The 115,343-nt window shown below is 62.5% G+C and carries 101 protein-coding genes and 5 pseudogenes (1 of these 106 running past the window's edge); 53 read left to right on the top strand and 53 right to left on the bottom strand.

Annotation, left to right across the window (positions count from 1 at the left end; translation table 11 throughout):
• The 4 genes from NCT32_RS28005 to NCT32_RS27990 form a co-directional block, all read right to left on the bottom strand.
• Positions 1-954 carry the 5' portion of an aspartate aminotransferase family protein gene (locus tag NCT32_RS28005; protein WP_250490723.1) on the bottom strand. It extends 456 nt beyond the left edge of the window, so the window shows 954 of its 1,410 coding nt (coding positions 1-954); its start codon is at positions 952-954; the stop codon falls past the left edge of the window.
• Positions 955-1,117: 163 nt separating this feature from the next.
• Positions 1,118-2,044, bottom strand: coding sequence for a glyoxylate/hydroxypyruvate reductase A (locus tag NCT32_RS28000; RefSeq protein ID WP_250490722.1), 927 nt, complete (start codon positions 2,042-2,044; stop codon positions 1,118-1,120).
• Between the two features lie 5 nt (positions 2,045-2,049).
• Positions 2,050-2,922, bottom strand: a complete 873-nt coding sequence (locus NCT32_RS27995) for a GNAT family N-acetyltransferase (protein WP_250490721.1) — start codon at positions 2,920-2,922, stop codon at positions 2,050-2,052.
• A gap of 75 nt (positions 2,923-2,997) precedes the next feature.
• The gene (locus tag NCT32_RS27990; protein WP_250490720.1) at positions 2,998-4,197 is read right to left on the bottom strand and encodes a YbfB/YjiJ family MFS transporter; all 1,200 of its coding nucleotides are present in this window, start codon (positions 4,195-4,197) and stop codon (positions 2,998-3,000) included.
• Positions 4,198-4,292: 95 nt separating this feature from the next.
• On the opposite strand from NCT32_RS27990, the gene NCT32_RS27985 reads away from it, so the two are divergent.
• A complete protein-coding gene (locus tag NCT32_RS27985) occupies positions 4,293-5,171 on the top strand; it encodes a LysR substrate-binding domain-containing protein (RefSeq protein WP_250490719.1) in 879 nt (292 codons plus the stop codon).
• Between the two features lie 78 nt (positions 5,172-5,249).
• A complete protein-coding gene (locus NCT32_RS27980; RefSeq protein ID WP_061120871.1) occupies positions 5,250-5,582 on the top strand; it encodes a cupin domain-containing protein in 333 nt (110 codons plus the stop codon).
• Positions 5,583-5,611: 29 nt separating this feature from the next.
• Here the strand turns inward: NCT32_RS27980 and NCT32_RS27975 are convergent, their stop codons facing one another.
• Positions 5,612-5,854, bottom strand: a complete 243-nt coding sequence (locus tag NCT32_RS27975) for a hypothetical protein (protein WP_250490718.1) — start codon at positions 5,852-5,854, stop codon at positions 5,612-5,614.
• Between the two features lie 273 nt (positions 5,855-6,127).
• Between NCT32_RS27975 and NCT32_RS27970 the strand changes: the two genes are divergently transcribed.
• A complete protein-coding gene (locus tag NCT32_RS27970; RefSeq protein WP_250490717.1) occupies positions 6,128-6,892 on the top strand; it encodes an NAD(P)-binding domain-containing protein in 765 nt (254 codons plus the stop codon).
• Positions 6,893-6,909: 17 nt separating this feature from the next.
• Here the strand turns inward: NCT32_RS27970 and NCT32_RS27965 are convergent, their stop codons facing one another.
• The gene (locus NCT32_RS27965; RefSeq protein WP_061120928.1) at positions 6,910-7,533 is read right to left on the bottom strand and encodes a TetR/AcrR family transcriptional regulator; all 624 of its coding nucleotides are present in this window, start codon (positions 7,531-7,533) and stop codon (positions 6,910-6,912) included.
• Between the two features lie 133 nt (positions 7,534-7,666).
• Here NCT32_RS27965 and NCT32_RS27960 point away from each other — a divergent pair, with 133 nt between their 5' ends.
• The gene (locus NCT32_RS27960; protein ID WP_061120873.1) at positions 7,667-9,703 is read left to right on the top strand and encodes an NADH:flavin oxidoreductase; all 2,037 of its coding nucleotides are present in this window, start codon (positions 7,667-7,669) and stop codon (positions 9,701-9,703) included.
• 3 nt (positions 9,704-9,706) lie between these two features.
• Here the strand turns inward: NCT32_RS27960 and NCT32_RS27955 are convergent, their stop codons facing one another.
• Genes NCT32_RS27955 through NCT32_RS27925 form a run of 7 tightly spaced genes read right to left on the bottom strand, consistent with a single transcriptional unit; the run spans position 9,707 to position 16,468 of the window.
• Positions 9,707-10,753 carry an ABC transporter substrate-binding protein gene (locus tag NCT32_RS27955; protein WP_061120874.1) on the bottom strand — a complete coding sequence of 349 codons (1,047 nt, stop codon included), beginning with the start codon at positions 10,751-10,753 and terminating at the stop codon, positions 9,707-9,709.
• A 33-nt stretch (positions 10,754-10,786) separates the two neighbouring features.
• On the bottom strand, positions 10,787-11,926 hold the full coding sequence (locus NCT32_RS27950) for an FAD-binding oxidoreductase (protein ID WP_061120875.1): 1,140 nt from the start codon (positions 11,924-11,926) through the stop codon (positions 10,787-10,789).
• The gene (locus NCT32_RS27945; protein ID WP_250490716.1) at positions 11,919-13,343 is read right to left on the bottom strand and encodes an NAD(P)/FAD-dependent oxidoreductase; all 1,425 of its coding nucleotides are present in this window, start codon (positions 13,341-13,343) and stop codon (positions 11,919-11,921) included. The genes NCT32_RS27950 and NCT32_RS27945 overlap by 8 nt, the downstream gene beginning before the upstream one ends.
• The gene (locus NCT32_RS27940; RefSeq protein WP_061120877.1) at positions 13,340-13,648 is read right to left on the bottom strand and encodes a (2Fe-2S)-binding protein; all 309 of its coding nucleotides are present in this window, start codon (positions 13,646-13,648) and stop codon (positions 13,340-13,342) included. Before NCT32_RS27940 ends, NCT32_RS27945 begins: the two co-directional genes overlap by 4 nt.
• A gap of 8 nt (positions 13,649-13,656) precedes the next feature.
• The gene (locus tag NCT32_RS27935; RefSeq protein ID WP_061120878.1) at positions 13,657-14,451 is read right to left on the bottom strand and encodes an ABC transporter permease; all 795 of its coding nucleotides are present in this window, start codon (positions 14,449-14,451) and stop codon (positions 13,657-13,659) included.
• 15 nt (positions 14,452-14,466) lie between these two features.
• Positions 14,467-15,384, bottom strand: a complete 918-nt coding sequence (locus NCT32_RS27930) for an ABC transporter permease (RefSeq protein ID WP_061120879.1) — start codon at positions 15,382-15,384, stop codon at positions 14,467-14,469.
• Positions 15,377-16,468, bottom strand: a complete 1,092-nt coding sequence (locus NCT32_RS27925) for an ABC transporter ATP-binding protein (protein ID WP_061120880.1) — start codon at positions 16,466-16,468, stop codon at positions 15,377-15,379. Before NCT32_RS27925 ends, NCT32_RS27930 begins: the two co-directional genes overlap by 8 nt.
• 287 nt (positions 16,469-16,755) lie before the next feature.
• Between NCT32_RS27925 and NCT32_RS27920 the strand changes: the two genes are divergently transcribed.
• The 3 genes and pseudogenes from NCT32_RS27920 to NCT32_RS27910 form a co-directional block, all read left to right on the top strand.
• A complete protein-coding gene (locus NCT32_RS27920; RefSeq protein ID WP_250490715.1) occupies positions 16,756-17,631 on the top strand; it encodes an IclR family transcriptional regulator in 876 nt (291 codons plus the stop codon).
• 115 nt (positions 17,632-17,746) lie between these two features.
• A complete protein-coding gene (locus tag NCT32_RS27915; protein ID WP_250490714.1) occupies positions 17,747-18,223 on the top strand; it encodes a septal ring lytic transglycosylase RlpA family protein in 477 nt (158 codons plus the stop codon).
• A 183-nt stretch (positions 18,224-18,406) separates the two neighbouring features.
• Positions 18,407-19,105: pseudogene (locus NCT32_RS27910) on the top strand (GNAT family N-acetyltransferase); the annotation flags it as partial.
• Between the two features lie 45 nt (positions 19,106-19,150).
• Here NCT32_RS27910 and NCT32_RS27905 read toward each other — a convergent pair.
• A complete protein-coding gene (locus NCT32_RS27905) occupies positions 19,151-19,549 on the bottom strand; it encodes an FKBP-type peptidyl-prolyl cis-trans isomerase (protein ID WP_061120884.1) in 399 nt (132 codons plus the stop codon).
• A 50-nt stretch (positions 19,550-19,599) separates the two neighbouring features.
• Positions 19,600-19,908, bottom strand: coding sequence for a DUF4148 domain-containing protein (locus tag NCT32_RS27900; RefSeq protein WP_250490713.1), 309 nt, complete (start codon positions 19,906-19,908; stop codon positions 19,600-19,602).
• A 249-nt stretch (positions 19,909-20,157) separates the two neighbouring features.
• On the opposite strand from NCT32_RS27900, the gene NCT32_RS27895 reads away from it, so the two are divergent.
• The gene (locus NCT32_RS27895) at positions 20,158-21,420 is read left to right on the top strand and encodes an MFS transporter (RefSeq protein WP_250490712.1); all 1,263 of its coding nucleotides are present in this window, start codon (positions 20,158-20,160) and stop codon (positions 21,418-21,420) included.
• A gap of 69 nt (positions 21,421-21,489) precedes the next feature.
• Positions 21,490-22,419, top strand: coding sequence for a LysR family transcriptional regulator (locus tag NCT32_RS27890; RefSeq protein WP_061120887.1), 930 nt, complete (start codon positions 21,490-21,492; stop codon positions 22,417-22,419).
• Between the two features lie 49 nt (positions 22,420-22,468).
• Here NCT32_RS27890 and NCT32_RS27885 read toward each other — a convergent pair whose 3' ends face one another.
• From NCT32_RS27885 to NCT32_RS27835, 11 genes are all read right to left on the bottom strand, one after another.
• The gene (locus NCT32_RS27885) at positions 22,469-23,350 is read right to left on the bottom strand and encodes a LysR family transcriptional regulator (RefSeq protein WP_250490711.1); all 882 of its coding nucleotides are present in this window, start codon (positions 23,348-23,350) and stop codon (positions 22,469-22,471) included.
• Positions 23,351-23,475: 125 nt separating this feature from the next.
• A complete protein-coding gene (locus NCT32_RS27880; RefSeq protein WP_061120889.1) occupies positions 23,476-24,312 on the bottom strand; it encodes a bifunctional allantoicase/(S)-ureidoglycine aminohydrolase in 837 nt (278 codons plus the stop codon).
• A 162-nt stretch (positions 24,313-24,474) separates the two neighbouring features.
• Positions 24,475-25,476 carry a D-2-hydroxyacid dehydrogenase gene (locus NCT32_RS27875; protein ID WP_250490710.1) on the bottom strand — a complete coding sequence of 334 codons (1,002 nt, stop codon included), beginning with the start codon at positions 25,474-25,476 and terminating at the stop codon, positions 24,475-24,477.
• A 77-nt stretch (positions 25,477-25,553) separates the two neighbouring features.
• Complete coding sequence (locus NCT32_RS27870) at positions 25,554-26,867, bottom strand: dicarboxylate/amino acid:cation symporter (RefSeq protein WP_250490709.1); 1,314 nt, start codon at positions 26,865-26,867, stop codon at positions 25,554-25,556.
• Between the two features lie 70 nt (positions 26,868-26,937).
• A complete protein-coding gene (locus NCT32_RS27865) occupies positions 26,938-27,324 on the bottom strand; it encodes a VOC family protein (protein ID WP_250490708.1) in 387 nt (128 codons plus the stop codon).
• 1 nt (position 27,325) lies between these two features.
• Complete coding sequence (locus NCT32_RS27860; RefSeq protein ID WP_250490707.1) at positions 27,326-28,297, bottom strand: hydroxymethylglutaryl-CoA lyase; 972 nt, start codon at positions 28,295-28,297, stop codon at positions 27,326-27,328.
• Between the two features lie 10 nt (positions 28,298-28,307).
• Positions 28,308-29,498 carry a CoA transferase gene (locus NCT32_RS27855; protein WP_250490706.1) on the bottom strand — a complete coding sequence of 397 codons (1,191 nt, stop codon included), beginning with the start codon at positions 29,496-29,498 and terminating at the stop codon, positions 28,308-28,310.
• Between the two features lie 118 nt (positions 29,499-29,616).
• Positions 29,617-30,522, bottom strand: a complete 906-nt coding sequence (locus tag NCT32_RS27850) for a LysR family transcriptional regulator (RefSeq protein WP_250490705.1) — start codon at positions 30,520-30,522, stop codon at positions 29,617-29,619.
• Positions 30,523-30,623: 101 nt separating this feature from the next.
• Positions 30,624-31,859 (bottom strand): chromate efflux transporter, encoded by a 1,236-nt coding sequence (gene chrA, locus NCT32_RS27845; protein ID WP_250490704.1) that lies wholly within the window; start codon positions 31,857-31,859, stop codon positions 30,624-30,626.
• Positions 31,860-32,193: 334 nt separating this feature from the next.
• Entirely contained in the window at positions 32,194-33,021 is an 828-nt protein-coding gene (locus NCT32_RS27840; protein ID WP_250490703.1) for a universal stress protein, read from the bottom strand.
• A gap of 90 nt (positions 33,022-33,111) precedes the next feature.
• On the bottom strand, positions 33,112-33,951 hold the full coding sequence (locus NCT32_RS27835) for a universal stress protein (protein ID WP_250490702.1): 840 nt from the start codon (positions 33,949-33,951) through the stop codon (positions 33,112-33,114).
• A gap of 142 nt (positions 33,952-34,093) precedes the next feature.
• Here NCT32_RS27835 and NCT32_RS27830 point away from each other — a divergent pair, with 142 nt between their 5' ends.
• Genes NCT32_RS27830 through NCT32_RS27815 form a run of 4 tightly spaced genes read left to right on the top strand, consistent with a single transcriptional unit; the run spans position 34,094 to position 36,186 of the window.
• The gene (locus tag NCT32_RS27830) at positions 34,094-34,696 is read left to right on the top strand and encodes an NAD(P)H-dependent oxidoreductase (RefSeq protein ID WP_250490701.1); all 603 of its coding nucleotides are present in this window, start codon (positions 34,094-34,096) and stop codon (positions 34,694-34,696) included.
• A 27-nt stretch (positions 34,697-34,723) separates the two neighbouring features.
• A complete protein-coding gene (locus tag NCT32_RS27825) occupies positions 34,724-35,164 on the top strand; it encodes a universal stress protein (RefSeq protein WP_250490700.1) in 441 nt (146 codons plus the stop codon).
• 34 nt (positions 35,165-35,198) lie between these two features.
• Positions 35,199-35,744, top strand: coding sequence for a hypothetical protein (locus NCT32_RS27820; protein WP_250490699.1), 546 nt, complete (start codon positions 35,199-35,201; stop codon positions 35,742-35,744).
• A 16-nt stretch (positions 35,745-35,760) separates the two neighbouring features.
• Positions 35,761-36,186, top strand: a complete 426-nt coding sequence (locus NCT32_RS27815; RefSeq protein WP_250490698.1) for a hypothetical protein — start codon at positions 35,761-35,763, stop codon at positions 36,184-36,186.
• Positions 36,187-36,196: 10 nt separating this feature from the next.
• Here the strand turns inward: NCT32_RS27815 and NCT32_RS27810 are convergent, their stop codons facing one another.
• Together NCT32_RS27810 and NCT32_RS27805 are read right to left on the bottom strand one after the other, a co-directional pair.
• Positions 36,197-36,649 carry a DUF3564 family protein gene (locus NCT32_RS27810; protein ID WP_250490697.1) on the bottom strand — a complete coding sequence of 151 codons (453 nt, stop codon included), beginning with the start codon at positions 36,647-36,649 and terminating at the stop codon, positions 36,197-36,199.
• A gap of 20 nt (positions 36,650-36,669) precedes the next feature.
• A complete protein-coding gene (locus NCT32_RS27805; protein WP_311768198.1) occupies positions 36,670-37,056 on the bottom strand; it encodes a c-type cytochrome in 387 nt (128 codons plus the stop codon).
• A gap of 136 nt (positions 37,057-37,192) precedes the next feature.
• Here NCT32_RS27805 and NCT32_RS27800 point away from each other — a divergent pair, with 136 nt between their 5' ends.
• Positions 37,193-37,510 carry a DUF1488 domain-containing protein gene (locus tag NCT32_RS27800; RefSeq protein ID WP_061120898.1) on the top strand — a complete coding sequence of 106 codons (318 nt, stop codon included), beginning with the start codon at positions 37,193-37,195 and terminating at the stop codon, positions 37,508-37,510.
• A gap of 54 nt (positions 37,511-37,564) precedes the next feature.
• Here the strand turns inward: NCT32_RS27800 and fnr are convergent, their stop codons facing one another.
• From fnr to NCT32_RS27780, 4 genes are all read right to left on the bottom strand, one after another.
• On the bottom strand, positions 37,565-38,344 hold the full coding sequence (gene fnr / locus NCT32_RS27795; protein ID WP_250490696.1) for a fumarate/nitrate reduction transcriptional regulator Fnr: 780 nt from the start codon (positions 38,342-38,344) through the stop codon (positions 37,565-37,567).
• Positions 38,345-38,533: 189 nt separating this feature from the next.
• Positions 38,534-39,187 carry a response regulator transcription factor gene (locus NCT32_RS27790; RefSeq protein ID WP_250490695.1) on the bottom strand — a complete coding sequence of 218 codons (654 nt, stop codon included), beginning with the start codon at positions 39,185-39,187 and terminating at the stop codon, positions 38,534-38,536.
• Positions 39,184-40,542: a PAS domain-containing sensor histidine kinase gene (locus NCT32_RS27785; RefSeq protein ID WP_250490694.1), complete on the bottom strand. Its 1,359-nt coding sequence runs from the start codon at positions 40,540-40,542 to the stop codon at positions 39,184-39,186. Before NCT32_RS27785 ends, NCT32_RS27790 begins: the two co-directional genes overlap by 4 nt.
• Before the next feature lie 90 nt (positions 40,543-40,632).
• The gene (locus tag NCT32_RS27780) at positions 40,633-41,130 is read right to left on the bottom strand and encodes a universal stress protein (RefSeq protein WP_250490693.1); all 498 of its coding nucleotides are present in this window, start codon (positions 41,128-41,130) and stop codon (positions 40,633-40,635) included.
• A gap of 36 nt (positions 41,131-41,166) precedes the next feature.
• Here NCT32_RS27780 and NCT32_RS27775 point away from each other — a divergent pair, with 36 nt between their 5' ends.
• The 5 genes from NCT32_RS27775 (at position 41,167) to NCT32_RS27755 (ending at position 44,163) form a co-directional block, all read left to right on the top strand.
• A complete protein-coding gene (locus tag NCT32_RS27775) occupies positions 41,167-41,442 on the top strand; it encodes a hypothetical protein (RefSeq protein ID WP_250490692.1) in 276 nt (91 codons plus the stop codon).
• 47 nt (positions 41,443-41,489) lie between these two features.
• Positions 41,490-41,768, top strand: a complete 279-nt coding sequence (locus NCT32_RS27770) for a UDP-glucose 4-epimerase (protein ID WP_250490691.1) — start codon at positions 41,490-41,492, stop codon at positions 41,766-41,768.
• 264 nt (positions 41,769-42,032) lie between these two features.
• Positions 42,033-43,010 (top strand): universal stress protein, encoded by a 978-nt coding sequence (locus tag NCT32_RS27765; RefSeq protein ID WP_250490690.1) that lies wholly within the window; start codon positions 42,033-42,035, stop codon positions 43,008-43,010.
• A 125-nt stretch (positions 43,011-43,135) separates the two neighbouring features.
• Entirely contained in the window at positions 43,136-43,828 is a 693-nt protein-coding gene (locus tag NCT32_RS27760) for a CBS domain-containing protein (RefSeq protein ID WP_250490689.1), read from the top strand.
• Positions 43,829-43,890: 62 nt separating this feature from the next.
• Complete coding sequence (locus NCT32_RS27755) at positions 43,891-44,163, top strand: hypothetical protein (RefSeq protein ID WP_250490688.1); 273 nt, start codon at positions 43,891-43,893, stop codon at positions 44,161-44,163.
• Between the two features lie 19 nt (positions 44,164-44,182).
• On the opposite strand, the gene NCT32_RS27750 is transcribed toward NCT32_RS27755, so the two are convergent.
• The 4 genes from NCT32_RS27750 to NCT32_RS27735 all read right to left on the bottom strand — a co-directional run bounded on the left by NCT32_RS27750 (position 44,183) and on the right by NCT32_RS27735 (position 46,761).
• Complete coding sequence (locus NCT32_RS27750; protein WP_250490687.1) at positions 44,183-45,022, bottom strand: universal stress protein; 840 nt, start codon at positions 45,020-45,022, stop codon at positions 44,183-44,185.
• 43 nt (positions 45,023-45,065) lie between these two features.
• Positions 45,066-45,365, bottom strand: coding sequence for a c-type cytochrome (locus NCT32_RS27745; RefSeq protein WP_409241546.1), 300 nt, complete (start codon positions 45,363-45,365; stop codon positions 45,066-45,068).
• 113 nt (positions 45,366-45,478) lie between these two features.
• Entirely contained in the window at positions 45,479-46,078 is a 600-nt protein-coding gene (locus NCT32_RS27740) for a hemerythrin domain-containing protein (RefSeq protein WP_250490686.1), read from the bottom strand.
• 20 nt (positions 46,079-46,098) lie between these two features.
• Complete coding sequence (locus NCT32_RS27735; RefSeq protein WP_250490733.1) at positions 46,099-46,761, bottom strand: nitroreductase family protein; 663 nt, start codon at positions 46,759-46,761, stop codon at positions 46,099-46,101.
• 350 nt (positions 46,762-47,111) lie between these two features.
• On the opposite strand from NCT32_RS27735, the gene NCT32_RS27730 reads away from it, so the two are divergent.
• Positions 47,112-49,403, top strand: coding sequence for a heavy metal translocating P-type ATPase (locus tag NCT32_RS27730; RefSeq protein ID WP_250490685.1), 2,292 nt, complete (start codon positions 47,112-47,114; stop codon positions 49,401-49,403).
• 14 nt (positions 49,404-49,417) lie between these two features.
• Here the strand turns inward: NCT32_RS27730 and NCT32_RS27725 are convergent, their stop codons facing one another.
• Positions 49,418-50,365, bottom strand: a complete 948-nt coding sequence (locus tag NCT32_RS27725) for a universal stress protein (RefSeq protein ID WP_250490684.1) — start codon at positions 50,363-50,365, stop codon at positions 49,418-49,420.
• A 263-nt stretch (positions 50,366-50,628) separates the two neighbouring features.
• Here NCT32_RS27725 and NCT32_RS27720 point away from each other — a divergent pair, with 263 nt between their 5' ends.
• The 7 genes from NCT32_RS27720 (at position 50,629) to NCT32_RS27690 (ending at position 61,252) form a co-directional block, all read left to right on the top strand.
• Positions 50,629-51,837, top strand: coding sequence for an AI-2E family transporter (locus NCT32_RS27720; RefSeq protein ID WP_284508560.1), 1,209 nt, complete (start codon positions 50,629-50,631; stop codon positions 51,835-51,837).
• 119 nt (positions 51,838-51,956) lie between these two features.
• Entirely contained in the window at positions 51,957-52,697 is a 741-nt protein-coding gene (locus tag NCT32_RS27715; RefSeq protein WP_250490682.1) for a BON domain-containing protein, read from the top strand.
• Positions 52,698-53,290: 593 nt separating this feature from the next.
• Entirely contained in the window at positions 53,291-53,923 is a 633-nt protein-coding gene (locus tag NCT32_RS27710) for a TetR/AcrR family transcriptional regulator (RefSeq protein WP_250490681.1), read from the top strand.
• 207 nt (positions 53,924-54,130) lie between these two features.
• Positions 54,131-55,222, top strand: coding sequence for an AI-2E family transporter (locus NCT32_RS27705; RefSeq protein WP_250490732.1), 1,092 nt, complete (start codon positions 54,131-54,133; stop codon positions 55,220-55,222).
• 203 nt (positions 55,223-55,425) lie between these two features.
• Positions 55,426-56,604, top strand: coding sequence for an efflux RND transporter periplasmic adaptor subunit (locus NCT32_RS27700; RefSeq protein WP_409241545.1), 1,179 nt, complete (start codon positions 55,426-55,428; stop codon positions 56,602-56,604).
• Positions 56,601-59,774 carry an efflux RND transporter permease subunit gene (locus NCT32_RS27695; RefSeq protein ID WP_250490680.1) on the top strand — a complete coding sequence of 1,058 codons (3,174 nt, stop codon included), beginning with the start codon at positions 56,601-56,603 and terminating at the stop codon, positions 59,772-59,774. Before NCT32_RS27700 ends, NCT32_RS27695 begins: the two co-directional genes overlap by 4 nt.
• A gap of 2 nt (positions 59,775-59,776) precedes the next feature.
• Entirely contained in the window at positions 59,777-61,252 is a 1,476-nt protein-coding gene (locus NCT32_RS27690; protein ID WP_250490679.1) for an efflux transporter outer membrane subunit, read from the top strand.
• Between the two features lie 240 nt (positions 61,253-61,492).
• On the opposite strand, the gene NCT32_RS27685 is transcribed toward NCT32_RS27690, so the two are convergent.
• Complete coding sequence (locus NCT32_RS27685; protein WP_250490730.1) at positions 61,493-62,248, bottom strand: TetR/AcrR family transcriptional regulator; 756 nt, start codon at positions 62,246-62,248, stop codon at positions 61,493-61,495.
• A 353-nt stretch (positions 62,249-62,601) separates the two neighbouring features.
• Between NCT32_RS27685 and NCT32_RS27680 the strand changes: the two genes are divergently transcribed.
• From NCT32_RS27680 to NCT32_RS27630, 11 genes are all read left to right on the top strand, one after another.
• The gene (locus NCT32_RS27680) at positions 62,602-63,672 is read left to right on the top strand and encodes a VOC family protein (protein ID WP_250490729.1); all 1,071 of its coding nucleotides are present in this window, start codon (positions 62,602-62,604) and stop codon (positions 63,670-63,672) included.
• Between the two features lie 34 nt (positions 63,673-63,706).
• On the top strand, positions 63,707-64,663 hold the full coding sequence (locus NCT32_RS27675; RefSeq protein WP_250490678.1) for a fumarylacetoacetate hydrolase family protein: 957 nt from the start codon (positions 63,707-63,709) through the stop codon (positions 64,661-64,663).
• A complete protein-coding gene (locus tag NCT32_RS27670; RefSeq protein ID WP_250490677.1) occupies positions 64,660-66,636 on the top strand; it encodes an acyl-CoA synthetase in 1,977 nt (658 codons plus the stop codon). The genes NCT32_RS27675 and NCT32_RS27670 overlap by 4 nt, the downstream gene beginning before the upstream one ends.
• Before the next feature lie 735 nt (positions 66,637-67,371).
• Complete coding sequence (locus NCT32_RS27665) at positions 67,372-68,112, top strand: OmpW family protein (RefSeq protein ID WP_250490676.1); 741 nt, start codon at positions 67,372-67,374, stop codon at positions 68,110-68,112.
• 264 nt (positions 68,113-68,376) lie between these two features.
• Positions 68,377-71,355, top strand: a complete 2,979-nt coding sequence (locus NCT32_RS27660) for a molybdopterin-dependent oxidoreductase (RefSeq protein WP_250490675.1) — start codon at positions 68,377-68,379, stop codon at positions 71,353-71,355.
• Positions 71,356-71,365: 10 nt separating this feature from the next.
• Entirely contained in the window at positions 71,366-72,229 is an 864-nt protein-coding gene (locus NCT32_RS27655) for a 4Fe-4S dicluster domain-containing protein (protein ID WP_250490674.1), read from the top strand.
• 168 nt (positions 72,230-72,397) lie between these two features.
• A complete protein-coding gene (locus tag NCT32_RS27650) occupies positions 72,398-73,282 on the top strand; it encodes a LysR substrate-binding domain-containing protein (RefSeq protein WP_250490673.1) in 885 nt (294 codons plus the stop codon).
• A gap of 138 nt (positions 73,283-73,420) precedes the next feature.
• Positions 73,421-74,662 (top strand): CaiB/BaiF CoA-transferase family protein, encoded by a 1,242-nt coding sequence (locus tag NCT32_RS27645; protein ID WP_250490672.1) that lies wholly within the window; start codon positions 73,421-73,423, stop codon positions 74,660-74,662.
• A complete protein-coding gene (locus NCT32_RS27640; protein ID WP_250490671.1) occupies positions 74,659-75,435 on the top strand; it encodes an enoyl-CoA hydratase-related protein in 777 nt (258 codons plus the stop codon). The genes NCT32_RS27645 and NCT32_RS27640 overlap by 4 nt, the downstream gene beginning before the upstream one ends.
• Before the next feature lie 27 nt (positions 75,436-75,462).
• Entirely contained in the window at positions 75,463-76,287 is an 825-nt protein-coding gene (locus NCT32_RS27635; RefSeq protein WP_250490670.1) for an enoyl-CoA hydratase-related protein, read from the top strand.
• A 65-nt stretch (positions 76,288-76,352) separates the two neighbouring features.
• Entirely contained in the window at positions 76,353-77,726 is a 1,374-nt protein-coding gene (locus NCT32_RS27630; RefSeq protein WP_250490669.1) for an MFS transporter, read from the top strand.
• A 49-nt stretch (positions 77,727-77,775) separates the two neighbouring features.
• On the opposite strand, the gene NCT32_RS27625 is transcribed toward NCT32_RS27630, so the two are convergent.
• Entirely contained in the window at positions 77,776-79,152 is a 1,377-nt protein-coding gene (locus NCT32_RS27625; RefSeq protein ID WP_250490668.1) for an NAD-dependent succinate-semialdehyde dehydrogenase, read from the bottom strand.
• A gap of 165 nt (positions 79,153-79,317) precedes the next feature.
• Between NCT32_RS27625 and NCT32_RS27620 the strand changes: the two genes are divergently transcribed.
• Positions 79,318-80,304: an AraC family transcriptional regulator N-terminal domain-containing protein gene (locus NCT32_RS27620; protein ID WP_409241544.1), complete on the top strand. Its 987-nt coding sequence runs from the start codon at positions 79,318-79,320 to the stop codon at positions 80,302-80,304.
• A 676-nt stretch (positions 80,305-80,980) separates the two neighbouring features.
• Here the strand turns inward: NCT32_RS27620 and NCT32_RS27615 are convergent.
• From NCT32_RS27615 to NCT32_RS27575, 9 genes are all read right to left on the bottom strand, one after another.
• On the bottom strand, positions 80,981-81,160 hold the full coding sequence (locus tag NCT32_RS27615) for a hypothetical protein (protein WP_061121609.1): 180 nt from the start codon (positions 81,158-81,160) through the stop codon (positions 80,981-80,983).
• A gap of 2 nt (positions 81,161-81,162) precedes the next feature.
• Positions 81,163-82,317 carry a low temperature requirement protein A gene (locus NCT32_RS27610; protein WP_250490667.1) on the bottom strand — a complete coding sequence of 385 codons (1,155 nt, stop codon included), beginning with the start codon at positions 82,315-82,317 and terminating at the stop codon, positions 81,163-81,165.
• A 746-nt stretch (positions 82,318-83,063) separates the two neighbouring features.
• Complete coding sequence (locus NCT32_RS27605) at positions 83,064-84,020, bottom strand: hypothetical protein (protein ID WP_061121611.1); 957 nt, start codon at positions 84,018-84,020, stop codon at positions 83,064-83,066.
• Positions 84,014-84,766 (bottom strand): MetQ/NlpA family ABC transporter substrate-binding protein, encoded by a 753-nt coding sequence (locus tag NCT32_RS27600; RefSeq protein ID WP_250478034.1) that lies wholly within the window; start codon positions 84,764-84,766, stop codon positions 84,014-84,016. The genes NCT32_RS27605 and NCT32_RS27600 overlap by 7 nt, the downstream gene beginning before the upstream one ends.
• Before the next feature lie 32 nt (positions 84,767-84,798).
• Positions 84,799-85,842: a formylglycine-generating enzyme family protein gene (locus NCT32_RS27595; protein WP_061121612.1), complete on the bottom strand. Its 1,044-nt coding sequence runs from the start codon at positions 85,840-85,842 to the stop codon at positions 84,799-84,801.
• A 7-nt stretch (positions 85,843-85,849) separates the two neighbouring features.
• On the bottom strand, positions 85,850-87,793 hold the full coding sequence (locus tag NCT32_RS27590; RefSeq protein WP_250490666.1) for an arylsulfatase: 1,944 nt from the start codon (positions 87,791-87,793) through the stop codon (positions 85,850-85,852).
• A gap of 829 nt (positions 87,794-88,622) precedes the next feature.
• Positions 88,623-89,639, bottom strand: a complete 1,017-nt coding sequence (locus NCT32_RS27585; RefSeq protein WP_250490665.1) for a Gfo/Idh/MocA family protein — start codon at positions 89,637-89,639, stop codon at positions 88,623-88,625.
• A gap of 105 nt (positions 89,640-89,744) precedes the next feature.
• Positions 89,745-90,581: a shikimate dehydrogenase gene (locus NCT32_RS27580; protein ID WP_250490664.1), complete on the bottom strand. Its 837-nt coding sequence runs from the start codon at positions 90,579-90,581 to the stop codon at positions 89,745-89,747.
• A 143-nt stretch (positions 90,582-90,724) separates the two neighbouring features.
• Complete coding sequence (locus NCT32_RS27575; protein ID WP_250490663.1) at positions 90,725-92,158, bottom strand: MFS transporter; 1,434 nt, start codon at positions 92,156-92,158, stop codon at positions 90,725-90,727.
• Positions 92,159-92,243: 85 nt separating this feature from the next.
• On the opposite strand from NCT32_RS27575, the gene NCT32_RS27570 reads away from it, so the two are divergent.
• The 6 genes and pseudogenes from NCT32_RS27570 to NCT32_RS27545 form a co-directional block, all read left to right on the top strand.
• The gene (locus NCT32_RS27570; RefSeq protein ID WP_250490662.1) at positions 92,244-93,053 is read left to right on the top strand and encodes an IclR family transcriptional regulator; all 810 of its coding nucleotides are present in this window, start codon (positions 92,244-92,246) and stop codon (positions 93,051-93,053) included.
• A 2-nt stretch (positions 93,054-93,055) separates the two neighbouring features.
• On the top strand, positions 93,056-93,859 hold the full coding sequence (locus NCT32_RS27565) for a 2-keto-4-pentenoate hydratase (protein WP_250490727.1): 804 nt from the start codon (positions 93,056-93,058) through the stop codon (positions 93,857-93,859).
• Between the two features lie 12 nt (positions 93,860-93,871).
• Positions 93,872-94,765 carry a fumarylacetoacetate hydrolase family protein gene (locus NCT32_RS27560; protein ID WP_061121619.1) on the top strand — a complete coding sequence of 298 codons (894 nt, stop codon included), beginning with the start codon at positions 93,872-93,874 and terminating at the stop codon, positions 94,763-94,765.
• Positions 94,766-94,795: 30 nt separating this feature from the next.
• A complete protein-coding gene (locus NCT32_RS27555; protein WP_061121620.1) occupies positions 94,796-95,491 on the top strand; it encodes a hypothetical protein in 696 nt (231 codons plus the stop codon).
• 101 nt (positions 95,492-95,592) lie between these two features.
• A complete protein-coding gene (locus NCT32_RS27550) occupies positions 95,593-97,164 on the top strand; it encodes a UxaA family hydrolase (RefSeq protein WP_061121637.1) in 1,572 nt (523 codons plus the stop codon).
• Positions 97,165-97,395: 231 nt separating this feature from the next.
• Positions 97,396-97,930: pseudogene (locus NCT32_RS27545) on the top strand (transposase); the annotation flags it as partial.
• Between the two features lie 317 nt (positions 97,931-98,247).
• On the opposite strand, the gene NCT32_RS27540 reads toward NCT32_RS27545, so the two are convergent.
• The 3 genes from NCT32_RS27540 to NCT32_RS27530 are packed head-to-tail and all read right to left on the bottom strand — an operon-like array spanning position 98,248 to position 104,077.
• Positions 98,248-99,708 (bottom strand): efflux transporter outer membrane subunit, encoded by a 1,461-nt coding sequence (locus tag NCT32_RS27540; RefSeq protein ID WP_061121623.1) that lies wholly within the window; start codon positions 99,706-99,708, stop codon positions 98,248-98,250.
• 13 nt (positions 99,709-99,721) lie between these two features.
• Positions 99,722-100,873 (bottom strand): efflux RND transporter periplasmic adaptor subunit, encoded by a 1,152-nt coding sequence (locus tag NCT32_RS27535; RefSeq protein ID WP_061121624.1) that lies wholly within the window; start codon positions 100,871-100,873, stop codon positions 99,722-99,724.
• 9 nt (positions 100,874-100,882) lie between these two features.
• A complete protein-coding gene (locus NCT32_RS27530) occupies positions 100,883-104,077 on the bottom strand; it encodes an efflux RND transporter permease subunit (RefSeq protein WP_250490661.1) in 3,195 nt (1,064 codons plus the stop codon).
• Positions 104,078-104,833: 756 nt separating this feature from the next.
• Here NCT32_RS27530 and NCT32_RS27525 point away from each other — a divergent pair.
• Both NCT32_RS27525 and NCT32_RS27520 read left to right on the top strand, forming a co-directional pair.
• Positions 104,834-105,184, top strand: a complete 351-nt coding sequence (locus NCT32_RS27525) for a response regulator transcription factor (protein WP_250490660.1) — start codon at positions 104,834-104,836, stop codon at positions 105,182-105,184.
• A gap of 313 nt (positions 105,185-105,497) precedes the next feature.
• A pseudogene (locus NCT32_RS27520) lies at positions 105,498-106,031 on the top strand (hypothetical protein); the annotation flags it as partial.
• Positions 106,032-106,165: 134 nt separating this feature from the next.
• On the opposite strand, the gene NCT32_RS27515 reads toward NCT32_RS27520, so the two are convergent.
• Positions 106,166-107,461 carry a chloride channel protein gene (locus tag NCT32_RS27515; RefSeq protein ID WP_250490659.1) on the bottom strand — a complete coding sequence of 432 codons (1,296 nt, stop codon included), beginning with the start codon at positions 107,459-107,461 and terminating at the stop codon, positions 106,166-106,168.
• Positions 107,462-107,639: 178 nt separating this feature from the next.
• Here NCT32_RS27515 and NCT32_RS27510 point away from each other — a divergent pair, with 178 nt between their 5' ends.
• The 3 genes and pseudogenes from NCT32_RS27510 to NCT32_RS27500 all read left to right on the top strand — a co-directional run.
• The gene (locus tag NCT32_RS27510) at positions 107,640-109,172 is read left to right on the top strand and encodes a hypothetical protein (protein ID WP_250490658.1); all 1,533 of its coding nucleotides are present in this window, start codon (positions 107,640-107,642) and stop codon (positions 109,170-109,172) included.
• Between the two features lie 15 nt (positions 109,173-109,187).
• Complete coding sequence (locus tag NCT32_RS27505; protein WP_250490657.1) at positions 109,188-111,080, top strand: S41 family peptidase; 1,893 nt, start codon at positions 109,188-109,190, stop codon at positions 111,078-111,080.
• A gap of 125 nt (positions 111,081-111,205) precedes the next feature.
• Positions 111,206-111,436, top strand: a pseudogene (locus NCT32_RS27500) (D-amino-acid oxidase); the annotation flags it as partial.
• Positions 111,437-111,606: 170 nt separating this feature from the next.
• On the opposite strand, the gene NCT32_RS27495 reads toward NCT32_RS27500, so the two are convergent.
• Positions 111,607-112,425 (bottom strand): class II aldolase/adducin family protein, encoded by an 819-nt coding sequence (locus NCT32_RS27495; RefSeq protein ID WP_250490656.1) that lies wholly within the window; start codon positions 112,423-112,425, stop codon positions 111,607-111,609.
• A 260-nt stretch (positions 112,426-112,685) separates the two neighbouring features.
• On the opposite strand from NCT32_RS27495, the gene NCT32_RS27490 reads away from it, so the two are divergent.
• From NCT32_RS27490 to NCT32_RS27480, 3 genes and pseudogenes are all read left to right on the top strand, one after another.
• A complete protein-coding gene (locus NCT32_RS27490) occupies positions 112,686-114,014 on the top strand; it encodes an MFS transporter (RefSeq protein WP_250490655.1) in 1,329 nt (442 codons plus the stop codon).
• 25 nt (positions 114,015-114,039) lie between these two features.
• Positions 114,040-114,990, top strand: coding sequence for a LysR substrate-binding domain-containing protein (locus NCT32_RS27485; RefSeq protein ID WP_250490654.1), 951 nt, complete (start codon positions 114,040-114,042; stop codon positions 114,988-114,990).
• Between the two features lie 153 nt (positions 114,991-115,143).
• A pseudogene (locus tag NCT32_RS27480) lies at positions 115,144-115,343 on the top strand (IS5/IS1182 family transposase); the annotation flags it as partial.

The raw sequence follows: 115,343 nt of genomic DNA, 5'->3' as shown, positions 1-115,343 counted from the left end.
GCCATGTCCGATGACCGCGGACGCATCGGCGCCATCGGCGATGCCGCGATAGACCGCATCGGACATGAGGACCGCGCCCATCGGCGCATAGCCCGCGGTCAAGCCCTTCGCGACCGTCATCAGGTCCGGCTCGACGCCTTCTCCCTGGCACGCGAAGAGCGGACCGGTGCGGCCGAAGCCGGTGATCACTTCATCGGCGACGAAGAGGATACCGAGCTTGCGGCACGCATCGCGCATCGCTTTCAGCCAGCCCGCCGGCGGCACGATCACGCCCCCCGAGCCTTGAATCGGCTCGCAGAAAAATGCAGCCACGTTGTCCGCGCCCAGCTCCGCGACCTTCGCTTCGAGCGCCTGCACGGATGCCGCGATGAGCGCGGCGTCATCGGCGTAATCATTGCGATACGCATACGGCGAAGGAATGTGATGCTGATTGGGCAGCGGCAGATCGAAGTTGCGATGAAACGCGGGCAACGCGGTCAGTCCGGCGCCGATCGACGACGAACCGTGATAACCGCGTTGCAGCGCGATGCAATGCTTCTTCGACGGACGGCCCGTTGCGTTGTAGTAGTGCGTGATGAAGCGCAGCGCGGAATCGACGGCATCCGAGCCGCCGAGCGTGAAGTACACATGTTGCAGCGACGCGGGCGCGAGTTCGACGAGCTTTGCGGCCAGTTCGATCGCGGGTTCGGAGCCGAAGTGGAAATAGCCCGTGGCGTAGGGCAGTTTCGCCATCTGCTTCGCAGCGGCCTCGACGATGCTCGCGTGCCCGTAACCCGTATTCACGCACCACAGGCCGGAGAAGGCGTCGAGCAGCTGTTTGCCTTCGATATCGCGCAGGAATACGCCATCGGCGGAATCGAGCACGGTCACGCCGCGCGCCTCATGCGCGCGATAGCTGACGACGGGATGAATCAGATGCTGGCGGTCGGACTCGACAAGCGACTTGATCGACATGATGCGGCTCTCTTTTCGCGAAGGGGGCGGAATGGCTCTTGACCGCTTCATACTATCGGCAGAGCCGTATCGCGCGCATCGCCAAAAAAATCGCAAAAAAGCAAATTCGCGGCGTTTTTCAGGGGCGCGCAGCATTTTGTGCTGCGCGCCCCCGGCGACGGACTCAGTAGCCGCGCGTGCGGTCGATTTCGCCGATCATGCGCTCGCCCGCGCGATGGCGTCGCAGGTTCTCCAGCACCACGTCGACGGCGCTTTCGGGCCGCGTCGCGCTTGCGATATGCGGCGTCAGGCGCACGCGCGGATGCGTCCAGAACGGATGCGTCGGCGGCAAGGGCTCGGGATCGGTGACATCGAGAATCGCGGCATGGAGATGGCCGCTGTCGAGCGCATCGAGCAAATCCTGCTGAATCACGTGCGGGCCGCGCCCGACGTTGATGAACGACGCGCCTTTCGGCAGCGTCTCGAACACGTGTTTGCCGATGAGGCCGCGCGTCGCCTCCGTGAGCGGCAGCAGGCACACGAGGATATCGGTGCGGGCGAGGAACGCATCGAGCGATTCGATGCCCGCATGACATTCGACGCCTTCTATCTCATGCGGCGAACGGCTCCAGCCCGCGCAGTCGAAGCCGAAAAGACGCAGCGTTTTCAGCACCGCGGTGCCGAGCATGCCGAGGCCGAGCACGCCGACGCGCCGCGTCGACGCCGCGCGCACGGGCATCTCGCGCCATACGTGCTCGCGTTGCTGCGCGGCGTAATCGAAGAGATCGCGATGAATGGTCAGCACCGCCTGCGTCACATATTCGACCATGCCTTCGACGATGCCCGGCTCGGTCATCCGCACGACCGCGACATGCGGCGGCACGCCCGACAGATCGAATTGATCGATGCCCGCGCCGACCGAGAAAATCACGTCGAGATTGGGGAACGTCTGCATGACATCGGCGGGCGGCTGCCATGCAGCGAGATAGCGCACGGCGGCGGGATCGCCGATATCGGGCCACACGCGGAAGGCTACGTCCGGCGCTTGTTGCGCGAAATGCTGCGCCCATTGCCGGCCGCGTTCGGGATCGGCTTTATAGAGGATCGTCATCGCTGTCAGCACAACGCCTGATTGATGATCGCGAATTGCGCGACGGATGCATCGTGCGGCGGCGTGCCGTTGCGCGCCATCTTGATGACCGTATCCACGCGCTCGAGCCCGATGCCTTCGAGCCAGTCCGACAGACCGCTTTCATCCGGCGTGTCGATGCGCGTGAACGTGCCTTCGCGGGAAGCGAGCGCATGGGCGATGAGCGCCCGCGCGCGTCGCGCGTGCTGCTGATCGGCGGTGACTGCAACCACCGGGCCGATCGCATGACCGCGCCCGAACTCGCGGATGAGCGAGAAGCCGAGCATTTCGCCGTCGCGTTCGAGCACGACGCCTCGTGCGACGTTCAGCAACGCAGGCAAAAGCGCGCTTCGGTCGAGTCCGCTCGCGCGCGATGCGAGATCGGCAATGGCGCGCGTATCGCCCGGCTCGATCGCGCGCATCCGCTCGCCCGGCGGCAAGTCGATTTCAGGCACGTCGAAATCGGCGGATTGATGCTGATGAATCGCGCCGATGCGCCTGAACCCGAGCTTGGCGTAAAGCGGCTCGCCCGCGGGCGTGGCATGCAGCACGGTGATGCGCTTGCCGAGCGCTTCGAGCAGCAGTTCCATCAACTTGCGGCCGATGCCCTTGCCCTGGCAATCCGGCGCGACGATCACCATGCCGAGCGATCCGCCGTCGTCGCCATACTTCCAGCACAGCGCGGTGCCGACCACGCGCTCGCCGTCCTGCGCGATGAAACCCGCGCCGGCGTCGAGCACGAAGCGCCAGTCATCGGCGCGATGCGGCCATTTGACTTCCACCGAGAGCGCATGCGCCGCGGCGATGTCATCGGCGGTGAAGGGGCGATAGAGAAGAGCGGATGTTTCAGCGGCGGACACGGCATGCTCCACGTATGAGGATGCCTGTCACTTTGACATGCGGCGCCGGCACACTGATAGGACGATCCTGCTGCGTCAGGTGGTCGTCGTGCGCCCTCGCATCCCGAGCCATGCGAGTCCGGCCGCGCCGAGTCCAAGCGCCGCCGCCGCAATCCATAACGCGATGGAGAAGGAGCCCGTGTGCGCCGCGATCGGCGCCGCGACGAGCGGTCCGGCGATTTGTCCGAGCCCGTATGCGGCGGTCGCGTATCCCATCAGGCCCGCCGCGGCTTCACCGCGCAGCCGGCGCGCCTCGCGCATCGCGAACAAGGTGATCGCGGTGAAGGGCAAGCCGAGCAGCGCACTGCCGATACCGAAGCCGAGCGCGCTCGGAAACACGATGCCCAGCAAGATGCCGAGCGCCTGAATGAGATAGCACGCCGCCGACAGCAGCCGGTTATCCCACGACAGCGGCAGCCGCGCGGCGATCAGCGCGCCGGCGATCAGCGCGAAGCCGAACGCGGGCCAGAACAGGTCGGGCCACGGCGAGCCCGGCAACGCCTGTCGCGCGATGACAGGAAGAAAGGTCGCGGTGATGATGTAGCCGAAACCCGCGAGGCTGTAGAGCCCGACGAGCCCGATCGAATCGGCGCGCGACGATGCGAGCGCCACGCGATCGGCGGCATGCGCGCGCTCGCGCGACGCCGGTGCCCGATGCGCGAGCGTCCTCCATACGAGCGCGCCCGCCACGCACGAACAGACCGCGAAGCCGATCCATACCCACGGCGCCGGCACGCCGAACGCCGCGGCCGCCGCACCGAGCAAACCGGTCGCCACGATGCCGACGCCGGGGCCCGCATAGATCACGCCGCCGAGGCCGTGCGCGTCGAGCTCGGCGAGCCGCCGCAAGCCCCATTGCGACGCGAACACGAATGCCCACGCGCTGACGACGCCCGCCGCGAACCGTATCGCGGCCCACAGCCAGAAGAGATGGACGAGGCCCATCGCGAGCGTCAGCACGATGGTCCACGCGAGCGCGAGGCGCACCATGCGCGCGTGATCGATGCGGATCGCCGCGCACGACAACGCGCCGATCAGATAGCCGGCGTAGTTGGCCGATGCGAGCCAGCCGCCGTGACGGATATCGAGCGCGCCGCTTTTGAGCATCAGCGGAAGCAGCGGCGTGAAGGCGAATCGCCCGACGCCGAGCGCCACCGCGAGCACGACGGCGCACGCGAGCGCGGCATATCGCGCGTGATGAGCGGGCAACGACGATGCTTGAGCGGGCGATGCCATAGTCGATAGGCGAAGCGGTAATGCACCCATCCTAGCTTGATCGTAGTATCTTGAAAAATGAATAATCGAGATACAACCAATCTTCTGGAAAGATCATGGATCTGTCGGCATTGACGATTTTCCGGGCGGTCGTGCGCGAGAACGGCGTGACGCGGGCAGCGGCGAAGCTCAATCGTGTGCAGTCGAATGTCACGACGCGCATCCGTCAGTTGGAAGAGACGCTCGGCACGGATCTTTTCATCCGCGATGGCCGGCGTCTCGTGCTGACGCCGGCCGGCGAGACCTTGCTGCCTTACGCGGAACGTCTGCTCGCGCTCGCCGAGGAAGCGCGGCACGCGGTCAGCGAGAATCGTCCGCAAGGCCGTCTGCGGCTCGGGACGATGGAAAGCACGGCCGCGAGCCGCCTGCCGCGCGTGCTGGCCGCCTACCACCAGCGCTGGCCGCAGGTCACGCTCGAACTGGCGACGGGCGTGACCCGCGCGCTCATCGAGAGCGTGCGCACCTTCGAAGTGGACGCGGCTGTGATGGCGCGTCCCATCGAGCCCGACGCGCTTGCCGCCGAGCAGTTCGAGTCCGTGCCGGTGTTCGAGGAAGAGCTGGCGCTGATCACGCCGCGCGGACAGCATCCGGTGACGATGGCGCGCGAGGCGGCGGGCCTGACGCTCGTGGCGTTCGAGCGCGGTTGCGCTTACCGCTCATACGCGATGCGCTGGTACGAGCAGCAGGGTATCAGGCCCGCGCGGGTGCTGGAGCTGGGTTCGTATCACGCGATCGTCGCGTGCGTGGCGGCAGGGGCGGGCGTCGCGGTGGCGCCGCGCTCGGTGCTCGAGCTCGCGCGGCTGGATGGCGAAGTGGACCTGCATCCGATGGGCGAACTCGGTCGTGTGGATACGCTGCTCGTGTGGCGCAAGGGGCATTTCTCGGCGGCGCTCGACGCGATGCGCGAACTGCTGGTGGGCGGAGTGGCCGCGTGACTGCTTGAGATGTTGCATGGAAGTCGAGTTCGGACATAATCGATATCAGCGAACTGAACGTTGACGTGAGGTCGATCCATGCAACTGCAAACGGGTAACCTGTTCGGCTTCGAGGCAAAGCACGGCAGCGAAGAGCGGATCGACATGCTCGTCACGGGACAGCGCCTGAACGTGGAGCGCATCGTGTCGATGGGACACGCGAGTCCCGAAGGCTTCTGGTACGACGACTCGCGCGCCGAATGGGTCGTGTTGCTGACGGGCGCGGCCGTGCTCGAGTTCGAGGAGGACTCGACGCGGCACGACATGCATCCGGGTGACTACGTGCTGATCGAGCCGCATTGCCGGCATCGCGTCGCGTGGACGCATGCCGACGAGCAAACCGTATGGCTTGCGATCTATTACGAACGATGAAGGCGCGTCGAGCGTGATGCGACCCGCGCTCACAGCAGACGAGGATCTTGCGTCGCGGGTTGCGGCGAAATCTGCAATGGCACCGGAATGTGCAGTTCCTTCAAGAGCGCGGCGGCGCTGGGCCACGACGCCGGCAGCGACGGCGGCAACTCGGGAATCGTGTTGCCGCCGCCCGGCAGGGTCACATGCGCGATCCCGCCGCGCACGGCGGACATCGCTTGGCGGTCGATCGTGTCGACGCGAGGCAGATCGGTGATGGTCAGAGTGGTCATGGCGGGTCTCCTGGCAAAAGTGAAGTGAATGGCGACATGCAATTCGCCACTCATTCATTTGCACGCGGCGTGCCAATGGGTGCGAAAGTCTCTGTTCATAGGCGTCGAGCGGGTTCAGGTTAAGCGCGCAAGCGTGTCACGCGACGGCTGGCGAGCAACAGGTCGATCGCTTGCTGTCGGCGAGAGACAGACTTTCTCCCGTCAAGTCGCATCGCACAGCCTGAACGATTGTCCAGTTCGGCAAATCAGGTCCAGCGAGGAGTGGCGAAACTCATGATGAAGCTCGGGGTGCTCGGCGTCGGCGATCTGACCGAGAAGATGATTCGAGGATTGCATCGTAGCGGCACCGATACGGCGTTTATCCTTTCGCCCAGAAGCCGCACGAGGGCGGAAAGTCTCGCGAAGGATGTCGGCTGTGCGTTGATGCGCGATAACCAGGAAGTCGCGGATGCCGCTGATGTCATTCTGATCGGCGTTCGTCCGGGGCAACTCGACGAGCTCGCGCAGGAGATCACGCTGAAGCCGAGCATCCCGCTCGTTTCCGTCGTCAGCGGCGTGCCCGTCGGCGATTTGCAGCGTATGTTCGGCGCCCGGGAATGCACCCGCGCCATGTTGTCTCTTGCTGCCGAGATCAATCGCTCGACGGTCGCGGTCTATCCCGCAAGCTCAGCGATGGCGCCATTGCTCGCTGCGCTGGGAAATCCGGTGCTTCTCTCGACTGAACGCGAATTCGAGCTTGCCACGGTGGGCGCATGCATGAACGGATGGTTCTATTTTCTGCTTCACGATCTGCAGCAATGGTTCGTTCAGAAGGGCTTCACACCCGACGATGCAAGACAGCTCGTGCTCAGTGGCGTTGAAGACTGCGTTGCTTACTCGCGATACAAAGCATCGTCGGGAATCGGCGAAATCGGTTCATCCATCGCGACGGCGGGCACCTATACGGCGCAAGGACTGGAGGTGCTGGAAAAGCTCGGCGGCAACGCGGCGTGGAAAGCCGCATGCGAGCATGTGTTCGATCAGTTGACCGCGAAGTAACCCGCGGGCGCGATCGCTCACTCGAACTCGAAGTTGCGCCGCGCGTAGAAGCGCTGAAGCTCGTGCTTTTTCGGCCGTACGCCCGTGAAGACTTCGACGTACTCCGGAATGCGCATCATGCGGACCGACATGTCTTCGTCGGGTTTCGTCGAGACATAGCCGGCCTGCGTGAAATAAGCCACGCGCGCGCGGACATCGGCTGAGCGCGGCGCATAGTCGAATCGCTCGAACAGGGCAGTGAGCGCCGCAATGCGTTGCGCATCGTCCTGCGCCATCTGCGCCGCAATTTCCGGCGATTGCTGCGCCCAGTTGCGTATAGCGGCCTCGAATCGCGAGTCGAAAATAGTGTCGTCGAACCAGCAGTCGAATACGTTCAGCATCGCTTCGCACACACTGTCCGCATACGCTTCCGTTCGTTCGATCCAGTTGCCTGTGTTCTTCTGTTTCCATCGGTCGAGCAGTGCGGCGAGCAGTTCCTCGCGATCCTTGAAGAACCAGTAGAAGCTGGTTCGCGAAAGATTCAGCTTTTTTGCAAGCGGCAGGATGCGCACCGCATCCACGCCTCCTTCGAGGAGGCCTTCATACGCCGCATCCAGCCACATTTCGGCGGAGCCGCGCACCACGTCGAGCGTCTCGTCCATTTCGTTTTTTCCCTGGTCGATCATGCGTCACAGTCAATGTACACCATTGTCTCCCTACTTGACACATGTGTACAGTGGTTCTACTCTTCACCACGACAGGCGTTTCGTTCCCACTCGCTTCGATGAGGCATCCATGTCCACGGACCCGCTGCTGCAGCCTTACACGCTGAAACACCTCACTTTTCGAAACCGGATCATGACGACGTCGCATGAACCGGCCTACGCCGAGGATGGGATGCCGAAGGAGCGCTATCGCGCCTACCACGTCGAGCGCGCGAAGGCCGGCATTGCATTGACGATGACGGCGGGCTCCGCGGCGGTATCGAAGGACAGCCCGCCGGTCTTCAACAACATCCTCGCGTACAAGGACGAAGTCGTGCCGTGGATGAAGGACCTCGTCGACGAGTGCCACGAGCACGGCGCGAAGGTGATGATCCAGTTGACCCATCTCGGCCGCCGCACGCGCTGGGACAAGGGCGACTGGTTGCCTGCCGTCTCGCCGTCGCACAGTCGCGAGCCCGCGCACCGGGCTTTCCCGAAGAAGCTGGAGGACTGGGATATCGAGCGCATCGTCCGGGACTTCGCGGATGCGGCGGAGCGCATGAAGGCCGCCGGCCTCGACGGGCTGGAAATCGAATCCTATGGTCACTTGATGGACCAGTTCTGGTCGCCTCTGACGAATACGCTCGAAGGTCCGTATGGCGGTTCGCTTGAGAACCGCATGCGCTTCACGTTCGACGTGCTGCGCGCGATGCGTGAGCGCGTCGGCGAGCGCTTTCTCGTCGGCATCCGTTATACGGCCGATGAGATGCTCCCGGGCGGCATCACGAAAGAAGAAGGCATCGAGATTTCGAAGCGCCTCAAGAACAGCGGCCTCGTCGATTTCCTGAATGTCGTCCGCGGGCATCTGGAAACCGATGCCGGGCTCACCGACGTCATTCCCATCATGGGGATGAAGAGCGCTCCGCATCTCGACTTCGCGGGCGAGATCCGGCAAGCGACGGACTTTCCCACGTTTCATGCGGCGCGCATTCAGGACGTCGCGACGGCGCGCCATGCGATCGAGTCGGGCAAGATCGACATGGTCGGCATGACGCGCGCGCATATGACCGATCCGCATATCGTGCGCAAGATCATCGAGCGCAGGGAAGACGATATCCGGCCCTGCGTGGGCGCGAACTATTGTCTGGATCGCATCTATCAGGGCGGCATGGCGCTGTGCATCCACAACGCCGCGACGGGCCGCGAACTGGAGATGCCGCACACGATCGAACCCGCCGCGACGAAGCGCAGGATCGTCATCGTGGGTGCGGGGCCCGCGGGTCTTGAAGCTGCGCGCGTCGCGGGCGAGCGCGGGCACGACGTCGTCGTGCTGGAAGCGATGAACGATCCCGGCGGCCAGATTCGCCTCACCGCGCAAAACGTTCGCCGCAAGGAGATGATGGGCATCATCGACTGGCGCATGGCGCAGTGCGAAAGGCTCGGCGTCCGGTTCAGGTTCAATACGTGGGCCGACAACGAAACGGTGCTGGCGGAAAATCCGGATGTGGTGATCGTCGCGACCGGCGGCATGCCGCACACGGAGGTCTGCAGCGAAGGGAACGAGCATGTCGTCTCTTCGTGGGACATCATTTCCGGCGATGTGAAACCCGGCGCGAATGTCCTGATCTTCGACGATGCCGGCGATCACGCCGCGCTTCAGGCGGCCGAAACGATTGCACAGGCCGGCGGCAAGGTGGAAGTGATGACGCCCGACCGCTCTTTCTCGCCCGAAGTCATGAGCATGAATCTCGTGCCCTATATGCGCTCGCTGCAAAAACTCGCGACGACCTTCACGGTGACGTTTCGCCTCGAGTCCGTTCGCCGCGAAGGCAGCGAACTGGTGGCGACGATCGGCAGCGACTACGGCGGTGTGAAGAAGGAGCAGCGCCACGATCAGATCGTCGTCAATCACGGCACGATTCCGATGGACGAACTGTATTTCGAACTCAAGCCGCTTTCGAAGAATCGCGGCTCGGTGAACTACGAGGCGCTCATCGACGGCAAGCCGCAAAGCGCGCAGACGAATCCCGAAGGGCGCTTCCAGCTCTTCAGGATCGGCGACGCGGTGTCGGCGCGCAACACGCACGCCGCCATCTACGATGCGCTTCGTCTGGTGAAGGATCTTTAAGCGTTACTTCTCGATCTGCTGATTCCAGCGCTGATCCCACTGCGCGCGATTCGCGTTGATCGTGTCCCAGTCCACCACGGTCACTTTCTTCACGAGTGCGTTCAGGTCGCCGAGATTCTTCTCCATCTCCGGCGTCATCTTCGCCTGCGTGTTGGTGGGAATCTGCTTGCCGGCTTCGGCCGCCTTCGTCTGCGCGGGCGCCGAGAGGAGGAATTGCGCAAGCTTCTGCGCGAGCGCCGGATCCGGATTGTTCTTCACGACGCATACATCGACGAGCAGCAGCACCGCGCCTTCCTTCGGCGCGACATACGCGACCGGTAGACCCTTGTCCTTCAGATCGCCGATGGCGGTCGGCGTGAGCGGAAAGAGGCCGGCTTCGCCCGTCGTGATCATCTCCGAGAGCTTCGCCGAGTTCGGAATGTATTCGACGACGTTCGGGCCGACTGTCGTCGCCCATTTGGAAAAGCCCGGCTCGACGTTCTTCTCGCTGCCGCCGAGGATGCGGTTGATCGCAAGGAAGCCATGCAGGCCGAACGTGCTGCTCGAGGCCGACTGGAACACCACCTTGCCCTTGTACTTCGGATCGGCGAAATCCATCCACGAGGTCGGCGGCGCCCAGCCTTTTTCCTTGAAGAGCTTCGTGTTGTAGCCGATGCCGGTCATGCCGAGCTGCACGCCCGCGCCCATGTCGTCCTTCAGGCGCGCGAACGGATAGAGCTCCTTCAGCACGGGCGAATCGTCGAGCTTCTGGCACACGCCCATGCTGACGGCGCGCGCCATCACGCCGTCATCGAGGAACGCGACGTGGATTTGCGGGCTGTTGCGGTTCGCGAGCAGCTTCGCGAGCACGTCCGAGGATGTGCCCGGCACCACGACGACCTTCACGTTGTTGGCTTTCTCGAACTCGGGCAGAACCTGACTCGTATAGGCCTTTTCCATCGGTCCGCCGTTCATGCCGATATAGATCGTCTTGCTCTGGGACCAGGCGGACGGCGCAACGCCGAGCGCGACGAGCGCGGCAATCGAAACGAGTGTGCGGGGCAGCTTCATCGTGAGTTTTCCTTGTTCTGGCTGAGTGAGTGGCTAATGAGTGACGGATAGAGGCATCGAACTGAACCGTCCGATCGAGAACGCGTCGATCGGCGTGCTGGTCTCGCCCTGCGTAACCAGTTCGGCGAGCACTTCGCCGACGCCGGGCGCGAGCAGGAAGCCGCCGCCCGAAAAACCGAACGCATGCAGAAGGCGCGGCGTGGTGCGGCTTAACCCGATGATCGGATTGCCGTCCGGTGTTTCGCCTTCCACGCCGCTCCATGTGCGGATCAGGAGCGCATCGCGCAGGGCGGGCAAGAGCGCGCACGCGTCGCGCATCACGGCGCGCGTCGTGGCCGTCGATGGCTGCGCGTACTCGCCGTCGCCATGTCCGCGCCCGCCGCCGATCACGCAGTTGCCGCGCTCCACCTGACGCGCATAGATGCCGCCACCGACCACGCCGAGACTGTGCCCGATGAAAAGCGGCAGCGGCTCGGTTACCCACATGTTCGGGTAGATGGGCTTCATCGGCGCGCTTTCGCCGAAGCTCCCCGCGATGCGGTTCGCCCACGCGCCCGCGCTGTTGACGAGCCAGTCCGAACTGATGCGCTCGCGGCCCGCGCGCATCTGGAAGCGCGTGCCGTCGAAGGTGATGTCGGACAGCTCGGTCTGCTCGCGCACGTCGGCGCCCGCGCGCCGGGCGGCATGCGCAAAACCCGGCGAGACGAGACGCGGATTCGCGTGGCCGTCGCTCGGGCAGAGCGAGCCGCCGATCGCCGCAGGACCGAGCCACGGATAGCGCTGGCGAAACGCCGGGCCGCTCATCACGTGCGATTCGACGCCGTGTTCGCGCGCCATCGCGGACCATCGATCGAGCACGTCGAGATCGGCTTCGCGCCGCGCGAGACGCAGATGACCCGACACGACCATCTCGCCGTCGATGCCGATCAGCTCCGGCAAGCGGCCATAGACGCGCCGCGCGCGCACGGCGAGCGGCAGCTGTTCCGCCGTGCGTCCCTGCGTGCGCACGCCGCCGTAGTTCACGCCGCTCGCCTGCGCGCCGCAGAAGCGCCGTTCGATCAGCGCGACGCGCATGCCCGATTTCGCGAGCGCGAGTGCCGTCGACGAGCCGACGAGCCCGCCGCCCGCGATCACCACATCGAAATGACTCACACCCGCACGCGTGTCATTCATCGTGGGCTTCCTCGGGCTGCACGTGCACGCCGTCGTCGTAGAGCATCGGTGTGATCGGGATGGGCTTGATGGGCGCCTGGCTGCGCAGACGGCCGACATCGGCGAGCGGCTTGCCGGTTTCGGCGGCAAGCAGGGCGATCGCGGATTCGCCGCACATGCGGCCCTGACAGCGGCCCATGCCGATGCGCGTCAGCGACTTCAACCGGTTGACTTCCGTGGCGAGCCCGCTGCGGATGCACGCGCGCATCGTGCCCGCGGTGACGTCCTCGCAGCGGCACACGGTCATGTCGTCGGGCCAGTGCTGCGCGGCGTTCACGGGCGGCGCGAATGCATGCTCGATGCCCGCGCGGAAAACGGCGATGCGTGCGAGTTCGCGTTCGAGTTTCGTGGCATCGGGCTGCGCGCTTCGGTGCGTCACGATGCCGATGTCTTCGATCAGCGCGAGTGCGGCGCGCCGTCCCGCGGGCTCGGCGGCGTCCGCACCGGCGATGCCCGCGCCGTCGCCGGCGAGATAGACGTTGCGCGCCGAGCTGCGGCCCGCCGCGTCGCGCTCGGGGAGCCAGCAGCGATTGAGCGGGTCGAAGCGAAAGCGGCATCCGGCGAGATCCGCGAGCTGCGTTTCGGGGCGAAGGCCGAAGCCCATGCCGACGGCATCGCAGTCGAGCGAGCGTGGCTCGCCGCGACGCGTGCGCCAGCGGATGCCGCGCACGGCATCGTCGCCATCGATGCGATCGAGCGTCACGCCGCGTTCGATACGCACGCCGTGCGCCTGCAGCCATCCGACGTAATACACGCCCTTGGCGAACATCGACGGCTGGCTCAGCATGCGCGGCGCGGCGGCGGCCTGACGCGCGAGCGGGCTCGTATCGAGCACGGCCGCGACCCGCGCGCCCGCCTTCGCGTATTGATAGGCGACGAGATACAACAGCGGTCCGGTGCCCGCGAACACGACGCGCGATCCGATCGCGCAGCCTTGCGCCTTCAATGCGACCTGCGCGCCGCCGAGCGTGAATACCCCCGCGAGCGTCCAGCCGGGCAGCGGCACGATGCGATCCGTCGCGCCGCTCGCGATGATCAGATGCGTGAACGGCACGCTCGTCTCGCGGCCCGCGTGAAGGGTGTCGAGGCGGTTCTGTTCGCACGCCCACGCGAGCGTGTCGGGACGATAGTCGATCTTCGGCAGCAGCTTCGCCATCGCGTCGTGCACGGCTTCGGCTTTCTTCGCCTCGAAGCCATAGAGCGTCGCTGCACTGCGCTTGAAGCCGGCGCCGGCGGGCGGCTGTCGATAGATCTGGCCGCCCCAGCGCGCGTTTTCATCGATGACGACCGGCCGCACGCTCGCCGCGACGAGCGTCTCTGCCGCGCGAATGCCCGCCGGCCCCGCGCCGACGATCACCACACGATGCGCGCCGCTCATCGAACATCCTCCGTGACGACACGCATGCCCGCCTCCACGCGCGTCGAGCATGCGCGCATGCGCTTGCCGTCTTCGCCGCGCACCCAGCAATCCTGGCACGCGCCGATCAGGCAGAAGCCCGCGCGCGGCTTGCCGCTGAATTCGCTATGCCGCACGTGTCGTTGCCGCATGAGGATGGCGGTCAGGAGCGTATCGCCCGCGAGCGCTTCGGCCGGCACGCCATCGAGAACGAAGGGAATGCGCGCGCGATGGGTCTCATCGAGACGGACGAATTGCGGCGCATGATGAATCGTTACGGTGCTCATGAGTGGGTTCAGTGCTGGCCGATCAGAATGCGGTTGAGCCCGTACACGCGGTCGAGAATCAGCATCGCGCCCGCGGTGATGAAGATGACGAGCGCGGAGACCGACGCCATCATCGGATCGATCGATTCGGTCGCGTACATGTACATGCGCACCGGCAGCGTCACCGTTTGCGGCGATGTGACGAAGACGGACATCGTCAGCTCGTCGAAGCTGTTGATGAACGCGAGCAGCCAGCCTCCGGTGATGCCGGGCAGGATCATCGGCAGCGTGACGCGGCGGAAGGTCGTCCACGCACTCGCGCCGAGCGACGACGCGGCGTGCTCGATGCTGCGGTCCATGCCGCTCACCGACGCGAGCACGAGCCGCATCACGAACGGCGTGATGATGACCATGTGCGCGAGGATCAGCCACGCGAACGAGCCGGTTACGCCGATCAGCGCGAAGAAGCGCAGCATCGCGATGCCGAGCACGAGGCCGGGAATCACGAGCGGCGAAAGCAGCAGCGCGTTCAGGAAGCCGCGCCCGGGAAAGCGCGCGCGGCCGATCGCGAGTCCCGCGGGCAACGCGACGACGAGCGCCAGCGTCGCCGATGCGAACGCGAGCTTCACGCTGTTGAAGAACGCCGAGATGAAGTCGGGATAATCGAGAATCGCGCGGAACCAGCGCAGCGAGAGGCCGCGCGTGGGCAGCGTCAGCGTTTCTTCGGGCGTGAACGCGACGAGCACGACGATGACGAGCGGCGCCAGCACGAACAGGATCACGATCGTATGGAACGCGAGCGCGACGGGACCGTTTTTGCGCATGATGGATCGCCTCGTTCAGCCCATGCTGCGCGTGTAGCGCCGCTCGAGCACGCGATAGTAAGTGAGCATCACCACCAGATTCGCGACGAGCAGCAGCATTGCGATGGTGGCGCCGAGCGGCCAGTTCATGGAACTGAGGAACTGGTCGTAGACGGTGGTGGCCGCGACCTTCAGACGGCGTCCGCCGAGCAGTCCCGGAATCGCAAAGGCGCTCGCGGACAGGCCGAACACCATCAGACTGCCCGAAAGAATCCCCGGCACGAGTTGCGGCAGCACGATGCGCCACAGCGTGACGGCGGGCGAGGCCATCAGCGAGAGCGCGGCGTTTTCGGTCTGCGGATCGATGCGCTGGAGCGCCGTCCACACCGGGATCACCATGAACGGCAGCATCACGTGAACCAGCGCGATGACGATCGCGAACGTCGTATAAAGCAGCTTGTACGGACCGAAGCCGAATGCGCCGAGCAACTGATTCACGAGTCCGTTCACGTTGAGCAGCATGCTCCAGCCGAACGCGCGCACGACGACCGAGACGAGCAGCGGCGCGAGGATCACGAGCAAAAAGATCGAGCGCCAGGGATCGCCCATGCGCGACAGGATGTACGCCTCGGGTGTGCCGATGACGACGCACAGCAAGGTCACCAGCGCGGCGATGCCGAACGTGCGCGCGAAGATCGTGTGAAAGTACGACGACCCGAGCACTTCGGCGTAGTTGTGCAGATCGAACGCGGCGACGGGGCCCATCGCCGGATCGAAACGATAGAACGTGAGCGCGAGCGTCATCGCGAGCGGCACGATCACGAGCACCGCGAAGAGCAGGAGCGCGGGCGCGCTCATCATCCACATCGGCAGATAGGCATGCCACGGGGCGCGCCGGGTGCGTTTCGATTTCCCCGTTGCGGCGGGCTCGGAAGAGCGCAGCGTGCTATCCACGAGCGGCCTCCTGCTGGATAAAGCGGATCGACTCCGTGTTCCAGTCGATGCCTACTTGCGCGCCTTCTTCGAGCGGTTCGTCGCCGTGATTCTGGCAACACACGAGCATTTCGCCCGCGCGGCTGTCGAGCCGGTAAAGCCATTGGCTACCGAGGAAGAACCGGCTCGTCACGCGGCCGGGCAGACGTCCGCTGCCCGCCGCGCCGAGCTTCAGTTTCTCGGGGCGGATGCACACGGTCACGGCATCGCCGACGCCGATCGCGCGCTCGCGCTCCGGCAGTTGCGAGGTCGAGCCAGTCTCTGCGAGATCGTGGCCGAGATCGATGCGAATGGCCTCGCCGTCGCGCGCGACAATCGTGCCGCGCAGCATGTTGGCCTTGCCGATGAATTGCGACACGAAGCTCGTCTCGGGACGCTCATACGCACGATACGGCGTATCGACCTGCGTGATGCGGCCCGCTTCCATCACGACGACGCGATCGCTGATCGACAGCGCTTCCGACTGATCGTGCGTGACCATGATCGTCGTCGTGCCGATCTTGCGCTGAATGCCGCGCAGCTCGAACTGCATGTCCTCGCGCAGCTTCGCGTCGAGGTTCGACATCGGCTCGTCGAGCAGCAGCACGGGCGGCGCGATGACGATCGCGCGCGCGAGCGCCACGCGCTGACGTTGGCCGCCGGACAGTTCGCGCGGAAAACGATGCGCGAACGCGTCGAGCCGCACGAGCGACAGCGCCTCGCGCACGCGCTCGCGGCGCTCGCTCTTGTCGATGCCGCGCATCTCCAGCCCGAAGCTCACGTTCTGCTCGACGCTCATGTGCGGAAAGAGGGCGTAGCTCTGGAACACGATCCCGAGTCCGCGCCGGTTCGGGCGCATGTGCGTGATGTCGCGGCCATCGAGCATGATGCGCCCGCGCGTCGCTTCGATGAATCCCGCGATCATCTGCAAGGTCGTGGTCTTGCCGCAGCCCGACGGCCCGAGCAGCGAGACGAATTCGCCCTTCTCGACCGACAGATTGACGTCGGCGACGGCGTGCAGATCGCCGAACGATTTCGAAAGATCGGTCAACGTGAGAAACGACATGGCCTGCCCCTTCGGCGCGGCGCGCGCCGGCGATGTACGACTGATTCCGATGAAATGGACTCTAGCCAGCCAAATTCCGAAGCGTCAATTTAAAATTCCAGTGAGTGATTGAAAGTTGATGCCAAATTTCGAACAGCGGAATTGTTTGCTTCTTAGACTGTGGTTTATTCTGCTGAACGTGATCTGGGTAATCCCTTAGATTGCGCAACCCGCGCGGATCGGGTCGAATAGTGGCGGAAAGAGCGCGCAGCGCGGCCATTCCATCGAATGGAATAAACGAGGCGAAGATGAAGGCTTCTGACGAAGGAAACGGAACATCGGCGCCGGAAACGCCCGGCGTCGGCATGCTCGAGCGTGCGTTCGCCGTGATCCGCGCCCTCGGCGAGGATCAGGCCGAAGGCAGTCGTGTCACCGCGCTCGCGAAGGCGGTCGGACTCACGCAGGCGACGGTGCACCGCATCTTGCACGCGCTGATCGCTGAAGGCGTCGTCGAACAGGACGAAGGGACCAAGCGCTATCGGTTGAGCGTCGACTTCTTTTCGCTGGCGGCGCGCGCGGGCAACCCGAGCCGGATGCGCACGCTGTGCCGGCCTGCGCTGCTGCGGCTATGCGCGAGTCTCGGCGACACCATCTTCCTGCTCGTGAAGAGCAGCTTCGATGCGGTATGCCTCGACATGTGCGAAGGCCCGTTCCCGATCCGCTCCTTTACCGGCGACGTGGGCGGACGCGTGGCGCTGGGCGTCGGGCAGGGCAGCCTCGCGATTCTCGCGTTTCAACCCGAGGAAGAGCGCGAGGAGATCATCCGCTTCAACGTGCCGCGGCTGCATAACTATGGCGTGTTCGACGAGGTCTATCTGCGCACCGAGATCGAGCGCGTGCGTGCGCAAGGTTATGCCGGGCGCAACAGCGGGCTGATCGACGGCATGGCGGGCGTCGCGGTGCCGATTCTCGATCGTTCCGGGCTTGCGGTCGGCGCGCTGAGCGTCGGCACGCTGTCGACGCGTCTCGGCGAAGACCGCCTGCCGATGGTGGTCGAGTTGCTGAAGCGTCAGGCCGCGATTATCGGGCCGCAGATCAATCCGTTCGATGTAGCCGTGCGTCGCCCGGTCCACGGTCTGACGCGCGCGATGGCGACCCGGCCGTTGTCCGCTCCGGAGCAGTAGCGCTCACGGGCTCAACCGGCTCACCGTGCGGGCGTTCGATCCATTGAGCAGACGGAAACGGATCGATCCCTGCTACCAGGAAGCCACGAGACGTCGAGTTCAAGAGGAAAGGAACATGAAACGGGTTCGGACATTCGTATGCGTGATCGTGTCGTGCTGCATGAGCACGGCGTATCCCGCGCACAAGACGGCATCCGCCAGCGGCCATCACACGAAGGCCACATCCGCTCATGAACGCGGTCTCGACCGCTCGGGCAATCCGCGCAAAGGCAAGGCTTCGTACTATGGCCACAAGTTCTACAAGAAGAAGATGGCCGACGGCACGCAGATGAATCCGCAATCCGACGCGGCCGCCAGCAAGACGCTCCCGCTCGGTACTAAAGCACGGGTCACGAATCTCGAGAACGGCAATAGCGAAGTGGTGCAGATTCGGGATCGCGGCCCGTATGTGAAGGACAGGATCGTCGATGTTTCGCCGAAGACGGCGGACAAGCTCGGGATCAAGAAGGAGGGCACGGCGGCGGTCGAAGTCAAGCCGATCGAAGTTCCTCAGCCTGATGGCACCGTGAAGCTGGGCGCGGGGGCGCGCTAGGTGCGTGCATTTTCTGGGACGGTATGGGCTTTCGCCGGATGCCGCTTTCTACTTGGTTTATTTGCAGAGGGGCAACGCCAATAGACCGACACGCTAACGGGAACCGGCGAAGCCCGATTAACACACAACGCGATGACGCGCCGTACTCTCACTCCTTCTCACGCAACCGGAGTTCCTTCACGCATGACGAGAACCAACGAATATCAGCAGCCCATCGGCGAAGCGGTGATCGACTGGACGCCGCGCGAGCGGCCCGCGCGCATCGCCATCGAAGGCAAGCATTGCCGCATCGAGCCGCTCGATGCGGATCGCCACGCGGCCGATCTCTTCGACGCCTATGGGCAGGCCCCGGACGGCAGCGACTGGACCTATCTCTTCGTCGGACCGTTCACGGACTTCGACGCGTTCCGCGACTACCTGACGAAAGCCGCGGCATCCACCGATCCGCTTCACTACACCGTCGTCGATTCCGCGAGCGGCAAGGCGGTCGGCACACTCGCGCTGATGCGCATCGAGCCCGTGCATGGTGTCATCGAAATGGGCAGCGTCACGTTTTCGCCCTTGCTCAAGCAGACGCGCATATCGACGGAAGCGCAGTATCTGTTGATGCGTCATGTCTTCGACGACCTGGGGTATCGGCGCTACGAATGGAAGTGCGACAGCCTGAACGCGCCTTCGCGCAAGACCGCGCTGCGGCTCGGCTTCGAGTTCGAAGGCATCTTCAGGCAGGCGATCGTCTATAAGGGACGCAATCGCGATACCGCCTGGTACGCGATCATCGACAAGGACTGGCCGCGCATACGGCGCGCTTTCGAGCGCTGGCTCGCCGACGACAACTTCGACGCGAACGGCAAGCAACGTGCATCGCTTGCGCAGTTGCGGGAGGAGGGCGGCAAGTGAATCGAATGCCGCCCCGGTGACTTGCTTTTACTTGCCGATGCCGAGCAGTTCGACCTCGAACGTCAGGTCGCTGTTCGGCGGGATCGCGCCGACGCCACGATCCCCGTAGGCGGTTGCCGCGGGGCACGTCAACTTCGCCTTGCCGCCGACCTTGATCTTCTGCACGCCCTGGGTCCAGCACGGAATCACCCGGTTGAGCGGGAAGGTCGCGGGGCCGCCGTGCTTGCTCGAACTGTCGAACTCGGTGCCGTTGGCAAGCGTGCCGCGATAGTTGACGCTTACCACGTCGTCGGCTTTCGGTTGCGCACCCGTGCCTTGTTTGATGTGTTCGACGACCACGCCCGATGGCAATTTGTCGACGGCGTTGGCGGCGAACGCGCTCGATGCGATGACCGATGCTGCGAGCAAGGCGATGACTGTTTTCATGCGATAACCTCGTTGGACGGAACGCCGATTATATCGGTAGCCTTCCCGCCTCAATCCGGCCGCGCCTGCGGGCACTCCGCCTGATACCAGCGATCGACCTGACGCTGCGCCGCGTGCAGATCGTCCGGATAGTACGGATCGAAAAACTTGGATGGGTCGTATCCCGCCCGCTCCAGCGCCGCCAGTTCGCTCAGGTTGCGCTCGCGCGTGGGCGGCGCGTGGTTCCTGAGCGCGGTGAGGTCGCGGCATTGCGTTGCGCTCAGGTTCGTCGCACTTTGCTGCGTGCCGCCCGCGACGCAGCCGGCGAGCGAGATTACCAGCGCGGAGAGCGTCGCGCGGATTTTCAGTAGTTTGCTCATGTCGTGCTCCTTCTGCCCGTGTCTGAAGGTTACTGCATACACGAAGCGTCCATCCGAAGTATCCCTGGTACGGCCTGAAGCGCATCGTCCATACCCGGCGACGACTACGGTTGCGCCATTGTTTGCATTTCGCAAATGACGCATTCGCCGGTTCGGCCGTTCTTTTCAAACCGTGTCTGGGCCACTCTCTGTTGCGTCGGCGAGGCGCACTGCGACGAATCCGCCGGCGATTCTGACTCGGAGACAAAGATGACCTCGAAACGGTGGGGTACGTCCTACGAATGGAAAGCGGTGACGCTGCTTGCGCTCGGCTTCGGCCTCGTCGGACTGGATCGCTGGCTGATCGCGCCGCTCTTCCCGGCGATCATGAAGGACCTGCATCTCACCGCGCAGGACGTCGGCAACTGCATCGGCGTACTGGGTCTCTCATGGGGCGTGTTCGCGGCGCTGATGGGCGGCATCTCCGACAAGATCGGGCGACGCAAGGTGCTGATCCCCGCGATCATCGCTTTCTCGCTGCTCTCCGGTTTCTCGGGCGTGGCGGGCGGTCTCGCCAGTCTGATCGCCGTGCGCGCGCTCATGGGCGTGGCCGAAGGCTCGTTCTGCCCGACGAGCTTCGCCGCGACCGCGGACGCGTCCCATCCGAAACGGCGCGGCTTCAATCTCGGGCTCCAGCAAAGCGGCTTCGCGCTGTTCGGGCTCGCGCTTTCGCCGATCATCGCCACGCAATTGCTCAACGTGGTCTCATGGCGCTGGGTCTTCGCGCTCGTCTCCGTTCCCGGCCTGATTCTCGGGCTGCTGATGTTCTTCGTGATTCGCGAGCCGCGAGCGATCGAGCCGGCGTCTACGGATCGGCAGGCGACGGTCGCAGAGGGCAACTGGCGCGACGTGCTGAAGCGTCGCAACATTCCCGTCGCCATGATTGCGCTCTTCTGTGCGATGACCGGAGTCTTCGTGCTCGGCGCGATGCTGCCGCTTTACCTTACCGAATACCTTTCGCTGGACACTCAGCGCATGGGCATCGTGGTGTCGGCAATCGGCTTTGGCGGCTTCGTCGGGCAGTTCGGTCTGCCGGGGCTTTCCGATATCGTCGGCCGGCGGCTCGCGAGCATCGCCGGCTTCGCGGGCACGGCGGTCATGCTGTATGTGTTTCGCGGTCTCGGCGCGCAGCCGCTCGTCCTCTTCGTCGTGCTGTTCGTCGCGTCCTTCTTTACGCTGGGCCTCGTTTCGCTGCTCTCCGGGCCGGTCGCGACGGAGGCGGCGCCCGTTGGCATGGTGTCGACCGCAATCGGCATCGTGGTGGGCGCAGGGGAGATTTTCGGCGGCGGGGTGGCGCCGGCGCTCGCCGGATTCGTCGCGACACGATTCGGCATCCAGAATATTCTCTGGCTGCCCATCTGCGCCGTGCTGCTCGGTATCGGCGTAAGTTTGCTGCTCGAAGAAACCGCGCCCGCCAGGGTGCGCCGCAATGCGCGGGCGGTCGAGCTCACTGGAAGCGAGCAGCCCGAGTAAGTGTGCCGCCCGGGAGCCTCGCGCGCAGCGGATACACTGACATGCTGGACACGATCGAAAGGAACCAGCATGGATCGTTTTCTCAGCATCGAGGCCTTCGTGCGGGTCGCGGAGACCAGCAGCTTCGCGGAGGCCGCGCGTCAGCTCGGGGTGGCCAGCTCGGTGGTCACGACGCGCATCCAGCAGCTCGAAAAGTTTCTCAACGTGCCGCTGTTTCATCGCAGCACGCGGCACGTACGGCTGTCCGACGTCGGCGAGGCGTTCTATCGGGACTGCGCGGAAGTGGTGGGACGCGTCAACGAACTGACCGACCAGATGCGCGAGCTGCGCGCAACCCCGACCGGGCGGCTGCGCATCCAGATGCTGCCGGGCTTCGCGCTGGGTCACTTCGGCGCGTCGATGGCCGAATTCAATCGACGGTATCCCGGTATCCAGCTCGACGTGATCGTCAATGACCGCGTCGTCGATCCGATCGAGGAAGGCTTCGACGTCGCCTTCCAGATTTTCCCGGCTATCTCCGAATCCTTGATCGAGCGGCGTCTTTTCACCGTCCGTCGATTGTTTTGCGCGGCGCCCGCGTATTTGCAAGAGCATGGCGCGCCGCGGCATCCGCGTGAATTGCTGGATCACAGGACGGCGCTCTATTCGGGCTATCCGTCGCGCAATCGCTGGACGATGACGCGCGGCGACGAGGTCGTCGAAATCGAATTGCCCGGCATCATCCGCTCCAATTCCGTCCATCTGCTGCACGATTACGCGCTGACGGGCGGCGGGATCGTGTGCCTGCCGACGCTGGTGGCGAGCGCGTCGCTGCTGAATGGGGCGCTCGTGCCGATTCTGGCGGACTATGCACTCTCACCGATGAACTTTGCAGCCGTCTATCCGGCGACGCAGCGTCAGGGGCTCAAGGTGAAGGCGCTGGTCGAGTTTCTCGCCGAGCGACTGGGCCCGGAGCCGGCGTGGGACGTGCCGCTCATCGAGCGCGGATGGGTTCAGTAAGCCATGCAACTAATCGTCTGTCCCGCAACCAGCCTTTGAACGCTGCCAGTCACCGACGCTGCGGCCCGAACATCCGCGACAAGGCCCGTGCAAGCGCCTTCACGACGGCGTCGGCGGTTGGGCGATGCATCAGCGCGATGTCCATCGTCTCGATGGCCGGCAGCCCGCTTTTCGTCGTCAACACGACGTGATCGGGCGCAACGGCCCGCGCCGGGAGAAGGCTGATGCCCAGACCATCGGCGACGGCCGCCTGAATGCCGCTCAGACTCGAACTGATGAAGCTCAGGCGCCAGCGTCGTCCGATGCTTTCGATCGCGTTGGTCATGTCGTCGCGATACAGCCCGCGCGGCGGGAAGGCGACGAGCGGAATCGGATCGAGTCCGATCGACGGACTCTTCGCGCTGTCGATCCATCGCAGTTGCTCCGGCCAGTTCGCGACGGCCTCGCGGCTATTGCGCCGCTGCTTCACGAGGACCAGATCGAGCTCGCCGCGATCGTAGCTGTTGCTGATGTCGCGGCACAGTCCGCTCGTCACTTCGAGCTTCACCTGCGGATGCTTGCGATTGAACGCGGCGAGCATGTGCGTCGTCGGCCCGCCGACGAAGTCTTCCGGCACGCCGAGACGCACCGTCAGGCCGACGTTCGCACCGGATAGCGCCTCGATCATTTCATCGTTGAGTGCGAGCATCCGGCGGGCGTAGGCGAGCAGCGTTTCTCCGGCGTCGGTCGGAAGGACGTCGCGACTGCCGCGTTCGAGCAGCTTGTGTCCCGCCATTTCCTCCAGGCGACGCACCTTCTGGCTCACTGTCGACTGCGTCGAATGAAGCCGTGCGGCGGCTGCGGTGAAGGTGCCGCAATCGGCCACCATGACGATGGCTTTCAGCAGATCCAGGTCGAAGTGCGGGGTACGGGCTTGGGGAACGTTTTTCATCGACCCGGTCGATCTTTGAATTTCGGACTTTGACTTCTATCACGCGTGACCGGGCGCTGGCAATCACACAGCGTTCGTTCGGCCGGCACGCCCGATTAAAAGCGCGTGCCGCATCGCGCGAGGAATCAGCGTAGTGAGTTGAGCGTCAGCTTCATGTGACGGTTGACGTCCTTGTACAGCAGATAGCGGAAACGGCTCGGGCCGCCTGCATAACACGCTTGCGGGCAGAATGCGCGCAGCCACATGAAGTCGCCGGCTTCGACTTCGACCCAGTCCTGATTCAGCCGATAAACCGCCTTGCCTTCCAGCACATAGAGACCGTGTTCCATCACGTGCGTTTCCGCGAACGGGATGACGCCGCCGGGCTGGAACGTGACGATGTTCACGTGCATGTCGTGACGCATGTCGCTGGTATCGACGAAGCGCGTCGTCACCCAGCGTCCTTCGGTGCCGGGCATCGGAATCGGCTCCACGTCCTGCTCGTTCGTCACGAACGCTTCGGGCAGCGGCACGCCATCCACGGCTTCATAGTGCTTGCGGACCCAGTGGAAGCGGGCGGTATCTTTATGACGATTGCGCAATTGCCAGTTCGTGCCGGGCGGAATGAACGCATAGCCGCCGGTCTTCAGCACGTGCAGGGTGCCTTGCAGCGTTACTTCGATTTCGCCTTCGACGACGAACAGCACGCCTTCGGCTTTCGGGTCCTGTTCCGGATGCTCGCTGCCGCCGCCGGACGCCACTTCCATGATGTATTGCGAGAACGTTTCGGCAAAGCCCGACAGAGGCCGCGCCAATACCCACAGACGCGTCTTGTCCCAGAACGGCAGATGACTGGTGACGATATCGCGCATCACGCCTTTGGGGATGACGGCATATGCTTCGGTGAACATCGCGCGATCGGTCAGCAACTCTGTCTGTGATGGATGACCGCCATGAGGCGCGTAGTAGGTATTGGTTGACATAGGTGAGTCTCCGTTGGGGTTCACGCCGTCGCACTGAAGGCGACGCCGTGCTGGACCTGTACAAAAATATAGGAGACGCGGGGTATCGACAAATTAAATGTTCGAATGCGGGGTATCCGTTTTCTGAATGGGATCGCATGGGCGCTGCGGCAGACGATCCTTTCAGACAGCCAGGCGAATGCCGCGCGGTGCGTTAACGATGTTTTGCGGCTTTCCCGCGACATACGCCGCGACATTCTCCATGAGTCGATCCGCGAGCGTCTGAATTGCGCCGTCGCTCGCCCACGCGACGTGAGGCGTGAGAATGAACGCCGGATGATCCAGGATATCGTTCAAGGGATTGTCTTTTCGCAGCGGCTCATGACTTGCGACATCGAAGCCTGCGCCCGATATCGAGCCACCCTTGATGGCACGAACCAGTGCCGCCTCGTTCACGAGTCCGCCGCGCGCCGTATTGATGAGCAGCGGGCGCTGTCTCATCTTCGCGAACTCCGCATCGCCGATGAGATCGCGGGTCTGATCGTTGAGCGGACAATGCAGCGTGATGATGTCGGACGCTTCGAGCACGCGCTCGAACGGCGTATAAAGCATTCCCATATCGTCGCGTCCCTTGAAAGCCGAGAAAAGCACCTTCAGCCCCAGCGCTTTTCCCATCTCGGCGGTCGCCTTTCCCAATGCGCCGTCACCAATCACACCGAGCGTCGCGCCCGCCAGATCCTTGATGGGATAGTCGAAAAAGCAGAATTGCCCGGACGCTTGCCAGCGACCCGCTTGCACTGCCGCACGGTAAGCGGTCAGGCTGCGCCGAAGCGCGAAGATCAGCGCGAAGGTGTGCTCCGGGACCGTGTGCACCGCATAGTCGCGAACGTTGCAGACCGATATGCCCATTTCATTGCAGGCGCCAATGTCCACGTTGTCGGTGCCCGTTGCGACGATCGCGATCAGTTTGAGGTTCTTGGCCTGAGCGATCACATCGCCGGAGAGCTTTACTTTGTTGGTGATGACGATATCGGCATCGCGAACGCGACCGGGCAAATCTTCGGGCCGGGTTGATTCGAATACGCGCAGTTCGTGACTGAACGGCAAGTCCTTCAGGCGCGTATTCGGCGGAATGGTCGATCGGTCGAGGAATACGACACGCAGGGTTGACGATGATGAAGTCATGTTCTATCGGTGGCTCATGCTGCTGTGATGATGATGTGCTTCGAGAACGAAGCATCGGCTTTGACGAAGTTGAGATGTCAGTCGTCGCGCGGACCAAGGGCGAGCTGGTGCTTGAACGTCTCGCGGTCGAGCGCCTTTTCCCATTTTGCGACGACGATCGTCGCAATGCCGTTGCCGATGACGTTGATCAACGCGCCGCCTTCAGAGATGAACCGATAGATGCCGAGCACGAGAACAAGGCCCGCGACAGGTATGCCGGGCACGGAACTCAGCGTCGCCGCCAGTACGATGAACGCGCCACCGCTGACGCTCGCCGCGCCTTTGGACGTAAGCAGCAGGACGAGCAGAAGCGTGAGCTGATGACCGATGCTCAGCGTGCTGTCCGTCGCCTGCGCAATGAAGATGGCGAGTACGGTCATGTTGATGCAACTGCCGTCGAGATTGAAAGAGTATCCGGCAGGCACGACGAGACCGACGACGGATTTCTCGCAGCCGAGTCTTTCGAGCTTCGCCATGAGCCGAGGCAGCGCGGACTCCGACGACGACGTGCCGAGCACGAGAAGCAATTCTTCGCGGATATAGCGCAAAAACGAGATCAGGCTGAATCCTGCGAGCCTGCAAACCACACCGAGAACGACGAACACGAAGACGAATCCGGTCAGGTAATAGGTCAGCAGAAGCTGTCCGTACGAGCCGAGCGAGACGACGCCGTACTTGCCGATCGTGAACGCAATCGCGCCGAACGCGCCGATCGGCGAGACATACATCACGATGCGGACCATGTTGAAGAACGTGTTCGCGCCGGCGTCGATCACCGAAAGCAGCGGCTTGCCTCGTTCGCCGAGCATCTGAAGCGCAAAGGCGAAGATGATCGAGATGAACAGCACTTGCAGGATGTCGCCCTCCGCAAACGCGCCGAAGACCGTCGTCGGAATGATGTGCGACAGGAACCCGACGACGCTCTGGTCGTGAGCGGCCTTGGTGTACGCAGCGATGGACGACATGTCGAGCGTGCGCGGATCGATGTGCATGCCGCTTCCGGGCTTCATCAGGTTCACCGCGATCAGCCCGATGACGAGTGCAAGCGTGGTCATCGCCTCGAAGTAGATGAGCGACTTGATGCCGACGCGTCCCACCGATTTGATGTCGTTCATGCTGGCGATGCCGTGCACCACCGTGCAGAAGATCAGCGGCGCGATCATCAGTTTGATGAGTTTCAGGAAGTTGTCGCCGAGCGGCTTCATCGCTTCGCCGAAAGAGGGATAGAAGTGCCCGACGAGAATCCCGAGCACGACTGCGATCAGGACCTGGATATAAAGATGCTGAAACCACCGCTTGCGCGGACGGGGAATGGCTCGCGCCTCGACAGGCGCTTCCGTTGTGATGCTCATGCGTCGTCTCCTGTTACATCACTGAGAGTCGGGTCGGCTTATCTGCCGTTCACCGCTTGAAGCGGGGCGCCTACGCCACGGGTTCGGATATCTCGATCAGGTTCAGATCGGGATCGCGGACGTAGACGGAACGGATTGTTTGCGTCGCGCCCGTGCGTTGCACCGGGCCTTCGACGATCGGCCACTTGCATTGTTCGAAATGCGCGATGACATCGTCGAGCGGAACCGTCGCGATGAAGCACAAGTCCAGCGCGCCCGGCAGCGGGAGATGCGCTTTCGGTTCGAACTCGGCGCCCCGAACATGCACGTTGATCTTTTGATTGCCGAAGCGGAACGCGAGGCGCCCCTCGCCGAAAGTCTCGAGCCGCATCTGCAGGATGTCGGTGTAGAAGCGCTTCGTAGCTTCGACATCGACGCAGGTCAGCACGAGATGATCGAGATGCCCGATAAAGCTCATGTCAGACTCCCATTCGCTGTGCGAAAGCGCGTTGTTCCGGTTGACCGTCGCCGGCGGCGCAAGGCATCGCATGGAGGTCGAGACGACGGCCCGCCTTGAGCAACTGGCTCGGCACGTCGTGGCCGATCAAGGCCGGCAGCAGCGCTGAAGCGGACAGGAGCGCGGCAAGATCGACGCCCGTGTCATAGCCGTCGAGTTCGAGCATGTGAACCAGCTCTTCCGTGCAGACGTTCCCGGTCGCCCCCGGCGCATACGGACAGCCGCCGAGACCGCCGAGCGATGCATCGAAGCGGTCGATGCCCGCATTGAGCGCGGCCAGCGTGTTGGCGAGCGCCATGCCGCGCGTGTTGTGAAAGTGCAGCGTCAGTTCGAGCGCGGCAAAGCGCTCGCGTGCGGCCGCGCACAACGCACCGACCTGCGAGGGAAACGCCATGCCGGTCGTATCGCATAGCGTGACGCCGTGCACGCCGAGATCGGCGAAACGCTGCATCCAGCCGAGCACGTCTTCCTGCGCGATGTCGCCTTCCATCGGGCAACCCATCGCTGTCGAGAGCGACACGTTGATGGCAACCTGCGTCTGCGTGACGACGCCGATCACATCGCGCAATTGCGCGAACGACTGCTCGCGGCTCATGCGCAGATTCGTGCGATTGTGACTCTCGCTCACCGACATCACCAGATTGACTTCATCGACGCCGCACGACAGCGCGCGCTCGGCGCCGCGAATGTTCGGCACGAGCACGGTATAAACGATGCCGTCGCGCCGCGCGATGCGGTGCATCACCGCTTCGGCATCGCGCAGCGCGGGAATTGCTTTCGGCGACGTGAACGACGTCACTTCGATCTTCGCGTAACCGCAAGCGCTCAGACGATCGATGAGCGCGATCTTCGCGTCGGTATAGACGAACTGCGCTTCGTTCTGGAAGCCGTCGCGGGTCGCGACTTCCTGGATATGAACACGTTTGTTTTTCATGGTGCTCCTCTCAGATGATGCCGCGCGTACGCCATGCGTCGCGGGTCGCCCGATCGATGCCGATGCGTTCGAGCACCGCATCCGTGTGCTGTCCGAGCGTCGGGGCTTGCGAGTCGATCGTGCCGGGCGTCGCGCTCAGCTTCGGGACGATGCCCGGCACCTGCACGGGCGTGCCGTCGTGAAGCTGCGCATCGAGGATCATGTCGCGCGCGCGATAGTGCGGATCGCTCGCGATATCGGCGACGTCATAGATCTTGCCGGCGGGGATGCGCGCTTCGTTGAGCGCCGCGAGCACGTCGTCGAGCGGCCGACGATTCGCCCATTCGGCGATGGCGGCATCGATGCGCTCGACCTGCTTCACGCGGCCATCGTTCTGTGCGAGCGCGGGATCCTCAGCGAGATCGCGGCGGCCGATCAAATCCATCAGGCGACGGAAGATGCTGTCGCCGTTGCCCGCGATCAGCGCGTACTTGCCATCCGCGCAGCGATACGCGTTCGACGGCGCGATGCCCGGCAGACTGCTGCCCGCGGGCTGACGCACCGCGCCGAACGCGGAGAACTCGGGCACGAGGCTTTCCATCATGTTGAAGACGGATTCGTACAGCGCGACGTCGATCATCTGTCCTTCGCCGCCGTTCTGATCGCGATGACGCAGCGCGAGCAGGATACCGATCACGCCATGCAGTGCCGACAGTGAATCGCCGATGGACACGCCCACGCGCACCGGCGTGCGGCCCGGTTCGCCACTGAGATGACGCAAGCCGCCCATCGCTTCGGCGACGACACCGAAGCCCGGCCGGTCGCGATACGGTCCCGTCTGTCCGTAGCCGGAGACACGCAGCATCACGAGACGGGGATTGAGCGCGTGCAGTTCGTCCCAGCCGAGACCCCACGTTTCGAGCGTGCCGGGGCGAAAATTTTCGATGAGGACATCGCTTTCGGCGATGAGTTCGCGCGCAACGTCCTGGCCTTCGGGCGAGCGAAGATCGAGCGTCAGCGATTCTTTGTTGCGCGACTGCGCCGCCCACCACACCGACGTGCCTTCATGAAGCAGGCGCCATTTGCGCAGCGGATCGCCCGTGCCGGGCGGTTCGATCTTGATGACCTGCGCGCCGAATTCGGCGAGCATCTTTCCAGCGAAGGGACCGGCGATGAGCTGTCCCATTTCGAGCACGCGTATGCCTGCGAGCGGCTTCGTCACGGTTGTCTCCTATGAAGCGTCGTTGTACCGATGCTTCACTGTGCGACAAAGCGGCCGCGCTGATAATCAATGAATTTTCAAGGACCCTTTCCGTTTCGGAAAGGCGGCGGATACCTTGTCACGCTTGAGCTTGCGCGGACATGAAGGCGAACAGACGCGCGGCTTCGGGCGAAAGCGCGTCGCGCGAGCGAGTGCCGATCCAGAGCGTGCGATCGGCCCAGTCATCGAGGAGGCGCACGGGGCGAAGGCCCGCCGCAAGAATCTCGGTGCGCACCGCCGCTTCAGGCAACACGCCGATGCCGAGTCCTTGCTCGATCATCCGGCAGATGCCGTCGAAACTGCTGACCTGAATGCGAACCTTGAGCGTGCGCTCGGCGCTGAACGCGGCATCGAGCAGACGCGCAAGCAGGGAGCTGCCTTCGTTGAGACCGACATACTCGTAATCGAGCGTATCGACGAATGCAACCGCTTCGTGCGATGCAAGCGGATGATCGTTCGGCACCAGCAGCACGAGCTTGTCCTGGCGATACACCGCCTTGTCGATATTCGGCGCCGGCACGTTGTCCGCGAAGATGCCGATGTCTGCATCACCGTTCGTGACGGCCGCGACGATTTCGCCGCTCAGGCGCTCTTCCAGCGAAATCTTCACGCTCGGGTTGTCGGCGAGAAAGACGCGGACGTCGCGCGGAAGGAACTGCACGATCGCCGATGTATTCGCCCACATGCGCACATGGCCGCGCACGCCGACGGCATAGTCGCTCATCTCGTTGGCCATGCGGTTCACGCGCTCGACCACCTGGCGCGCATGCGCCAGCAGACCCTTTCCGGCGGCGGTGAGTTCGACGCCGCGCGGCTGGCGCAACAGCAGCGTGCAGCCGGTGCTGCGCTCGAGGTCGGCGATGCGCTTGCTGACCGCCGACAGCGTCATGCTCGTGCGGTCGGCGGCGCGCGTGAGACTGCCGAGCTCGGCGACGACGATGAAAAGCCGCAGTGAGTGCAGATCGTAGTGAAAGTAGCTCGTCATGATGTGACTTCACGGGAGGCGTGCCGTGCCGTTATGAAACGTCGGTCCGATGCGCGTCGCAGGAGACGATCGCGGCAAATTCCATCATTGACGATGGAACATCAAAAAAGTGCAACGCACATGCCGACGCCCGTACTCAGGAGCACCACAGCGAGCGGCGGTAATCTGAGTTTGAGCGTGATGCCGAGAGCGATAGCCCAGAAAACAACGTCGGCCAGCGAGCGCACCGTGGTGGTCCATAACGGATCATAAAGCGCATGCGCAAGCAGCCCGACCACCGCCGCATTGATCCCGGCGAGCGGCCCCCGCATGGCGGTGTGCCGGCTCGCTGCTTCCCAGAAAGGGAGCGCGCCGGCGACGAGCAATAGCCCGGGAAGAAAGATGGCGATCGTCGCGATCGCCGCGCCGCCCCACGATTGCGGTACGCCGATGCTCCATCCGAGAAACGTTGCAAACGTGAAGAGCGGCCCCGGCAACGCTTGTGCTGCAGCATAGCCGCCGAGAAAGAGGTTCGTGCCGATCCAGCCCGAGTCGACTGTCGCCGCTTTCAGCAACGGAAGCACGACATGACCGCCGCCAAACACCAGCGCGCCGGAACGAAAGAAAGCATCGAATAAGCGAATGCCTTGAAGTCGCGTGACGTCGGCGACGACCGGAAGGACGATCAATAAGACTGCAAAGGTGATCAGACAAGCGTATGCCGCGACACGCGAGAATGGCACGCAAAAGATGCTCGCGGAGTCGATCGATGCGGCTTCGGTTTCAGACGCGATCGAAGGTCGCAAGAGCAGCGATCCGAGAAACGCGCCTCCGAGGAGCACCATCCATTGGCTCCATGCCAGAGGCGATATGAAAAGACATGCTCCGGCGAGCAGAGCGATGGCGGCATGTCGCACTCCGGGGCACAAGCGCCGCGCCATGTCGAGCAGCGCTTGAGTCACGATCACTACGGCAGCCAGCTTCAGGCCGTGAACGAGCGCGTCTCCGAGCGTGTTATGAAAAGCGAAGGGTGCTGCGATCGCGACGGCGACCATCGCGACGACAGAGGGCAGTGTGAAGCCGCACCATGCCATGAATCCGCCCAACCAGCCGGCCCTGAGCAATCCAATCGAGAATCCCACCTGGCTGCTTGCCGGGCCGGGCAAGATCTGACACAAAGCGACGAGTTGAGCGAATTGCGCATCATTCAGCCATTGCCGACGCGTGACGAATTCATGGCGAAAATAGCCGATATGAGCGGTAGGACCGCCGAAAGACGTCAAGCCAAGTTTCAGGAAGGCGAGAAAGACCGATCGCGCAGCGCGCGAGTCAAAGGATTTCGGCTTCGCTCGTAGCATCTTTTCATTCTTCTGTTGCGACCGTGGAAGCGTGCATTATGACCTATGAGTGCAGCGGTCTTGTCGCGTCTTTGCAATCGCAGTGCTTTGGGCCAGGAGCGGAAACATTTAACCCAAATCAAATGACGACCGCCTCCCGATCTTTAACCTGTACCTTCAAAGCAAGCATTTGCGAGTCGATGCAATGGGAAAGATCATTGGATTAGTCGGCGTCGTCGTGTTGATAGTTATCGTCGTTGCTGTCCTCGTCGTTCAGTGCACGATTTGGCGAAACGCCGATTAGAGAGAATCGACGGGATTCGCCAAGGCGTGTCGCTGACAGCAACATATTTGCTCAATGCGACAGAAGAACAGGAAGCGTCGATACCTGCAGGAGATTGTTGGTCACACCGCCCAGCACCCTTTCGAGTCCACGCGAATGCGCATAGGCGCCCGCGACGAGCATGTCCGCATGCACACGGTTCGCTTTGTCTATCAACGTCATCCCTGTGCTTTCGCCGCTCACGCGAGGCGTCGAGGAGAAACTCGCGCGAATGCCTTGACGATCCAGATAAGCGGAAATCTCGATACCTGCGGGCGCTTGTATGTCTCTATGGCGCTCGACGGTCATGATCTCGACGAATCGGGCACGACGCAAGATGGGCAGCGCATCGGCGACTGCGCGCGCGGCTTCGCGGCTGCCGTCCCACGCTATGACCACGTTCTCGCCGATAGTCGCAAAGTCGCCCGTTCGCGGCACGAGCAGCACCGGGCGTCCCGCGCCGATCACGACGTCCTCGACGAAATGCCGCGCAACGAACGCATCGGGATCGTCAGGATCATCCTGTCCGAGCAGGATCACGTCGGCATGGCGGCCATGTAACGTGGCGGCATCGAGTATGGAGCCTGCCGGCGCACGCCACTCTGCGTTGATACCGGCCAGTTCGGCAGCGCGCTCGAATGCTTCGCGCGCCCGGTCGAGCGAGGTTCGGCGCTGTTGTTCGTATCCCTTGCGTTGCAGGGGCTCTGCCGGCTCGAAAAGGTGATGAACGAGGTCCTGACAAACCAGATAGAGACCGATGACATGCGCATCGAAACGGCGGGCGATGTCCAATGCATACCGGGTCCGCACATCGCAACGCCGGCTGTTATCCAGATGGACGAGAATGGTTTTCCAGTTCATGACGTCGTCTCCTCGAGTGCCGTCGTGCCATAGGGTCTTTCGTGCGATCTCGCGGGCACGAGCAGGACCGGGCACGACGCGATACGGACATCAGTGAGACATCAATACCGGCACGGTCATCGACGCGAGGAAGGTTCGCGTGGCGCCGCCGAGCACGAGTTCCTGCCAGCGCGCATGTCCATAGCCACCCATGACCACCAGGTCCGCATTCAGATCGGCAGCGCGGGAAAGCAGCATTTCACCCGCGGATGCGTTCGGAGTAACGCCGCCCGATGAGACTTCGGCCTTGATGCCATGCCGCGCGACGCAGGCCGCGATGTCCGCGCCCGGAATGCGGTCGTCGCCTGCTTCCCGCCGCGGTGTATCGACGCTCACGATCGAGACACGCTCGGCCGTCTTCAGAAAGGGCAGGGCGTCATGCACGGCGCGGGTCGCTTCGCGGCTGCCGTCCCAGGCGATCATCGGATGTTTTCCGACCGAGGCGAAGAAGCCCGTGTACGGGACAAGCAGGACCGGTCGGCCCGAGGTGAGGATGGTGGTCTCCGGAAAGTGGTCGCCGACGTAAGACTCCGGATCGGCCGGATCGTCCTGGCTGACGACGATGAGATCCGCGCAGCGCGCAAAACGGGGAACGGAATCGTTCGCTCGTTGCTGTGTTTCGATCCATTCACCCGACACGCCCGCGCGCTTGATTTCCGCATGAAACAGCCGCTCGATCGCACCGCGCTGTTCGCGCCGCCTGGCCGCGTGTTGCTCGTAGTACTCGGCGGTACCCGCCATGATGTTGAAGGCGCGCGGGTCGGGCTCGAACACCGCAAAGAGGCCGATGACATGCGCGCCGAAGCGCTTGGCTAGCTGCAACGCGGTTTCCAGTCTGGGATGCGCGCGCACGCTGGTGTCCAGGTGCACGAGAATGGTCTTGTAGCTCATCGGATGGCTCCTCGAGTCGAATTGCGGTGCATGAGTGCACATGCCCGCGTGTTCTTCACTGGCACCCAGTTTATGGAGGCGGCTCGACGGCGCGGTTGACTCAGGTCAACGGCGCCGCGCTTTATCGAAGGGCCGGTCTGGATTGACTCAGGTCAATCGGCAACACCATGACGGGGATACAGTGGCCTCGTCAGATCGTCATCATCGAAATGTCATGAATGAGTCGCGGAGAATGCAGATGTCCAAAGTGCTCGTAGTTTGCTTTTCTCGCAGCGGCACAACGCGTGCCATAGGTGCGGCATTAGCGGAGCGGCTGCACGCCGACTTCGAGGTCATCACGGAACCGGTCGATCGCTCGGGGCCGTTGGGCTATTTGCGCTCTCTCGCCGATGCCGTGTTCACGCGAAGTGTGCATATCAAGGCATCGCGCCGCGATGTGGCGAATTACGACGTGGTCGTTGTCGGGACGCCGGTATGGGCGGGTACGATCAGCGCGCCGGTACGCGCATGGCTCGCTATCCACCGGCGCAAGCTGCCGCATGTGGCCTTTTTCTGCACGCAGCACATGCGAGGCGACGCCAAGGTTTTTCGCGAGATGACGAAACTCGCCGGCAAGCAGCCGGTCGCGCGTTGCGCCCTTACAGCCCGGCTGGATGCACAGGCGAAACAGCGCTTCATCGAGATTTTCGTGGATCGTATCGAGCGCACGCTGGCGCGAATCGACAATCTCGAATGGGCCGTGTAAGCGGTTAATAGGAAATCGGAGATATCAATGTACCGGAACATCATGGTCGCACTCGACGGAAGCGAACCGTCGCAACGTGCATTGGACGAAGCGATCCGTTGTGGAAAGGGCTCGCAAGCGCGAGTGCGCGCAGTTTTCGTCGCGGATGCGGCGGCGCTGTCGTCATATCCGGTGCGTCATCGCAACGAGGTATTCAGCAACGCGCGCCGCATGCTCGACGGCGCGCGGGAGCGCGTTCATGCGGCGGGTCTCGAATGCGAGACACAACTGCTGGAAACCGAAAACACAACGGACACGGTTGCGCGATGCCTTCAGCGCTTCGCGACGCAAACGCAAGTCGACATGGTTGTCATGGGCACGCACGGCCACACCGGTATTCGGCGGCTGGTCCTCGGCAGCGTCGCGGAAGCATTCTTGCGACATTCGACTTGTCCGGTGCTTTTGATCCGATCACTCGCTCAGGCGTGACGCAAAGCTTGCTGAGACCCTGCTGGGCTACGGGATGCTGTCGCGCACGTTTGCGAGTATCGATGACAGGCCGGCATCGTCGATGAAAAGCTTTGAAGCGGAGCACGAAATGAGGAAGCAGTGCATGGGGACAGTATTGCTTCTGGGACTGGCGGCATGCGCATCCGATGCACGCTGGAACCAGTTTCGGCAGACCGAGCCCACCCTCGTGGAGGCGCGGGAGTTTGCAACGATCGACTGCTCGGGAAGCGACGAATGTGCGCAACGTTGGGACCGCACGCGCCAGTACGTCGCGCGCTATTCAGCCACTCGCATACGTCATGCGGATGCGGCTGCGATCGAAACGGGCCGGCCGCTCGAAGCCGGCGTGGTGTATCTGTGGGCTACGCGTACGCCGGCGGCACCGGGCAGCGGGCGCGCGCGCATCAGCTTGAAAGGCATGTGCCGCGGCATGTATGGCATGGACGGCGGCCCCGGCTGGCTCTGCGCGCAATGCGCCAGTCAGATTCGCAGCATCGAGATGAATTTCCGGGGCTTCGTCCTGGCGCCGGCTGAAGGCTGCGCGGACGATGCTGCGTGATCGAGCATCACTTGACATGAGTCAATTCGGTTACGCATTGGAAGCGGACGATGAGTGGACGTCGCAACGTGCGAAGAACGCCGGATCCGTCGGGGAAACCGGCAAGGACAAAGTTCGGTGGGGGAGGAAGATCATGGGGCTCGGCATGCAAATCGCCTATCAGGGCTTTGTCGGTAGTAACGACGTCGAACGCGCAGCCGGTGTCGAGCTCGTGCGACTCGAGCGCGCCGCGAAAGACATCGCGAACTGCCATCTGACGATCGAAGCGTATCGGGATCAGTCTGGAGACCGCCGCTATGATGCGCGGCTCGATCTCGTGACGCGTGATTTCGATCTTATTCCAGTTGAACACGCCTCGGACCAGGATGTCGGCGCGGCGATTCATCAGGCATTCGACAACGCGATGCGCTGTCTTCAACACATGCGCTTTTCGTCGAACTGAGGCGTTCGGCTCACGTTGCGAATGGGCCGGGACCGCGTGTCTGTGCGCTTCCTTCACCCAGGACGTCGGGCTCGTCGGAAAAGATCTCGTGTTCAGCAAGCGTAGTTTCGCTGTCGACGCACTGGATGTGCCAATACCCTGCGTTCGGGGCACGAGGCGCGTTTGAGTCGCCGCAGGCGAAGACTACGGCTCGTCCGCGCTCGCACGTCACAAGTTCCGGGGCGCTGGACACTGCTTCCCGTGCCGCGAGCACCAGGCCCTCGAGCATGGCGACAGGAGCAGAAGCGTCGGGACCGCGCAGCAGGGTGCCGCCCGGCGTGAGCTCCCACGTTCCCCATGATGGCAGCTCGATGCGGTCATGCGCTTCCCGCGACCAGCGTCCGCGTTCCTTATCGAGCCATAGCACCGCAAACGCCGATTCGGCTTCCCGATTAAAGGCGTCGAGCTTGATGGTGATTCGCATAACGGTCTCCTGCGAAGTGGTCAATGACGCAATACCCACTCGACTAACGTATGGGCGTCTTCAGGCGAGAGCGGGCCGCCACGCTCCGCGGGCGAGGGCATGGCCATGTTTCCCCAATGCGCACGACCGCCGACGCGCAGTTTGTGTTCGAGCATGATGTGCGCGCGTGGGTCGTCGCGGTAGCGGTTGGCGATCTCCTGAAACGACGGAGCGAGGAAAGGCGCATCGTTGGTGTGGCAGAACATGCAATGCTGCTGGTCGATGAGTGCGCTCGGTTCGGGCTGGGCGAGCGCGCGCGATGCGATGAGCAGCAGTGCGGCAAGAAGCGCACCCAGTGCGACATGTCGGGCGTGAACGCGCGGGCCATCGGATCGCGCGCGATGACCGAGAGAACGGTGAGTGTGCATGATCGGTGAGAGAAGTGTTCACACATTGATCATGCGGGTGCTTCTCTCGCGGGCGTTGATCTGAGTCAACGCCGGTCATGGGTCGAACGCAAACACTGAGTGGTGTACGAGCCGACATCCGCGAGGAAGCGCGATCATGAACATCAGCTTTCCAATCCAGGCGCCCGCGTATCTCGGCGATGAGCCCGCGCTCATGTTCTGGGCGCTCGTGGACGACACGCGCATTGAATGCACCATATCGGCGGAAGCGCTCCAGGATCATTTCGGCGCAGCGTCCTCGCGCGAGGACGACCTCCAACGCGCGTTCGAGATGAACCGCGCCGTCATAGAAGGGGCAGCAGAACAATTGCTGACCAGCGTCGGCTGCAGACCGGTCGTGCTTCGCAGCGGATACTTCCGGTTCAGCAGTGGAGGCGCTGCTGCGGGCACGCATCGGACGCGCCCGGTCAGGTGACGGTTTCAGTGTGCGGCCGACATTCCGCCAGGCGTGCAGACACAGATCCGCCGCTCACACCCTTTCGAGCCCTGCCTGATCGAGTATCCGCACCTCCTTGCCGCGCGCATCGACCACGCCGGCCTTTTGCAGTTTGGAGAACATGCGGCTCACCGTCTCCAGCTTGAGACCCAGATAGCTGCCGAGCTCCTCGCGTGTCATGCGCAACAGAAACTGTGCGGGGGAATAGCCGCGCGCCTTCATGCGCGTCGAGATGTTGAGCAGGAAAGCCGCGACGCGTTGCTCGGCCGTCATCGTGCCGAGGAGCATCATGAGGTTGGATTCGCGCACGATCTCGCTGCTCATCAGTCGATGCACGTGATGCTGGATCGTCTTGACCTCGCGGCAAAGCAGTTCGAGCAAGTCGAAGGGGATGATGCAGACGACGCTGTCTTCGAGCGCGATCGCGTCGCACCCGTGGTGATCCGAGCTGACTCCGTCGAGCCCGAGCGCGTCACCTGCCAGGTGAAAGCCCGTGACTTGCTCGTTGCCGTCACGATGCATGACGACGGTTTTGAAGCAGCCGCTACGCACGGCGTAGACGCTCTGAAAGGCATCCCCGGATCGATAGAGCGTCTCACCGCGCCGCACGGTCCGGGTCGAGCAGATGATCGCGTCGAGCCGCTCGTATTCATCCGACGAGAGACCGCTCGGCATACACACGTGCTGCATCGAGCAGGTCGAACAGCGCGCACCCTTGCGTGTTTCCGAGCTATCCGCGATCTGGAAAGTGCGGCGCGGTGCTGGCGCTTCGGATTGTCGGAGGATGGATCGGCCTTCGCTCACTGGGAACATGGTGTGTCTCCTGTCGAACCGGGGTTCGCGCGCGCGAGGCGGATGCCGGGGAAGTCGGCGTCTCGATGCGCGGCGGATGATTCCATGCGTCGAATTATTGGCCGCGCGGTCTCGAAATTAAATCGGCGGCGCCGGAAAGTTCGGTAGGGATTTCGGCAGGCGTGTAAGGAAATCCTGACGAGCGAACGCTTACGCGTCGTCGTTATCGTCGTCGAAAAGCTTGTGGCGCACGGCATAGCGCACGAGGGCGGCCTCGTGCGGCATCTGCATTTTCTCGAGAATGCGCGCCTTGTATGTGCTGATGGTCTTCGCGCTCACGGACAGCGCCTCGCCGATCTGGTTGATGGACTCGCCCGCGCAAAGCCGCTGAAACACCTCGAACTCCCGGTCCGACAGGCGTTGATGGGGCAGCGCGTCGGCGGGCTCGGTCAGGCTTTGCGCGAGGCGCTCGGCCATCGAGAGGCTCACGTACACGCCGCCCGCGGCGACCTTGGTGACGGCAGCCAGTAATTCCGCGCTCGCGCTTTCCTTCGTCAGATATCCCGACGCACCGCCCTTGAATGCCCGGGCGGCGTATTGCTGTTCGGCATGCATGGTGAGTACGAGAATGCGTAGCGCGGGCTTTTCATCCTTGATCTGCTTGAGGAGGTCGATGCCGCTGCGGCCCGGCATGGACAGATCGAGCACCAGCACCTGCGCCGGCGTCGAGCGCACCAGCGCGAGTGTGCTCGCCGCGTCGCAGGCTTCACCGGCCACTTCGAAACCACTCGCGTTGGCGAGAATGTGGCGCAGGCCGTCGCGCACCATCGCGTGATCGTCCGCAATCAGCACTCTTGTAGTCATGGTTGCGATTCCCTCTCCGCCACCGCTTCGCGTGGCAGGACGACTGTCAGCACGAAGCCGCACTCGGGCGTCGAATCGATGAACACGCGCCCGCCCAGTGCATGCGCGCGTTCACGCACCCCGATCAAGCCGAACGATTTGCCGTTCGCGGCCGGCAAGGACGAGGCGCCGATGCCGTCGTCGCCCACGCGCAGCACGCAGTTGGCAGCATCGGCGTTGAGCGACAGTTCGACGCGGCTCGCGCGGGCATGTCGCACGATATTCGCAAACGCCTCCTCTATGATACGGAAGACCGCGGTTGCGGCATCCGCGTTGAACGCGAGATCGCCGGTATCGAGATTGTGCCTCACGTCGATGCCGTGGCGCCGGATGAAATCATCGACAAGCCAGTCGATGGCAGCCGATAACCCCAGGTCGTCCAGCATGACGGGCCGCTGATCCGATGCGATGCGTCTGAGCGAGGCGATGTTGCGGTCGATAAGCCCAACCATGTGCTGAAACTGAGCGGCAACGTCTTCATTCAGCAGTGTGTGCGCGCCAAGCTGTGCGTGCAGCGCGAATATATTCATTTTGAGCGCGCTCAGCGTTTGCCCGAGATCATCGTGCAAGTCGCGTGCGACGCGGCTCTTTTCCTGCTCGCGTACTTGCTGGAGATTGGCCGAGAGCGCGCGCAATTCTTCGCGCGAACGCTGAAGCTCGGCCTCGGCCTTCACGCGCTCGGTGACATCGCGAAGAATCACGGTGAACAGCTTGCCGTCGTCATCTTCGACCTGCGATATCGATGCCTCGATGGGAAACTCCTCGCCGTCGGCGCGCAGGCCGTATAGCACGCGCTGCGGGCCCATCTGACGATCCGATACCCCCGTGCTTCCGAAGTGCCGGACCTGGTGCTCATGCATCGACCGGTAACGCTCAGGGATGAAGCGCGACAGCGGCCCGCCGATCGCGTCGCTCGCCGCGCACCGGAACACGCGTTCGGCCATGGGATTGAACAGGACAATACGTTGCGTCGAATCGACTGTGATGATGGCGTCCGTCGTAGACCGGATGATGCCGTCGAGCCGCGTGTGGCTCACGGTTGTCGAACCGGCGCTCGCCCGCCTGACGCGTTGCGTGGAAAGCAGAAGGATGGCGCTCGCAAGCAGCAGGGCGCAGATCGCGGCGGCCGCCAGCAGCCACGCCCGTGCTGCGACAGACAGCGTACAAATCGAAGGCAGGTATTGAACGCCGATCCAGCACACGCCGAAGAGTGTCGCTCCCGCCAGGAGTGCTTGCCCGGTTGCTTCGCGCGACGAGGCTCGTCGAACGTGCTGGCCGTTCGCTTGCGCGGGACTTCGACCTTCGTTTTCGCTCATACGCTTCGGCGGTCCGTGCTTGCGTGTCGTGAAGCTGCGCAGTAAGGGAAGTGCGAATTAATTATAGGGTCGACGCGCGCGCCGCCGGGATCAGTCGGCAGTTTCTGCGGTTTGCTCCCGGCGTTGCGCGTCCTCTTCGGCCTCGCGTCCCGGCACGAGCATCACGGGACAATGTGCAATTCGCATGAAACGCTCGGCGACGCTGCCCAGCACCAGGCGCCGCCACCCGCGCCGGCCATGCGTACCCATGACGACGAGGTCGGCGCCGAAATCCTCGGCACAGCGCAGGATGCGTTGCGCGATGTCATCGCCCGTCAGCTCGACTTCGCTGATGCGCGGCGTGCCTTTCACGCCTTCGCGCGCCATGCGCTCGACGGCTTGCGCGCCGAGGCGCCGGCCCTCTTCGAGAAGCGCTTCGCGCATGTCGGGATAGAAGGTCGCGGCGGCGTCATACGCGATCGGCTGCAAATCGACGACATAGAGCGGCTGCAGCTCGGCGCCGTTGGCTCGCGCGATTTTGATGGCTTCATCGAAGGCGTGCGCGGAAGTGACGCTACCGTCGATCGGCGCGAGTATGCGGGTGTACATGGCGGGCTCCTCGAAAGGTGAAAGAGGTGCGGTTCAGTGGGACATGAGCACGGGTATCGTCATCGCGCAGCACCGTCCGGTGTCCTTCCAGAGGACCACTTCCTGCTCGTCGGTTCGATCCGGTTGCCGGCGCTTCCACTGTGCGCCGACCTGCATGCGGAGATTCTGCGGATCGTGGAGCAGATTTCCGTTGACTCAAATCAAACGATGGCATCGCGAAAACAGATGCGTCATTCATTGACCTGGCTCAAGGCCGCGCTGCGCGCTGCGCTTAGCATCGGCGTGTCGGGCTCGCTGCAGGCAACGGAATGATTGAAGCGCCCGATGCTTCTACGCCGGAACGATAAAACGGGCGCGGCATGACAACTGATATTCGCTTTATCCAAGGGAGAACCGCCATGTCGCTCAAGGGATCCATAGACGATGCCGATTGGACCGTCACCTGCTGCACGGAGCAAACGCCGCGAGGTGTCGAATGTTCGATCAGCGTCGAGCAGCGCAACGTGGAGGGTGGCCGCTTCATGCATCGCTTCAGGCACGCGAGCACCTTCGATAACGAACGTGAAGCCGTAATTGCCGGGCTGCGCGAAGGCATGGCGTGGATTCGTCTAAAGGCCACCCATACGATCAACGTCTAGCCGGATTCGATTCGATGCAGCCAGTGGTCGCTCGGTGGATAACCTCGAATTCAACTGAATGCCTTGCATTGTCGCGCCATTGGAGGCGCCATCTTTTAGACATGACCGGCTGGGTACGCGCGTCAGGCGAGGGCGATTCGACACGAGTCAATGAAACATGCCGAACGCGATACGCCGCATTGGCTTGATCTGCGTCAGGCGTCGTGTCATAGCGAGCGGTAGGCGGTACGAATCGAATCCGCGGGCCGCGCCGGGAGGTAAGTTATGGAAGCAGACAAGGACACGCCGGCGCGCGCTGGCGGCTTCAGGCGCGTCGTTCTTTGCGTCGATTCCTCCGACGCGTCTCGCTGCGCCGCCGCTTTTGCGCGGCATTTCTTACGGCCTGACACCCAACTCACGATTGCCGCTGTGGCACTCGACCCGCATCTGCTCGCACCCCACGCGGCGCTCGCCGGGCTTGATTTCGGCGCTGCGCACAAAGAGCTGGTGGAAGATGCGAAATGCGCGATTGCCGAGTCGAGCAGTGCGCTCGCGGGCGCGACCGCCTCCGTGCGAGCACGGGTGATCGATCTCGCGAAAGAGGGCGGCGATGTTGCGCATGCGCTCGCAAGAGCCGCACAGGCAGAGCACGCGGATCTCATGATCCTGGGTACCCGGCAACATCACGGTCTCGTGAGGTGGCTCGATCCGTCCGTGACAGACAGGCTGAGCCAGCTTGCACCTTGCGCGATGATCGCGGTGCCTGCGGGTTACGACGCCGCGCGCGACGCTGGCATTCATCGGATTCTGTTCGCGGTCGATGGCAGTCCGACGTCGCTCGCGGCGGTGAACCTCGGTGCTGCGCTTGCGACGCCTGACACGCAGATACGTGTGGTCTATGTCGTCGATCGCGCGGTACGTTACAGCGATTTCGTACCCGTGACCGCGCTAGAGGACGCATTCGTCAAGGAAGGCGAGTCGGCGATCGCAGCGGCGGCAGGGCGGCTGGAATCTGCGCCCAACGTCACACGCTCGCACGTGTCGGTCGATCTGATCAGCACGGACATCAGCGCCGACGATGTCTCTCATGCGCTGCTGCGCGAAGCCGAACGCTGGAACGCCGATCTCATCGTGTTGGGGACGCACGGCAGACGTGGCGTGATGCGAGCGTTCGTTGGCAGCGTCGCCAACCGGGTGGCGAGCCTCGCGAAGATTCCCTCGATGCTGGTTCGCGACCAGCACGATCGAGTTGCAAGCAGTTGATGCATGTCAACGGCGTGCAGAGCGCGCGCGGTATCGTGAACCACGCACGCGAGAAAGTGCGTGATGGATGTGTCGAAAGACGACTTTCCCTCATGTTCCGATCACTTAGCCGCCTGGAGATGAAGATGCAAGCACGCGACGTAATGACTACCTCTGTCGTTTCCGTGACGCCCGATACGACGGTGCACGAACTGGCGATGTTGCTGACGAAGCACCGTATCAGCGCCGCACCTGTCGTCGATCAGGAACAGCATGTCGTCGGCATGATCAGCGAGGGCGACCTGCTCCATCGCGAGGAGATCGATACCGAGAAGACGCCGTCTCGCCGGTCCTGGTGGCTCGAGATGCTGGGCTCGGATCGCGGCGCGGAAGACTACATCAGGTCGCACGCGCGCAAGGTGGGCGAGATCATGAGTCGCGACCCCATCTGTGTCAGCGAGGACGCATCGCTCACCGAGATTGCTTCGGTGCTCGAGAGCCATCACATCAAGCGCGTGCCTGTGTTGCGCGAAGGGCGCGTCGTGGGCATCGTGAGCCGTTCGAATCTCGTGCAGGCGCTGGCTTCCGCGTTCGTTGAGCCGCGGGCTCCCGCGACGAGCGATGCGGAAATCCGCGCAATGCTCATGGGCGAGCTCGCCGGACGCGGCTGGGCGTTCCCGGGGCGCAATATCGTCGTGCGCGATGGCGTGGTGCATCTGTGGGGCACCGTCTGGTCGAGCGATCAACTGGATGCCATGCGCATCGCGTCGGAGAGCATTCCGGGCGTCAAGCGGGTGGAGGATCACACCATCCCGTACCCGATCATGCCGGGCATCTGAGCTTGCGTGGGCACGGCGTCATCGCGCGCCGTGCGATTGGCTACGAGCCGAGGAGTGCATCCATGATTCAGGAATTAACGCTCGACGCACCGGTATGTTGCGAGGGCGGCTGCGTCCAATTCACCGGCAGTCTGGACGGAAGACAGCAGACCTTCCGCGTCGAGGGCGACGTGTTTCGCGAGTTGTTGCAGGTCAGGCATCTCGACGAAGCAAGCATGAAGAATCTCTTCATGGCCGACCCGGAGCACTTTCTGTTCGTCGCGGCCCGCAAGCTCGGCGAGCTGGGTCCGAGCAACGCGCCCATTCACTTGACGCTTGCCGATCTGCTTCGTTGAAGGCGACGGGTCCGCCGGGTCAGCACGACATCAGGACCGGAAGCTCGGCTTCGCGGAGCACGGCCCGCGTGAAGCCGCCAAGGAGTGTTTCGCGCACGCGGCCATGGTGAAATGCGCCCATGACGAGCAGTCGCGCGCTCTGCGATTTCAGATAGGAGGTCAATGCCTCCTCGACATGTGCGCCCCGCGGGACGGAGAGTTCGATGACGTTCGCGCGAACCGCGTGCCGGATCAGGCTTCGCGCGAGGTCCGACGCGGCGCGCCCGTCGCCGAGCGGCGGGTCTCGGTCAGTGCGGATAGATACGATGTCCACGCGCCTCGCCCTTGAGAGCAACGGCAGTGCATCGTAAGCGGCGCGCGCGGCTTCCCGGCTGCCGTCCCATGCGATGACCGCCGTCGCACCGAGCGGGCTCGGCGAGTTCTTGCAGGGCCAAACCAGTACCGGGCCGCCCGCACCCATGATCGTGCTTTCGGGAAAGCGGTCGGCGAGATAGGCGTCGGGCTCGTTTGGATCATGTTGTCCGACGATGGTGAGATCGGCACAGCGCGCATGATCGATGACCGAAGATCCTCCGGTCATTTCGCTTGCCCGCCAGTCGTGCTCCACTTTGGTCGACGCGAGGCGCACGCGGAACATGTGCTCGGCGCGCTCGCGCCGCTCGCGGCATAGATCCGCAAGCGGCACCTCGTAACGGTGTTGGCGATCCGCCTGGTAGTAGAAGCGCGGATCGAGCGTGAATTCGGAGTACACGCCGTACAGATGGGCATCGAAGCGTTCGGCGAGCGCGACTGCGGCGTCGAGCCGGTGCTTCGCGTGCGTGCCCGTATCGAGTTGCACGACGATCGTCTTGAAGGTCATGAGAGCCTCACAATCTGCTGTGCGGGTCATGATGTCGTCCGCTTCATTGGCTCAGCACCCACTGAACGAGCTTGTGTGCGTCTTCCCTCGAAAGGGGGCCGCCGCCTCGCCCGGCTGCGGAGGGCATCGCCATGTTTCCCCAGTGCGCCTCGCCGCCCTGGCGCAGTTTTTTTTCCAGCATGTCGCTTGCGCCGGGCACGTCGCGGTAGCGGTCGGCAATCTGCTGGAACGAGGGCGCGCGGAAAGCCGTGTCGACCTTATGGCAAAACATGCAGCGCTGCGCGTCGACGAGCCCGGAAGGTTCCGGCGTCGTGAACGCGAGGCAGGGGCCGCACACACTCACGCATACGAACGCGCCGAGCGTCCGGGTCACGTGAGAGCGGGCGTGCCGAACCGGGCGGCGCCGATCCGCCTCTGGCTCACGCAATGACGCGATCGCAGGCTCGAACATCGTGCTCACGCGTTCTGATGTGCTTCAGCGACAGCGGGCACCGCATTGGCGATCAGACGATAGAGGCTCGCCAGGCTCTCGCCTTCGAAAGTCGCCTCGCCGAACGGGTCCAGACGGCGCTCGACGGCCGCATCGAGGCATGCCCAGTCGGCTTCAGTCAGAAAACGTTCGGCGGCGGGAATGATGACCGTCTCCTCGACGCGCCTGTGGTTCGCGCAAAAGTCGACGTATTGCTCCATCAGCGTGCGCAGACCAAGCAGCACGGCTTCGCCCTTCAACTCGAAACGGGTGAGCGCGTGCTCGAGATTGCGCAGGCGCACGTCGCCTTCGATATGCTCGCATTGCAGTTCGTCCAGCACGTCGTCGAAGTCGTCCGTGCGGCTTCTTAGCGCAGCGAAGAGGAAGCGGTCTTCCATCGGGTGATGGAACTGTTCCGGATACTCGCGGATGTAGTAAAGCATTGCGCGCAGCACGATGGGATCGGGCGGAGAGCCGCCCTCGCCGAGCATGCGGACGAAGTCGAGCATGGCCTCGGTGACGGAGGCAAGCCGCTTATGATCGAGACGGATCACGTGTAGTGCGGCGCGTTCGGTTGTGTCGTTCATAGTGGCTCCAGTGCGACCATTCATGGGCTTTGATGAGCGTGCGCGAAGTGTCCGACCGTCTGCGCCAGCAAGGGGCTCGACCCGACCGGCAGCTTCAGATTGGCCGCGAGCGCCGTGCGGTTCATCCAGCCACGAGCACCCACGGCCAGCCCCACCGAAGCGCAATACAGATAGACGTTCTGCACGATCGCGCCGGCGCTTGCATACGCGAAGCTCTCGCGCTGGCGGGCGGGCACGTCCTGCATGCGGTTCAGATCGGCGACATAGACGAGATCGACGGGCGCATGCGAGAGGAAGTCCTGGTATCCCGTCGTTGCGCGCAGATCGAACGGCGCGGCGAGCAGGAGGCGGTGTGCGTCCGGGTCATACCGATACGAGCCCGTGGCAAGCAGCACGTAGATATCGATCTCATAGCCGCCGAGCGCGGACGGCGCCGTACGGCCGCCCTCCGCGTCGCGGTTGATGCCATTGGCGGCCCACAGCAGCTCGCCGAGCACTTCGAGATTGATGGCTTCATCCGAGAATTCCCGTGAGGTCCGGCGCGCGGCGAGCGCATCCAGCAAGGGCATGCCGCCGAAGCGCAGCGGCCGGGGAAGAACGATGACGGCGTTCGGCGCCGTGTCGAGCGGACGCGGTGCCGGTGCATTCAGCACGGCGCCGATGCGAAAGAGCGGTCTGACCATGATTGCATGCTCGCCGATGAAAGCATCCGATGAGAGGGAGTTCACTGATTCTTTCACCTCGCGTGACATCGCGATTGATCTGGATCAGTCCGCATGCGCCTGACGGTACCGCTACGCTCGAACGCGCTCCCACTCTCGCTTGACTCATATCAACGAATTGCCTGCGCTCAGGCTTATGCTGGCCCGAATCCAACGGACCGATCATGCAGACCCATTGGCCGTCGAAACTTCGGCGAGGCTCGATGAACTCACCCGGCGCATCGAACGCGAGTCGATGGCACGCCTGCCGCTCTTTGAAGAGAAGCACCGCACTCGAACCCTCCTGTCGACGAGAGCAAGCGTCGAATGTCATGTCGAGCAGATCGTCCTCACTTCACTTTTACGTCGTCGGTGTTGTTGCGCTCGGGCTTGCGGCCGGAGCGGGCCTGTTCACGGCGGGGCGGATCGCCATCGCGCACGCGCTCTGGCTTGCGTGCGTGGCGCCATCGTTCGCGATCTTGTGCTTATCGACCGCACAAAAGTTGCGTCGGCGCGAGGCGGGCGTCGATGTCCTCGCGCTGCTCTCGATGGGCGTCGCTGCTCTTACCGGCGAATATTTCACCGCGGCAGTCATCTCGCTGATGGTGGCAGGCGGAAGGGCGCTCGAAGCGTTCGGGCAGGCGCGTGCGGGCGCCGAGATGACGGCGTTGCTCACGCTTGCGCCGAACTATGGGCACCGGTACGAAGCGGGAGAATGGCGTCAGGTCGATCCGGAGGCGATTCGCACGGGAGACCGCTTGCTCGTCCGGTCCGGAGAGCGGGTGCCGGTCGACGGCACGCTCAAACAGGAAGCGGAACTCGATGAGTCGGCGCTTACCGGCGAGGCGGCCATACGGCCGCGAGGCGCCGGCGAGCTCATTCAAAGCGGCGTGTTGAACGCGGGCGCACCGTTCGAAATGATCGCGACAGCGGCGGCGCGTGACAGCACGTTCTCCGGCATCATCCGTATGGTCGAAGCGGCGCAACAGGCGCGCAGTCCGACCGCGCGTCTCGCGGATCGATACGCGATATTCTTCGTTCCGCTCACGATCGTCGTCGCGGGCGCATGCTGGATCTTGACCGGCGACTTGATCCGCGCGCTGGCCGTTCTGGTCGTCGCGACGCCTTGCCCGCTGTTACTCGCCGTGCCCATTGCGATCGTTTCGGGTATGTCCGCTTGCGCCAGGCGCGGCGTACTGGTCAAGAGCGGCGACGCCATTGAACGTCTGGCGCGAGCACAGATCCTCTTCTTCGACAAGACTGGCACGCTGACGAGCGGACGCGCCCGGCTCGTCTCGATCGAGAGCAGTCCCGGCATCGAACCCGAACTCGTGTTGCAACTGGCCGCTTCGCTGGCGCAGGCGTCGGCACATGTCGTGGCAGAAGCGCTCACGGTGGCGGCACGCGAGCGCGGCCTCTCGCTCGTTGCGCCGTCGCAGGTCACCGAGTGTCCAGGAGCGGGCGTGATCGGCACAGTCGATGGCAAGGTCGTGGTCATCGGTTCATTCGCGCATGCAGTCGCCCGGGCGCAAGCTGCGCCGTGGAGCGCTGCGGTCCTGCGCCATCTCGGTCATGAAGGCGGTTCGGCCGTCTTTGTGGACGTGGACGGCGTGATGGTCGGCGCACTCAGGCTCGCCGATCCCATCCGGCTGGATACGCCCCGTGCATTGCGCTTGCTCAGACGCGCAGGCATCAGGCGAATCGCCATGCTGACGGGCGACCGGAAGGATGTCGCGGACTGCATCGGCGCGAGTCTGGGCGTCGACGAAGTCCATGCCGAACAGACGCCCGGCGACAAGCTCTCTTTGATCCGTTCTGCCCGTGCGGAGGGTGTGGTCGTCATGGTCGGCGACGGCGTCAACGATGCGCCCGCGCTCGCGGCCGCCGATATCGGCGTAGCAATGGGCGCGCGGGGTGCCGCGGCCTCCGCGCAGGCTGCTGACATCGTGCTGCTGACCGATCGGCTCGACCGCCTCGTGGAGGGCCTGGAAATCGCCAGACGATGCCAGCACATCGCCGTACAAAGTGCGGCGACGGGCATGGGATTGTCGATCGCTGCCATGATCGTGGCAGCGATCGGTTACCTGAGTCCACCGTACGGCGCTGTGTTGCAGGAAGTGATAGACATCGCCGTGATCGCAAACGCGCTTCGTGTCCTGCACATGAAGTCCAGGTCGCGCCAGCATGCGCTGCCGCGAGGCGATGCGGAGCGCCTGCGAGCCGCCCACCTCGGACTCGAACCGGTATTGGGTGAAATCAGGCGTCTCGCTGAAGGATTGCCTGGGCTTCCGAGGCAAGCAGTCTCGGCGGAGCTGGAAAGAATCAACGAACTCCTGGTGCGTGTTCTGCTGGCGCACGAGAAGGAGGACGATATCCGTCTGTATCCAGACCTCGCCAGGCGGCTCGGCGGTGAAGACCCCATGGCGGCGATGGCCGGCACTCACGCGGAGATCTTTCGCACTGTTCACGTGTTACGGCGCATAGCGGCCGATCTTCCGGCAGACGGACCGGACGAACGGTGCGTACGAGAGTTGCAGCGACTGCTGTACGTCCTCGATGCCGTCGTCCGCCTGCACTGCGCGCAGGAGGACGAGCTTTTTCATGCACTCGATGACAGCGCCTGAGCAACGTGCAGCACTTAGCCGAATGCGGAGTTGACGAGCAATAGCGGTGTGCACGTGATGCCCACCACGCGGCGCGCAACGCTGCCGAGCACCCAGCGCGCGGCTCCGCGCCGGCCATGCGTGCCCATGACGAGCAGGTCGGCACGCCACGCGTTCGCCTCGCGCACGATTGTATGAGCGATATCGTCCCTGCACTGGCTGGTGCTCACGATCTCAGCGGTTTTGTGTCCGGGAACGTGATCGAGCACGCGTCGCGCGATCGTCATGGCCGACTTGCCTTCTGCCATGAATGCTTCTTCGAACAAGGCAAAGGGCAGCGGATTGTCGAACCGCGCGGCTTTGTCGATGACGTAGATCGTTTTTATGCAAGTTTCCGATGTCGCGAACTTCGCGCCCACGCGAAGCGCCGGAACGACCTCGGTGCTGCCGTCGACAGCGAAGAGAATGCGCCGCGGACCTTTCTCATCCGTCGCTGCGAAAGACTCCGGAACGATCAGTAGAGGCAGCTTGACATGGGCGGTCAGCGGCTCGGCTACGTTGCCTTCGATCCAGCGCAGCAATCCGTGATGCTGACGCGCACCGATGACCAGCAGATCCGCATTCCACTTCGTCGCTACTTCAGCGATCGCATGCACGACGTCCCCACCTTGCTTCGATAATTCGATAAGCTCGGTATCGGCATGAAGTCCATGCCCGGCGAATTGCGCCTGGGCGTGACGCAGCATTTCGCGGCCGCTTTCGATCAGATCGCGGCGGACCGAGTCGAGTGAAAGCGGGATTCTGTCCGGAAGCGGCAGCGGCACATACGGGTTATCGACCACGCTGACAAGACGCACGAACGTGCCGGGTGAGACGAAGCTGCAAGCGTAGCGAAGCGCGTTCTCCGATGCAGGCGACGTGTCGAGGGCGATCAGTACTCGTCGCGGCCGATAGGCCTCGGCCTTATCTTCAGTGGGTTCCATGTTCGTATATCGGGCAGTCGTCTCGGCGTGCCCTTCTGTATGCGATAGCACCATCTTGATTGCGCCCGCGTCGGGGAGGTTGATCTAGATCAGATCGGCGCAGCTTGCGATCGCATCATGATGGATGGAAGGCGGACCAACTGGCCGGTTCGCCTGCACGTCTTGCGTCAGATTCCTGCTACGCGGCGCGTCAGTTTCATATCGGCGCTGACACTCAACCCGACGCTCCGCTCCGATAGCGGCGATATAGCGGCAATAGCGAAATGAAAAAGCGAACGGAAGCGTCGAATGCATCGTGGTTTGCCCCAATCGTGATCCTCGCGTTGGGAGCACTGCTGGTCCGCCCATTCATCGGCCCGGTCTTGTGGGCATTCATTCTTGCCTATGCAACGTGGCCCTTGTACACATTCATGCGTAAGGGCATGCGCGGCGGCGCGTCGTTGAGCGCGCTGATGATGACCGTCTCGGTCGCGCTGGTCATCGTCGGATCGACGATTGCCATTGCGGTGCCGTTGACCCGCGAGGTCGTCGAAGTCGCTAATCGATTCGTCGCGTGGAGCGGCGGGGAGCCGATGCGGCTTGCCTCAGTTGTCGCGGATGTTCCGGTCGTCGGCGCGAGACTATCCGAGCTGATACGCGACGCGCCAGCCTTGAGGAAAGATGTCGCATTTCCAGGCGACGGATGGTTGAGCGCCTTGTCGAAGGCGGGCCGCCTGGCAGGCCGCAATGTGCTGCACTTCGGCTTTGCTTTCATTGCGCTCTATTTCACTTATCGGCATGGTGAATCGCTGATTGCGAAGGTACGTCGGTTACTGGAACCGCTTATAGGTCCAAGGCTCGAAGCCTACGTCGCGGTACTTCGCAGCGTGACGCGCGCGGTGCTAATCGGGGTTCCCCTCACTGCAATCGGGCAAGCGGCGTGTGCCGGCATAGGTTACTGGGCGGCAGGCGTCGATGAGCCGCTATTGCTTGCGTTGCTGACGGCATTCGCGGCGCTCGTGCCGTTCGGCGCGCTCTTCGTTTGGCTGCCCACCGGCGTCGCGCTGCTCGTGGAAGCAAATCTGTTGGGCGGCATCGGTCTGCTGCTTTGGGGCGCGCTGGTGGTCAGCTCGGTCGACAATGTCATCCGCATGGTGGTCATCGGCAATGCGGTGCGCATGCCGTTCGCCCTGGCGTTGCTCAGTATCATCGGAGGCGTTGCCGCGTTCGGACTGATTGGCCTGTTCGCGGGCCCGCTCGTGGCGGAGATGCTGCGCATGCTATGGGATGAACGAATACACGCTGCACCGAAGACCGAGACCCGGAGCAAACTCGCCTTCACGAAGTCTATGTCTGGCCGCTCGTTACGCCTTGACCGTCATCGTCCGACGAGCGCCGCGCACGCGATGATGCGCCGAGGAGCACGACGACGTCGCGACTCGGCGCGCGCTGCAATTGATCCGTATCAAACGAGTCTGGCTCGACGGCGGTAGTCTGGTTCACCGTGACAACGTCAAGGACTCGTGGGTCCGTTCGCGGGCGACTGATGTCTGCCTCGGCATGCGCTTCGCTGTCACGGCCGGTCTGATCAATGCGTTGTGGGACGATTGACATGAGCACGCTGACGATGTCGCCGACGAATGTTTCCGCACCCCGCTCAACCCTGCCGGCAGAACGGCGCGCAGAGGGCTCGCCCCAAAACGACAACGCGCTGATCGTCGCAATCGATGATGCGCTTCGGCTGGACGCGCACCTTGCATCGGAACCGGTGATCGTAGATGTTCATGACGGGCGCGTGACGCTTCGGGGAAGCGTCAGAAGCTACGCGAATAAGCGGGTCATATGCGAGATCGCTGGCGCACTGCCGGGCGTTGACTCCGTAAACGACTGCATCGTAGTGGAACTGCCGCATGAAGCGCAGCGCACGGATGCCGCGCTGGCGTCGGATGTGCGCGTGGCGCTGAGATGGGAGGCGTGCCTTCCTGCGGATGCGATTGAAGTTGCGGTAGAGCATGGCTGGGTCACCTTGTCGGGCGAGATGCCGTGGTCCTTCCAGCGAAAACTCGCGGAGCATGTCGTCGCGCATTTGACAGGCATCACCGGAATAGTCAACCTGTTGCGGGTCAGTGACCGGCAGATGCAATTGCAGGCGATGTCCGGTATCCACGCGGCCATGCGCCGTGCGGCCGATATCGAGGCAGACGATATCGAAATGCGCGTCGCCGACGGCACCGTCACGCTCCGAGGCACGGTATCGTCGGCGGCCGCGAAAAAGGTCGCATACGAGGCGGTTCGTTCGCTCGATGGCGTTCATACGGTGCTCGACGAGACCCGCGTCAGGCACGACGACTGACTGACGGCGACGGCAAACCGACAGCGGGTGTTCGTTGCAACCACGAGCGCGTCATGCCCCTGTACGTTTCTTATTATGCTGCCGGCGGCAAGCGCGTTCGCAGGAACGAGCAGGTGACGAATAGGAAGAAGTTTGCGTAAGGGCCGAGCCACAGCGCGACGCTGACAATGCCATCCATTCGTCGTCCATCTTCAAGCAGGCGGTCGCATAGCGCTCGGCGAACCAAGCGGCCAACGTCTTTCCGGCTGGCGTTGCTTCGTTGGACGACGTTCGCTCCGCGCGCACCGCTGCGGCCGCTGGCACCCCGGAAGCGTAGACGCAGCCAAACGCCCAGGCGGGCAGGCGGGTCGCCGATCGCCGAAAAGTATCAAGGCGACTTCTCGGTCATGCCCCCTCAACGCGAAAGCAGCGCGTGTAGCGTTCAATCATGTATGACGTTAAACACAGCATTGACATAAATATCAGTTTGCGGTTTAATCTTCCGAAACGGAGGCGCGGACTACCCCCGTGATGAGAGCTCCAACCTGCGTATTCCGAGAGAGGTGCAGTTTGAAGGCAGTGGCAGCAAGCTGTTTGTAACCAGAGCCGTTGCTATGAAGCGGAAACGCCTAACACGCGCGGAGCGCAAAGAGCGAACGCGGGAACGGCTGCTCGACGCGGCCGAGACAATGTTCGTACGTAAGGGGTTGGCTGCAACGAGCGTGGACGACATCTCGGAGGAGGCCGGATACTCGCGTGGTGCGTTCTACTTTAACTTTGAGAGCAAGGCTGAAGTGCTAATCGAGCTGTTGCGGCGGGACGGCGAACGGACTTGTTTGAATTTGCACGCGATCACGAAGAAGGGCGGCACGTCCGATGAAGTGAAGGAACGTGCCACTGCCTGTTTCACCGATTCCCTCAGGCCCGATTCGTTCAGTCTTTGGGCAGAAGGTGCTCTTCTAGCATCGAGGGATGCTGCGTACCGAGATCCCATCAATGCGTTGCGAAACCAGAGATTAGCCGCTACGGGTGAGTGCATTCGGAGCCTACGGGCGGCCAATAAAGCGGAATTGTCGCGCGGACAGGCAGAGGCACTGGCGATCGGGATGGCGAGTATCAGCGATGGCATTATGTTCTTCAACATGATTAACGGGCCAAACATGTGCGGCAAGGGCTTAAGGACTATTGCTGTCGCCTTCTTATCGTGGGTCATTGAGCACGGCCCCGAATACGAAGACGATAAATGACTGAACTTTTGCCCCAGAGTTAGGGGGGGCTGGGCCGATTTCGACCGCTGGAAGCCTGACATCCTTAACAAATAAGGGCAGCCAAACCATATCGTTTCGACAGAGAGTCGCTTTCTACTATTAGGAAGCCAAAGTAATTTATGCGGACCATGCGCGATCATGCGTGCAACGTTCCCGGGCGAAGAAGCGCAACCAGCTAGCACCCGGATGAGAGTACCTTTGACTACCTACCATCGCCAGTCGTTGTTTTGGGGCGCCGTAGCCTTGTTGGCCGGTGTTTTGCTGTGGGCATTGCGTCCTGTTCTAACACCGTTTCTTCTCGGTGCAATCATCGCGTACGTTTTACAGCCGGGCGTGGAGTGGCTAGTTCGACATCGCACGCCCAGGGGCCTCGCCGCCCTGCTTATGATCTCTCTGATCGCAATGCTTATCGGGTTGTTCGCATTGTTAGTATTTGCTGTCCTTCAAAAGGAAGGACCTGAGCTTGCGAGGCAGCTTCCTTCAATGGTGCAGAATCTCGACGCCGTTCTGAGACCGCGGATGGCTTTACTGGGAATTGACTACTCGGTCAATCTGGCGAATATCCGTGAGGCTTCAACCGCACGTTTATCAGCAAGCGAGCAAGGCGCTGCTCCCTCGGCTTGGGAGTATCTGCGCACAAGCGGCAGCCTGATGGTCAGCGTCGCGGGGAATGTGGTGCTCGTGCCCCTCGTTCTTTTCTACCTGCTCTATGACCGGCATGAAGCGTTCGAGCGCATAGAGAGCTTTGTGCCGCGACGCTGGCTCGCGAAAACACGGGATTTCATTGCGGAGATCGATCAGATGATGTCGCAGTATCTGCGCGGGCAACTGCTCGTCGTCGGAATACTCGCGCTGTTTTATCCGGTTGCGCTAAAGATCGCCGGGTTGGACGTCGCACTGCCCGTCGGTCTTCTCACAGGGCTTGCCGTGTTCATCCCTTACATCGGGTTCGCGACCGCGCTGGCATTGGCGCTTCTGGCTGCGTTTCTGCAGTTCGCAAACTGGTACGGGTTCGGAGCCGTGATTGTAGTGTATGGAGTCGGGCAAATCTTGGAGAGCGTCGTTCTTACGCCCCGGCTCGTCGGCGAGCGCATTGGCCTGCATCCGCTTGCCGTCATCTTCTCGTTACTTGCTTTTGGCGAGCTGTTTGGTTTCTTTGGCGTTCTGCTTGCATTGCCTGCCAGCGCGGTGTTCGCTTCTGCTTTGCGGGAACTGCGGCGCCGTTATCTGATGAGCGCATTTTACCGGACCCGAACATACCAAGATCGGGGACCGTAGCGCAGAAAGTTTGCAATGGCCGGGCGTTCCGCGTGCGATCTCTCGCCGAATGCGGGGCTTCGCTGAATTCGAGTTCTTGTAGCGAGTCAGCGACGCATCAGGAGCTTTCTTGTTCTCGCTCTGCTGGCGAGGCTTGCTTTTCGCGGCCACGGCTAGCCCGATCAGCGCTGTTGGCATTTCTACCTCGACTCATCACCTGCCTTGTGAACATCGTGAAACTATCCGGACCCGTCGCGCTAAAACGGGCGCGCTCTTTGTTACCCTTCTTGTTCCGGTCGACGCACCGGTTACCCGTTGTCGTCGCGGCGTGCGGCGCAATCCTTCTTTCGGCATGCCACCAGCGCGAAGCCGTCGTGCCGGAAGCCAAACCGGTTGTCGCCCTTGCGGTTCATCCGGATGCGAACAACGCGAGTGCCTCGTTGCCTGCGCAGGTCCAGGCCCGTTACTCCACACCCCTGTCGTTTCGCGTGGGCGGCAAAATCATCGAGCGACGAGTGCGCATCGGCGATTCGGTCAAGGCGGGGCAGACGGTTGCGTTACTTGACCCAACCGATCTGCGCAACAACCTTGCCAATGCAAGAGCACTGTTGGCCGCCGCCGAGCATCGGCTCAGCTTCGCCAAGCAGCAGCTTGACCGTGATCAGGCGCAGGCGCACGCGAACCTGATCGCCGCAGCGCAACTAGAGCAGACTCAGGATGCCTATGCGACGGCTCTGGCGCAGCGCGATTCGGCGCGAGCCCAGATGGCGCTCGCGACCGATCAACTGCGCTACACGGCGCTGACAGCTGACCATGACGGTGTGGTCACATCGGAGGATGCCGATACCGGACAGAACATGCAGGCCACGCAGGCCGTCTATCACGTTGATTGGACGGGCGACGTCGACATCGTCTGTGACGCGCCGGAACGGGCACTGAACGCGTTGACGATCGGGGCACGAGCGCGCGTCACATTGGCGGCGCTGCCGGGCAAGACGCTCGAAGCGCGGGTGCGTGAGGTGTCGGCCGCGGCCGATAGCGAAAGCCGCACATGGCGGGTGAAGTTGACGCTGGCTGCACCGGGTCCGCAAGTGCGCCTTGGCATGACGGCAAATGTGATGTTCGACGTGGCCGACGATAGCGCTTCGGGCGAGCCGTTCACACTGCCGGTGACGGCGCTCTTTCACAAGGGCGAGAATCCGGCCGTCTGGGTCGTGCGTAACGGCAGCAATACGCTCGAGCTGCGCCCGGTCACGATCGAGCGATATGACGAGCGCACGGTCTCGGTGAGTTCGGGCCTGCATGACGGCGACCGGGTCGTTCTGCAAGGCGTGCATGCCGTGAGTTCAGGCCAGCAGGTGCAGGCGGTGCCTCCGCTTCATCAGGAGAACTTCCCGACATGAACGCGCGCGACCATGAAAGCGCGCGCGCGAGCGCGCCCGTGAATGCTTCTGATAATGCCGCCGCTGGCGGAACCGGTTTCAATCTGTCTGCCTGGGCGCTGCGGCATCAGCAGCTTGTGATCTTTCTGATCGGTCTGATGACGCTCTTTGGTGTGATCGGTTATACGCAGCTAGCACAATCGGAAGATCCGCCGTTCACCTTTCGGACCATGGTCATCAAGACCTACTGGCCGGGCGCTGCGTCCCGCGACGTGCAGGAACAGATCACGGACCGGATCGGTCGCCAACTGCAGGCGGCCCCCTATGTGGACAATATCAAGAGCTATTCGCGCCCAGGCGAGTCGATGATCTTCTTCGCGATGAAGGACTCGGCGCCTGTTAAGGAGGTGCCCGAGACCTGGTATCAGGTGCGCAAGAAGGTGGGCGACATACGGGCAACGCTTCCGAAAGGCGTGGTAGGACCATTCTTCAACGACGAGTTCGGCGACGTCTACACGAACATCTATGCGCTCGAAGACGACGGCTTCACGCCCGCGCAACTGCATGACTACGCAGACAAGCTGCGTACCGTCTTGTTGCGCGTGCCTGGCGTGGCAAAGGTCGAATACTTCGGCGATCCCGATCAGCACATCTTTGTCGAAATTTCGAATGCGCAGCTGACGCGACTGTCGATCACGCCGCAGCAACTCGCCCAGGCCATCGATGCGCAGAACACCGTCGCACCCGTGGGCACTATTACGACGGCGGACGACCGTGTGTTTGTACGGCCGAGCGGCGCTTTCAAGGATGAGCAGGCGCTCGCGGACATGCTGATCACGGTGAACAAGCGTGCGTTCCGCCTCGGCGACATTGCGACGATCAAACGCGGTTACGACGATCCGCCAGTTACCCAAACGCGCCTCGGCGGTCAAGCGGTACTCGGCATCGGCGTGACCATGCAAAAGGGCGGCGACGTCATCAATCTCGGTAAGGCACTGGACGCGAGGACGGCTGAACTGCAGGCCTCATTGCCAGCGGGTCTCAAACTCGCGGCCGTCTCAAGCATGCCGCATGCGGTTAAGCATTCAGTAGACGACTTCGTCGAGGCGGTTGGCGAAGCAGTGGCGATCGTGCTGGTTGTCAGCCTCATCTCGCTGGGCTTGCGAACGGGCATGGTCGTCGTCATCACGATCCCGATCGTCCTGGCAGTGACGGCGCTATGCATGCACTTGTTCGGCATTGGATTGGACAAGGTGTCGCTTGGCACGCTCGTGCTCGCGTTGGGGCTGCTCGTCGACGACGCGATCATTGCCGTCGAAATGATGGCCGTGAAGCTCGAGCAGGGTTGGAGCCGCGTGCGCGCGGCGGCCTTTGCGTACACGAGTACGGCATTCCCCATGCTGACGGGCACGCTTGTGACCGTCTCGGGCTTCCTCCCGATTGCGCTTGCGAAATCGAGCACGGGCGAGTACACGCGCTCGATCTTCGAAGTCTCGGCCATTTCGCTCGTCGTCTCGTGGTTCGCAGCCGTCGTGCTTGTGCCGTTGCTGGGGTTTCACCTGCTTCCGGAGCGCAAGGATCATGCGAGCGGCGGCCACGACCATGAACACGACGTCTACAACACGGGCTTCTATCGGCGCCTGTCGGGCTGGGTCGCGTTGTGCATTGACCGACGCTGGGTCGTGCTCGGGGTCACCGCCGTGCTCTTCGTCATTGCGATGGGAGCGTTCACGCGGGTCCCGCAGCAATTCTTCCCCAACTCCGAGCGCCCGGAGCTGCTCGTCGACCTGAGGCTCCCGGAAGGTGCTTCGTTCGAGGCGACATTACGTGAATCAAAGCGTTTGGAGAAAATTCTCGATGGTAAGCCCGGGATCGACCACTTCGTCGACTTCGTCGGCACCGGTGCGCCGCGATTCTATCTACCGCTCGACCAGCAGCTTCAGCAGCCCAACTTCGCGCAGTTCATCGTCACGGCCAAAGACGTGGAGACGCGCGAGGCGTTGATGCACTGGCTCGACGGGAAACTGGAAAAGGACTTTTCCGGCGTGCGCACACGCGTCGCGCGCCTCGAAAACGGGCCGCCTGTGGGTTTCCCGATCAAGTTCCGCGTGAGCGGTGACGATATCGCAACGGTGCGCACGCTCGCGGACACCGTTGCGCAGAAGGTCCGCGCCGACTCACGGACGCGCAACGTCCAGTTCGACTGGGACGAGCCGGCCGAACGGTCAATCTCGTTCGAGATCGACCAGAACAGGGCCCGCCAGCTTGGCGTCACATCGGAGGACGTGTCCAGCTTCCTCGCCATGACGTTGTCCGGCTACACGGTCACGCAGTATCGCGAGCGCGACAAGCTGATCAATGTCGACCTACGTGCGCCGAAGAGCGAGCGCGTCGACCCCGCGAAGCTTACGAGCCTCGCCATCCCGACACCGAACGGCGCGGTGCCGCTCGGCTCGCTCGGGCATGTGCGCAACACGTTGGAATACGGCGTGATCTGGGAGCGCGATCGCCAGCCGACCATCACCGTGCAGGCGGACGTGCGCGGCGACGCGCAGGGCATCGACGTCACGCGCGACATCGAGCGCGCACTTACCGCTGTGCGCTCTAAGCTGCCCGTCGGATATCGGATCGAGGTGGGCGGAGCGGTCGAAGAGAGCGTGAAGGGCCAGACGTCGATCAACGCGGAAATGCCGCTGATGATCATCGCCGTGCTGACGCTGCTGATGATCCAGCTAAAGAACTTCGCGCGCACGTTTATCGTCGTGCTGACGGCGCCGCTGGGGCTTATTGGGGTGGTGACTGCACTGCTGCTGTTCGGCAAACCGTTCGGGTTTGTCGCGCTCCTCGGTGTGATTGCGATGTTCGGCATCATCATGCGCAACTCCGTGATTCTGGTCGACCAGATCGACCAGGACATCGCGGCGGGGCACGCGCGCTACGACGCCATTATCGGCGCAACGGTGCGGCGCTTCAGGCCCATCATGCTGACGGCCGCCGCTGCCGTGCTTGCTCTGATCCCGCTACTTCGCTCGGGCTTCTTCGGACCCATGGCGACTGCACTGATGGGCGGCATCACCGTCGCCACCATGCTGACGGTGTTCTTTTTGCCAGCGCTCTACGCGACGTGCTTCAGGGTGCGCCGCGACGAGCGCAGTGCGCAACCCGTCGTCGTCGAGCATGCGGAGGTTTGATCATGAATTTTACATACAAGACATCCGCGGTGGCTGTGGCCGCGGCACTCACTGTGACGGCTTGCTCGTTCGGGCCCAGCGGTGAGCCGCCGGCCACGCCGTCGCCCCCGCGCTATGGCGCCCAGGCGCAGCCGTCGAAGACCGTGGATGCGGGTGGTGTCGTACAGACATTCGATGTCGGCGCAACTGCGGTTCCGCAATGGTGGCATCTTTACCGTTCCGACGGCCTCGATGCCCTCGTCGACGAAGGCTTGCGCAACAGTCCGACGCTCGCGGCGACGCAGCGCACGCTTGCTGCAGCACAAGAGGAACTTCGCGCGCAGGTGGGCGCATCGACGCTGCCGTCCATCGACGGCGCCGTGCAGGTCGAGCGCGCGCGTTCACCCGTCGTGCCGGGGCTTGGCCCTGAGCAGGTGCAATACAACTTCTTTGCCGGGCAACTGCTCGCGCATTACACGTTCGACCTGTTCGGCCAGACGCGGTATATGAATTCGGCGAGCGCGGCCCGTGTGAACGCGCAGGCGTTTGAACTGGAGGCGTCGCGTCGTGCGCTTGCCGCGAACATCGTCGGCAGCGCGATCAATGTGGCGGCGCTCGACCGGCAGATCGCGCTCAGCGAGCGTCTCGTTGCGGTGTCCGGCGATGCCGCAAACGAGGATCAGCAGCGCTACGCGCTGGGCTCGGTCTCGCGCGCACAGGCGCTTGCGTCGAAACAGGACGCCGCTGCCATCGCGGCGACGCTGCCGGCGCTGCGTCAGCAACGCGCGCTCGCGATCCATGCGCTGGCGGTGTTGATCGGCCGCACGCCGGACAACGCGCCGAGCGTGCCCGATCTCGATAGCCTGTCGCTGCCCGAGCATGTACCGGTTGCCGTGCCTTCGGACCTGCTGCGCTCGCGTCCGGATATCCGGGCCGCCGACGCGGCCGTCAAGGCAGCAGCGGCCGACGTGGGGGCTGCAACCGCGCAACTCTTTCCGAGCCTGTCGCTAACCGGATCGATGGGGCGCGGGGGCTTCAGCTGGCCAGCAGTGCTCTCAGGCGCGGGCGGCCTGTGGGCTATCGGCGCGGGCCTTTCGCAGCCGATCTTTCATGGTGGCGCGCTGTTCGCACAGCGCCGCGCATCGATCGACGCATACGACGCCGCTGTATTGCACTACAAGTCGACGGTGCTCTCTGCCTTCCAGGATGTGGCGAATTCTCTTGCCGCGCTCGATAACGACGCGCAGACGCTCGCTTCGAACGAGGCCGCGACAGAAGCCGCGCGTGAGGCATTCGACGATACGGCGTCGCGCCATCGCATGGGCTCACTGTCTTCGGCGGCAACCCATGCTACCGAGGCAAGGTATCTCAACGCCCAGATAGGTACCACGCGCGCAGCGGCCCAGCGCATGAGTGATACAGCGGCATTGTTCCAGGCGATGGGCGAACTACCCGCGGCTCAGCAGACGGCTGCGTCAACGAAAACTTCAACGCAATGACGGCATTGTTGAACGTGCAAGGGCGATCTGGCCGGATCGGATCGTCCTCGCCGTTCAGCCCGAACCAGACGATAGGCGTTTGGAACATACAACGACAGACGCCCCGCTGCGGAAAACGAGTGTCAGAGGACGCTGCGCTGCCTGTTCACGTCATCGGAGCGCGGCGCGACGGTATTGTACGCCCGGCCGTTGGTCAGTCCTGCCAGAGCATGACCAACGGATTTGCTCGCTTCGCGATCCTCAATTTTCCTCGACGGCTTCATCGACGATGGGCAGTGGCCGCGCCGCAATCTTTTCCGCCTCAGCGCGCTTTAGCCCGAGCGTTTGCAGCAACATCGCTGCCGTGCGCTCCGGGAAGTGCTCGCCGCTGAAGCCGAGTTCTTTCAGCACGCCCGCCGCGTTCGCGCCAGGCGCGACGAAGTTCAGCTCGGCGGCGATCGCGCAGAGGACCGTGCCGCCCACTGCGAGAAATCCGATAAACGGGTCGGCAACGACGAACCGTTTTGCGGCAATGCCGTTGCCGATGTCGCGCAGTAGCCGCTGGCCCAGCCCGCGGCTCATCGCGCGCGCAGAAAACCCTTCACGGATCAGGAAACGCCCCCACACCGGATCGTGCCGCGCCCGCAGGACAGTGTGGCGCACAGAGACGGCGACCACCTCTGCGGGGTCGGTAATGCCGCCCGCAAGGCGATCGAGCATGTTCGCGAATTCTTCGAACACGTTATCGACGAGCGTCGCGTAGATCGCTTCCTTCGATTCGAAGTGGTTGTAAAACGAGCCGAAACCGACGTCGGCGGCCTCGGTGATTTCGTTGATCGCGACGCCCTCCATGCCCTTTTCGGCCATCAACCTGAGGGCGGCGTCGAGCAGACGGGCACGTGTCTCGCGTTTGCGGCGCGCGCCGCGTGGCTCCCGCTCTTCTGCGACGGGAGGCGGAGTGACGGGTGCAGCAGCGCTGGAACGTTTGGCCGGCCGGCGATTTATCGCGTTCGTCATAGTGATCCCAAGTCTGGTTATACACGCAGTATAGATGCAAACCTCTATATTGACAAAACGATCAGCGATGAGTTTAATGTCATGAACGGCCGCGGAGAGCCGGCCTTCTAAATGGAGACGGAGTGACTGTGGAGACAACATCAAAGGAAGGTGCCGGGCCGTTCGCCTCGCACGGCCGGGCTGGTCAGCGGATCGAAACGCTTCCGCCAGCGGCGGATGTTCTATTGGTGGGTTGCGAACCGGTGGGCGCAACCCTACGACGCTTTCCTTGCCAGGACAGCACTGCTGGTTAGCCAGTGAGCGCGACACTGCCTGGCGTCTCGAAACCGCTATCCACACCGCGTGAATATTCTATGAAACTGACCACTGCGCATCCGGCCCGCCACCCCAATCCCACGACCAAAGCGTCGGCATTGGCCTATCTGATATTCGATCGGCCAGACCTTGAGAAAGCCGAGCAGTTTCTCAATGACTTCGGGCTTCGAACCGTGTCGCGGAGTGAGGCGCTCCTCCTCTTGCGGGGAACGGGCGCTTCGCCCTTCTGCTATGTCGTTCGGAAGGCTTCGAAAACCCGGTTCGTCGGCTTCGGATTGCAGGTCGATAACAGGGCCGATCTTGATGCACTCGCAAAACTGCCTGGCGCTTCGGGTGTCGAACGGTTCCCCTTGGCAGGCGGCGGCTATGTAGTACGACTGACGGACCCGTCAGGTTTTCGCGTGGACGCGATATGGGGCCAGGAGCGCACTGCGCCGTTGTCCCATCGGCCAGCATTGCCGTTCAACTCCGTAGATGCGACCGTCCGCATCAATGGGACGCAGCGGCCGCCCGAGAACGCTCCGGAAATTATCCGGCTCGGACATGTCGTGCTCGAACTCGCCGACTATCAGGAAACGTGCGCATGGTACACGCAGCACTTCGGCTTCATCCCGAGCGATGTGCAGGTGCTTCCCGATGGCTCGCCCGTCGTTGCGTTCATGCGGCTCGACCTGGGTGACAAGCCGGCCGATCATCATACGCTTGCGTTCGCACAAGGCTTTCTGCCCACCTACAGCCATAGCGCGTATGAGCTTGTCGATGCCGACGCGGTCGGCATGGGTCAGCGCGTCCTGCGCGAGAAGGGCTGGACGCACGCGTGGGGGATTGGCCGACATATCCTGGGCAGCCAGATCTTTGACTACTGGCAGGACCCGTGGGGCAACAAGCACGAGCACTATTGCGACGGCGATCTGTTTACCGCCGATGTGCCGACGGGCGTGCACGCGGTGAGCCGTGAGGCGATGGCACAGTGGGGGCCGACGATGCCGCGCAGCTTCACGAAGCCGAGCCTTACCCCCGCGAGCATCGTGGCGCTCTTCAGAAACTTGCGCCGTAGTCCCGATCTGACGCTGAGCAAGCTGCGGACACTGGCGAAGATTTTCGCCTGAACCAACCTCTTCCATGGCACCTGGAGATCAATAAATGGCACTTCACGTTCTGCATTACTTGCATGATGGCCGCGCGCAGTGGGGCGTGGTTGCTCATGGCGCCATCACCCCAATTCCCGGCAAGTTCAAGTCGACCGCTGAGTTTATCGAGGGCAACCCGCTTGAACGGTTACTGATGCTCGGCGCTCCGACGATTCCGGAGTCCAAAGTGCAATGGCTATCGCCCGTGACGGCCAATCAACAGTTCATCTGCCAGGGTGCGAATTATCGCCAGCACATGATTGAGTCTGGCATGGACCCGGACGTGAAGAAATTCAATATGATCTTCACGAAGGCGACAAGCTGCATCGTCCCGGCGAATTCGCACGTGGTGAAACCAAGCGAAGTTCGTTTCCTGGACTACGAGATCGAGCTCGGTTTGGTACTCAAGCGCGACATCACCTCCCGCGAAACGGTCACCGACGAGAACCTGCATGAATACATTGCTGGCGCCGTGATCGTGAACGATTACTCCGCGCGCGATATCCAGATTCCGCAAATGCAGTTCTACAAGGGCAAGAGCTATCGGACGTTTGGTCCCATCGGTCCTTATCTTTGCCTCCTCGAGAAAGAGGACTTTCCAAAGTTAAAGGAGCTCGTGTTGACGCTGACGGTCAACGGAACGGTCCGCCAGAACGACACCACGGCGGGTCTCGTCTATGGTCCGGCAGAGACGTTGACGGAGCTTTCCCGCATACACGACTTGCACGCCGGCGACCTGCTCGCAACCGGTACGCCCTCCGGCTGTGCACTGAGCATCCCGTCACCCGAAAAGCAGCGCGCCGCGGCGCAGCTGCCTGAGGTCGAAAAATGGCGGCTTTTCTTGAAGATGCAGGAGGAGAGGCCGCAATACCTGCAGGTGGGGGACGTCGTAGAAGCGCACATTGCCAGCTCCGACCGCTCGATCAATCTGGGCGTGCAGCATAACGTTGTTGTCAAAGAGGCAGCATGAAAGGCGTCGCACACGTACAGGACGTCCTTGCTATCGAAGCGCAGGGGCAGGAGGCCGATCTCCCGTCGAGCACTTACGAGATGATCTGCCGGGGTGCCGCCATCAATCCATCGGCACTGGCACTTTCGTTCTTCGCCACGGCTGACGACTATCGAAACGCCGAAAGCTGGACGTATCGTGACCTTGTGCGCGATGTCACCCGCACCGCGAACCTGTTCTCCCGACTGGGCGTTCAACGCAACTCGGTTGTTGCCTACGTACTACCCAACCTCCCCGAGACGCACTTCGTGATCTGGGGCGGCGAAGCGGCCGGGATTGTCTGCGCCATCAATCCGCTGCTTGAAGGTGAGGCCATCGGCGAGCTGCTGATCGCCTCAGGGGCAAGCGTGCTTGTCACACTGGCGCCGATGGGCGGGGTTGACCTTTGGCAGAAGGTGCAGTCCGTGTTGCACAAGGTTCCTGCACTACGGCATCTGGTGCTCGTCAATCTGATCGACCGAATGCCGGTCGAGAAGCGATTCGTGGCGCGGATGCTCCAGCGTGGCGAGTGTTCGCGGTTGTATGGCGAGTGCGGTGTGCGTAGCGCGGTTCCTTCGCAGATTGACATCCACGATTACAGCACCGCGATCGAACATGAGTCGGGCGTTGCGCTCAGCGGCACGCTTCGAATCAGCCCCGATGACATATCGTCCTATTTCTGCACGGGCGGCACCACGGGATTGCCGAAGATTGCGATACGCCGGCACGGCAACGAGGTGGCGAATGCGTTGAACGCGGGTAAATTCTTTGGCGAGAGCATCGGCCCCGGCAAAGTGATTTTTTGCGGATTGCCGCTGTTCCATGTCAACGCCGTGACGGTGACAGGGCTGCTGGGGTTCTCACGCGGCGCCCACATCGTGCTCGGCACACCGCAAGGCTATCGGGGCGAGGGTGTTGTAAGGCATTTCTGGGAGATTGTCGAGCACTATCGCATCAACTTCTTTAGCGGTGTCCCGACACTCTACGGGTCGCTGCTGGACGTTCCGGTTGGCGAACACGACATCAGTTCGCTCGAGTATGGCCTGTGCGGCGCCGCCCCTATGCCGGTTGAATTACTGCGCACTTTCCAAGATCGTACAGGAATAAGAATCCTCGAGGGCTACGGCCTTACGGAAGGTACCTGCGTGAGCAGCGTGAATCCGCCGTTTGGCGAACGCAGGGTCGGTTCGATCGGACTTCGTCTTCCCGGGCAGGCGATGAAGGCAGTGCTGGTCGATGAAACCGGCCGATATGTACGGGATTGCGATGCGAATGAGGTCGGCCAACTGGTGATCTCCGGCCCCAACGTGTTCGTCGGCTATACCTGCCCAGAGCAGAACCATGACATTTGGATAGAGCTGGGTGACGGCAGGAACTGGCTTAACACCGGCGATCTCGGTCGCTGCGACGCCGACGGCTACTTCTGGCTCACCGGCCGGAAAAAGGAGCTGATTATCCGGGGGGGACACAACATCGACCCGGCGGCAATTGAAGAGCCACTGCATCGCCATCCCGCCGTCCAGGTCGCTGCAGCCGTGGGGCGCCCAGATATGCACGCGGGCGAGTTGCCGGTCGCGTATGTTCAGCTAAAGCCAGGCGCAGTCACGACCGAGGCGGAATTGGCGGAGTTTCTGCGTCACGAGATCAACGAACGGGCCGCGTTTCCAAAAGGAATACGCATCGTGGATGCGATGCCGCTGACGGGCGTCGGCAAGATCTTTAAGCCCGCGCTAAGACGCCGCGAAACGGAAGACGCCGTACGGATGGCATTAGTGGAGGCGGGCGTCGAGGATGCAGCCGTTAGCATCATTGAGGACGCCTCGCTCGGGATGGCACTCTACGTCGAGCTTCCCAATCCCGCGCGTGAAGCATTGGCGATATCCGCGCTTGGGCGCTTTCCGTTCGCATTTACGGTCTCTTCCGCCGCGAAGCCATCTCGGGTAGAGCAACGCTGACGGGCGAACTGCATCGGAGATGCCCAGGCAGCCTAAGGTACACGAACCACGATATCAGCCGGCGCATTCGGTCACGCCTACTCGCCCCGGTGGCGAGCTTCAACTGCGAGCGTAATGAGCTACGGGCCTGGAACGGTCAGGTGAGGGAGAGGATGATTGTTGTGACGGAAAGGTCCTTGCGATCGCTTGTTGAAAAGTGGCTGGGGCCAACCTCTGCGGTACCGGTTCGTGTTACCCGATTCGGTCATGCGGCCTCGAATCGGAAACACGGCGTGCGTATCAAGCTGATGTTGCCGACAGGGCCGGTTGAACGATTTTTCTTCCGCCATCGCGACGGTGCTTGGTGCGTGTTCCCGCCCGAGGCTGAACGCCTTGCGTTGCGCGCATATTAGCGCGTGGGAAGATTGAAGCATTGAATGTCCGGAAATATAGGCGGGACAAGGCGTAGAGATGCGACGGTGTCCGCTCACGGCACCCGGCGAAACGGGGAAGACAGCGCTGCAAAAGAGAACGAGAAAACGAGTCTCAACAAAACGTGTAGGAGGTGGCAGCGGTGTTAAACAGCACGTTCTCATAGCTACTTAGTATAACTACGTAAACACATGATTTCTGGTCCTCGTGCCCGGGCGATGACTGTGAAAAGCGTCCCACGACCCGTGACGGTGCGCGGATTTGTTCCAAATTGACGCACCGGGCTTGATAAAAATATCCAAGCAACGAGACAGGAGAAGACACTTGAGGAATTACAGGCGAACGATCGGCTCCGCCGGCATCGCGGCACTTATCTGCTCGGCTGCGCTCACTGAGATCGCCTACGCGCAGTCCGCCGGGAGCATCACACTGTCGACAGGTTGGCTTCACGTTGCGCCCCAGGGCGACGCAACGCCACTTACCGTAGAAAAAATCGGGGGCGTCGGCGTGAGTCAGCAGCTGGCCGGAAGCGGGGCGCATCCGAGCTCAACGGACACAGTGGGCATCGCCACTGAGTACTACGTCACGGACAACATTGGTGTCGCCATGCTCGTTGGGCTGCCACTCACAGTCAATCTGGTTGGCGGTGGGACGCTACAGAAGTACGGCAACCTCGGCTCGACCAAGCCGATGCCGCCCGCCATTGAACTGCGATACCACCTGTTTTCAGGCGCATCGAAATTCCGTCCTTTCATAGGCCTTGGCGTGAACTACACGTGGTTCACTCAGGTTCGGATATCCAATAGCCAGTTTGTGACCGATAACCTGGGACCCGGCGGTTCGGCGCACGCGGAGCTCAGTTCATCGTGGAATCCCGTATTCGAAATCGGGGCGAGTTACGCGATTACAAAACACTGGTCGGTCGGAACTTCGGTCGGCTATATCCCCGTGAAGACGCACCTTACCTTATACGGGCAGACCGCAACGGGAACACAGGTCGTTTCCACCTCGACGCTACGACTCAATCCACTTAACGTCTATCTGAACGTCGCCTATACGTTCTAGCGCGTACGGGTCATCAGTGCGCCAACCGAGAGGGCTGAATGCTCATTCAAGACATGGAATACGTCATGTTTCGCGCCCCCGGACTCGCTTTTGATCCGCGCTTTCATCGCCGACTACGACATATCACGACGCGCGCTGCCACGATAAGGCCCGCTCTTTCGAGGTCTACAACCCTCAACGCAGCATGACGAGGTTCGCCCGGGCTGCTTGGACGATTGAAGATGCGGTCAGTCGTTTGCGGCGAGCTTCAATTTGGATCGGATCATGAAACGACAGATTCTCAAGACGATACTTTTTGCGTTGCCCAAGGTCCTTGATCTGACGGCACGCCGCTTTCCCGCCTATCGTGATCGCTTGAAGGAGCGTGATCTTGTGGCGTGGATCGGACTCGCGGACGAAAGCATTGGCCGCGTCATCAAGTTCAAGAACGGGCGTGTCCGGTCGCGCGCCGGAAGGCATTCGCGGCCCGACGTGCGCATGGTATTCAAGGATGTCGCCACGGCACTTAAGTTCCTCTCGCCCAGTCCGGACCAAGGCGAGATCATCCACGCCGCCAAGAACTTCAAAGTGGTCACTGAGGGCGAGGACGAACTGTTGGTCTGGCTGTTGCAAACCCTGGGCATGATGCAGACCGTCGGCCTGCCGATGGGCATGCCTATGCGTGACGGCACCCACCGCTACACGACCTGTACCAACGGCGGGCCGCTGTTCGTCTACGTCAAGGACGACCGCGTCGTTCGGGTCACCCCCATCGATCTGGATAGCAAGGATGCGCCAAGTTGGGTCATCGAGGCGCGCGGACGCCGCTTTAGCCCGCCGCGGCGTGGCTTGGTCGCGCCCCATGCATTGACGCTCAAATCGCTCGTCTACTCCGACAAGCGCATCCTTCATCCTTTGAAGCGGGTCGATTTCGATGCTGATGGCGAACGCAATCACCAGAACCGGGGAAAGTCCGGCTATGTCCGGATCAGTTGGGACGAGGCCTTGGACATCGTCGCCAAGGAAATCAACCGGCAGAAGCGGGTTCACGGTCCCGGTTCCATCACCTTCCCGATGTCGTCCCATCACCAATGGGGCAATGTGGGTTATTACCTCAGCGCGCTGACACGCTTCGCTAATCTCATTGGCTTTACGCGGGTCGCCGCCAATCCGGACAGTTGGGAAGGCTGGTACTGGGGCGCCATGCATCATTTCGGCAACTCGATGCGCATCGGCGTGCCGTCCGGCTATGGCGGCATCGAGGATTGTCTTCAGGAAGCCGACATGATCGTCTTCTGGTCCTGCGATCCAGAAAGCACCAACGGGGCCTATGCGGGTTTCGAAGGGACACCGCGGCGCCTATGGGCCAAGGAACTCGGCATCGAGTTCGTTCATATCGACCCGCACTGCAATCCCACTGCCCAACTGCTGGGCGGGCGCTGGATTCCCGTTCGACCGCAAACCGATGCCGCCTTGGCTACGGCGATCATGTATGTGTGGGCCGTGGAGGGCTTGTGCGACAAGGATTACATCGCCACCCGCACGACCGGATTCGACGAGTGGAAGGCCTATCTGCTGGGCGAGACGGACGGCGTTCGAAAGACGCCCGAGTGGCAGGAGAGCGAGACCGGCGTGCCCGCCAAGGACGTCCGAGCGCTGGCGCGCCTATGGGGGAGCAAGAAGGTCCATCTCGCCGTTGGTATGACTGGCGCGGGATTCGGTGGAGCAGGCCGTGGCGCGACCGGAGCGCAATGGGCGCGCTGCATGGTCATGATGATGGCGATGCGGGGTTGGGGTAAGCCGGGGGTCAATTTCGGCTGCCTTGAAGTCGGTGCGCCTCACGACCTCCATTTCTATTTCCCCGGCTATGCGGATGGTGGCATTTCCGGCGACCTCGCGTGGACCGCGAATGCGGTCAACAATTACCAGCGCATGCCGCACATTCTGACCATGAACCCGGTCAAGCAAATGGTGCCGCGGCAGCAACTGCCCGATGCCATCATCAACGGCCAGGCGATCGGCTATCTTTGGGACGGCATTTCTCAGGAAGCCCAGTTCGCCCCATTCAGCTACCCCATGCCTGGGTATTCGCCGATCCACATGATCTATCGTTACGGCGGGTCCGCGTTTAGCACAGTGACGAATTCCGGACGTTGGGCCGAGGCTTACCGGCACCCCAGCATCGAGTGCGTGGTCAACCAGTCGATCTGGATGGAGGGCGAAGCCCAATTTGCCGACATCATCCTGCCTGCGTGTACTGCGCTCGAGCGCTGGGACATCGGTGAATGGTCGAATTCCGGCGGCTACGCGCACCATGGGCATGGCACGGTGAATCATCGCATGTTGATGCTGCAGCACAAGTGCATCGAGCCTCTGGGTGAGTCCCGTTCGGACTACGACATCTTCACCGCCATCTTGACCCGGTTGGGCTTGGGCGGCGTATTTACCGAGGGATGCAGCGAGTTGGATTGGGTCAAGCGAGTCTTCGACTCATCGGATCTGCCCGATCATGTTTCGTGGCGCGAATTCTGCCGCAAGGGCTATTTTGTCGTGCCCCCCGAAAAGCCCGAGTTGCGCCATCCGGTGGACATGCGTTGGTTCGCGGAGGGCCGCCGCAAGGACCTGCAAGAACCGCATCCGCTACCGTCCCAGTTCGCCGAGAAATTCGGCATGGGCCTGCAGACGCCAAGTGGCAAGCTGGAATTTGTGCCGGAGTTGCTGAAGCGGCACACCGCAGACAATCCCGAGCGACCCGCGCTCAACCGATACATCCCTTCCTGGGAGGGACTGCGCTCGGAACAGGCTCAGCGCTATCCGCTGCAGTTGATCGCCACCCACAGCCGCTACAGCTTCCATACCCATTGCGACGGGAAGAATTCCTCGGTCAACAGTGTCGAAGACCATCGCGCATTAATCGGCGGACACCGCTTCTGGCTGCTGAGACTTAGTCGAGCAGACGCGGTCATCCGGGGCATTTCGCATCGCGACCTCGTCAAAGTTTATAACGACCGAGGCGCTGTGATCTGCGCGGCCGATGTCTCTCCCCTGGTCAATGCGGGAGTCGTCAAGTCGTACGAGGCGAGCGCCGAATTCAAGCTGATTGAAATCGATGGCGAGCGCGTCGAAATCGGAGGTTGCATGAATATGCTTACCCCTGACCGGCCGCAAACCGCCGGCACAAGCAGCATGAGCCCTAACTCCTGCCTCGTACAGGTCGAAAAGTGGAAAAGTGCCGAGGCGTTCATGCTCGGTCGCGCAGCATGAGGAACATAGAGTGAACAAGTGGAACCTGATCGTCAAAGTCGGGCGTTGCGAAAACTGCCAGAACTGCGTCATCGCCGGACGGGATGAGCATGTCGGCAACGACTTCCCCGGGTATGCCGCGCCCGCTGCGGCAGATGCGGTCAGCCCCCTGCGCATATTGCGCCGGGTTCAGGGCGACTCGCATATGGTCGAGACCACCTATCTGCCTGTGATGTGCAACCACTGCGACGAAGCACCGTGCATGCGGGTGGGCGGCGACGCCATTCGCAAACGCGCCGACGGCATCGTCATCATCGATCCGGAGAAGGCGCGGGGCCGCAAAGACATCGTGAAGTCGTGCCCGTATCAGGCGATCGTCTGGAACGAAGAACTGCAACTGCCGCAGACGTGGATTTTTGATGCCCATCTACTCGACCAGGGCTGGCCTCAGCCACGTTGCCAGCAGTCATGCCCTACCGATGTATTCGAGACGGTCAAGGTTGATGATGCAGCGATGTCCGAGAAGGCCCGGCGTGAGGGACTCAAAGTATTGCGGCCGAACTTGGGCACGCAGCCGCGTGTGTGGTACAGCGGCTTGGAGCGTTGGGAGACCTGCTTCATCGGCGCGAGCGTCAGCGCTCGTATAGGCGACGTGGTCGAGTGCGTACCGGGTGCCGCGGTCGCCCTGTATGTCGGCGATCAAAAGCTGGCCGAAACCGTCTCGGACGATTTCGGTGATTTCCGGTTCGGCGGCCTGGCCAAGGGAAGCGGCACGTACCGTGTCGAAATCCGTCATGCGCTCGGCAACGCCTGCCGGGAATGCGAGTTGGGCGAAAGCGCTTATTTGGGCGAGATCCGCCTCGCCCAGTCGACCATCGACGTGGAACTCGCGTAATCATCGTGATCGAGTGGACGACACGCTGCGCGATTCGCACGCCGCCGAAATAGTCTTTTTCTCCGTCCCCGCTGTTCCGTGCTTCACTATCTGGCGCGTGGCCACGTTCTGAACCGTCCTTCGGGCATTTCGAGCGACAATCTCATCATGCTTCTACACGGATAGGCCATGGAACGTCGAGCACCGCTTCCCCCGTTAAATCCCGCCCGGGCGTTCGAGGCGACCGGACGCCTGCTGAGCATCTCCAAGGCCGCTGACGAGCTGGCCGTGACGCCCGCCGCCGTCAGCCGGCAGGTGCGTACGCTGGAAACTTACTTGGGCGTCGATTTGTTCGAGCGGGTGAAAGGGCGACTGGAGCTGACGTCGGCGGGCGCGCGGTATCTGGCGGAACTCATGCCGCTGTTCGCATCGCTGCGCGACGCCACCGACAGCCTGCGTTCCTCCGAGCGTCGCGCGCGCGTGCTCAAGATCCGCTCGCCCGCGACGTTCGCGGTGCGCTGGCTGATACCGCGTCTCGCGAGCTTTCATCGGCTGCACGAAAACATCGACGTGCAATTGACGACATCCCCGGCTCCGCTGAATTTTGCGCGTGAGGACATTGACGGCGGCATTCAGCTAGGCGACGGCAAATGGCCCGGCCTGCGCGTGCAACGTCTGATCGCGAACGAGCTCGTGCCGGTCGCCGCGCCATCCAGGCAGGTCAAGGCACGCTCGCAGTTGCAGGGCGAGACGCTTCTGCACACGCTCGCGCGCCCGGAAGACTGGACGCTATGGCTGAAGGCAGCGGGCTTTCCATTGAACGCGCGGCGCCGCGAAATGCGCTATGAAACGTCGCTGCTCGCGTACCAGGCAGCGATAGAAGGGCATGGTGTGGCGATGGCGCAGAAGGCGCTGGTGCTCGGCGAACTCGAAAGCGGTCTGCTCGTCGCGCCGTTTTCGTTCGAGCTCGATCGCGGGCATCACACCTACTATTTCGCGTGGCCGACGGCGCGTCCGCAATCGGATGCACTGAAGATCTTCCGCCGATGGCTGCTCACGTTGCTCAGCGAATAGCTCTGACAAGCCGCCGACCCTTTAACAAAAAGTCAACGGCTCGTTTCTAAATTGTAGATTGTCCGGTAGGGCGGTGGGTACCTATTCTCGTCAGCATGATTCGTCGCGGTGGCGAATCACGAGACAGGACAATCACAAATGCCAAGAGACAGCCTCAACGGCGTGCGGGTGATCGATTTCTCGCACGTTCTCGCCGGACCGGTCTGCTCGATGACGCTCGCCGATCTCGGCGCGCACGTCGTCAAGATCGAGCCGCCTGACGGCGAGATCGGGCGACGCATCGGGCCCCCGTGGATAAGCGGTGAAAGCCCGGCCTTCATCAGTGTCAACCGCAACAAGCACAGCGTCGCGATCGATCTGAAAACCGACGCGGGGCGCGAGGCCGTTCGCCGCATGCTGGGGAATGCGGACGTGCTCCTCGAAAACTTCCGGCCGGGCGTGATGGCGTCGATGGGACTCGACTTCGACACCTTGCGGCAACCGAATCCCCGGCTCGTCTACTGCTCGATCTCCGCATTCGGACAGACGGGCGCGAATCGCAAGCGGCCTGGCGTCGATGGCGTGATCCAGGCCGTCAGCGGTCTGATGAGCACGCTCGGCACGACAAGCGACGAGCCGCTGAAAGTCCCGATCCCCATAGCGGACATGATGGGCGGCTATCTCGCCTCGATCGCGATTCTGGGCGCACTGCATCAGGTCCGCGCGGGCGGCGGGGGGCAGCATCTCGACGTGAGTCTCTACAACGCTACGCTGATGCTGCAGCAGATCGGCTTCGCCGCGTTCTTCGCATCCGGACGCGAGCCGGACAAGACCGGCAGCGCCGCGCCCTATGCGTGCCCGAACGAAGCGTTCCCGACGCAGGACGGCTGGATGATGGTCGTCGCCTACCACCCGCAACGATGGCGCGCGCTATGTGAAGTGGTGGCAACGCCTGCACTCGAAGCGGATCCACGCTTCGCCACGAACGACGATCGCGTGCGCCATCGCGCGACGCTGCATCACATACTCGCGGCGCGTTTCGTCGAACGCACGACTGCGGACTGGATGGAACGGCTCGCGGCGCGCGACATCCTCTGCGCGCCCGTCGCTACTTACGGCGATGTCATCGAAACAGCGGAATACGCCGAATGCGGACTGGCGCAGACGATCGATCATCCGGTCGCGGGTCCCATGCGCACGCATGGCTTCGCGCTCGGCCCGTCGGACCGTGCGAGCGCGCCGGACATGCCCGCGCCGCTGACAGGCCAGCACACGCTGCAAATGCTGGAACGATACGGCTTCGCCGAGAGCGAGATCGCGGGACTGCTGAACGCGGGCGTGATCCGCGTGAGCCGCGCCCCGCGCGAGACGTGCGATGAAGACCGCAAGGTGAGCGCATGAGCGCCGCGATGATCGTGAGCGAACGGCGCGGGCGGGTCGCGCTCGTTCGTCTCGCGTCGGAGAACCCGCTCAATCCGCTGACCGATGCGTTGATGGATCAACTCGTCGATGCCTTGCTGCGCATCGAAAACGATCCGCAAGTTCATGCGACCGTTCTGACCGGATCCGACAAGGCTTTCGCCGCCGGCGCCGACATCGTCGCGATGTCGAAGCTCGATTACGCGAGCGCATTCTCGAATGACTACATCGGGCGTAGCTGGGACCGCATCCGCACGGCGCGCAAGCCGCTGATCGCGGCGGTCGGCGGCTACGCGCTCGGCGGCGGCTGCGAACTCGCGATGATGTGCGACATCGTCATCGCCGCGGACGACGCGCGCTTCGGCCAGCCCGAGATCAAGCTCGGCATCGTGCCGGGCGCGGGCGGCACGCAGCGTCTGCCGCGCGCGGTCGGCAAATCGACGGCGATGCTCGCGTGCCTGACCGGCGAACCTTTTAATGCGAGCGAGGCGTTGGCCTATGGGCTCGTGTCGATGGTCGTCCCTCGCGAGCAGTTGATCGACGAAGCGCTGCGCGTCGGCGAACAGATCGCGCGTCATTCGCTGCCGGTGATCGTCGCGGTCAAGGAAGCCGTCGATCGCGCGTTCGAGTCGTCGCTGTCGGAAGGGCTGTTGTTCGAGCGACGGCTTTTTCACGCGGGCTTTTCGCTCGCCGATCAGAAAGAAGGCATGGCCGCGTTTCTCGAACGCCGTCAGGCCGCATTCCAGAACCGGTGATCGCCGGAACAATCAGGAGACTTTGTCGTGTCAACTCAATCGAACGATGCCGATTCACTCGTCGAATCGTCCGTCGATGACGGCGTGCTCGTGCTCACGCTCAACAGCCCGAGCAACGGCAACGCGCTCGACGTCGCGATGACGCAAGCGCTATCGGACGCACTCGAGCAGATCAACGACCGGCGCGACGTGCACTGCGTGCTGCTGCGCTCGTCGTCGCCGCGGCACTTCTGCACGGGCGGCAACGTGAAGGACATGCAACGCGGCAGCGATCTCATGAGCGGCGGCGTCGAAGATGTGCGCGACCGCCTGCATCGCAGCTTGCACAGGATCACGCGCGCACTGAGCGATCTCGACGTGCCTTCGGTATGCGTGGTCAATGGCGCCGCAGTCGGTGCCGGCTGCGATCTCGCGTTGATGTGCGATATCCGCATGGCAAGCGCGAACGCCGTGTTCGCAGAGAGCTTCCTGCGGCTCGGACTCGTGTCGGGCATAGGCGGATCATGGTTTCTCGCGCGCATCGTGGGCTATGCAAAGGCACTCGAACTGACGTTGACCAGCGAGTTCATCGATGCTGAAGCGGCGCTGAACCTCGGCATCGTGTCGAAGGTCGTACCGGCGGATGCGCTCGACATCGAGGCGTTGTCGCTTGCGAAGCGCATCGCGCAAAACCCGCCGACGGCGCTGCGCATGGCGAAGCGGCTCGTGCGCGAAGCGGCTGATGCATCGCTTGCGACGACGCTCGAAATGGCGGCGAGCATGCAGGCCATTCTGTTGTGCGGCCGCGAGCACAAGGAGGCTGTCGACCGGTTTCTGCAGCAGCAGGCGGCGAAGAAGCGCACGCACATGTGATGCGCCGATACGGCCACAGCGTCGATCGTGCGTGGCCTCACAAAACCGAATCACAGGAGACGACCATGTCCACGACTTCCGGCGCCCGCAATGCCAAGCCCGGCATGATGCGGATCATCGCTACATCGAGCCTCGGCACGATGCTCGAGTACTACGATTTCTTCGTCTATGTCGCGCTGACATCGACGCTGACGCACTTGTTCCTTCCGTCGACCGACCGGACCGTCGCCGCGATGGCGGGCGTCGCCACCTTCGGCATCGCGTATGTCGCGCGGCCGCTCGGCACGATCATCTTCAGCCCGATGTCCGACCGCATCGGACGCAAGAAGACGTTCGTCATCACGCTCGCGATCATGGGCATCGCAACGGTGGGCATCGGCTGTCTGCCGACCTACGCAGCGGCCGGCTTGCTCGCGCCGATCGGACTTATCTTGCTGCGCGTCGTGCAAGGCATCGCGCTCGGCGGCGAATACGGCTCTGCCGTCGTCTACGTGATGGAGCACGCGCCCGCAGGCCGCAAAGGCATGGCGACGAGCGTGCTGCAAAGCACCGCGAGCCTCGGCCTTTTGCTGGCGCTGGCTATCGTGTCTGCGCTGAAGTTCGCGCTCGATGCAGCGGCGTTCGAATCGTGGGGCTGGCGCGTGCCGTTCCTGATCTCGGCGCCGATCGTCGCGGTGGCGACATGGATCCGCCTCGGCATGAAGGAAACGCCCGTATTCGCGGAGATGAAGGCGGCCGGCCGTCTGTCGAAATCGCCGTTGCAGGACACGTTGTCGAGTGCGACGTCGTGGAAGGCGATTCTCGTCGCGATGTTTGGCGCGCAGGGCGGAACGTCGGTGTCGCTCTATACGTCGATCGTCTACATGCTGTACTTCCTGCAGAACGTATTGAAGGTCGAACCGTCGCGCGCGAATTTGTGCCTCGGCGTTGCCATCGTCGTGGCCGCGCCGCTCTATCCGGTGTTCGGCCGTCTGTCCGATGCGATCGGCCGCGCGCGTGTGATGCTCATCGGCATCGTGCTATGGATACTCGCAGCGTATCCGGCTTTCGCGGGCATCAGGACAAACGCGCTCGCAGGCAACTGGGCCTCGGTGACGCTGCTCGTCGCGCTGCTCGCCATGTTGACCGCGATGATCATGGCGCCGCTGCCCGCGTTCATCGCCGAATGTTTTCCGCCGCAAAGCAGGACTACGGGCTTCGGATTGTCGCAGCAGCTCGGCAACGTGCTGTTCGGTGGATTCCTTCCGTTGATCAGCCTTTCGCTCGTCAATCTGACGGGCAACCCGCTTGCAGGCGTCGGGTACTCGATCGTGTCGCTGTTGCCGTGTCTTGCCGTCACGTTCTTCTGGGGACTGCGGCAGGATCGGCTCATCCGTCAGCGCAATCGCGAAGTCCAATGCGCAAGTCCTGCGGACGCGGTGCAGTTGCCGGTGCGCTGAGCCAACGATCACGCGAGGCGCGGCATCGTGATGTCGCGCCTCGCGTGGTTCAGGCGAGACCGGCCATCAGTGTGTATTTGACGTGCACATATTCCTCGATTCCATGATGACTGCCTTCGCGTCCGTAACCCGATTGCTTCACGCCGCCGAACGGCACCGAAGCCGTGCCGACCGAGCCGGAGTTGAGAATCACCATGCCCGCCTCGATGTTGCGCGAGAGCCGGAACGAACGGCCCAGATCGCGCGTGAACGCATAGGCGACAAGACCGTACTCGCTGTCGTTGCTGCGCGCGATGACTTCGGCTTCCGTCGAGAAGCGATAGACCGGGAAGACGGGACCGAAGATTTCGGTCGATGCGATCGGCATGTCGTCCGCGACATCGACGAGAATGGTCGGCGCATAGAAGAGTCCGCCTTTTGCGTGCGGATGTCCGCCGAGCACGACCTGGGCGCCGCGTTCGCGCGAATCGTCGACGAGTTTGGCGACCTTTTCGATGGCCGCGCGATTGATCAGCGGACCGACGACGAATCCGTCCTGCAATCCCTGATCGACCGGAATCGCTTCGACGAGCGCCTTCACGCGCTGAACGAACGCGTCATGCACACTCGCCTGAACATACACGCGGTTCGGCGAGATGCAGACCTGCCCGCTGTTGCGCAGCTTCGCGGACACGAGCGCTTTGGCGGCTTCGTCGAGATCGGCGTCGTCGAAGACGATGAACGGCGCGTTGCCACCCAGTTCCATCGTCATCTTCTTCAGCGTGCCGGCGCACTGCGCGGCGAGCAGCTTGCCGATCGCGGTCGATCCCGTGAACGAGATCTTGCGGATGCGCGGATCGTCGGTGATGAGCTTGCCGATTTGCGCCGGGTCGCCCGTGACCATCTCGAACACGCCTTCCGGAATGCCGGCGCGGCGCGCGTATTCGAGCAGCCTGTAGGCAGTCAGCGGCGTTTCCTCGGAGGGCTTCAGCAGGATCGTGCAGCCCGCCGCGAGCGCGGTCGCGACCTTGCGCGTGATCATCATGAAGGGGAAATTCCACGGCGTGATCGACGCGACCGGTCCGACCGGTTCCTTCGTCACGATGACCGCGGCGTCTCTCGCGTGCGTGGGGATGGTGTCGCCGTACACGCGCTTCGCTTCCTCGGCATACCATTCGACGAAGCCCAGGCCATAGTCGATTTCGCCGAAGGCTTCCGACATGCACTTGCCGTTCTCGCGGCACATCAGTTCGGCGAATGCGGTCTTGTCGGCGCTGACGAGGTCGAACCATTTGCGCAGCAGTGCGCTTCGTTCGCGCGCCAGCGTGCGCGACCAGGCTGGAAAGGCCGCGCATGTCCGATCGATGGCCGCGCGCACCTGCGCTTCCGAATGATGTTCGACTTGCCCGACGAGTGTGCCGTCGGCGGGATTGATTACATTGATCATGCTTTTTTCTCCGAAGTAAGTGAGTCTTCTCAGGGCATCGAGGGATCGCAATTCGCGCATGCCGATGCATGATCGAATGTTAGGGATGTGGCAACGTGACGGGAACGTGTGATCGTCTGCGAAGCTTGCCCGATTCTATGAACACACTGTTATCGAACTCGAAGCATGAAAATACACTGCTCTTCCAAATTGCCGACGATAGAAAGCGAAGCCGCTGCACTCGCTCGCGTGCACGCTTCGATGGTGAGCCGGCTGCTGGAACTCGCGCCAAACGAAGGCTATAACGCGACGCCGATGCCTGACATTCGCCTGTTGCGGTCGAATCGTCCGCTCACGCGCACGCCGGTGCTGTACGAGCCGGGGATCGTGGTCATCGCGCAAGGCCGCAAGCGGGGCTATCTCGGCAGCAAGGTTTATGTCTACGATGCGCAGCACTATCTGGCCGTCGCCTTGCCGCTGCCGTTCTCGATGGAAACCGACGCGACCGCCGACGAACCGTTGCTCGCGGTGTACGTGCGCCTCGATGCGACGCTTGCCGCCGATGTGTTGCTGCAGATCGACGAGCGCAACGGCGCGGTGCCGGGCGAGCCGGGCGGCATGGCCACGACGAGGCTGGATGTGGCGCTCGGCGAAACCATGGTGCGGTTCCTCGATGCGATGCGCGATCCCCTCGAAGCCGCGGTTCTGGGGCCAACCCTCGTGCGGGAGATTTACTTTCGCGTGTTCATCGGCGAACAGGGCGCTTCGATGCGTGCGGCGCTCAACCTGAATGGAAACTTCGGGCGCATATCGAGAGTGCTGCGCATGATTCATTCTAGTTATGCCGAGGCGCTGACGATCGAAACGCTCGCAAGGGAAGCGGCAATGAGCGTGCCGTCGTTTCATCTGCACTTCAAGGCGGCCACGAACACTTCTCCGCTGCAGTACATCAAGTCGACGCGACTCCATCAGGCGAGGCTGTTGATGGCGCGGCAAGGCATGACAGCTGCTGCGGCAAGCGCACGGGTGGGCTATGAGAGCGCGTCACAGTTCAGCCGCGAATTCAAGCGGCTCTTTGGTGGCACGCCTTCGCAAGAATTGCGACGAATGAAACAGCATTCTGCAGTCCCGGAGGCGGGTCCGGGGTCCGCGCTATATGTTTCGTCGCATTGATTCGGCGGTTGAATGGTTTCGACTATCGTCTTTTTGGAATTTGGGCGATAGAGGCTCGAGCGATGTCGAGGTCCGTTGACGATTGGATCCGGCGGGCGCCGTCTGAATTCATGGCGTCAGGAGCAGCGACGGACGGGTGCTGCGGCCACTGTCGGGCGCGGGCGTCAGCACTGATGCCGTGGGAATCTTTCGGGGATGGCTCGAGGGTCGGCACAGTTCGGCCATGAAGCGTCATGCGCCCGCACCGTCGCTGGGACACTCAGACGTCGTCTGCACCCAGGAAGCGGCCATTCAATTCAAGATGGTGAACGTTGCTTGATCGGCCTTAGCTGACGTTTGTCTGACGCGGGCACAGCGGCCGCTGCAGGACGATGAGCGGCCGAACGATAGGAGGACTGGTTGATGTCACCTCCGTCGCTTGCAGTAGGCGGTCATCAACTCAAAACCCAATTCGGAGTCAACCGCTTCCAATGCGGAAGTCTAGTCGATAATTGACCATCGCTTCCTGAATGCCAACAAGGTAAAGCGTTAGACACTGGTGAAATTCAACGATGCGCCGCTCCACAGATCGTGACTCCGGTTCCTGCAGGCTTTTCGCGCTCGGCCTGCTGCGACAGGGCCCCCGACTCTCCGCCAGCGGGTCGAGTCGAACGGAGGGAAGCCGGCTATATGATTATCAGAGCCCCGGTGCGCACCAGTTCGTCCCAATCGCCGACTTCCGCACTACGCACCCCATCAGGATGTCGTGCGGCCCCGGTGTCGGAAGCGGCAGATCGTTCATCAGCACCATCTCTTCGCAACAGGCCCTGATGGCATAGCCGCGCATCGTGGCTGGAGAACTTGCGGTGTCGCTCATGGCTAGTCTCCTGTGATAGCGCTGTCGCGCGGACGGTCGTGACGCTGGGGCGGGACGTTCAGGTATCTGAGACTGAGGAAAGCATAACAAATCACCGCAGCGGTAAGACCAAGCAGGATGTAACTGGTTCTGGGCAATAGCAGGGCAAACCCGATCAACACGAATACGATCAGGGTGTTGACGACCAGTTGGCGCCGCAACTCGGGACGCTCCATGAAATAGCCGTACTGCTTGCCAATGAAAAAGCAGACCGCGCCGATGACCGACAGTACTCGGAAATCGGATACCACTATGTCGTCCAGGATCGCGTGCCGGATCATGCTGGCCAGGATCGACAGGCCGATGAAAACGAAAAAATGCGAGTACAGGACCGAATGGCCGGTCGCGAGCTTCTGTTTGGACAGCAGGTGAAAACTGTCAAAGTAGACCCACCAGATGCTCGATATCGTCACAAAGCCGGTGGCGGCGGTCATCAGCCTCTCCACACTCCAGCTGATATTGGCCAGTCCCGTCGACAGGCTGATAACGGACTCTCCCAGCATGATGAGCGTGAGCAGACCCACGCGCTCGATCAGGTGTTCGGTATGCGCTGGGATGCCTTGGAGACGACGCGGCAAAAAAAAGATGAACACAATCAGATCGAACAGTATTCCGAGGTAAAACACGACATAACGCTGTGGCGCCGGGAACAGGATCGAAGCGAGGCTGATGGTGGTGCCAGCGACGATTACCCAGCCAACTGCCGTTGTGACTGCCTCGCTTTCCTCATGCCGGTATTTGGACACGAAATACATCATGGCGACGATGTATTTCGAACCGGCGTAGCAGACGATGATAACGTCAAAGCTGGCCAGGAATCGTTGGTCGATCAAGCCTGAGATGATAATCAGCAGGAACATGATGAACAGGGTTGCCACCCGATGCTTCCGGTCATCGGCATCGAACCGATTGGCATACATCGTGTGGCTGGCCCAAATCCACCACAAAGGTATGAAAATCAGGACGTATTGCCAGAACTGGAGTGGGTCAAGATGACCATCGTGCGTGTGGCTCAAGATATGCGTTACGTCACCGATCGCTACCACAAAAATCAGGTCGAAGAACAACTCGAGCCAGGTGGCGCGGCGATTGGGTTCGAAATATTTTGTGTTGTGCATATCGCCTCATTGTCGTGCTTGCGCCGGGGGCACGTCCGCGGGTTGTGTCGCGATAAGAATGGCAGGACGAGGCGGCTCACGATTATCTAGGATTGGTTACATAATGATCGAATAGTGAGCGCTGGTGGCTCGTAAGCACGCCGGTATCTGTCATGATACTTCCTCACGGTTTGTCCATTGGATTGCGGATGCGGGAGATCTGCATGTCCGGTTCGCTAAGCGGGATGTGGAGACGGGGTTAAGGCGACGGTTACTCGGGCACCGCCAGACGAAGGGGGCGGCAACAGACAAACCGAACCTGCCGCTAGCGCGCCACATCTCGACTCTACCGAAACTGTGAGTTGGCGAATGCAGGAAACGACCCTCTGCTGCGCGACGCTGTTAATGGCGGCAACCCGACACATCGCCGACGTCCAAGGAAGCCTCGTCGAAGGTCCGCAAAGGCCAAGAACTTGCCGGCCGAGACGGCTGCTCGAATGGCTGTTCCACTTTGGAAGCAGCCGTAGCGCGGGCGTCGGGTCGAAGGGCAGATGTGGGCCGTAAGTGTGACTTCGCTGATGCACGGGTACCGTCCTGCCGGTCCACGTCGCCAACGCCGTCAGCTCGCCAAACTGCCAACGTTAAACGCGACTTGCGCATGCCACGCTTACCTGGGAATTTTCTTCGTATCCGAGAAATCTATGTGTGGCGTGAGGATAAAGCCGTTGCCTTACGGACGAAGCATGTATCGCGGCCCCATCAGCCGCCTAGCATAAAAAGTAGGTTTCGGCTTCTTTTGCGAGCGGCCATCCATTCGATTGAGTGCGCATGCTCGCGAGTTGCTCGCGCGCGCGGGCGAGGGCATCGAGAAAAGCGCGCAATGTCTGCGTCATCGGCCGGTCGTCGAGGCGGCGCCGCTCGATCGCGCGTGCGATGTTGCGGCGGATCAGCGCCGTCTGAGCGTCGATATAGCCGATGCAATGCCGCGCAAGCACCGGCGACATTGCGCCAATGAAGAGCAACGCGGGCACGAGCGAAATGGTCCGGTATCCGTTCTCGGGAACCTGAGCCAGCGCGCGGCGCGGATCGGCAGCGAAGTCGCGCCGTAGTGCATCGGCGATCGTGCGGCCGCACCACTCGCGCTCCGTTGCAAGCGCGCGACGCCTGCGTTCCACCGCCGCTTTCGCGTCGTTGGCGACGATACCGCCGTTCGCGACCAGTGCCGGCTCGCGCCGCTCGCCCGGCTCGATGCATTGCGCACCGAGCCAGCCCTCGCCGAACGAGCGCTGCGCCAGAACGACATGTTGCAGACGGTCTGGCACGAGCGGGTCGAGCGGCACGGCGATGCACTGATCCGGTTTGCCATCGGCATGCAGGCGGCAAAGGCCGTCGTCCGCGAGTGCGGTACAACGGCCGGACGAAGCGTAGTCGATGGCCTGTGTCGTCACGCTGATGGAATCGCCATGCGCCCCGATTGAGAAGGTGTGTAGCCGGGCGAGCGCGTCACAAGCGCTCGCGTGCTCATCGCTCAGAAGGGTTTCATATGGGCCAGTGCGCACACGCTGGCCCGCCCGCACGGGCGGTGCCCGGCTGATCGCAATGGCGCCGATGAACACATCGCGATAGCGGAACAATTCGCGTAACGACAACGCGGGCGGGCTATTGCAGCACTTGCCGCACGCCGTGCATTCGAACGAAAACGCATGTGGAAACGGGCTCACCATGGTCGGCGCACCGAATCCTGATAGCGCGCGAGGATGAAGCGGGCGACGTCGCCGGAGTGATAGGCGCGCACGAGTTGCGCGACCCACGGCGCGTTCGCTTCGCCCGAACGCACCGTGAGCACGTGTTGCCAGGGCGAGCGGGCATCCTCGATGCCGATGCTGTCGCGTCCGGGCATCAGGCCGGCGTGCGCGGCGTCGTCGGCATTCATTGCGACGAAGCTCGCCGTATCGAGCATCGCGTACAGCCGGGCGCGTGGCACACGACGGATGAGCAGGCCGTAGCGGTTACTCGTGATATCCGCGACAGTGGGCGAAAGTCCCGCACTGTCCTTCAGCGTGACGAACGCATAGTTCTGCAGCAAGATCAGCGCACGCGCCATGCCGGGCGCATCGTCGGGTATGGCGATGGTCGCGCCGCGTGTGAGTTGGGCGAGCGATGCGAGCTTGCGCGAGTAGAACGCCATCGGCAATGTCACTGTCGCGGCGACACTTCGAATCGCATAGCCGTCGCGCCTGCGCCGCGCGTCGAGGCTTGCTTCGTCCTCGAAGCTGGCCGCGTCGATCGAGCCCCCCGCCAACGCGGCGTCGATGTGCGATGGGTTCTCGAAGACGACGATATCGAGTCGCAGCCCTTGCTTCGCGGCGACGTCGCGCACCTGCGACATGATCTGGGATTCTTCGCCCGCCGTCACGCCGATACGAACAGCGCGCGGCGCCGCATCGACGAACGTGCAGCAGACGGCCACGAGCGCGCCGAGGAGAGTTCGACTCAAACGAATCACTCATCCCTCGATACGGTGCGAAAGCCGATATGCGAGGCGGGCAGATCCGCTTCCTGCTGCTCGCGCGACGACGCCCGATAACGCACGCAGTAGTCACGCGAGCACAGAAACGAGCCGCCCTTGATGACCATCGCCGTATCGTGCCGGCGCGTGGCGGGGGCGACGGCCGCGGTGTCTCCGTTCGAATGTGGCTGGCGCGCTCCCGTGTACGGATCGCGGGTCCACTCCCAGGCATTGCCGATCATGTCGTAGAGCCTGAAATCGTTGGCCGCATAGCAGCCGACTGGCGAGAGACCCGCGTGACCGTCCTCGGCCGAATCGAGCACGGGAAACACGCCTTGCCAGTAATTCGCCGATGGCTTGCCGTGCGTATCGCGCGGGGCGGCGTCCAGTTCAGCGCCTTCGTGACCGGCCTTGCCCGCGTATTCCCACTCGGCTTCCGTCGGCAGGTCACGTCCGAGCCAGTGCGCGTAGGCGAGCGCGTCGGCGAGCGTGACCATCGTGACGGGCTCATTTTCGTGGCTCTTCCACGTGCTCGAGGGACCTTGCGGATGCTTCCATGACGCACCCTTCACCCACGACCACCACGCGAGATCGCGTGCGTTCATTTCCTCACGCGTGGGCACGTGAAAGACGACCGCGCCGCCCTGGCGCTCGGCTTCAGTCACATAGCCGGTGGCCTCGACGAAGGTGGCGAACTGCGCATTCGTGACATCGGTCTGGTCGATCCAGAAGCCTCCGACTTTCGTTCTTCCGTCGCCGGCGGGACGCTCGTCCTCGTAACCGAGCTTGCTGCCGAACACGAACTCGCCGCCGCTGAGATGCACCATGCCCGCGTGCGAATCGTCACGCCAGTGCGCGGGCAGGCCAGTGTAACGCTCGCATTGCTGCTCGGAGCCGAGCGGTGCAAGCGCGCGTGTCAGATTGCGCGGATCGAAGCCGCGATCGGAGTCGACAGCGAGCGCGGCGCCGAAGCCTCCCGCGAAGAGTATGCCGATAACGAGCGCCGCGCCGCCGATGGTCTGCCAGTGTCGTTTCATGTCGCGCTCAGTAATAGCCGCGCGGACGTAGCGGCTCGACGCCTCCGACCGTGCTCATATAGGTGTTCCACTGCTGCACGAGACTGTCGATGATCGACGGATTCTGCGTCGCCACGTCGTTGTTCTCGCCGCGGTCGGCCTGCAAGTCGAAGAGCTGCCAGTGTCCATCGACGGGACCGCTCGGCGGTTCGGTCCACAGCGCCTTCCAGCGGCCGTCGGAGCTGCGCAGATAGCCGCGCCCGTAGGCCTCGTCGCCGAATGCGGCGGTGTGTACTTCGCCCGACGCATCGCCATTGAGCAACGGCAACAGCGATTGACCCGTCACCGGATACACATATCGGTTGTTGTAGACGACCTTGCCCTTGTTCGAATCGACGCCCGTCAACGTGTTGACGAGCGGCGGTGCAGCTTGCGTCGGCGGATCGATCTTCGCGATCGCGAGGAAGGTCGCCGTGTTGTCGGTGACGTGCGTGAATGCACGCAGCGTGGGCAGTTGCGCAGCCTGACCGGGCAGATGCACGATGAGCGGCGTCGACACACCGCCTTCGCCCGCGTAGCCTTTGGCGAGACGGAACGGCGTAGCGCTTACTTCGGCCCAGCGCAGGCCATATTGCAGGCGCTGTGCGTTCTGCTTGCCGTTGTCGGTGCCGAGCGTCGGGTAGATCGCGTCCGTCGCGTTCGCGGTGTCGGTTGCGATCGGGTCGGCGCCAGAATCGATCGGCCAGCCTTCCGCTCCGTTGTCCGACTGGAACATGATGAATGTGTTGTCGTATTCACCGATGTCCTTCAGATGCTGGATCAACAGCCCGATGTTGTGATCGAGGTTCTCGACCATGCCCGCGTAGATTTCCATATAGCGCGCCTGCGCTTTCTTCTCCGCGGTGGACAGACTGTTCCAGGACTTGTCGACGGTTCCCGGGCCATAGTCGCCGTAACCTTGCGCTGCGCTATGCACGGCGCTGACGTACTTCGCGTTCGCGGCGCCGTTGTTCGCCGTCGCGGGCGATTGAGTCAGTGTTTCCGGAGCACCCCGGTAGGGCGTGAAGTCGGCCGGAATGATGCCGAGCGCTTTTTGTCGCGCGATGCGCGCACTTCGGATCGCATCGTAGCCGGCGTCATACTTGCCCGCGTAGTTGTGCAGATAAGGCTCCGGCACCTGCAGCGGCCAGTGTGGCGACGTGTACGCGGCGTACGCGAAGAACGGTTTGCCGTCGCCCTTGTTCGAATCGATGTAGGCAATGAGCTTTTGCGTGTAGAAGTCGGTCGAATAGAACACGGCCGGACTGCCGCCCGTGCCGCCCGGCTGACCGGGCTGTCCCGGTTGCACGTATTGCCCGTCCTCGGTGTAATTCTTCGAGCCTGCGGGTTCATGCGCAAAGTGATTCGTCGCCGCGCCGCCGAGCAGCGCGTAGCTGCGCTCGAATCCCCACTGATCCGGCGTCTGTCCGCCGCCCGTCGCGCTGCCGACGATGCCCGAGCCGATATGCCATTTGCCCGCCATGTAGGTGTGGTATCCGCCGTCTTTGAGCAGTTGCGCCACCGACAGCGCGCGATCGTTCAAGTAGCCTTCGTAACCAGGCAGACCCTTGCGCTCGTCGGTGGGCACGCCCATCGTCCCTTCGCCGACGAGATGATGATCCGTGCCCGAAATCAGCATCGCTCGCGTGATGGCGCAGACGGTGCCGGTGTGATGATTCGTCAGGATGCGGCCCGACTGCACCAGCGCATCGAGGTTGGGCGTATTGATCTCACCGCCGAAGGCATGAATGTCCGAGTAGCCGAGATCGTCGGCCATGATGTAGAGGATGTTGGGACGCTTGGCGGCGGAGGCGACAGGCGTTGTGACGGGCGCGCCGTCGTCGGAAGAACCGCACGAGGCAAGCGTAAACAGACTGCCTATGGCAAGCGCGACTGCGGCGCGACGGAGCGCAATCGAACGGGACGAGATCATTGTCGTTATGGTAGGCCGTTGGAATGGAGCGGCGATGTTAGCAACGCGGCCCGGTGCGCCAAAGATCGATTTCTGCTTTGCTCCGCAGCGTGAACGATTTGTGTCGGTGCACGTCGCTCGTTGCCCGCCCTCGTGAATACAACGAAGGGCTATGTGAGTGCTGATCCTCGACTGTCATCGCGCGCTGCAAGAAGTACCGCCGCGCTATCCGGATCATCACTACGGTGTTCATGGGGAGCCTGCACAGCACTAGGCGCGGCCGTGGCTTCAGCTCGATCGCCGGATGGCTCGGCGCGCTCTTGAGTGTGATGCCGCTGCCTGACAAGCGTGGACCCTACCGTGATTCCGGTCGAAGATATGGTGAGCAAGATAAAAGTGGCGGTTGAAACTCGCAGCCACAGCGATTTCCAGATCGTTGCGCGCACCTTGCGCCCCAGCAGAAAATTGGATTCTCCCTAACCATTTATCCAGCGTCGGGCTTCTTAACCGTCGCAAAGGCGCTTGAAGATGTCTACGGGCAGATTCTCGCGCCGAAGTACGGAAGCCGCCGACGACGGGATGTATCCGTTCTCAGAGATGTGTGAGTTGATCGGGTTCCCTGCAGTGTGGGCGTTCGATCGCGCGCACGCCGACGAGGGCGCGACACGGCTCAATTTTCATCGTGCTCGTTTTAGGCCGCCGCTGTTCCCCTCGACGTTTGCACTATGCGCCTCCGCGGCCGACTAATTGCCCAACAGGGATTCAGCCGAACGGCCGTTGCAAATTGGCGGCCGTCGGTGGTTTCAAGTTCGGACCGTCTTGCATCATTCCTACCCGACTGATGTGTGACCTAGGAAATCGGCTCGAGGTGAACGAGCACTCCGCCTTGTTGAGCGGAAGCGTAGGCCGCGTCCATGACTTGCATCATCAGCTCCGCGTCGCGCAACGATGCGATCGGCTTTGCGCCGGTTTGGCTCTCGGCGAGCACCCGCTTGACGAACAAGGGGTAGTAGATATCAGTCTCGAGCTGGAGTCGGCGGCTTCGCGTACCTGCCGAAAGCTGATTCCGGTCGCGGAACTCGATTCTGTCCGGGCCAGACTTCGCGTACATACGGTCCGAAGAAAAAGTGAAGGAAAATTCGCGCTGCTCGTCGGCGGTACTGGGAAAGCTGTATCCCGTCTCGATAAGGCCGATCACGCCATCTTCGGTCTGCATGGTCACAAGCGAATAGTCTTCTACGGCGCCTCGATGCGTTCTTGCGTTCATGACGGCCGAGACACGGACAACCTCCTTGCCTGTGAGCAGCCGGAAAAAATCGATGAAGTGTGTCGCCAGGTTGATAGTGGATCCACCGCCGGAATAAACGGGGTTGACTGCCCAACCGGAGCCTGATGCTTCGTATCGACTCGGCGGTCCAGCAACGAAACGAAATGACATGTAGTTAAAGTCGGATGGTATGCGTCCCTCCGCTTCTCCAAGTGACCCGAGCAACTCGCTCATTCGGAAGATTAGCGGCACCGCGCAATAAAGATTCGCTTCTTCGGTCAGCGTGCGAAGCCGGGTGACTTGAGACATGTTGACGCCGCACGGCTTTTCTAACGCAAACGGAATGTTCCGCGCAATTACGGCCTCGGCAAGCGCAGGCATCTCGGAGTGCCGCCCGAACACGAAAGCGAAATCGACCTTCTCGCGCTCAAGTAACTCGTAGGCCGACGAGTAAAGCTTGCATCCGAAGCGTGCAGCGATCGCTTCGCCCTTCGCTTGCTGCGCATCGGAGACGGCAACCACCTCGATCCCGGGCGCTTCGAGCGCATCAAGATACAGCGGGACATGCCAGTGGCTCACCTCCAACAAGGCAACTTTCATACATGTTCTCCTTCGTAGATTCCGCCCGTTCTTGATTGAAGGGGTAACAACTGACTTAATTCGGCCGCTTTTCGCGACTGGGGCCGTGCGTGGCTGCTACGCTGCTCACGTCGCGCCGACGTCCACCCCGGCTCGGCCTTCAGGGCGGTAATCGAACCCGAGAAAGCGCAGTGCGTATAACGCCTGTCCTTGATGCATTGGACCGCCGTCCTGGGTACGGCATCCACGTGCCTGCGCGGCTCGGAGCAGCGGCGTCGGCTCGGCCGCATTAATGATGTCTACCACGATAGTGCCCGGTGCGAGCCGCTCCGGATCAACTGGCATGGCGTCGCTTGCTTTCATGCCGAGCGGCGTCGCATTGATCACGACCTCGAAACCATCCGGATCGGATGGCCCTGAACGCACAGCACGACCCGTTTCGGCGGCGACAGACGCCGCAAGATCCCTGGCACGGTGCTCGTCGACATCGGAGATCGTCAGCTTGCTAGCGCCTGCGTAAGCGACGGCAAATGCGATCGCTCTACCCGCGCCTCCTGCGCCGACGAGAAGCACTGACTTATTCGCCGGATGGTTGCCTTCCCACTGCATCCCAAGAACGCAGCCGATGCCATCGGATATCGCGCCGACCCAGCGACCATCCGGTTCGCAGCGGATGACGTTGAGCGCGCCGACCTCGCGAGCAGTCGAATCCAGCTCGTCGACAAATGCGAGCATCCGTTGTTTATGAGGCATCGTGACCAGCATGCCGGACAGATTGCCCATCGCTCGTGCTCCGCTAACGAAGGCCGAGAGGTTATCTGCCTCGACCCAGAAAGGAACGCAAGCCGCATCGGCGCGCTGTTCGAGAAACAGCCGGTTCAACAGTTGTGGCGACTTCGCGGAACTCAGCGGGTCGCCTACCAAACCGTAGAGGCGCGTTGTACCTGAGATATGTGATTGCATTTCGGTTTGATGTTCGATCTAGGACGAAGGTCAATTCGTGCACATTCGAACCGGCATACGGCGCCGAAGTGCACCTTTGCAGTGATGTCGAGCCTGCGTTGCGCCCACGCGCTGATTACGGCGAGCAGGCGGCTGGCGGCTGCTTAAGACCGCACCTTACTGGCAAACTCGGGTTCAGCGGCATCCTTGCTAGCCGAGGTTATGGCTTCTCTGCGTAGACGCTCATATTCGGCCTTCGGTACGGGAATCGCGTTGCGGTCGCCCAGATCGGCGAGGCGGATGCGGTAGGTTTCCCGGGTAGTGAACGCCGCAAACGCTGCGACCAGGCAGATGCCGAACGTGAGAAAGCCGATCTTCAACGGGATGTTGGAGGACCCGGGGGGCGCGACCGCGACGAAAAGCGACGGCAGCAAGGCACACAAAGTCGTCCCGACGTTTTGTCCAATCGCCATGCCGGTGACACGCACGCGCGTGCGGAACAGTTCGGGGAAGAGACTCGGGAACACGCCGTTGAAGCCTTGGTAAGCGACGCCCCACATGAGCATGGAAAAGACCAGTGAGAGCCAGATACTGTGGATGCTGATGGCGTACAGGTAGCCGAAAGCAAGGACCCCGGAGCTCAAGACGCCGACCAGAACCGGGGGCCTGCGACCAATCTTGTCCGAGAGGTTGCCAACGAGGGGGATCAATATTACGGAGCAAAGGTTGCCAAGCACCGGCACCCACAGAAAAACGGCGGCAGGAAAGCCAATGCCATACGCCGGCTGGACTGCATAGGTAGCACCGAACACGGTCGCTAGAAGCGCGGTGACCGCGGCAAGTGCCATGCCGACAACGCGCAAGACATCGCCCCAACTCTCGCGCAGGACCTCGATGACCGGAGAGGGAGGAACCTCTCCGTGTGCCTGTTCTTCAGAAAACGCGGGGGTTTCATCGACCTCGCGCCGAATGATGTAGCCCGCGATGATCACGACGACGCTCAGCAGAAACGGAATGCGCCAACCCCAGGAAGCAAACTGATCCTTCGGCATGAAGTGGGCGAGCGGTAAGAAGACGCCTGCCGCGAGGAGTTGCCCTGCCTGCACCCCTTGAAGGGTAAAGCTTGCGAAGTAGCCACGCCGTCCGAACGGCGCATGTTCGAGAATCATGGAGCTGGCGCCGGACATCTCTCCGGCGACTGCGAATCCTTGAATGAGCCGCAGGATGACGAGCAGCACTGGCGCCCAGATGCCGATCTGCTGATAGGTGGGCAAGAGGCCAACACACATCGTTGCGACGCCCATTAAGAGCATGCAGAAGATCAAGACCGTCTTGCGTCCGTGGCGGTCGCCGATGTGCCCGAGCACCATTGCCCCTATGGGTCGTGCGACATAGCCGACGCCAAAGGTCGCCAGGGAAGCGACGATGCCTACCGTTGGATTGTTTGAGGGAAAGAACAGCTGCGGGAACAGCAATGACGCCGCGGTCGCGTAGATGAAAAAGTCGTAGTACTCGAGCGCCGAGCCGATCCAGCCACTAGCGGCTGCGATCTTCGACTGGCGCTTGCCGTGAGGCTTAGCCGGTGCCTTTGCGTTCATGCCTGTCTCCATGGGTGATTGACTTTCCGGTGTTGCTGGTCTATTGTTGTAACACCGTTCCAATAGGAAGGATGTTACGCAAATCATGAGAGTTGTCAAGGGAGCAGTTGACCGGTCGCTGCAAGCGATCGAGTTGCTCGCACGTGAGGCGCGCTGGATGCGAATGTCCGACATCGCCGCCGAGCTCGAGCTGGAGAAGGGCCCCGCCCATCGAGTGCTTGCGCAGTTGTGCGAGCAGGGCTGGGCTGAACAGGATGAACACACATCCCAATACCGTCTGACTCTGAAGTTGTCCCTGCTCGGTCAGCGGTATTTGCATGGGCTTGGCCTGCCGGGCCTGGTGCAGCCGATCCTCGATGAGGTGGCCGCGCAATGCCGAGAATTGGTTCGCCTGACCGTAGTCAGCGAAGGGACGCTCGCGTGGCTGGCGTCCTCCCAAGGCGCGGCACCGGGCCTCATGTATTCGCCGTCAATGGATAGCCCGATTACCTTGCATACAACGGCGAACGGCAAGGTGTGGCTGGCGTCGATGCCAAACGACCGGGCGGTCGAATATGCATTGCGCGGGGGACTCGGAAAAGCAGCCACCCGCGCCTCTGGCCCTAAGGCGATCACCGGCGTCGAGCAGTTGATTCCGGAGTTGGAACTGACTCGGCAGCGCGGCTATGGGCTTGTTGTAGAAGAAGCCGAGCCTGGCGTTGCCGCGTTGGCGGTGCCCGTGCAGTCGTTGACCGACGGTACGGTGGTCGGCACGATGAGCATTGCTGGACCCGTAATGCGCGTTCAGCCCGAGCGTTATGACGACTTCTACGCGTTGTTGAAAGAAGCGGCTTCGAAGCTAGGTGCGGTATGGCCGCGCCGGAGCGTTGAGGCTAACGTAAGTGAGGCGGCTTGAAGATGACAGCCCCAGCACAGGCCGCCGAGGCAATCGCCAGTCCGCGCGAACAGGCAGCACGCCTTCTTGTGACAGCGCGCCAAAAAGGCGCGCTCGTCGAGAGACTGCCCGTCGAGCTACAGCCTGCGAATGTGGACGACGGTTTCGCGATCCAGCAAGAGGTCAGCCGACAACTAGGGCGGCGGACTGGCGCATGGAAATGCGCGCTTCCGCAGCCGGGCAAAGTCATCGCCGCTCCGATCTACGACGCTGATATTCATCGAGGCCTTGCATGTCGCATGCGCGGGTCTCCGCGTGGCTCTGTAAGGGCAGAACCAGAACTGGCCTGCCTACTGGACCGCGATCTGCCGCCACGGCGTGAAGCCTATGGCGAAGCCGAAGTGCTCGACGCTCTTGGGGACACGCACGTCGCGCTCGAACTGCTGGGCAGCCGCTATGCGCATCCCGAAGAGCTGACGTTCCCTGAACTACTGGCAGACGGGCTGTTTAACGCGGGCCTGGTTCTCGGACCCCGCGTTAGGCTCCTCGATGGCGCCACGCCGGCTGATCTCCCCGCGGAATTCAACGTCAGTCTGAGCGGAGTCGGGGAAGAAGCGGTCACCTTGGCGGGACGCCACCCCGATCGGGGCGTGCTCGCGCCGATCGTATGGCTCGCCAATTTCCTTCGCGTCCGCGGCCTCGGACTGTACGCAGGCCAAGCCGTAATCACCGGGTCTTACGCGGGCGTTCTGGAATTGCCAGTCGGTCGCGAGCTGCGTATCGGCTTCGGCGAGCTCGGCACATTACCGCTTACTTTACTGTTTTGAGAGGAGTACTAGATGCGTCTCGTCCGTTTCGGCCCGCCTGGTCAAGAGCACCCCGGTATCATCGATTCGAGCGGCGCGATCCGCGATCTTACCGGCATCGTGAACGACATTGACGGAACGACCGTCTCACCAGTCGGCCTTGCAAAGCTGAGCGAACTGGATCTGAGTCGTTTACCTGTCGTTAAGGCAGGGACGCGTCTCGGCGCTTGCGTCGGCAATGTCCGTAATCTCGTGTGCATTGGTCTGAACTACTCCGATCATGCTGCTGAAACCGACACGCCGATACCGCTCGAGCCTGTGGTGTTCAACAAGCACACGGGCTCCATCAGCGGCCCCAACGACCCGGTCGTCTTGCCCTCAGACGCACAAAAGCTGGATTGGGAGGTGGAGCTCGGCGTGGTGATCGGCAAACCCGCGTGGCAAATCGACGAAGCCGACGCGCTGGAGCACGTGGCGGGCTACTGCCTCGCGAATGATGTTTCCGAACGCGCCTATCAGCTCGAACGCGAAGGCCAGTGGACCAAGGGTAAGAGCGGATTTTCCTTCGCTCCGCTTGGTCCGTGGCTCGTGACGCGCGACGAAGTTCCCGATCCGCAGGCGCTCGACCTGTGGCTCGACGTGAACGGTACGCGCCGTCAGACCGGCAACACGCGCACGATGATTTTCAACGTCGCGCATATCGTGGCGTATCTCAGCCGCTTCATGCCTTTGATGGCTGGCGACGTGGTCATTACGGGCACGCCTCCCGGCGTAGGCCTCGGTCAGAAGCCGCCAGTCTTTCTCAAACCCGGCGACACCATGACGCTCGGCGGCAGCGGACTCGGCGCGCAGACCCAAAAGGTCGTGCAGTACGCAGAGTCTCTTGGCGCGGCCTGGGGCCGCGGCGAATATCCATCGGCACTGTAAGACGATTCTATTTTTAAAAAGGGAGGAGATATGAGCCTTGCTGGAACGGGCGTCGTCGCAATCTGGCATGACCTGCTGCCGGAAGCGAAAGATGATTTTTACGAGTGGCACAACCGCGAGCACATGCCCGAACGAGCGGGCATCCCTGGGTTCAGGCGCGGTCGGCGCTTCATAGCAATGGATGCAGGTCCGGAGTACTTCAATCTGTACGAGGCCGACACCGTCGAGGTGCTCGGCGCGCAAGACTACCTTTCTCGGCTGAATACGCCGACGCCGTGGACCAAGCAGGTCGTCGCCTCTTTCCGGAGCGTCGCACGCTCGATCTGTCACGTCGCCTATTCGGACGGCGTTGGGCAGGGTGCCTATCTCATGACGGTGCGCTTCGACGTGCCTTCGGATGCCCGGGCAGAGGTCGTGAAGGGTTTGCGTCAGCGCGTGCTGCCGCCGCTCGTGGATCTGCCAGGTATCACGGGCGTGCACCTGTGCCTTGCTGACGAAGCGGTCAGCAAGGTGGAAACGGCGGAGAAGAAGGCGCGCTCAGAAGGCACGCAGGTACCCACGTGGATCGTGTTAGTCGAAGGGTGCCGGGCGGACTATGCGCGTTCAGCCGTCGACCGCTTCGTTTCGGGACTGGCGGCATTGCCCCGGCCCGGCGCAACAACGCCGGACACGACGCTTTATCAACTCGAGTACACGCGCTGCAAAACACCCTGGAGCGCTGGCTAAGCGGTTAAACGTCGTCTGTCAACCGCTTCACGGCGCGTCTCGCGAGCCCCATGTGGCTAGGCGCGACCCGCTGTTACCGTGAGAAACGTAGGAGTAGTGCCATGTCGTTGAATATTGCCGACACGTCCGCCCGATCCGCCGCGTCGATGTCGGCTCGTGTCATACGGCTCAATCCTGCCGACGATGTCGTTATCGCACTCGAACAGCTTGTGTCCGGTACGGTGATTGACAAGGAAGCGGTGACAGTCTCAGGACTGATCCCGCCCGGGCACAAAGTGGCGACACGGGACATCGGGCAGGGTGAGGCGGTGCACCGCTATGGCCAGGTAATCGGCTTTGCCAGTCAGCCGATTCGCGCGGGGCAGCATGTACACACCCACAACCTCGCTATGGGCGACTTTGCGCGGGACTACGCGTTCGGTCAGGCCGCGCGTCAGACTGTACGCTCGAACGAGCCCGCAACATTTCAAGGCATTGTGCGCGCAGACGGCCGAGTTGCCACACGCAACTACATCGGGATCCTTACCTCGGTAAATTGCTCGGCCACGGTTGCGCGAGCCATTGCTGATCATTTTCGCCGCGACATTCATCCAGAGGAACTAGCCGCGTTCCCGAATGTTGATGGCGTCGTGGCGCTCACACACGGTTCCGGTTGCGCAATCGATTCGGAGGGCGACGGTCTTGCGATTTTGCAGCGCACGCTCGGCGGCTATGCATGCCATCCGAACTTCGCAAGCGTGCTGGTCGTGGGTCTCGGTTGTGAAACGAATCAAATCCCGCGACTTCTGGAGACGCAGGGACTCCGAGAACACGACCGCTTGCGAACGTTCACGATTCAAGACAGCGGTGGGACCACCTTGACGATCGCGAAGGGAATAGAACTGGTTCGGCGCATGTTGCCAGAAGCAAACAACGTAAGGCGAGAGTCGGTCAGTGCAAGTCATCTCACAGTCGGTCTCCAATGCGGAGGGTCCGACGGGTATTCGGGCATTACCGCCAATCCGGTGCTCGGCGCTGCCGTCGATCTGCTGGTGCAACACGGCGGCACCGCGATTCTCTCGGAGACGCCCGAAATCTATGGCGCGGAGCACTTACTGACGCGCCGCGCCGAAACGCCCGAGGTGGGCCGGAAGCTGATTGATCGCATCAAGTGGTGGGAAGCCTATGCGCATCGGCAAGGGGCGCAGATCAACAACAATCCGTCTGCGGGCAACAAGGCAGGTGGCTTGACGACCGTTCTTGAAAAATCGCTGGGAGGCATCGCGAAAGCCGGTTCCACCAATTTGACCGAAGTGTACGAGTACGCCCAGCCGATCACGGCGCGTGGCCTTGTTTTTATGGACACGCCGGGCTACGACCCAGTGTCGGCAACGGGCCAGGTAGCAGGCGGTGCGAACCTGATCTGCTTCACCACGGGGCGTGGTTCAGCTTACGGCTGCGCGCCCACGCCGTCGGTCAAGCTCGCGACCAACACGGCTCTGTGGCAACGACAGTCCGATGATATAGACCTGAACTGCGGAGAAGTGTTGGAAGGACGAGCGACGATCGAGCAACTGGGTCGAGTCCTTTTCGAATTGCTGCTAGATGTCGCCTCGGGGACCCGTTCTCGCAGTGAGCGGCACGGCTATGGACAGAACGAATTCGTACCTTGGCAGATTAGTGCAATCATGTGAGCGCGCATCAACATCAATTGACAATCTTGATTCTGCTAACCAGGTAGCGGTCTTCGCCGCAGGCCTTTCCTAGGCAGGCGCGTCTATGCGAGGGAGCGCAGTTGGAGGGCGGCTATGCATCGGACATCCGCCGCTCGACACTCGCCGGATCGAAGGTCTGCTTGGGGTCGAGGCTGTATAAAAACGCGTTGGTTGCCTATAGTTAGTCAACGGGTCTTTCGACGGTGGCCCATGAAGCGATTTATTGAAGGCGCGGCGCGAGATCAAGTTGCACTGCTACCTGAGTGTCCCGACGATTACGTCGATGCCGATAACGCCGTACGGAGCTTGACCTGATAGGTCTTGGCTTCGAGCGAGCCTCGCCCTCGTTGGTGGGCAGACCGGCATATCATCCGTCGACCTTGCTCAAGCTTTACATCTACGGGTACTTGAATCGAATTCAATCGAGTCGCCGCCTTGAGCGGGAAGCGCGACGGAATCTCGAACTGATCTGGTTGACAGGCCGGCTGGCGCCTGACTTCAAGACCATCGCGGACTTTCGGAAGGACAACGGCGTTGCGATCTGCAAAGTCTGTCGCGAGTCGTGTTGCTTTGCCGCCGGTTGAAGCTATTCGCAGACGCGACCGTTGCTATCGACGGCAGCAAATTTAGGGCGGTCAACAACCGTGACAAGAACTTTGCCGGCCGCAAGCTTCCGGCTCGCATGGAGCAACTGGAACAAAGCATTGCCCGCTATAAGGATGAGCTGGACCGGGCCGATCGAGAGCCGGCGAGCCTGCCGGTGAACGAATCGTAGCTCCGGAACTTCGCGCCATCCGCCGTCGATACAGCCGTGTCATTCTTTGGTATATGACCCCCGCTGATCGATGAGTGGCAACTCGGCGTAGGGCGCGCCAATTTACTAATTGGGGGTTTGGACCGTCGGAGACGCTTGGCAAACGCCCTGCCTTATTGATACTAGGTGGCCAATACGCCTCCCGGACAGCCTAAGACGACTGCGAAGTCCAATGAGTGCGCGCTCGAGGTCACGACAGTTCGCGGCCTTCGTCGGTCTCACGTCGCAAAGCTGTATTTACAACGGTGTTATCGCTTTGCGGTCTCCGGGTCGCGCAGCGCCGTGCGATCCCAGCCGCCTCCTAGCGCCTTGAGCAGTTGAACGCTAGCATTCAGTCGGCGCGCGTCGATCGTCTCGCCGTTGCGCTGGTTTTCGAGCGCGATGGTCTGCGCGCTGGCGACCTCCAGATAGTCAACTGCCCCCGCGTGATAGCGGTTCGTCGCGAGCCTCAGTGAGAGCTCGGCGGCGGCCGTCGCTCGCTGCTGGCTCTGCGCCTCCTGCGCCAGTGTGTTCAGCGTGTTGAGGCTGTCCTCGACTTCCTGAAAGGCCGTGAGTACCGTCTGCCGGTAATCGGCGACGGCTCCTTCGTATTGAGCGTTCGCCTTGGCGAGCGTGGCCTCGCGGCGGCCGCCGTCGAATAGCGTGCCCGTCAGTTGAGACCCGAGCGACCAGAACAGACTCGATGCTGTGAGCCACGGCGCGAAAAATGTACTCTCCAGTCCCGCCGATGCCGTAAGCGTGAGATCGGGATAAAAGGCCGCACGTTCAACACCAATCTGCGCATTGGCGGCCGCGACCCGGCGCTCTGCCGCGGCTATGTCGGGGCGGCGTTCAAGCAGTTCGGATGGCACTCCTGCCGGAATGTCCGGGAGTGTGATCGACCACGTCTTGGACGGAAGAGTGAACGAAGACGCCGGCACGCCGCACAGCGTCGCGATGGCGTCCTGCATGTGCGTGCGCCTCACGTCGATGTCGCTGTCCTGCGTGCGGGCGCTTTCGAGTTGAGTTTGCGCCTGCGCGACGGCGGAGGCATCGACGGCGCCATCGTCAAGCTGCTGCTGGAGGATGCCCAGCGAGGACCCGTAGGCGGTCACAGTGTCGTTGAGCAACTGCTTCTGACGATCGAGCGAACGTAACTCGAAGTAATCGGCGGCGAGTTCGCTCGTGACCGATAGCCGCACGGCTTCGAGATCAGCCTGGCCTGCCTGCGAGCTGGCGCTGGCCTGCGCGGTGGCGTCCTTCACCCGGCCGAAGAGATCGGGCTCCCAGCTGGTGACAAGCCCCGCCGAATAGTCGGGAATGGTCTTTCCCGCGAGAGCCCGATGCTGAAGATTCTGCGACGTGCGAAAGCGCTCCTGTGAAACGCCTGCGCTCACCGTCGGTGCGTAGCCCGCACGCTGATAAGCTACGATCGCGCGTGCTGCCTCCAATTGCGCGACTGCCTTCTTCACGGTTTCGTTCGAAACATCGACCCGCTCTTCAAGCTGGTCGAGCTCGCGGTCACCGAATACGGTCCACCAGGGGCCGCGCGGCGTACTATCGCCGGGTGACGCGACCGTCCACCCGGCCGACGGCTGGGCGGCTGAATAGTGCGCGGGAACGTCGACAGCAGGCGCACTGTAGCGTGGCAGTGTAGAGCAGGCGCCTAAGGTGCCTGCGAGGCACACGGCAAGCACCGCGCGGAAGGGCGCCGCAGAGAGATCGAGCATGATGTGTGTCCACTTACGTTTTGCTGTTCGTACGAAGGGCTTCGCCGTCGCGAATCGAATCGCCTGGGTTGTCTATCACGCGATCGGCCGGCTGGAGTCCCGTCGCGATCTCGACATAGACTCCGAAGTCACGTCCGATGGTGACCTGCTTCAGCTTTGCCTTGCCGTCGCTGCCCAGTACCGCGACGGTCACGCCAGCGGGCCGGAACAGGAGCGCGCTCGCCGGAAGCTGGAGTCCGGGCGAGGAGTTCGGAAGCGAGAGATGAAGCTCCGCGTAGGCGCCCGGCATCAGCGCACCATCCCGGTTGTCGATATCGGCCTCGACGTGCAACGTGCGGCTCACAGGATCGATCGCGCCTGCGCTGCGCGCGATGGTAGCCGTGAAACGGCGCCCCGGATATTGCTGCGACGTGAGATAGACCGCAGCGCCCGGCTGCACGCTTGCCGCATCGTCCTGAGGCACATCGGCGAAGACGCGCAGGCGGTCCGTCTGCTCGATATGCATCAACTCTCCGCGCATGCCTGCCAGGCCCGGCGCGCCGCCCGCCGTCACGAGCGAGCCGATGTCAATGTTGCGCACGGTGATCACGCCATCGAATGGCGCGGTCACTTTCTGGTACGACACCATCTCCTGAAGCTGCGTGACATCCGCCTGCTTCGACTGCAACGCGGCGCGCTTCGCGTCGCTGTCGCTGGTCTTCGCATCGGCGTCCTGCTGCGAGACGGATTGCGTCTGAAGCATCGTCTGCCAGCGCGAGGCCGTGCTGCTCGCGAAGCGATAGTCGGCTTCTGCCATCGCAGCATCGGCGCGGGCTTGCTGAAGATGCGCGTCGAGCTCGGGCGTCTCAATGCTCGCAAGGAGCTGTCCGGCCTTCACGTGCGTGCCGATGTCCGCGTACCACTGCCGCACATAGCCGCTTGTGCGTGCATAGATCGAAGCATCGGCCCAGGGCATCACGGATGCGGGCAGAAGCAGTTCCTGCGTCGCGGGCGCCTGCTTCGGCGAGATCGTCGAGACGATCGGCTCGCGCTGCTCGTCAATCTGATGTGTCTGCGCGGCGCGCGCATGCAGTCGGGGCATGATGCCGGCGACGAGCATGATCGCGACGAGTCCGGCGATCGCGGCAGGGATCGGGCGCAGCCGCGTGGGAGTGGGCGATTCCATTCGAGGTCCTCATTCGATGCTTGGGGGGAGTTCGGCAGATCCGGGCCGGTTCGTGCGACGCTTCGCCAGCCAGCCGTGCACCATGCCGAACACCACCGGCACGAATATGAGCGTGGACAGGGTGCCGATGGCGAGGCCGCCAATCACTGCGCGGCCGAGCGGCGCGTTCTGTTCGCCGCCGTCGCCGAGGCCGAGTGCCATCGGCATCATGCCGATCAACATGGCGAGCGCGGTCATCAGCACGGGGCGGAATCGGTTGAAGCCGGCATCGAGCGCGGCGGCGAGCGGTGGCGCGCCGCCGAGCAGTGCGTCGCGCGCGGTATTGATGACGAGAATGCTGTTTGCCGTCGCAATGCCGATGCACAGGATTGCGCCGGTAAGCGCGGGCACGGAGAGCGTCGTCTGCGTGACGAAGAGCATCCAGGCGATGCCCGCCATCGAACCCGGCAGGCCGCTGATGATAATGAGCGGATCGATCCACGACTGAAAATTCACGACCATCAGCAGATAGACGAGGGCAACGGCAAATACGAGCCCGAGGCCCAGGCCACTGAACGATTCGCTCATCGACTGCACCTGACCGCGAATCACGATAGACGAGCCGGGCGGCAGGTGCGCGCGCTCGGCGTCGACGAGCTTGGTCACGTCCGCGGCGACGCCGCCGAGATCGCGATACTGCGTCGACGCGAAGATATCCAGCACGGGCTGCACGTTGTAGTGTGAGACTACGGCCTCCTGCTCGCTGCGCGAGGTGGTGCCGAGCGTGCCGAGTTGATTCTGCGGATTGAGCGACACGTTCTTGGTCGTAACCGGGATGTTCGCGAGCGATTGCAAGGAATGAATGTCCCATTGCGGCACTTCCGCCATCAGCGGATAACTCACGCCGTTCTTCGGATCAAGCCAAAAGTTTGGCGTCGTCTGCGAGCTGCCGCTTAACGCGATCAGCAGGTTCTGTGCGACGTCGCGCTGTGTGAGCCCCGCCTGCATGGCCTTCGTTCGATCGACGTTCACGTTGATGGTCGGTTCGTCGCCAGGTTGCTGAATGCGCGCATCGACGAGACCCCGCACGCCGCGCATTTCATCGAGCAGACGATTCGCGACCGCGCGGTTCTCATCGAGCCTGTTGCCGACGATCTGCACGTCGATCGGCGCGGGCAGGCCGAAATTGAGAATCTGGCTGACGATATCCGCGGGCAGGAAAGCGAAGCTCACACCGGGAAACGAAGCATTCAGCACATTTCGCAGCTTCGAGACGTACAGCTCGGTCGGCTGGTGTTTCGGCGCGAGCGTGATAAGGATGTCAGCGTCTTCGGGGCCGATCGGGTCCGACGAATCGTATGTCAGGTTGATGCCGCTCACCGGCACGCCGATGTTGTCGAGCACTGCGGCCTGTTCGTTCGCGGGAATTAAGCTGCGGATTTTCGCTTCTACCTCATCGGTGATGCGCGCTGTCTCTTCGATGCGCGTTCCGGTTGGCGCGCGCAGATGCAGGCGAATCTCGCCGGTATCGACGGACGGGAAGAAGTCGCGTCCTTCGAATGGCACCAGCACGAGAGATGCGAGGCACAGCGCGATCCAGAGCGGCACGAAGCGGCGTCGGTTGTCGATGGCCCGTTGCAGCACGTCTCGATAGCGTGCGCGTAAAGCTTCAAAGCGATTTTCGAACGCCGACTGGAAGCGCGTCAGTGCACCGCCGATGCCACGCACCGCCTTGCTCGTTTTCGATGGCGCGCGCATCAGATACATCGCCAGCGTCGGAATGAGCGTGCGCGAAAAGAAGTACGACGCGCACATCGCGAAGATCACGGCTTCGGCGAGCGGCACGAAGAGATAGCGCGCGACGCCCGAAAGCAGGAACATCGGCACGAAGACGATGCAGATTGAAAGCGTCGAGACGAAGGTCGGCACTGCGATCTCGCCGGACCCATTAAGGATCGCGCCGTGCAGCGGCTCACCGTTCTCAAGATGATGCGTGATGTTCTCGATTGCCACGGTCGCATCGTCGACGAGAATGCCGACCGCGAGCGCAAGCCCGCCGAGCGTCATGATGTTGAGCGTCTGACCGAGCGCACTTAGCGCGATCAGCGATGTAAGCACCGCGAGCGGAATCGACACCGCGATGATGAGCGTCGCGCGCCAGCTCCCGAGGAACAGCAGGATCATCACGGCGGTGAGGCAGGCCGCGATCAGTGCCTCCCGCACGACTCCCGAGATCGCGGACTTCACGAATACGGACTGATCGGAGAGCGGCGTGATCTTGAGCGCCTTGGGGAGGCCGGCTGCGATTTTGGGAAGCATGGCCTTGACCTGACCGATGATCGTCAGCGTCGATGCGCTGCCGGTCTTCTCGACCTGAAGCAGCGCCGCGCGCTTGCCGTCGGACCGCACGATGTTGGTCTGAGGTGCGAAGCCGTCTATCACATGCGCGACGTCGCGCACATAGATGACGTCGCCCTTCGCGGTCTTGATCGGCAGGTCGTTCAATGCCGCGACGGTCTGCGTGCTGCCGTTCATCTCGACGTTGTATTCGCGCGTGCCGATCTTCGCGGTCCCGCCCGGCAGTATCAGATTCTGCGCGTTGACCGCATTGACCACGTCGACGGGCGCAAGGCCTTTCGCCTGCAGCTTTGCCGGATCCAGCTCGACCATGATCTGACGGATCTTGCCGCCGTAAGGCAAGGGCACGGCGGCGCCCTGAACCGTTGCGAGTTGAGTGCGGATGAAGCTGTTGCCGAGATCGTAAAGCGTCTGTTCGGGCAGCGTCTTGCTGGAAAGACCGAGCTGCAGCACCGGAACGGTCGAAGCGTTGTACGTGATGATGTTCGGCGGTAGCGTGCCCGGCGGCAGCACGCGAAGAATCGATGCCGAATTGGACGCCGCCTGCGCAATGGCGCGATTGATATCCGCGCCCGGATGAAAAAAGATCTTCACGACAGAAACGCCGTTGAGCGATTGCGATTCGATGTGCTCGATATCGTCCACATCGGTGGTCAGCGCGCGCTCGTAGTTCGATGTGATGCGCTTGGCCATGTCTTCCGCCGAGAAGCCGTTGTACGACCAGACGATGCTGACGACCGGAATGTCGATGTTCGGAAAGATGTCGGTGGGCGTGCGCAGGATCGCGAGCGGCCCCAAAATGAAGAGGAGCACCGCGAGAACGATGAACGTATAGGGCCGTCGCAGGGCCAGTTTGACAATCCACATGGTGCTGGTCCGTTTGAAAGGTGGGCGAGCGGTAGACGCGCGATTGCAGCAAAGTCCAGCGCAGTTTTGCCGTTGGTCCGATGCATCCTTTCCGAATGAAGGCGCCCGGGGAGCGCATTGGGCGACGCGCGAACTTAGCTCGCATGGCGAGAGGCGGCCCTTTCGGCGCACCTCCTCCGAATGGACTCACGATACGATCTTGGAACGCTCTGCGCCATCAGACTTGCATTCGGCGTTCTCATCTCTCCGTATAGGGTCGGAAAGGCAGTACAGGCGCAGATCTGGAGCGTTTGAACCTCCACCTATGCCACGTCCCGCTGCACTGATTTGAGTGCTGAGCCAATCTGGGGGATCCCACGCAGACGTTAGCCAGAAATGAATTCCGTCAGCCCATTGCACGTAGTTTCGCCGCGACCAGGGTCTGTATTGACCGACTTCTCCCTGACTGGGAAAGGGTAGAGTGAATGCTCACCTCTGCGTAAATGCGTCGACAATCAAGGTCCGACGCGCGAGTTGAGGTTCGTCTCGACTGTTCGCGACGTTCGTGACTGAAAGTGAGAGCGCCCGACGAGACAGGGAAGCGCTGCGCGCGTAGTTGGTCACGAGCTGGGTCGCTTCAGCGCTATACCTTAATATGCTTTCGCGGACGGCTTCGCCCGCGTAAGCTCGTCCTCATCGGAGCGGGACCACTACGAGTGCCGCCAATCACACACACCGTCGAGGAAAACGTCCTTGTTATCGCCATCCAGAGTTTCAGTGATCGATGACGACGAGTCTGTCCGCGTCGCCTCCTCAAGCCTCTTGCGCTCGCTGGGCTGGGAGGTCAGCCTCTATCCGTCGGCGCAATCGTTTCTCAGCGGTGACTCGCTCGAAGGCCTTGCGTGCATCGTCACCGATCTTCACATGCCCGGCATGTCCGGCCTGCAACTTCAACGACGGGTGCGCGAGTTAAAGCCGGGCTTGCCACTGATTTTTATTACAGCATTCGCTTCGGACGACGCCCGGCGTCAGGCGCTCGACGCAGGCGCCGTGTGTTTTCTCAGTAAGCCTGTCGATGGATACGCGGTCGCCGATTGCCTACAACGCATTGGACGAAACCTTCTGTAAGATTGGTATGCGCGACGCGATCCTGCGGATTCGCATCTTCGCAGTCCGAAATGCTCGATGTAAGCTCTCCACCACGTACATCTTTCACGAACTCCCAATGAATATAGGGCTTGTCTGGTCGCTTTTGGTTTCAGTTGGTCGGCATCAGAGTGGGAATGATTGGAGCATACCAACGCGCTCAGGTGCGATCAGTCGTGACACGAACATCGTGCCTATGTACGCCGCAGCGAGCCGTTCCGGAGGCTTAGCGATTTAAGCCAACGACAGGCCCGCTACCGGAGAATTCTTAAACGGAATCACAGGCGCTCGCGTTATGTTCTCCGTCGCCTCGCTCTCAGCCTTTGGCGGCTGCCGCGCGATCAGCAACTCGTCACACGCAGCGCGCATGTCGGCGAATCCGGTCGGGGGCCGGGCGGCACGGCACGCGGACAGCTGTGTTTATGCGTGCCGAGCGAGCAAGAAACGAAAGATCGGCGTGCCACCCCCCGACAGCCTGATGGTCTCGCTCAAAACGATCGCGCGCGCGTCTGAACACGATCGTTCTCGGCATTCAGTCATCGAGCGTGGCGATCGCCGAAGCGGCCAGCGAGATCGCGCAAGGCACCGTCGATCTGTCGAAGCGCACGGAGTCGCAGGCCGCATCGCTCGAAGAAACGAAGAGACGGCGGCGAGCATGGAAGAACTCGCGAGCACCGTCGCGAAGAATGCCGACAACGCCGCCGAGGGCACGCACGCGGCGACGAAAGCATTCGGCGACGCGACTCAGGGCGGCGACACGGTCAATAATGTGGTGGCGACCATGCGGAGCATCGCGCAGGCTTTGTCGCACATGGCCGACATCATCGGCGTGATCGAAGGCATCGCGTTTCAGACCAATATCCTCGCGCTCAATGCGGCCGTCGAGGCCGGCGCCATCACCGCTGATACGTCGCGGACCAGCTTGACTGTGAGAGCAGCAGCTTCGTCGCGATGTTCGGGCGCTCAATCGGTGAGACGCCGCAGCGTCTGTTCAGGTGCGGTCGACGGACGTTCGATGCGCGAGCGCGCGAGCGCGCGATACGCGAGCGACGCGCCCGCCATGGCCAGCGCCGTCGGGATCAGGAAGTCGTGATTGAAGCGCGTGAACTCGATCATCAGCACGAGCGCCGTCAGCGGCATCTGCATGGCCGGGCCGAGGAACGCCGCCGCGCCGATCACCGCGAACGCGCCGAGCGGCGTGCCGGGCCAGATGCCGTTCCACACGCTGCCAAGGACCACGCCGAGCAACGCGCCGTTGGTCAGGCTCGGCGTGAGCAGGCCGCCTTGCGCGCCCGCGCGCAGCGAACTGACTTCGATTGTCACCTTCAGGATCAGCAGCACGCCGGCGAGCGCGAAGCCGAGCGAATCGTCGAACGAAAGACCGGCGGGGCCTCGGCCATTGCCCGCGAGTTGCGGGAAATAGATGACGAGCACGCCGATCAGCGCGAAGTTCAGGACCGCCAGCGCAGGCAGCGCATTGCCGCGCGGCGCGTGCTTGCGCGCGGCGCCCGCGAGCGTCATGAAGCACCACGCGGCCACGCCGAACACCGGTCCCATGACGATCGCCCAGACGATCATCTGTGCATCGAGCGCAAAGGCGGGCAGATGGTACTGATGTCCGTCGCCGAGCCCGATCCACGCGACGATCGCGCCGATTGCGGAGGTGGTGAAGGCCGCCGCGACGATGACGCCATCGAACGTGCAGAGCAGCACTTCGAGCACGAAGACCGCGCCGCCGAGCGGCACGTTATAGACGGCGGCGAGTCCTGCGCCCGCGCCGCACGCAACCATGATGCGCGACTGCGCGGGCGTGAGCCTCGCGTAGTGCGCGAGCCAGCCTGCCCACAGCGAGCCGATTTCGCGCGGCGCGACTTCCCGGCCGAGCGGCGAGCCCATCGCCACGGTGACGATCTGCAGGAGCGCATGCGCGATCGTGCTACCGGGCGGCATGCGCGGATTGTCGGAATCGACGGCCTGGCGGATGCTGACGAGCGGTTTGCCGAAGCGATGCACACACCACCAGCCGACGCCCGCGATCACGCCGCACAGCGTCAGCACGATGAAACGGCGCAGCGGCGACGCGGCCGAGATGCCGACGAGAAAGCTTTCGCCGCCAGTGAGCGCATCGAGGCTGTAGCCGAACGCGACGTGCTGGATTTCGTGCAGCAGCAACGCGAGCAGCATGCCGCCGAGCCCCGCACCCAGCCCGACGAGCGTGGTGACGACGATGAGCTTCACGGTCGGTGTCGATGACGGCATCGCGCTGACCTCGCAGAAAAAGGCGTAGGGTAGCGCGGCTGAATTTCGCGCGCCTCGCCGGATGCATCGATTATAGATATGCACGGCTTTATTTCGATGCCCGAAATCTTCTTGGGAAATGCGCAAACGCCCACTATCCTCGGGACAATAAGGTATCGAAAAATATCCGGGAGGCAGCGTGAGTCTGGTGATTTCCGGCCGCATCGTTCCGCTTGCGCGAACGTCCGAGAAGAGCACGTTCGCCGGCAAGGTGTGGATCGGCGACGACGGGCGCATCGAGCGCGTCACGCGCGGCAACGCAGCCGGTCCGCGCAGCGGCTTCGACAAAGCGGTCGTCGTCGATGTCGGAGATGATCTCGTGCTGCCCGGTTTCGTCGATCTTCACAGCCATCTCGCCTACGCGACGCTGCCGCTCTGGACCCAGCCCGGCCGCACGACACCGTTCCTGCATCACGACTCGTGGCCGTCCGCCAGCACCTATGCAAGCGACATCACCTGGCCCGCCTACGCGCTTCTCACCGCCGCTCCCGAAGCGTCGCTCGCCTACGCCGAAGTGCGCGCGCTCATCGGCGGCACGACGAGCATTCAGGGCTCGCCGCCGAAGAACCGGCCGCTCGACGGCTGGATGGTGCGCAACGTCGAGGATGAGACCTTCGGCGGAACCATCTCGTCGAACCGCGTGCTAGCCTCCACATTGACGGTCAAGCCCGAAGTCCTCGCGAAACGATCCGCGCAGATGAAAGCGGGCGCGGGCTTCATCTATCACTGCGCCGAAGGGCAGGTGAGCTCCATCGCCGCCAACGAGTATCAGAGCGCGCGCAAGTGCGGCTGCCTGCAGAAGGATTTCGTCGCCATTCACACGAATGCGCTCAATCCCGGCGATTACGATGCATGGACCGATCCCGGCACGGTCGTCTGGTCGCCGTTCTCGAACCTCTGGCTCTATGGCAGCACGACCAGCGTGCCGTCCGCGCTGGCGAGAAAGATCCGCGTGTGCGTCGGGTCCGACTGGGGGCCATCGGGCACGCGCAATGTGCTCGGTGAAATCAAGGTCGCCGCGCTGGTGAGCAAACGCGAGCGATGGAACCTCACGCCCTTCGATCTCGTGCGCATGATCACCTGCGAACCCGGCGACGCGATCGCCGGTCCCTGGAACGTGCAGGCCGGACGCCTTGAGCTGAATGCGCTCGGCGATGTGGTCGTCATCGCGGCCAAGGCTTCCGCCGATCCGTTCGCGACCGTGCTCGCCGCCACCGAGAATGACGTGCAACTGGTGGTCATCGGCGCACGCGCGCGCTACGGGAATGCGAAGCTCATGAAGGCCGCGAAGGCCACGTTTCCGTCCGAACTGAAAATCGCCGGAACGAAGCGCGTCCTGTCGATGACGAAACTCGACAATGCTTCCGAGCCGTGGAGTTTCGCGCAAGTGCTGACGCGCCTGGAACAGGTCCGCGCCGATCCGAAAAAGGAAATCGATGCCGCCGGTAATGCGGCGGCGGCAGCGCGCATGGCGGGCGAAGCGCCTCGTCTGCGGCTCGCGCTCGACATGCCGCTCGGCAAGCTGCCTATCGGCGGGCTGCCGAAGAATCTCGGCGAGATCGTCGTGCCGCCGATCCAGCCGCTCGCACACGACGCGGCCTTCTTCGCCTCGCTCGTCGGACGCGGCTTCCACGGCGGCCTGCTCGACGGCCTCAAAAAGTTCTATGCGTGACATCGCGAGCGAATCATGGCCACGAGAACATCATCGTTATTGAAGGCGCAGATGGGCGTGCTGCTCGCCGAGCGCGCGGGTCTCGTGAAGACGACTCACGCGCGGCGTCCGGCAGGATCCGGCGATCAACTCGATGCCGCCGATCGCGAAGTCATCGTCGATGCGCTTCTGACGGTCATCGCCGGGGCGTACTGTCATCTGCATCAGAAGCGCGCGGGTTACGCCAACGATCCCGTGCAGGCGCTAGAACTGCTGCGCACGCACGCCGCCGACATGAGCGAAGCCGAGTTCCATATGATCGTGACGGGAATCGTCGTCGATCTGCGCGATGCGCACACGCTCTATGCCGGCCCGGCGTCGCTCGCCGGCGCGGTCGCGCAACTGCCCTTTCTGGTCGAACAGTTCGGCTCGACGGACGAGCCTTCGTTTCTCGTCACGAAAGTCGGGCACAGCAAGCTCATCAAGGACCCCTCGTTCAAGCCGGGCGTGCTGCTCGATACCTGGAACGGCATACCGTTCGAGCGCGCCGTCGCGATCCATGCCGATCGCGAAACGGGCGGACGCCCCGATGCGCGGCTCGCGCGCGCGCTCGAATCGCTGACGTTCCGCTCGCTGCAATACGGTCCGCCGCCCGAAGAGATGTGGGTCGACATCGGTTTTCGCGATGGTCCGGCGAGGGCGCGGCGCGAAGTGCGCATACCGTGGCGCATCGTCTGGCCGGGCCGCCCCGCGACCGGCGTGCGGCCCGGCGCGCATACCGCGCGGCGCGTCGCGGTGAGTCCGGCGGCGGAACAGGTCCGGCGCGCGAAAAAGCTGATGTTCTCGGGCAAGGAATGGAACGCCGAGCATCTGCGCGCGGTGATGGCGCGCGACGCCGGCTGGATCAAGACCCGCTTTCCCGACGCGCTTTCCGCGCGCACGTTCCCGAGCAAAGTGCTCGGCGATGTCGCCTATCTACGCATCTGGAGCTTCGATGTCGAAGATCACGAAGCCTTCGTTGATGAGGTCGCGCGCCTCGTCGGACAGTTGCCCGACACGGGCCTCATCGTCGATGTGCGCGGCAATCCTGGCGGCCTGATCTGGGCGGCGGAGCGCCTTTTGCAACTCTTCACGCCGAACAAGGTGCAGCCGACGCGCTTCAGCCTCGTTGCCACGCCCTTGACGCGCGCGATGGCGAAGAGCGCGTTCAACCGCATGGAGCTCGAACCGTGGATCGCGTCGCTCGAATCGGCGATCTCGACCGGCGAGGGATACTCGCAGGCGCTGCCGATCACCGATCCGTCCTGGTGCGATGACGTCGGTCAGCGTTATGGCGGGCCGGTCGTGTGCGTCGCCGATGCCAACACGTACTCGTCCGGCGACCTCTTCTGCGCGGGCTTCGTGGACAACGAAATCGGGCCGCTCGTGTGCGTGGGCCAGGCGACCGGCGCGGGCGGCGCGAACGTGTGGACCAGCCATGACCTGACCGATGCACTGGACGGAACGGACTTCGCACTGCCGCGACTGCCCGACGGCGTGAGCTTCACGATGGCATTTCGCCGCGCGGTGCGTGCCGGCGATGCGGCCGGCGTGCCGATCGAAGACCTCGGCATCGCCGGCATTCCGTATGCGATGACCCGGCGCGACGTGCTCGACGGCAACGCCGATCTCATCGACTGGTGCGCGCGGTTTCTGGCGGGCGCACCGTATTCGAGCCTTCGCGTGACGCTCGGCAAGTCGGAACTCACGGTGACGACGGCCGGGCTCGACGAGTTTGAACTTTATGTGGACGGCAGGCCGCTCGATGCGGCGCGAGCGATCGGGGATGGGGTTTTAAAGCTGCCGCGTCCCGCGGCCGGGGAGCGGCTCGAAGTGGTGTGCCGCAAGGGGGGAGCGGTGGTTCAGCGTCGGCGGGTTGCGCTGGCGTGAGGGGTGGATGTGTCGCAGCGCGGGTTGCAATTTGACGCAATCACGCTTGCGCCCAGATTTCACTTACTGACAGTGATCCATTGCGCACCGTCCAGTGGGCGCAGATAGCGGGAGTCCAGTCGAAAGCAGCGGACACTGTTGTCCTCGCGGCAGGCGCCTGGAGTGCGTTGTTCTGCCAGCATCATGACATCGACCTGCCCGCCATCAACGTGATCGGAACGGCGCTGCGGACCGCTGAGGCGCCCGGCGTCATCGAAGGCTGTTTCTCTGGGCCTAACTTCGCACTGAGGCGAAGGTTGGACGGCGGCTATACGATCGCGGTCCCCGGCTATGGGCGCGTGGAACTCTATCCGAAGCCTGATGCCGTTCTGGACAGCAGCGTGTTCGATGACACGCCGATTACTGTGAGGCATCCCGGGCAGGATTAGGGCACGCTGGCCAAGTCTCTTATCTGATGTGTCAGCGCTAGCTACGTGGCCTGTTGACTGTCTCACGTTCGACGGTGACGACACTTTTGCTCAGTTGGTTACTGCGGCAAAGTCTTCGCATAATCTCGCAAGTCTTTGTGGTCGCGCAGTATCTGCCGGTACAAGCCCTGAAACGCTAACCAGGCAACATAGTCCGACGCCAGATGTCGGCGTGTCGCGCGTGCTTCCTCGGCGCTGAGGGGAGCGAGCGCGCCGGCTGCCTCGGCGAGCAACTGAACTTGTGCGCATCGCTCCATCGAAATAAAGCGGTACACTGCGGAATCCACACTGGTCCCCACCGTAAGAAAGCCGTGGTTCAGCAAAATCGCGGCCTTGCAAGTGCCCATCGTCCGCGCAATGCGCGCACCCTCGTCAGCGGCGAGGACGACAATATCTCCGCGGAAGACAACGTGGTTCTCAAAGAACAAACAAGCTTCCTGATTGATCGGCGCGAGCAACCGTTCACGTGCCGCAAATGCGCGTCCGTAAGTTGTGTGGGTGTGCACGGCCGCCATTGCCGAATGATTCACACGATGTAGGCCGCAGTGGATCGCGACCGCCGCCGCATTGACGGGGCCAGTACCATGATGCACAACACCCGCGTCGTCGATGCATATGAGGTCGTCCGGATGAATCGTGGAAAAGTGCTGCGCGTACTGGTTGACCCAGTACCGGTCGTAATGCTCGGGATCGCGCACCGTCACATGCCCAGCGATCCCCTCCGTCAGTCCAAAGCGCGAGAGCAAACGGAAGGCCGCCGCGAGCTTAAGCTTGCGATGGCTGCGTTCGTCCTCCAGGTCGGCAAACTCACGGGGCACTGGAAGCGGGCCACCGATCGGAGTAGGGATTTGGTGGTCGTTCGAGTCAGCCAGGCACATACGGCACCTTCGGAAATGAAAGTAATGGGAAAGAATCTATAGCCCTCAGGATTCTCATTGTGTCGCGCCAGTACTCTGGCCGTCCATGGCGATTTGCTCACTGTCGTGTGAGCTTTCGTCAAGCGTGGTGCCGGACGGCCCGCGACACAAGGCTCGGCAGGAGGTCATGCCAAAGCGTCACAGGAGAGATACTTTTCGTGAATTGTCACGGAAATTCGGCCGGTGCTAAATGCACGTGACGCTAGCACTGGACACCTGATATGCAGACCCCCGACTTCAAGAGCACCTTGCCGCCACAATTGATGAAGCGCATTGTGTGGCGCCTCGCGCCGCTGATGGTGCTAATGTACGTCGCCAATCAACTCGACCGAGCCAACGTCGGCTATGCGGCGTTGACGATGAACGCCGAACTCGGGTTGACGGTCGCGCAATACGGGCTTTCTGCGAGCCTTTTCTTTCTCGGCTATATCCTGTGCGAGGTGCCGAGCAACCTGTGCATGCATCGTTACGGGGCGCGTCGCTGGATGACGCGCATACTCGTGAGTTGGGGGCTGCTCTCCTCGCTCACGAGCTTCGTGCCGAACGCTCAATGGCTCTATGTTGCGCGCTTTATGCTCGGCGCGTTCGAAGCGGGACTGTATCCCGGCATGGTCTACTACCTCACACTGTGGATGCCCTCGCGCAACCGTGTCTGGATGATGTCGCTCTTCACGATGTCGATTCCGCTTACCGGGATGGTCGGCGCGCCGGTCTCCACCTGGATCATGGATCACGCAAACGTCTTTGGCGTAACCGGCTGGCGCGCGATGATCCTTCTCGAAGGCTTGCCGGCCATCATCCTCGGTGTGATCGCATGGTTCTACCTGCCCGATGGCCCGCACGACTGGCGTGGTCTGTCTGACGAAGATCGCCACACTATCCGCACGACGCTCGCACACGAAGAACAAGCCGCGGCGGTCGCCATTCAGCCGGGGAACGCGCGGAGCGCGCTAACGAACTTCAAGGTGTGGGGACTAGGAATTGTTTACTTCGGTATAAACTCGGGCATCATTGGGCTGCTCTATTTCTTGCCGCAAGTAGTCAAGACCTTCAAGGGAGGCTCGCAACTCTCACTAACGCAGATTGGCCTCATCACGTCTGCGCCGTTTGCGGTAGCAGTGGTGAGCGTGATCGTTTGGGGGCGCATCGTAAGTCACAAGCGTATTCACGCGCTGTACGTCGCAGGGCCGATGATGCTTTCGGCCATGACGCTCGCGAGCGCACTATATCTGTCGTCACCGCTGGCAACGGTCGCGGTGCTCGCGATTGGCACCTCTGCGTGCTTCTGCAGCATCAGCACTTTCTGGCAATTGCCAAGTCGTATCCTTACCGACCGAGCGGCGGCGGCCGGCATCGCACTCATCACGAGCATCGGCGTGTCGTCCGGTTTTATGATGCCGTACTTCATCGGCTGGGTGCGCGATACGACCGGCACATTCCAGCTCGCATTCATAGCAATCGCCGTGGCGATGACGGTCGGCTCCGCGCTAGCGATCGCACTCGACCCCGAACGACGCCGCGTGCCGTCCGCAGGCATGGCGCTAAAATGAGCGGAATTTCCATGGAGATCCGCCCGTGTCATTGCGTCGAGGAATTCCCAGCCTGACGGCATTGCAGGCGTTCGAGGCGTCGGCGCGTCATCAGAGCTTTTCGAAAGCCGCCGCCGAGTTGCAACAGACGCACGGCGCCATCTGCAAAAAAGTCAACGAACTTGAAGCGAGTCTCGGCGTAGAGTTGTTCCGGCGCGTAAGCCAAAGGCTGGTGCTCACCGATGCCGGCGCCGACTATGCCCATCGCATACGGGTGAATCTTGAACAGATTCGCCGAGACACCCGGCATCTGGTCGCGAACCGGGAGCGTTCGACGCTGCGCGTCGCGGTCGGCGTGACCTTCGGCGCTCAATGGCTCGTGCCGCGGCTGCCGGGATTTCATTGCGCACATCCGAACATTCAGGTGCGGCTGACGGGCCGTGATCAACCGACCTACTTTCAGGATCTGAACTTTGACGCGGCGATTCACTTCGAGCAATCGCCGTTGCCTGGACTCGCGAGCAAGGTGCTGCTAGCCGACGATAGAGTGTGGATGGTAGCGTCGCCTCCCCTTACGGAGCACTATGCCGATTGCGATATCGCTTCCATGCCGTGGATCCACACGCGCGATTTGCCTGCTGCATGGATGACGTGGAGTGAAACGGTCGCACCGGAAAGGGCTGAACATGCGCGCGATGGTAGCGATCATTTCTTCGACTTCTTTATCATGGCTATCCGCGCGGCGGTCGCGGGACTTGGGGTCGCACTCCTGCCACGCGTTCTGATCGAACAGGAACTTGCTTCCGGCCAACTGATCCGAATCGGCGGATATGCCGCGATTAATGCGCAGAAGACCTATCTCATGTTTCCAGAACAGAGGCGCGACTGTGCACCGTTCGCTACCTTCGCATCGTGGCTGGAAGATGAGATGCTGCGATACCGCGTGATACTTGCATGTAGCGAAGAGAACGGGCGTTTGCGAACTCCCCCCGCTTGACGCTTGGGCTACATGCGATGGTGTTCGATAGGCCGTACTCGACCAGAAAGCGGACGCTCAGGGGCTGCGAGGCGAACGTCGCTTACGGGTCGAGGCTGTGTAAAAACGTGTTGATTGCCTATAGTTAGTCAACACGTCTTTCGATGGTGGCCCATGAAGCGATTTATTGAAAGCGCGGCACGAGATCAAGTCGCACTGCTACCTGAGTGTCTCGACGACTACGTCGATGCTGATAACACCGTACGAGTGGTGGACGTCTTTGTTGACGAGCTTGATCTAGTAGGTCTTGGCTTCGAGCGGGCCACGCCCTCCTTGGTGGGCAGGCCGGCATATCACCCATCGACCTTGCTCAA

It is taken from the genome of Caballeronia sp. INML2, assembly GCF_023631365.1.
GTDB classification, from domain to species: domain Bacteria; phylum Pseudomonadota; class Gammaproteobacteria; order Burkholderiales; family Burkholderiaceae; genus Caballeronia; species Caballeronia turbans.
The sequence above is the reverse complement of the archived record's forward strand: the minus strand, read 5'-3'. Positions and strand labels throughout refer to the sequence as shown.

Excerpts from the sequence above, each read along its gene's own strand:
- NCT32_RS27820 (WP_250490699.1), top strand. The coding sequence starts at position 35,199 with ATGCTGTCGCGCACGTTTGCGAGTATCGATGACAGGCCGGCATCGTCG.
- NCT32_RS27620 (WP_409241544.1), top strand. The coding sequence starts at position 79,318 with ATGAAAATACACTGCTCTTCCAAATTGCCGACGATAGAAAGCGAAGCC.
- NCT32_RS28000 (WP_250490722.1), bottom strand. The coding sequence starts at position 2,044 with ATGACGATCCTCTATAAAGCCGATCCCGAACGCGGCCGGCAATGGGCG.
- NCT32_RS27785 (WP_250490694.1), bottom strand. The coding sequence starts at position 40,542 with ATGAGCGAAAACGAAGGTCGAAGTCCCGCGCAAGCGAACGGCCAGCAC.
- NCT32_RS27715 (WP_250490682.1), top strand. The coding sequence starts at position 51,957 with ATGAGCACGCTGACGATGTCGCCGACGAATGTTTCCGCACCCCGCTCA.
- NCT32_RS27725 (WP_250490684.1), bottom strand. The coding sequence starts at position 50,365 with ATGGAACCCACTGAAGATAAGGCCGAGGCCTATCGGCCGCGACGAGTA.
- NCT32_RS27515 (WP_250490659.1), bottom strand. The coding sequence starts at position 107,461 with ATGCCGTCATCGACACCGACCGTGAAGCTCATCGTCGTCACCACGCTC.
- NCT32_RS27540 (WP_061121623.1), bottom strand. The coding sequence starts at position 99,708 with ATGCTCGATCTCTCTGCGGCGCCCTTCCGCGCGGTGCTTGCCGTGTGC.
- NCT32_RS27905 (WP_061120884.1), bottom strand. The coding sequence starts at position 19,549 with ATGAAAACAGTCATCGCCTTGCTCGCAGCATCGGTCATCGCATCGAGC.
- fnr (WP_250490696.1), bottom strand. The coding sequence starts at position 38,344 with ATGTTCCCAGTGAGCGAAGGCCGATCCATCCTCCGACAATCCGAAGCG.
- NCT32_RS27825 (WP_250490700.1), top strand. The coding sequence starts at position 34,724 with ATGTACCGGAACATCATGGTCGCACTCGACGGAAGCGAACCGTCGCAA.
- NCT32_RS27765 (WP_250490690.1), top strand. The coding sequence starts at position 42,033 with ATGGAAGCAGACAAGGACACGCCGGCGCGCGCTGGCGGCTTCAGGCGC.
- NCT32_RS27605 (WP_061121611.1), bottom strand. The coding sequence starts at position 84,020 with ATGGTGAGCCCGTTTCCACATGCGTTTTCGTTCGAATGCACGGCGTGC.
- NCT32_RS27755 (WP_250490688.1), top strand. The coding sequence starts at position 43,891 with ATGATTCAGGAATTAACGCTCGACGCACCGGTATGTTGCGAGGGCGGC.
- NCT32_RS27920 (WP_250490715.1), top strand. The coding sequence starts at position 16,756 with ATGAAGGCTTCTGACGAAGGAAACGGAACATCGGCGCCGGAAACGCCC.
- NCT32_RS27900 (WP_250490713.1), bottom strand. The coding sequence starts at position 19,908 with ATGAGCAAACTACTGAAAATCCGCGCGACGCTCTCCGCGCTGGTAATC.
- NCT32_RS27770 (WP_250490691.1), top strand. The coding sequence starts at position 41,490 with ATGACAACTGATATTCGCTTTATCCAAGGGAGAACCGCCATGTCGCTC.
- NCT32_RS27670 (WP_250490677.1), top strand. The coding sequence starts at position 64,660 with ATGAAAGGCGTCGCACACGTACAGGACGTCCTTGCTATCGAAGCGCAG.
- NCT32_RS27590 (WP_250490666.1), bottom strand. The coding sequence starts at position 87,793 with ATGATCTCGTCCCGTTCGATTGCGCTCCGTCGCGCCGCAGTCGCGCTT.
- NCT32_RS27895 (WP_250490712.1), top strand. The coding sequence starts at position 20,158 with ATGACCTCGAAACGGTGGGGTACGTCCTACGAATGGAAAGCGGTGACG.
- NCT32_RS27875 (WP_250490710.1), bottom strand. The coding sequence starts at position 25,476 with ATGACTTCATCATCGTCAACCCTGCGTGTCGTATTCCTCGACCGATCG.
- NCT32_RS27950 (WP_061120875.1), bottom strand. The coding sequence starts at position 11,926 with ATGAATGACACGCGTGCGGGTGTGAGTCATTTCGATGTGGTGATCGCG.
- NCT32_RS27780 (WP_250490693.1), bottom strand. The coding sequence starts at position 41,130 with ATGTACACCCGCATACTCGCGCCGATCGACGGTAGCGTCACTTCCGCG.
- NCT32_RS27965 (WP_061120928.1), bottom strand. The coding sequence starts at position 7,533 with ATGGACGAGACGCTCGACGTGGTGCGCGGCTCCGCCGAAATGTGGCTG.
- NCT32_RS27690 (WP_250490679.1), top strand. The coding sequence starts at position 59,777 with ATGAATTTTACATACAAGACATCCGCGGTGGCTGTGGCCGCGGCACTC.
- NCT32_RS27940 (WP_061120877.1), bottom strand. The coding sequence starts at position 13,648 with ATGAGCACCGTAACGATTCATCATGCGCCGCAATTCGTCCGTCTCGAT.
- chrA (WP_250490704.1), bottom strand. The coding sequence starts at position 31,859 with ATGCTACGAGCGAAGCCGAAATCCTTTGACTCGCGCGCTGCGCGATCG.
- NCT32_RS27720 (WP_284508560.1), top strand. The coding sequence starts at position 50,629 with ATGAAAAAGCGAACGGAAGCGTCGAATGCATCGTGGTTTGCCCCAATC.
- NCT32_RS27810 (WP_250490697.1), bottom strand. The coding sequence starts at position 36,649 with ATGCGAATCACCATCAAGCTCGACGCCTTTAATCGGGAAGCCGAATCG.
- NCT32_RS27890 (WP_061120887.1), top strand. The coding sequence starts at position 21,490 with ATGGATCGTTTTCTCAGCATCGAGGCCTTCGTGCGGGTCGCGGAGACC.
- NCT32_RS27695 (WP_250490680.1), top strand. The coding sequence starts at position 56,601 with ATGAACGCGCGCGACCATGAAAGCGCGCGCGCGAGCGCGCCCGTGAAT.
- NCT32_RS27915 (WP_250490714.1), top strand. The coding sequence starts at position 17,747 with ATGAAACGGGTTCGGACATTCGTATGCGTGATCGTGTCGTGCTGCATG.
- NCT32_RS27585 (WP_250490665.1), bottom strand. The coding sequence starts at position 89,639 with ATGAAAGTTGCCTTGTTGGAGGTGAGCCACTGGCATGTCCCGCTGTAT.
- NCT32_RS27740 (WP_250490686.1), bottom strand. The coding sequence starts at position 46,078 with ATGAACGACACAACCGAACGCGCCGCACTACACGTGATCCGTCTCGAT.
- NCT32_RS27945 (WP_250490716.1), bottom strand. The coding sequence starts at position 13,343 with ATGAGCGGCGCGCATCGTGTGGTGATCGTCGGCGCGGGGCCGGCGGGC.
- NCT32_RS27555 (WP_061121620.1), top strand. The coding sequence starts at position 94,796 with ATGAGCCTTGCTGGAACGGGCGTCGTCGCAATCTGGCATGACCTGCTG.
- NCT32_RS27860 (WP_250490707.1), bottom strand. The coding sequence starts at position 28,297 with ATGAAAAACAAACGTGTTCATATCCAGGAAGTCGCGACCCGCGACGGC.
- NCT32_RS27960 (WP_061120873.1), top strand. The coding sequence starts at position 7,667 with ATGTCCACGGACCCGCTGCTGCAGCCTTACACGCTGAAACACCTCACT.
- NCT32_RS27640 (WP_250490671.1), top strand. The coding sequence starts at position 74,659 with ATGAGCGCCGCGATGATCGTGAGCGAACGGCGCGGGCGGGTCGCGCTC.
- NCT32_RS27760 (WP_250490689.1), top strand. The coding sequence starts at position 43,136 with ATGCAAGCACGCGACGTAATGACTACCTCTGTCGTTTCCGTGACGCCC.
- NCT32_RS27675 (WP_250490678.1), top strand. The coding sequence starts at position 63,707 with ATGGCACTTCACGTTCTGCATTACTTGCATGATGGCCGCGCGCAGTGG.
- NCT32_RS27800 (WP_061120898.1), top strand. The coding sequence starts at position 37,193 with ATGAACATCAGCTTTCCAATCCAGGCGCCCGCGTATCTCGGCGATGAG.
- NCT32_RS27625 (WP_250490668.1), bottom strand. The coding sequence starts at position 79,152 with ATGATCAATGTAATCAATCCCGCCGACGGCACACTCGTCGGGCAAGTC.
- NCT32_RS27850 (WP_250490705.1), bottom strand. The coding sequence starts at position 30,522 with ATGACGAGCTACTTTCACTACGATCTGCACTCACTGCGGCTTTTCATC.
- NCT32_RS27705 (WP_250490732.1), top strand. The coding sequence starts at position 54,131 with ATGAGAGTACCTTTGACTACCTACCATCGCCAGTCGTTGTTTTGGGGC.
- NCT32_RS27615 (WP_061121609.1), bottom strand. The coding sequence starts at position 81,160 with ATGAGCGACACCGCAAGTTCTCCAGCCACGATGCGCGGCTATGCCATC.
- NCT32_RS27660 (WP_250490675.1), top strand. The coding sequence starts at position 68,377 with ATGAAACGACAGATTCTCAAGACGATACTTTTTGCGTTGCCCAAGGTC.
- NCT32_RS27935 (WP_061120878.1), bottom strand. The coding sequence starts at position 14,451 with ATGCGCAAAAACGGTCCCGTCGCGCTCGCGTTCCATACGATCGTGATC.
- NCT32_RS27985 (WP_250490719.1), top strand. The coding sequence starts at position 4,293 with ATGGATCTGTCGGCATTGACGATTTTCCGGGCGGTCGTGCGCGAGAAC.
- NCT32_RS27865 (WP_250490708.1), bottom strand. The coding sequence starts at position 27,324 with ATGAGCTTTATCGGGCATCTCGATCATCTCGTGCTGACCTGCGTCGAT.
- NCT32_RS27925 (WP_061120880.1), bottom strand. The coding sequence starts at position 16,468 with ATGTCGTTTCTCACGTTGACCGATCTTTCGAAATCGTTCGGCGATCTG.
- NCT32_RS27575 (WP_250490663.1), bottom strand. The coding sequence starts at position 92,158 with ATGAACGCAAAGGCACCGGCTAAGCCTCACGGCAAGCGCCAGTCGAAG.
- NCT32_RS27530 (WP_250490661.1), bottom strand. The coding sequence starts at position 104,077 with ATGTGGATTGTCAAACTGGCCCTGCGACGGCCCTATACGTTCATCGTT.
- NCT32_RS27535 (WP_061121624.1), bottom strand. The coding sequence starts at position 100,873 with ATGGAATCGCCCACTCCCACGCGGCTGCGCCCGATCCCTGCCGCGATC.
- NCT32_RS27990 (WP_250490720.1), bottom strand. The coding sequence starts at position 4,197 with ATGGCATCGCCCGCTCAAGCATCGTCGTTGCCCGCTCATCACGCGCGA.
- NCT32_RS27880 (WP_061120889.1), bottom strand. The coding sequence starts at position 24,312 with ATGTCAACCAATACCTACTACGCGCCTCATGGCGGTCATCCATCACAG.
- NCT32_RS27550 (WP_061121637.1), top strand. The coding sequence starts at position 95,593 with ATGTCGTTGAATATTGCCGACACGTCCGCCCGATCCGCCGCGTCGATG.
- NCT32_RS27975 (WP_250490718.1), bottom strand. The coding sequence starts at position 5,854 with ATGACCACTCTGACCATCACCGATCTGCCTCGCGTCGACACGATCGAC.
- NCT32_RS27710 (WP_250490681.1), top strand. The coding sequence starts at position 53,291 with ATGAAGCGGAAACGCCTAACACGCGCGGAGCGCAAAGAGCGAACGCGG.
- NCT32_RS27840 (WP_250490703.1), bottom strand. The coding sequence starts at position 33,021 with ATGAACTGGAAAACCATTCTCGTCCATCTGGATAACAGCCGGCGTTGC.
- NCT32_RS27730 (WP_250490685.1), top strand. The coding sequence starts at position 47,112 with ATGTCGAGCAGATCGTCCTCACTTCACTTTTACGTCGTCGGTGTTGTT.
- NCT32_RS27490 (WP_250490655.1), top strand. The coding sequence starts at position 112,686 with ATGCAGACCCCCGACTTCAAGAGCACCTTGCCGCCACAATTGATGAAG.
- NCT32_RS27630 (WP_250490669.1), top strand. The coding sequence starts at position 76,353 with ATGTCCACGACTTCCGGCGCCCGCAATGCCAAGCCCGGCATGATGCGG.
- NCT32_RS27645 (WP_250490672.1), top strand. The coding sequence starts at position 73,421 with ATGCCAAGAGACAGCCTCAACGGCGTGCGGGTGATCGATTTCTCGCAC.
- NCT32_RS27790 (WP_250490695.1), bottom strand. The coding sequence starts at position 39,187 with ATGACTACAAGAGTGCTGATTGCGGACGATCACGCGATGGTGCGCGAC.
- NCT32_RS27835 (WP_250490702.1), bottom strand. The coding sequence starts at position 33,951 with ATGAGCTACAAGACCATTCTCGTGCACCTGGACACCAGCGTGCGCGCG.
- NCT32_RS27680 (WP_250490729.1), top strand. The coding sequence starts at position 62,602 with ATGAAACTGACCACTGCGCATCCGGCCCGCCACCCCAATCCCACGACC.
- NCT32_RS27685 (WP_250490730.1), bottom strand. The coding sequence starts at position 62,248 with ATGACGAACGCGATAAATCGCCGGCCGGCCAAACGTTCCAGCGCTGCT.
- NCT32_RS27505 (WP_250490657.1), top strand. The coding sequence starts at position 109,188 with ATGGCCACGAGAACATCATCGTTATTGAAGGCGCAGATGGGCGTGCTG.
- NCT32_RS27870 (WP_250490709.1), bottom strand. The coding sequence starts at position 26,867 with ATGAGCATCACAACGGAAGCGCCTGTCGAGGCGCGAGCCATTCCCCGT.
- NCT32_RS27650 (WP_250490673.1), top strand. The coding sequence starts at position 72,398 with ATGGAACGTCGAGCACCGCTTCCCCCGTTAAATCCCGCCCGGGCGTTC.
- NCT32_RS27885 (WP_250490711.1), bottom strand. The coding sequence starts at position 23,350 with ATGAAAAACGTTCCCCAAGCCCGTACCCCGCACTTCGACCTGGATCTG.
- NCT32_RS27735 (WP_250490733.1), bottom strand. The coding sequence starts at position 46,761 with ATGGTCAGACCGCTCTTTCGCATCGGCGCCGTGCTGAATGCACCGGCA.
- NCT32_RS27750 (WP_250490687.1), bottom strand. The coding sequence starts at position 45,022 with ATGACCTTCAAGACGATCGTCGTGCAACTCGATACGGGCACGCACGCG.
- NCT32_RS27970 (WP_250490717.1), top strand. The coding sequence starts at position 6,128 with ATGATGAAGCTCGGGGTGCTCGGCGTCGGCGATCTGACCGAGAAGATG.
- NCT32_RS27805 (WP_311768198.1), bottom strand. The coding sequence starts at position 37,056 with ATGCACACTCACCGTTCTCTCGGTCATCGCGCGCGATCCGATGGCCCG.
- NCT32_RS27565 (WP_250490727.1), top strand. The coding sequence starts at position 93,056 with ATGACAGCCCCAGCACAGGCCGCCGAGGCAATCGCCAGTCCGCGCGAA.
- NCT32_RS27570 (WP_250490662.1), top strand. The coding sequence starts at position 92,244 with ATGAGAGTTGTCAAGGGAGCAGTTGACCGGTCGCTGCAAGCGATCGAG.
- NCT32_RS27815 (WP_250490698.1), top strand. The coding sequence starts at position 35,761 with ATGAGTCAATTCGGTTACGCATTGGAAGCGGACGATGAGTGGACGTCG.
- NCT32_RS27955 (WP_061120874.1), bottom strand. The coding sequence starts at position 10,753 with ATGAAGCTGCCCCGCACACTCGTTTCGATTGCCGCGCTCGTCGCGCTC.
- NCT32_RS27595 (WP_061121612.1), bottom strand. The coding sequence starts at position 85,842 with ATGAAACGACACTGGCAGACCATCGGCGGCGCGGCGCTCGTTATCGGC.
- NCT32_RS27980 (WP_061120871.1), top strand. The coding sequence starts at position 5,250 with ATGCAACTGCAAACGGGTAACCTGTTCGGCTTCGAGGCAAAGCACGGC.
- NCT32_RS27495 (WP_250490656.1), bottom strand. The coding sequence starts at position 112,425 with ATGTGCCTGGCTGACTCGAACGACCACCAAATCCCTACTCCGATCGGT.
- NCT32_RS27560 (WP_061121619.1), top strand. The coding sequence starts at position 93,872 with ATGCGTCTCGTCCGTTTCGGCCCGCCTGGTCAAGAGCACCCCGGTATC.
- NCT32_RS27610 (WP_250490667.1), bottom strand. The coding sequence starts at position 82,317 with ATGCACAACACAAAATATTTCGAACCCAATCGCCGCGCCACCTGGCTC.
- NCT32_RS27580 (WP_250490664.1), bottom strand. The coding sequence starts at position 90,581 with ATGCAATCACATATCTCAGGTACAACGCGCCTCTACGGTTTGGTAGGC.